The sequence below is a fragment of the Bacillus gaemokensis genome, from assembly GCF_001590835.1.
GTDB classification, from domain to species: Bacteria; Bacillota; Bacilli; order Bacillales; family Bacillaceae_G; genus Bacillus_A; species Bacillus_A gaemokensis.
The window spans coordinates 403699-519041 of record NZ_LTAQ01000012.1; the positions used below are offsets into that span (position 1 = coordinate 403699).

120 protein-coding genes, 6 pseudogenes, 1 riboswitch and 2 other annotated features (2 of these 129 only partly in view) are annotated in these 115343 nt (G+C 35.9%); of the genes and pseudogenes, 78 read left to right on the plus strand and 48 right to left on the minus strand.

Features of this window, described 5'->3' with window-relative positions; genetic code table 11:
* The 4 genes and pseudogenes from AZF08_RS13135 to AZF08_RS28665 all read left to right on the plus strand — a co-directional run.
* Window positions 1-4564 carry the 3' portion of a non-ribosomal peptide synthetase gene (locus tag AZF08_RS13135; protein ID WP_033673162.1) on the plus strand. The gene continues 3095 nt to the left of window position 1, outside the view, so only the last 4564 of its 7659 coding nucleotides appear in the window; the start codon falls outside the window, past its left edge; it ends in the stop codon at window positions 4562-4564.
* A 137-nt stretch (window positions 4565-4701) separates the two neighbouring features.
* Window positions 4702-12234 carry a non-ribosomal peptide synthetase gene (locus tag AZF08_RS13140; protein ID WP_033673161.1) on the plus strand — a complete coding sequence of 2511 codons (7533 nt, stop codon included), beginning with the start codon at window positions 4702-4704 and terminating at the stop codon, window positions 12232-12234.
* Window positions 12235-12398: 164 nt separating this feature from the next.
* On the plus strand, window positions 12399-13124 hold the full coding sequence (locus tag AZF08_RS13145) for a thioesterase II family protein (protein WP_033673160.1): 726 nt from the start codon (window positions 12399-12401) through the stop codon (window positions 13122-13124).
* 48 nt (window positions 13125-13172) lie between these two features.
* Window positions 13173-13319 (plus strand): annotated as a pseudogene (locus tag AZF08_RS28665) (aldo/keto reductase); the annotation flags it as partial.
* Between the two features lie 53 nt (window positions 13320-13372).
* Here AZF08_RS28665 and AZF08_RS13150 read toward each other — a convergent pair.
* A pseudogene (locus tag AZF08_RS13150) lies at window positions 13373-13876 on the minus strand (FtsX-like permease family protein); the annotation flags it as partial.
* A 267-nt stretch (window positions 13877-14143) separates the two neighbouring features.
* Between AZF08_RS13150 and AZF08_RS13155 the strand changes: the two are divergent.
* Window positions 14144-15055 carry a thioester domain-containing protein gene (locus AZF08_RS13155; RefSeq protein ID WP_033673158.1) on the plus strand — a complete coding sequence of 304 codons (912 nt, stop codon included), beginning with the start codon at window positions 14144-14146 and terminating at the stop codon, window positions 15053-15055.
* 25 nt (window positions 15056-15080) lie between these two features.
* Here the strand turns inward: AZF08_RS13155 and AZF08_RS13160 are convergent, their stop codons facing one another.
* Both AZF08_RS13160 and AZF08_RS13165 read right to left on the minus strand, forming a co-directional pair.
* Window positions 15081-15449 carry a YxeA family protein gene (locus tag AZF08_RS13160; protein WP_033673157.1) on the minus strand — a complete coding sequence of 123 codons (369 nt, stop codon included), beginning with the start codon at window positions 15447-15449 and terminating at the stop codon, window positions 15081-15083.
* 153 nt (window positions 15450-15602) lie between these two features.
* The gene (locus AZF08_RS13165) at window positions 15603-16241 is read right to left on the minus strand and encodes an NAD(P)-dependent oxidoreductase (RefSeq protein ID WP_033673156.1); all 639 of its coding nucleotides are present in this window, start codon (window positions 16239-16241) and stop codon (window positions 15603-15605) included.
* 318 nt (window positions 16242-16559) lie between these two features.
* Between AZF08_RS13165 and AZF08_RS13170 the strand changes: the two genes are divergently transcribed.
* From AZF08_RS13170 to AZF08_RS13180, 3 genes are all read left to right on the plus strand, one after another.
* Window positions 16560-17990, plus strand: coding sequence for an alanine/glycine:cation symporter family protein (locus tag AZF08_RS13170; RefSeq protein ID WP_033673155.1), 1431 nt, complete (start codon window positions 16560-16562; stop codon window positions 17988-17990).
* 407 nt (window positions 17991-18397) lie between these two features.
* Window positions 18398-19579 carry a NupC/NupG family nucleoside CNT transporter gene (locus tag AZF08_RS13175; RefSeq protein WP_033673154.1) on the plus strand — a complete coding sequence of 394 codons (1182 nt, stop codon included), beginning with the start codon at window positions 18398-18400 and terminating at the stop codon, window positions 19577-19579.
* 347 nt (window positions 19580-19926) lie between these two features.
* Window positions 19927-21108 carry a NupC/NupG family nucleoside CNT transporter gene (locus tag AZF08_RS13180; protein WP_033673153.1) on the plus strand — a complete coding sequence of 394 codons (1182 nt, stop codon included), beginning with the start codon at window positions 19927-19929 and terminating at the stop codon, window positions 21106-21108.
* 74 nt (window positions 21109-21182) lie between these two features.
* Here the strand turns inward: AZF08_RS13180 and AZF08_RS13185 are convergent, their stop codons facing one another.
* The 4 genes from AZF08_RS13185 to AZF08_RS13200 form a co-directional block, all read right to left on the minus strand.
* On the minus strand, window positions 21183-21527 hold the full coding sequence (locus AZF08_RS13185) for a DUF4064 domain-containing protein (protein WP_033673152.1): 345 nt from the start codon (window positions 21525-21527) through the stop codon (window positions 21183-21185).
* Window positions 21528-21642: 115 nt separating this feature from the next.
* On the minus strand, window positions 21643-22812 hold the full coding sequence (locus AZF08_RS13190) for a DUF418 domain-containing protein (protein ID WP_033673151.1): 1170 nt from the start codon (window positions 22810-22812) through the stop codon (window positions 21643-21645).
* 172 nt (window positions 22813-22984) lie between these two features.
* Window positions 22985-23491 (minus strand): ferritin, encoded by a 507-nt coding sequence (locus AZF08_RS13195; protein WP_033673150.1) that lies wholly within the window; start codon window positions 23489-23491, stop codon window positions 22985-22987.
* Window positions 23492-23546: 55 nt separating this feature from the next.
* Window positions 23547-23870 (minus strand): MazG nucleotide pyrophosphohydrolase domain-containing protein, encoded by a 324-nt coding sequence (locus AZF08_RS13200; RefSeq protein WP_033673149.1) that lies wholly within the window; start codon window positions 23868-23870, stop codon window positions 23547-23549.
* Between the two features lie 73 nt (window positions 23871-23943).
* Here AZF08_RS13200 and AZF08_RS13205 point away from each other — a divergent pair, with 73 nt between their 5' ends.
* A complete protein-coding gene (locus tag AZF08_RS13205; protein WP_033673148.1) occupies window positions 23944-24522 on the plus strand; it encodes an LOG family protein in 579 nt (192 codons plus the stop codon).
* Between the two features lie 108 nt (window positions 24523-24630).
* Here the strand turns inward: AZF08_RS13205 and AZF08_RS30760 are convergent, their stop codons facing one another.
* Both AZF08_RS30760 and AZF08_RS13215 read right to left on the minus strand, forming a co-directional pair.
* Window positions 24631-24828: a hypothetical protein gene (locus AZF08_RS30760; RefSeq protein WP_063177291.1), complete on the minus strand. Its 198-nt coding sequence runs from the start codon at window positions 24826-24828 to the stop codon at window positions 24631-24633.
* A gap of 201 nt (window positions 24829-25029) precedes the next feature.
* Window positions 25030-25467: a Dps family protein gene (locus tag AZF08_RS13215; protein ID WP_033673147.1), complete on the minus strand. Its 438-nt coding sequence runs from the start codon at window positions 25465-25467 to the stop codon at window positions 25030-25032.
* A gap of 212 nt (window positions 25468-25679) precedes the next feature.
* On the opposite strand from AZF08_RS13215, the gene AZF08_RS13220 reads away from it, so the two are divergent.
* From AZF08_RS13220 to AZF08_RS13230, 3 genes are all read left to right on the plus strand, one after another.
* Window positions 25680-26114: a DUF3920 family protein gene (locus tag AZF08_RS13220; RefSeq protein ID WP_033673146.1), complete on the plus strand. Its 435-nt coding sequence runs from the start codon at window positions 25680-25682 to the stop codon at window positions 26112-26114.
* 370 nt (window positions 26115-26484) lie between these two features.
* Window positions 26485-26895 carry a MarR family winged helix-turn-helix transcriptional regulator gene (locus AZF08_RS13225; protein ID WP_033673145.1) on the plus strand — a complete coding sequence of 137 codons (411 nt, stop codon included), beginning with the start codon at window positions 26485-26487 and terminating at the stop codon, window positions 26893-26895.
* Window positions 26896-26944: 49 nt separating this feature from the next.
* Complete coding sequence (locus tag AZF08_RS13230; protein WP_033673144.1) at window positions 26945-27643, plus strand: pirin family protein; 699 nt, start codon at window positions 26945-26947, stop codon at window positions 27641-27643.
* A 76-nt stretch (window positions 27644-27719) separates the two neighbouring features.
* Here the strand turns inward: AZF08_RS13230 and AZF08_RS13235 are convergent, their stop codons facing one another.
* The gene (locus AZF08_RS13235; protein WP_033673143.1) at window positions 27720-27989 is read right to left on the minus strand and encodes a hypothetical protein; all 270 of its coding nucleotides are present in this window, start codon (window positions 27987-27989) and stop codon (window positions 27720-27722) included.
* A 243-nt stretch (window positions 27990-28232) separates the two neighbouring features.
* Between AZF08_RS13235 and AZF08_RS13240 the strand changes: the two genes are divergently transcribed.
* Complete coding sequence (locus tag AZF08_RS13240) at window positions 28233-29882, plus strand: M4 family metallopeptidase (RefSeq protein WP_063177292.1); 1650 nt, start codon at window positions 28233-28235, stop codon at window positions 29880-29882.
* A 48-nt stretch (window positions 29883-29930) separates the two neighbouring features.
* On the opposite strand, the gene AZF08_RS13245 is transcribed toward AZF08_RS13240, so the two are convergent.
* Complete coding sequence (locus AZF08_RS13245) at window positions 29931-30245, minus strand: metal-sulfur cluster assembly factor (RefSeq protein ID WP_000076465.1); 315 nt, start codon at window positions 30243-30245, stop codon at window positions 29931-29933.
* Window positions 30246-30526: 281 nt separating this feature from the next.
* On the opposite strand from AZF08_RS13245, the pseudogene AZF08_RS13250 reads away from it, so the two are divergent.
* Window positions 30527-31386: pseudogene (locus tag AZF08_RS13250) on the plus strand (AraC family transcriptional regulator).
* Window positions 31387-31688: 302 nt separating this feature from the next.
* Here the strand turns inward: AZF08_RS13250 and AZF08_RS13255 are convergent.
* On the minus strand, window positions 31689-32483 hold the full coding sequence (locus AZF08_RS13255; RefSeq protein ID WP_033673142.1) for a class I SAM-dependent methyltransferase: 795 nt from the start codon (window positions 32481-32483) through the stop codon (window positions 31689-31691).
* Between the two features lie 116 nt (window positions 32484-32599).
* Window positions 32600-32872 (plus strand) — a binding site (T-box leader).
* A 52-nt stretch (window positions 32873-32924) separates the two neighbouring features.
* On the opposite strand from AZF08_RS13255, the gene metG reads away from it, so the two are divergent.
* A complete protein-coding gene (gene metG / locus AZF08_RS13260; protein ID WP_033673141.1) occupies window positions 32925-34559 on the plus strand; it encodes a methionine--tRNA ligase in 1635 nt (544 codons plus the stop codon).
* Between the two features lie 25 nt (window positions 34560-34584).
* On the opposite strand, the gene AZF08_RS13265 is transcribed toward metG, so the two are convergent.
* From AZF08_RS13265 to AZF08_RS13275, 3 genes are all read right to left on the minus strand, one after another.
* Entirely contained in the window at window positions 34585-35487 is a 903-nt protein-coding gene (locus AZF08_RS13265; protein WP_033673140.1) for an EamA family transporter, read from the minus strand.
* Window positions 35488-35716: 229 nt separating this feature from the next.
* Window positions 35717-36385, minus strand: a complete 669-nt coding sequence (locus AZF08_RS13270; RefSeq protein WP_033673139.1) for a response regulator transcription factor — start codon at window positions 36383-36385, stop codon at window positions 35717-35719.
* Window positions 36386-36789: 404 nt separating this feature from the next.
* On the minus strand, window positions 36790-37275 hold the full coding sequence (locus AZF08_RS13275) for a L,D-transpeptidase (RefSeq protein WP_033673137.1): 486 nt from the start codon (window positions 37273-37275) through the stop codon (window positions 36790-36792).
* Window positions 37276-37995: 720 nt separating this feature from the next.
* On the opposite strand from AZF08_RS13275, the gene AZF08_RS13280 reads away from it, so the two are divergent.
* A complete protein-coding gene (locus AZF08_RS13280) occupies window positions 37996-38610 on the plus strand; it encodes a DedA family protein (RefSeq protein ID WP_033673135.1) in 615 nt (204 codons plus the stop codon).
* 59 nt (window positions 38611-38669) lie between these two features.
* Here the strand turns inward: AZF08_RS13280 and AZF08_RS13285 are convergent, their stop codons facing one another.
* A complete protein-coding gene (locus AZF08_RS13285; protein ID WP_033673134.1) occupies window positions 38670-39434 on the minus strand; it encodes a cupredoxin domain-containing protein in 765 nt (254 codons plus the stop codon).
* 160 nt (window positions 39435-39594) lie between these two features.
* Between AZF08_RS13285 and AZF08_RS13290 the strand changes: the two genes are divergently transcribed.
* The 8 genes from AZF08_RS13290 (at window position 39595) to AZF08_RS13320 (ending at window position 45407) form a co-directional block, all read left to right on the plus strand.
* Window positions 39595-39816 carry a helix-turn-helix transcriptional regulator gene (locus AZF08_RS13290; RefSeq protein WP_033673133.1) on the plus strand — a complete coding sequence of 74 codons (222 nt, stop codon included), beginning with the start codon at window positions 39595-39597 and terminating at the stop codon, window positions 39814-39816.
* The gene (locus AZF08_RS13295) at window positions 39800-40513 is read left to right on the plus strand and encodes a DUF3169 family protein (RefSeq protein WP_033673131.1); all 714 of its coding nucleotides are present in this window, start codon (window positions 39800-39802) and stop codon (window positions 40511-40513) included. Before AZF08_RS13290 ends, AZF08_RS13295 begins: the two co-directional genes overlap by 17 nt.
* Before the next feature lie 157 nt (window positions 40514-40670).
* Window positions 40671-40799, plus strand: coding sequence for a DUF3985 family protein (locus AZF08_RS28185; protein ID WP_407639480.1), 129 nt, complete (start codon window positions 40671-40673; stop codon window positions 40797-40799).
* 154 nt (window positions 40800-40953) lie between these two features.
* On the plus strand, window positions 40954-41682 hold the full coding sequence (locus AZF08_RS13300) for an ABC transporter ATP-binding protein (protein WP_082245996.1): 729 nt from the start codon (window positions 40954-40956) through the stop codon (window positions 41680-41682).
* On the plus strand, window positions 41679-42497 hold the full coding sequence (locus tag AZF08_RS13305) for an ABC transporter permease subunit (protein WP_033673128.1): 819 nt from the start codon (window positions 41679-41681) through the stop codon (window positions 42495-42497). Before AZF08_RS13300 ends, AZF08_RS13305 begins: the two co-directional genes overlap by 4 nt.
* A 10-nt stretch (window positions 42498-42507) precedes the next feature.
* Window positions 42508-43278: an ABC transporter permease gene (locus AZF08_RS13310; protein WP_033673126.1), complete on the plus strand. Its 771-nt coding sequence runs from the start codon at window positions 42508-42510 to the stop codon at window positions 43276-43278.
* A gap of 12 nt (window positions 43279-43290) precedes the next feature.
* The gene (locus tag AZF08_RS13315) at window positions 43291-43980 is read left to right on the plus strand and encodes a response regulator transcription factor (RefSeq protein WP_033673124.1); all 690 of its coding nucleotides are present in this window, start codon (window positions 43291-43293) and stop codon (window positions 43978-43980) included.
* Complete coding sequence (locus AZF08_RS13320; RefSeq protein ID WP_235190021.1) at window positions 43962-45407, plus strand: sensor histidine kinase; 1446 nt, start codon at window positions 43962-43964, stop codon at window positions 45405-45407. Before AZF08_RS13315 ends, AZF08_RS13320 begins: the two co-directional genes overlap by 19 nt.
* 125 nt (window positions 45408-45532) lie before the next feature.
* Here AZF08_RS13320 and AZF08_RS13325 read toward each other — a convergent pair whose 3' ends face one another.
* Window positions 45533-45904: a DUF3938 domain-containing protein gene (locus tag AZF08_RS13325; protein WP_033673121.1), complete on the minus strand. Its 372-nt coding sequence runs from the start codon at window positions 45902-45904 to the stop codon at window positions 45533-45535.
* 384 nt (window positions 45905-46288) lie between these two features.
* Complete coding sequence (locus AZF08_RS13330) at window positions 46289-47182, minus strand: YitT family protein (protein ID WP_033673119.1); 894 nt, start codon at window positions 47180-47182, stop codon at window positions 46289-46291.
* A gap of 279 nt (window positions 47183-47461) precedes the next feature.
* Here AZF08_RS13330 and AZF08_RS13335 point away from each other — a divergent pair, with 279 nt between their 5' ends.
* From AZF08_RS13335 to AZF08_RS13345, 3 genes and pseudogenes are all read left to right on the plus strand, one after another.
* Window positions 47462-47746 carry a hypothetical protein gene (locus tag AZF08_RS13335; RefSeq protein ID WP_033673117.1) on the plus strand — a complete coding sequence of 95 codons (285 nt, stop codon included), beginning with the start codon at window positions 47462-47464 and terminating at the stop codon, window positions 47744-47746.
* A gap of 28 nt (window positions 47747-47774) precedes the next feature.
* Window positions 47775-48557: a membrane protein insertase YidC gene (locus AZF08_RS13340; RefSeq protein ID WP_033673115.1), complete on the plus strand. Its 783-nt coding sequence runs from the start codon at window positions 47775-47777 to the stop codon at window positions 48555-48557.
* A 159-nt stretch (window positions 48558-48716) separates the two neighbouring features.
* Window positions 48717-49373 (plus strand): annotated as a pseudogene (locus tag AZF08_RS13345) (hypothetical protein); the annotation flags it as partial.
* Window positions 49374-49623: 250 nt separating this feature from the next.
* Here the strand turns inward: AZF08_RS13345 and AZF08_RS13350 are convergent.
* Window positions 49624-49851 (minus strand): hypothetical protein, encoded by a 228-nt coding sequence (locus AZF08_RS13350; protein ID WP_033673111.1) that lies wholly within the window; start codon window positions 49849-49851, stop codon window positions 49624-49626.
* Between the two features lie 165 nt (window positions 49852-50016).
* Window positions 50017-50252: a binding site (T-box leader), on the plus strand.
* Window positions 50253-50317: 65 nt separating this feature from the next.
* Here AZF08_RS13350 and AZF08_RS13355 point away from each other — a divergent pair.
* From AZF08_RS13355 to AZF08_RS13375, 5 genes are all read left to right on the plus strand, one after another.
* Window positions 50318-51631 (plus strand): APC family permease, encoded by a 1314-nt coding sequence (locus AZF08_RS13355; protein ID WP_033673110.1) that lies wholly within the window; start codon window positions 50318-50320, stop codon window positions 51629-51631.
* A 335-nt stretch (window positions 51632-51966) separates the two neighbouring features.
* Window positions 51967-53139 (plus strand): MFS transporter, encoded by a 1173-nt coding sequence (locus tag AZF08_RS13360; RefSeq protein ID WP_033673572.1) that lies wholly within the window; start codon window positions 51967-51969, stop codon window positions 53137-53139.
* A 78-nt stretch (window positions 53140-53217) separates the two neighbouring features.
* Entirely contained in the window at window positions 53218-53388 is a 171-nt protein-coding gene (locus AZF08_RS30765) for a hypothetical protein (RefSeq protein ID WP_063177294.1), read from the plus strand.
* Window positions 53389-53703: 315 nt separating this feature from the next.
* The gene (locus tag AZF08_RS13370; protein ID WP_033673108.1) at window positions 53704-54258 is read left to right on the plus strand and encodes an excalibur calcium-binding domain-containing protein; all 555 of its coding nucleotides are present in this window, start codon (window positions 53704-53706) and stop codon (window positions 54256-54258) included.
* A gap of 56 nt (window positions 54259-54314) precedes the next feature.
* Window positions 54315-54950 carry a class D sortase gene (locus AZF08_RS13375; protein WP_033673106.1) on the plus strand — a complete coding sequence of 212 codons (636 nt, stop codon included), beginning with the start codon at window positions 54315-54317 and terminating at the stop codon, window positions 54948-54950.
* A 196-nt stretch (window positions 54951-55146) separates the two neighbouring features.
* On the opposite strand, the gene AZF08_RS13380 is transcribed toward AZF08_RS13375, so the two are convergent.
* Together AZF08_RS13380 and AZF08_RS13385 are read right to left on the minus strand one after the other, a co-directional pair.
* Window positions 55147-55476: a hypothetical protein gene (locus AZF08_RS13380; protein WP_033673104.1), complete on the minus strand. Its 330-nt coding sequence runs from the start codon at window positions 55474-55476 to the stop codon at window positions 55147-55149.
* 2 nt (window positions 55477-55478) lie between these two features.
* Complete coding sequence (locus tag AZF08_RS13385) at window positions 55479-56237, minus strand: TrmB family transcriptional regulator (RefSeq protein ID WP_033673102.1); 759 nt, start codon at window positions 56235-56237, stop codon at window positions 55479-55481.
* 266 nt (window positions 56238-56503) lie between these two features.
* On the opposite strand from AZF08_RS13385, the gene AZF08_RS13390 reads away from it, so the two are divergent.
* The 3 genes from AZF08_RS13390 to AZF08_RS13400 all read left to right on the plus strand — a co-directional run bounded on the left by AZF08_RS13390 (window position 56504) and on the right by AZF08_RS13400 (window position 58421).
* Complete coding sequence (locus AZF08_RS13390; RefSeq protein ID WP_001018864.1) at window positions 56504-56806, plus strand: MTH1187 family thiamine-binding protein; 303 nt, start codon at window positions 56504-56506, stop codon at window positions 56804-56806.
* 115 nt (window positions 56807-56921) lie between these two features.
* Window positions 56922-57167, plus strand: a complete 246-nt coding sequence (locus AZF08_RS13395; RefSeq protein WP_033673101.1) for a YusU family protein — start codon at window positions 56922-56924, stop codon at window positions 57165-57167.
* Window positions 57168-57503: 336 nt separating this feature from the next.
* Window positions 57504-58421: a proline dehydrogenase family protein gene (locus AZF08_RS13400; protein WP_033673099.1), complete on the plus strand. Its 918-nt coding sequence runs from the start codon at window positions 57504-57506 to the stop codon at window positions 58419-58421.
* Window positions 58422-58443: 22 nt separating this feature from the next.
* Here AZF08_RS13400 and AZF08_RS13405 read toward each other — a convergent pair whose 3' ends face one another.
* Together AZF08_RS13405 and AZF08_RS13410 are read right to left on the minus strand one after the other, a co-directional pair.
* Window positions 58444-59283, minus strand: a complete 840-nt coding sequence (locus tag AZF08_RS13405) for a D-alanyl-D-alanine carboxypeptidase family protein (protein WP_033673097.1) — start codon at window positions 59281-59283, stop codon at window positions 58444-58446.
* Between the two features lie 257 nt (window positions 59284-59540).
* On the minus strand, window positions 59541-59687 hold the full coding sequence (locus tag AZF08_RS13410; protein WP_063177295.1) for a YuzL family protein: 147 nt from the start codon (window positions 59685-59687) through the stop codon (window positions 59541-59543).
* A gap of 238 nt (window positions 59688-59925) precedes the next feature.
* Here AZF08_RS13410 and AZF08_RS13415 point away from each other — a divergent pair, with 238 nt between their 5' ends.
* The 9 genes and pseudogenes from AZF08_RS13415 (at window position 59926) to AZF08_RS13450 (ending at window position 69567) form a co-directional block, all read left to right on the plus strand.
* Entirely contained in the window at window positions 59926-62307 is a 2382-nt protein-coding gene (locus tag AZF08_RS13415; protein ID WP_033673094.1) for a 3-hydroxyacyl-CoA dehydrogenase/enoyl-CoA hydratase family protein, read from the plus strand.
* Between the two features lie 21 nt (window positions 62308-62328).
* Window positions 62329-63504: an acetyl-CoA C-acetyltransferase gene (locus AZF08_RS13420; protein WP_033673092.1), complete on the plus strand. Its 1176-nt coding sequence runs from the start codon at window positions 62329-62331 to the stop codon at window positions 63502-63504.
* Between the two features lie 346 nt (window positions 63505-63850).
* Window positions 63851-65635, plus strand: a complete 1785-nt coding sequence (locus AZF08_RS13425) for an acyl-CoA dehydrogenase family protein (protein WP_033673090.1) — start codon at window positions 63851-63853, stop codon at window positions 65633-65635.
* A gap of 79 nt (window positions 65636-65714) precedes the next feature.
* Window positions 65715-65855: pseudogene (locus tag AZF08_RS31260) on the plus strand (DUF2178 domain-containing protein); the annotation flags it as partial.
* A gap of 88 nt (window positions 65856-65943) precedes the next feature.
* Complete coding sequence (locus AZF08_RS13430; protein ID WP_033673088.1) at window positions 65944-66660, plus strand: MBL fold metallo-hydrolase; 717 nt, start codon at window positions 65944-65946, stop codon at window positions 66658-66660.
* Between the two features lie 214 nt (window positions 66661-66874).
* Window positions 66875-67060, plus strand: coding sequence for a hypothetical protein (locus AZF08_RS13435; protein ID WP_006096499.1), 186 nt, complete (start codon window positions 66875-66877; stop codon window positions 67058-67060).
* Between the two features lie 13 nt (window positions 67061-67073).
* Window positions 67074-67322, plus strand: a complete 249-nt coding sequence (locus AZF08_RS13440; protein WP_033673085.1) for a spore coat protein — start codon at window positions 67074-67076, stop codon at window positions 67320-67322.
* Between the two features lie 260 nt (window positions 67323-67582).
* Window positions 67583-68533, plus strand: coding sequence for an L-lactate dehydrogenase (locus AZF08_RS13445; RefSeq protein WP_033673083.1), 951 nt, complete (start codon window positions 67583-67585; stop codon window positions 68531-68533).
* 20 nt (window positions 68534-68553) lie between these two features.
* On the plus strand, window positions 68554-69567 hold the full coding sequence (locus AZF08_RS13450; protein ID WP_033673081.1) for a PTS transporter subunit IIC: 1014 nt from the start codon (window positions 68554-68556) through the stop codon (window positions 69565-69567).
* 78 nt (window positions 69568-69645) lie between these two features.
* Here AZF08_RS13450 and AZF08_RS13455 read toward each other — a convergent pair whose 3' ends face one another.
* Window positions 69646-70299 (minus strand): phosphatase PAP2 family protein, encoded by a 654-nt coding sequence (locus AZF08_RS13455; RefSeq protein WP_033673080.1) that lies wholly within the window; start codon window positions 70297-70299, stop codon window positions 69646-69648.
* 141 nt (window positions 70300-70440) lie between these two features.
* On the opposite strand from AZF08_RS13455, the gene AZF08_RS13460 reads away from it, so the two are divergent.
* The 15 genes from AZF08_RS13460 to sufB all read left to right on the plus strand — a co-directional run bounded on the left by AZF08_RS13460 (window position 70441) and on the right by sufB (window position 83136).
* The gene (locus AZF08_RS13460) at window positions 70441-70974 is read left to right on the plus strand and encodes a hypothetical protein (protein WP_033673079.1); all 534 of its coding nucleotides are present in this window, start codon (window positions 70441-70443) and stop codon (window positions 70972-70974) included.
* A gap of 322 nt (window positions 70975-71296) precedes the next feature.
* The gene (locus tag AZF08_RS13470) at window positions 71297-71662 is read left to right on the plus strand and encodes an arsenate reductase family protein (protein WP_033673571.1); all 366 of its coding nucleotides are present in this window, start codon (window positions 71297-71299) and stop codon (window positions 71660-71662) included.
* Window positions 71663-71703: 41 nt separating this feature from the next.
* Window positions 71704-72087 (plus strand): glycine cleavage system protein GcvH, encoded by a 384-nt coding sequence (gene gcvH, locus AZF08_RS13475; RefSeq protein WP_033673075.1) that lies wholly within the window; start codon window positions 71704-71706, stop codon window positions 72085-72087.
* 413 nt (window positions 72088-72500) lie between these two features.
* Window positions 72501-72845, plus strand: a complete 345-nt coding sequence (locus AZF08_RS13480) for a toprim domain-containing protein (RefSeq protein WP_033673073.1) — start codon at window positions 72501-72503, stop codon at window positions 72843-72845.
* A 3-nt stretch (window positions 72846-72848) separates the two neighbouring features.
* A complete protein-coding gene (locus AZF08_RS13485) occupies window positions 72849-73157 on the plus strand; it encodes a thioredoxin family protein (RefSeq protein ID WP_200875204.1) in 309 nt (102 codons plus the stop codon).
* A 150-nt stretch (window positions 73158-73307) separates the two neighbouring features.
* Window positions 73308-73652, plus strand: coding sequence for a hypothetical protein (locus tag AZF08_RS13490; RefSeq protein WP_033673570.1), 345 nt, complete (start codon window positions 73308-73310; stop codon window positions 73650-73652).
* Window positions 73653-73777: 125 nt separating this feature from the next.
* Window positions 73778-73887, plus strand: a riboswitch (SAM riboswitch).
* A gap of 348 nt (window positions 73888-74235) precedes the next feature.
* Window positions 74236-75261, plus strand: coding sequence for a methionine ABC transporter ATP-binding protein (locus AZF08_RS13495; protein ID WP_033673071.1), 1026 nt, complete (start codon window positions 74236-74238; stop codon window positions 75259-75261).
* Window positions 75254-75919 (plus strand): methionine ABC transporter permease, encoded by a 666-nt coding sequence (locus AZF08_RS13500; RefSeq protein ID WP_033673069.1) that lies wholly within the window; start codon window positions 75254-75256, stop codon window positions 75917-75919. Before AZF08_RS13495 ends, AZF08_RS13500 begins: the two co-directional genes overlap by 8 nt.
* Before the next feature lie 37 nt (window positions 75920-75956).
* The gene (gene metQ / locus AZF08_RS13505; protein ID WP_033673068.1) at window positions 75957-76772 is read left to right on the plus strand and encodes a methionine ABC transporter substrate-binding lipoprotein MetQ; all 816 of its coding nucleotides are present in this window, start codon (window positions 75957-75959) and stop codon (window positions 76770-76772) included.
* 141 nt (window positions 76773-76913) lie between these two features.
* Window positions 76914-77720 (plus strand): methionine ABC transporter substrate-binding lipoprotein MetQ, encoded by an 807-nt coding sequence (gene metQ, locus AZF08_RS13510; protein WP_033673067.1) that lies wholly within the window; start codon window positions 76914-76916, stop codon window positions 77718-77720.
* A gap of 235 nt (window positions 77721-77955) precedes the next feature.
* On the plus strand, window positions 77956-78741 hold the full coding sequence (gene sufC, locus AZF08_RS13515) for a Fe-S cluster assembly ATPase SufC (protein WP_033673066.1): 786 nt from the start codon (window positions 77956-77958) through the stop codon (window positions 78739-78741).
* Window positions 78742-78756: 15 nt separating this feature from the next.
* Window positions 78757-80049: a Fe-S cluster assembly protein SufD gene (gene sufD / locus AZF08_RS13520; protein WP_033673065.1), complete on the plus strand. Its 1293-nt coding sequence runs from the start codon at window positions 78757-78759 to the stop codon at window positions 80047-80049.
* Complete coding sequence (gene sufS / locus AZF08_RS13525) at window positions 80049-81269, plus strand: cysteine desulfurase SufS (RefSeq protein ID WP_033673064.1); 1221 nt, start codon at window positions 80049-80051, stop codon at window positions 81267-81269. The genes sufD and sufS overlap by 1 nt, the downstream gene beginning before the upstream one ends.
* A complete protein-coding gene (gene sufU, locus AZF08_RS13530) occupies window positions 81259-81690 on the plus strand; it encodes a Fe-S cluster assembly sulfur transfer protein SufU (RefSeq protein WP_033673063.1) in 432 nt (143 codons plus the stop codon). The genes sufS and sufU overlap by 11 nt, the downstream gene beginning before the upstream one ends.
* 48 nt (window positions 81691-81738) lie before the next feature.
* Window positions 81739-83136 (plus strand): Fe-S cluster assembly protein SufB, encoded by a 1398-nt coding sequence (gene sufB, locus AZF08_RS13535; RefSeq protein WP_033673061.1) that lies wholly within the window; start codon window positions 81739-81741, stop codon window positions 83134-83136.
* A gap of 266 nt (window positions 83137-83402) precedes the next feature.
* Here sufB and AZF08_RS13540 read toward each other — a convergent pair whose 3' ends face one another.
* From AZF08_RS13540 to AZF08_RS13550, 3 genes are read right to left on the minus strand one after another with little or no spacing between them, the layout of a single operon-like run.
* Window positions 83403-84008 carry an ABC-2 transporter permease gene (locus AZF08_RS13540; RefSeq protein ID WP_033673059.1) on the minus strand — a complete coding sequence of 202 codons (606 nt, stop codon included), beginning with the start codon at window positions 84006-84008 and terminating at the stop codon, window positions 83403-83405.
* Window positions 84001-84867 (minus strand): ABC transporter ATP-binding protein, encoded by an 867-nt coding sequence (locus AZF08_RS13545; RefSeq protein WP_033673056.1) that lies wholly within the window; start codon window positions 84865-84867, stop codon window positions 84001-84003. Before AZF08_RS13545 ends, AZF08_RS13540 begins: the two co-directional genes overlap by 8 nt.
* A gap of 5 nt (window positions 84868-84872) precedes the next feature.
* A complete protein-coding gene (locus AZF08_RS13550) occupies window positions 84873-85244 on the minus strand; it encodes a GntR family transcriptional regulator (RefSeq protein WP_033673054.1) in 372 nt (123 codons plus the stop codon).
* 512 nt (window positions 85245-85756) lie between these two features.
* On the opposite strand from AZF08_RS13550, the gene AZF08_RS30475 reads away from it, so the two are divergent.
* From AZF08_RS30475 to AZF08_RS13575, 5 genes are all read left to right on the plus strand, one after another.
* Window positions 85757-85987: a hypothetical protein gene (locus tag AZF08_RS30475; RefSeq protein WP_033673052.1), complete on the plus strand. Its 231-nt coding sequence runs from the start codon at window positions 85757-85759 to the stop codon at window positions 85985-85987.
* Between the two features lie 196 nt (window positions 85988-86183).
* Window positions 86184-87578, plus strand: a complete 1395-nt coding sequence (locus AZF08_RS13560; RefSeq protein ID WP_082245993.1) for a bifunctional metallophosphatase/5'-nucleotidase — start codon at window positions 86184-86186, stop codon at window positions 87576-87578.
* 67 nt (window positions 87579-87645) lie between these two features.
* Window positions 87646-87948, plus strand: coding sequence for a YunC family protein (locus AZF08_RS13565; protein WP_033673048.1), 303 nt, complete (start codon window positions 87646-87648; stop codon window positions 87946-87948).
* Between the two features lie 55 nt (window positions 87949-88003).
* Entirely contained in the window at window positions 88004-88741 is a 738-nt protein-coding gene (yunB, locus tag AZF08_RS13570; protein ID WP_033673046.1) for a sporulation protein YunB, read from the plus strand.
* A gap of 133 nt (window positions 88742-88874) precedes the next feature.
* Window positions 88875-89153 (plus strand): hypothetical protein, encoded by a 279-nt coding sequence (locus tag AZF08_RS13575; RefSeq protein WP_033673044.1) that lies wholly within the window; start codon window positions 88875-88877, stop codon window positions 89151-89153.
* Between the two features lie 27 nt (window positions 89154-89180).
* On the opposite strand, the gene AZF08_RS13580 is transcribed toward AZF08_RS13575, so the two are convergent.
* Window positions 89181-90170, minus strand: coding sequence for a M23 family metallopeptidase (locus tag AZF08_RS13580; RefSeq protein WP_033673042.1), 990 nt, complete (start codon window positions 90168-90170; stop codon window positions 89181-89183).
* 190 nt (window positions 90171-90360) lie between these two features.
* Between AZF08_RS13580 and lipA the strand changes: the two genes are divergently transcribed.
* The 3 genes from lipA (at window position 90361) to AZF08_RS13595 (ending at window position 92237) form a co-directional block, all read left to right on the plus strand.
* Window positions 90361-91257, plus strand: coding sequence for a lipoyl synthase (gene lipA, locus AZF08_RS13585; RefSeq protein WP_033673040.1), 897 nt, complete (start codon window positions 90361-90363; stop codon window positions 91255-91257).
* Between the two features lie 94 nt (window positions 91258-91351).
* Complete coding sequence (locus AZF08_RS13590) at window positions 91352-91906, plus strand: TetR/AcrR family transcriptional regulator (RefSeq protein WP_033673038.1); 555 nt, start codon at window positions 91352-91354, stop codon at window positions 91904-91906.
* 1 nt (window position 91907) lies between these two features.
* Window positions 91908-92237, plus strand: coding sequence for a DMT family transporter (locus tag AZF08_RS13595; RefSeq protein WP_033673036.1), 330 nt, complete (start codon window positions 91908-91910; stop codon window positions 92235-92237).
* Between the two features lie 16 nt (window positions 92238-92253).
* Here AZF08_RS13595 and AZF08_RS13600 read toward each other — a convergent pair whose 3' ends face one another.
* From AZF08_RS13600 to AZF08_RS13610, 4 genes are all read right to left on the minus strand, one after another.
* Window positions 92254-92730, minus strand: coding sequence for a YbaK/EbsC family protein (locus AZF08_RS13600; protein ID WP_033673035.1), 477 nt, complete (start codon window positions 92728-92730; stop codon window positions 92254-92256).
* Window positions 92715-92963: a YoaP domain-containing protein gene (locus AZF08_RS28680; protein ID WP_235190020.1), complete on the minus strand. Its 249-nt coding sequence runs from the start codon at window positions 92961-92963 to the stop codon at window positions 92715-92717. Before AZF08_RS28680 ends, AZF08_RS13600 begins: the two co-directional genes overlap by 16 nt.
* Complete coding sequence (locus tag AZF08_RS13605; RefSeq protein ID WP_033673569.1) at window positions 92921-93496, minus strand: histidine phosphatase family protein; 576 nt, start codon at window positions 93494-93496, stop codon at window positions 92921-92923. The genes AZF08_RS28680 and AZF08_RS13605 overlap by 43 nt, the downstream gene beginning before the upstream one ends.
* A 98-nt stretch (window positions 93497-93594) precedes the next feature.
* On the minus strand, window positions 93595-94365 hold the full coding sequence (locus tag AZF08_RS13610) for a YhfC family intramembrane metalloprotease (RefSeq protein WP_033673033.1): 771 nt from the start codon (window positions 94363-94365) through the stop codon (window positions 93595-93597).
* A 434-nt stretch (window positions 94366-94799) separates the two neighbouring features.
* Here AZF08_RS13610 and AZF08_RS13615 point away from each other — a divergent pair, with 434 nt between their 5' ends.
* Entirely contained in the window at window positions 94800-95534 is a 735-nt protein-coding gene (locus tag AZF08_RS13615; RefSeq protein WP_033673031.1) for a MerR family transcriptional regulator, read from the plus strand.
* A 37-nt stretch (window positions 95535-95571) separates the two neighbouring features.
* Here the strand turns inward: AZF08_RS13615 and AZF08_RS13620 are convergent, their stop codons facing one another.
* Window positions 95572-96150 carry a YhcN/YlaJ family sporulation lipoprotein gene (locus tag AZF08_RS13620; protein ID WP_033673029.1) on the minus strand — a complete coding sequence of 193 codons (579 nt, stop codon included), beginning with the start codon at window positions 96148-96150 and terminating at the stop codon, window positions 95572-95574.
* Window positions 96151-96265: 115 nt separating this feature from the next.
* On the opposite strand from AZF08_RS13620, the gene AZF08_RS13625 reads away from it, so the two are divergent.
* Window positions 96266-96577: a YutD family protein gene (locus tag AZF08_RS13625; RefSeq protein WP_407639479.1), complete on the plus strand. Its 312-nt coding sequence runs from the start codon at window positions 96266-96268 to the stop codon at window positions 96575-96577.
* A 40-nt stretch (window positions 96578-96617) separates the two neighbouring features.
* Here AZF08_RS13625 and AZF08_RS13630 read toward each other — a convergent pair.
* The 4 genes and pseudogenes from AZF08_RS13630 to glpX all read right to left on the minus strand — a co-directional run bounded on the left by AZF08_RS13630 (window position 96618) and on the right by glpX (window position 99268).
* Window positions 96618-97133 (minus strand): annotated as a pseudogene (locus AZF08_RS13630) (GNAT family N-acetyltransferase).
* Between the two features lie 11 nt (window positions 97134-97144).
* Window positions 97145-97645 carry a hypothetical protein gene (locus tag AZF08_RS13635; protein ID WP_033673024.1) on the minus strand — a complete coding sequence of 167 codons (501 nt, stop codon included), beginning with the start codon at window positions 97643-97645 and terminating at the stop codon, window positions 97145-97147.
* 368 nt (window positions 97646-98013) lie between these two features.
* On the minus strand, window positions 98014-98280 hold the full coding sequence (locus AZF08_RS13640) for a DUF3055 domain-containing protein (protein WP_000392617.1): 267 nt from the start codon (window positions 98278-98280) through the stop codon (window positions 98014-98016).
* A gap of 16 nt (window positions 98281-98296) precedes the next feature.
* Complete coding sequence (gene glpX / locus AZF08_RS13645) at window positions 98297-99268, minus strand: class II fructose-bisphosphatase (RefSeq protein WP_033673022.1); 972 nt, start codon at window positions 99266-99268, stop codon at window positions 98297-98299.
* A 147-nt stretch (window positions 99269-99415) separates the two neighbouring features.
* Between glpX and AZF08_RS13650 the strand changes: the two genes are divergently transcribed.
* From AZF08_RS13650 to AZF08_RS13660, 3 genes are all read left to right on the plus strand, one after another.
* Window positions 99416-99856 carry a DUF86 domain-containing protein gene (locus tag AZF08_RS13650; protein ID WP_033673020.1) on the plus strand — a complete coding sequence of 147 codons (441 nt, stop codon included), beginning with the start codon at window positions 99416-99418 and terminating at the stop codon, window positions 99854-99856.
* A gap of 78 nt (window positions 99857-99934) precedes the next feature.
* Window positions 99935-100567 (plus strand): helix-turn-helix transcriptional regulator, encoded by a 633-nt coding sequence (locus tag AZF08_RS13655; RefSeq protein ID WP_033673018.1) that lies wholly within the window; start codon window positions 99935-99937, stop codon window positions 100565-100567.
* A gap of 109 nt (window positions 100568-100676) precedes the next feature.
* Window positions 100677-101441, plus strand: a complete 765-nt coding sequence (locus AZF08_RS13660; protein ID WP_033673016.1) for a TIGR01457 family HAD-type hydrolase — start codon at window positions 100677-100679, stop codon at window positions 101439-101441.
* A gap of 77 nt (window positions 101442-101518) precedes the next feature.
* Here the strand turns inward: AZF08_RS13660 and AZF08_RS13665 are convergent, their stop codons facing one another.
* Together AZF08_RS13665 and AZF08_RS13670 are read right to left on the minus strand one after the other, a co-directional pair.
* On the minus strand, window positions 101519-101809 hold the full coding sequence (locus AZF08_RS13665) for a hypothetical protein (protein WP_033673014.1): 291 nt from the start codon (window positions 101807-101809) through the stop codon (window positions 101519-101521).
* 80 nt (window positions 101810-101889) lie between these two features.
* Window positions 101890-102111 carry a hypothetical protein gene (locus AZF08_RS13670; protein WP_033673012.1) on the minus strand — a complete coding sequence of 74 codons (222 nt, stop codon included), beginning with the start codon at window positions 102109-102111 and terminating at the stop codon, window positions 101890-101892.
* A gap of 382 nt (window positions 102112-102493) precedes the next feature.
* Between AZF08_RS13670 and AZF08_RS13675 the strand changes: the two genes are divergently transcribed.
* Both AZF08_RS13675 and AZF08_RS28690 read left to right on the plus strand, forming a co-directional pair.
* Complete coding sequence (locus AZF08_RS13675) at window positions 102494-102682, plus strand: hypothetical protein (protein WP_033673010.1); 189 nt, start codon at window positions 102494-102496, stop codon at window positions 102680-102682.
* Between the two features lie 125 nt (window positions 102683-102807).
* Window positions 102808-102903: a YjcZ family sporulation protein gene (locus AZF08_RS28690; protein ID WP_082245990.1), complete on the plus strand. Its 96-nt coding sequence runs from the start codon at window positions 102808-102810 to the stop codon at window positions 102901-102903.
* Window positions 102904-103276: 373 nt separating this feature from the next.
* On the opposite strand, the gene AZF08_RS13680 is transcribed toward AZF08_RS28690, so the two are convergent.
* The gene (locus tag AZF08_RS13680; RefSeq protein WP_033673008.1) at window positions 103277-103861 is read right to left on the minus strand and encodes an NAD(P)H-dependent oxidoreductase; all 585 of its coding nucleotides are present in this window, start codon (window positions 103859-103861) and stop codon (window positions 103277-103279) included.
* 227 nt (window positions 103862-104088) lie between these two features.
* Between AZF08_RS13680 and AZF08_RS13685 the strand changes: the two genes are divergently transcribed.
* The gene (locus AZF08_RS13685) at window positions 104089-104877 is read left to right on the plus strand and encodes an ABC transporter ATP-binding protein (protein WP_033673007.1); all 789 of its coding nucleotides are present in this window, start codon (window positions 104089-104091) and stop codon (window positions 104875-104877) included.
* The gene (locus tag AZF08_RS13690; protein WP_033673005.1) at window positions 104861-107437 is read left to right on the plus strand and encodes an FtsX-like permease family protein; all 2577 of its coding nucleotides are present in this window, start codon (window positions 104861-104863) and stop codon (window positions 107435-107437) included. Before AZF08_RS13685 ends, AZF08_RS13690 begins: the two co-directional genes overlap by 17 nt.
* On the opposite strand, the gene AZF08_RS13695 is transcribed toward AZF08_RS13690, so the two are convergent.
* From AZF08_RS13695 to AZF08_RS13720, 6 genes are read right to left on the minus strand one after another with little or no spacing between them, the layout of a single operon-like run.
* Window positions 107418-107651 carry an MBL fold metallo-hydrolase gene (locus tag AZF08_RS13695; RefSeq protein WP_033673003.1) on the minus strand — a complete coding sequence of 78 codons (234 nt, stop codon included), beginning with the start codon at window positions 107649-107651 and terminating at the stop codon, window positions 107418-107420. The genes AZF08_RS13690 and AZF08_RS13695 overlap by 20 nt on opposite strands.
* A 16-nt stretch (window positions 107652-107667) precedes the next feature.
* Complete coding sequence (locus tag AZF08_RS13700) at window positions 107668-108336, minus strand: vWA domain-containing protein (protein WP_033673001.1); 669 nt, start codon at window positions 108334-108336, stop codon at window positions 107668-107670.
* A gap of 59 nt (window positions 108337-108395) precedes the next feature.
* Window positions 108396-109211, minus strand: a complete 816-nt coding sequence (locus AZF08_RS13705) for an HAD family hydrolase (RefSeq protein WP_033673000.1) — start codon at window positions 109209-109211, stop codon at window positions 108396-108398.
* Complete coding sequence (locus tag AZF08_RS13710) at window positions 109208-110326, minus strand: cysteine protease StiP family protein (protein WP_033672998.1); 1119 nt, start codon at window positions 110324-110326, stop codon at window positions 109208-109210. Before AZF08_RS13710 ends, AZF08_RS13705 begins: the two co-directional genes overlap by 4 nt.
* A complete protein-coding gene (locus AZF08_RS13715) occupies window positions 110323-111705 on the minus strand; it encodes a phosphoribosyltransferase family protein (RefSeq protein WP_033672996.1) in 1383 nt (460 codons plus the stop codon). The genes AZF08_RS13710 and AZF08_RS13715 overlap by 4 nt, the downstream gene beginning before the upstream one ends.
* Complete coding sequence (locus AZF08_RS13720) at window positions 111638-112846, minus strand: HpcH/HpaI aldolase/citrate lyase family protein (RefSeq protein WP_033672994.1); 1209 nt, start codon at window positions 112844-112846, stop codon at window positions 111638-111640. The genes AZF08_RS13715 and AZF08_RS13720 overlap by 68 nt, the downstream gene beginning before the upstream one ends.
* Window positions 112847-113014: 168 nt before the next feature.
* On the opposite strand from AZF08_RS13720, the gene AZF08_RS13725 reads away from it, so the two are divergent.
* On the plus strand, window positions 113015-113500 hold the full coding sequence (locus tag AZF08_RS13725; protein ID WP_033672992.1) for a GNAT family N-acetyltransferase: 486 nt from the start codon (window positions 113015-113017) through the stop codon (window positions 113498-113500).
* A gap of 94 nt (window positions 113501-113594) precedes the next feature.
* Here AZF08_RS13725 and AZF08_RS13730 read toward each other — a convergent pair whose 3' ends face one another.
* On the minus strand, window positions 113595-113870 hold the full coding sequence (locus tag AZF08_RS13730; protein WP_033672990.1) for a stage V sporulation protein S: 276 nt from the start codon (window positions 113868-113870) through the stop codon (window positions 113595-113597).
* A 297-nt stretch (window positions 113871-114167) separates the two neighbouring features.
* Window positions 114168-114659 carry a phosphatidylglycerophosphatase A family protein gene (locus AZF08_RS13735; protein ID WP_033672988.1) on the minus strand — a complete coding sequence of 164 codons (492 nt, stop codon included), beginning with the start codon at window positions 114657-114659 and terminating at the stop codon, window positions 114168-114170.
* A gap of 120 nt (window positions 114660-114779) precedes the next feature.
* On the opposite strand from AZF08_RS13735, the gene yutH reads away from it, so the two are divergent.
* Window positions 114780-115343, plus strand: partial view of a spore coat putative kinase YutH gene (yutH, locus tag AZF08_RS13740; protein ID WP_033672987.1) — the 5' portion only. 438 nt of this gene lie beyond the right edge of the window; only the first 564 of its 1002 coding nucleotides appear in the window; the start codon lies at window positions 114780-114782; its stop codon lies beyond the right edge, outside the window.

Below are 115343 nucleotides of genomic sequence, written 5' to 3' on the forward strand. Positions count from 1 at the left end.
GGGAAATATAAGTAAAGCTGCGTTAATAGAGAATGTAGGAAAGAAAGAATATTATCCAGTTTCTAGTGCTGAAAAAAGAATATACTTGCTCGACCAGTATGAAAATGGAAAAGCATATAATTTAATTAAAGCTTTTAATATTTATGGGCAATTAGATGTTCTGAAGTTAAAGAAAAGTATACAAAAATTAATAGGTATCCATGAAAATCTAAAAGGAAGCTTTAAATTTATTGAAGAAAATTTAGTGAAAGTCCTCAATGAAGAAAATTTGGTAGAAGTAAAACATTATACGATGACAGAAAATGAGCTGTTTGAACAAAGCGAATTTTTAATAGAAGATTTCGATTTATCAACAGGTCCGTTAGTAAAACCAGTATTAATTGAAATGAAAGATACAGAGTATCAATACGTTCTCATTCTAAACTTCCATCATATCATCGTGGACGGAAGATCGTTAGAAACAATTACAAATGATTTGTTCAAGTTATATAACGATGAAGAAATAGAAGCGAGTAGAGTTAGATATGTTGATTATGCTAGTTGGGAAAATGAATGGAAAGAAACAAAAGAGGAAGAAGAAAGATTTTGGATTGAAAGTTTAAGGGATACACCTTCTAATATAGAATTAGCTACCGATTATAGACGGCCGGTAGTGAAAAAATTTACTGGGAATACTTTAGAGTTCAAAGTGGACGATGAAATATTTTCTAATTTAAAGGTAGTAGCGAAACAAGAAAAAGTTACCTTATATATGCTCCTAATAAGTGCCTATAATCTATTGTTATCGAAGTATACAGGAAAGGAAGACATTGTATTAGGAACTGTTGTAAATGGAAGAACATCCAAGGAGTTAGAAACTACCGTGGGTATGTTTGTAAATACATTAGCTCTTAGAAGTTTTCCAAAAAGAGATCTTACGTTTAAAGAATATATAGCTGCGTTCAAAAAGATTTGTATAGAAGCTTTTAATCATCAAGCATATCCTTTCGATGAACTTGTGGAAAAGTTACAACTAGATTCTAATCCGAGTAAAAACCCTCTTTTTGATTACTTGTTTATTTTACAAGAGGGAGAAAATGAAGTAATTAAAACGAATGGATTAAGGGTAGAAAATAGTACAAACAAATTCCTGCCGAATGTATCCAAATTTGATATAACGTTAGAAGCAATTCAAGAAGAAGTGGGGCTTGTGCTTCAAGTAAACTATGACACGTGCTTATTTAAAGAAGAAACAATTCAAAGCATAGTCAACAATTATATTCATATTCTTAAGCATGTGAATGCAGTGTTAGAACAGGAAATAAAACACATTGAAGTTGTAGAAGAAAAAGAGAAAAAAGATATTCTGTTTGGGTTTAACCAACTAGAGATAGATGATTTTGAAGAGGAACGTACAATCCAAAAATATATTGGTAGAAAATTGCATTCAGGAAATGATAAAAATGCTTTATATGTCAAAGGTGTAGCGTATACATTTGCAGAGCTTGATAAGAGATCAAATCAAGTAGCGCGATGCCTTAGAAAAAAAGGGATTAGATCAAATGATGTAGTGGCATTAGTTATGGAACGTAGTGTCGATGTTATAGTTGGAATATTAGGGATTTTGAAAGCGGGAGGGGCATATTTACCGATTGATGGAGAAACGCCTCGAGAAAGAATTGAATATATTCTAAAAGATAGTGAAACGGTTCTTGTTATGACACAAAAGAAATTCCAAGAAAAGTTTCAATACGACAGAGACATTGTTACATTGGATGAGATGTACATGGAAAGTCATGCAGATCTAGAAATAATGAGTGATTCAAATGATACTGCTTATGTCATATATACTTCGGGAACAACAGGGAAACCAAAAGGGGCAATGGTGAAAAATATTTCTTTACTAAATATTGTGAAGGATGCTGTTGAACAGGCTGAAGTGGATAAACAAACAGGTGCGTTATTATCAATGACATCTATTGCATTTGATATGTTTACTATTGAAGTATTCCTGGCTTTAGGATTAAATGAGGAATTTATTTTTACCGATGAGAGAGAAAGAATGGACAACGAAGTCATTACTCAGTTAATTAATGATAGAAATGTAAATACAATGTGGATGACCCCTTCACGAGTAACCACTTTCTTGCAGGGAGAAGAAAGTATTAGGATTTTGCAAAAATTAAAACGGATCTATTTGGCTGGAGAAGCGATTAAAGAAGGGGTTCTTAAAGATGTATTAGAGTTAACTGATGCAAGAATCTTCAATATATATGGGCCAACAGAAACAACGATTTATTGCACTAGTAAGGAGTTTCGTGAGGATGGTCCAGATTTAACAATAGGAAGACCAGTGAAAAATGTACAGATATATATATTGGATAAGAATTTAAATATTGTACCTATTGGTGTACCTGGTGAAATATGTATTGGTGGAATAGGAGTAAGTAAAGGGTACTTAAATAATAAAGATTTAACGAACGAGAAGTTTATAGAGAACCCATTTAAACCGGGTGAAAAAATGTATAAATCTGGTGATTTAGGTAGTTGGACTCTAGATGGTCAAATTAAATATTTAGGAAGAATTGACCAACAGGTGAAAATTCGAGGATATAGAATAGAGCTGGGAGAAATAGAGACAAACATTAGAGGGCTGAAAGATGTATCTGATTGTGCTGTTTTAGCCATTGAACGAGAAAATGGGAATACATTTTTATCAGCGTATATCGTAGGGGATGTTGATTCGAAAGATGTGCAGCGTGCATTAGAGAAAAATCTACCAGGGTATATGATTCCAGAGTATATAACGAAAATTGATAAAATGCCTATTACATTGAATGGGAAAATTGATAAGAAAAAATTAAAAGAAGTAAAAATCCAAGAAGATATAAAAGAATATAAGGAACCAATAAATGCAATCCAAGAAGAAATCCTGAAAATTTGGAAGAAAATATTGGGGGTAGAGGTAATAAGCATCGATGAGAGTTTCTTTAGTCTTGGTGGAGATTCAATTAAAGCAATTCAAATTGTTGGTCTTATGAGAAAAGCGGGCATGAATATTACCGTTAAAGATATTTTAAGTAGTGGGAATATTGAAGAACTATCTTTGAAAACGAGTTTGGATGAAAGAAAGAAAGAGCACATTGATTGCGGAAAAGTTGAAGGAGAAGTGCCGCTTGGAGCAATTCAAAAATTCTTCTTGGAAAATAATGAAGAGATCAATTCAAACTTTAATCAATCCTTGTTGCTTCATAGAGCAGGCGGATTGAAAGAGCAACTGGTGAAACAAGCTTTTAATCTTCTTGTACGCCAACATCCAACTTTGCGAATGCAATATGAAAAAGTTGAAGATATATATACTCAAACAATAAGACCTTTCGAAGAAGATATATTTTTAATGCAAACATATGATTATCATGAATTGGATGTTAAGCGTTATATAGAAGAAAAGGGCGAAGAAATTCAAAAATCTATTGATGTGGAAAATAATAAATTAGTCAATCTATCGTTATTTAAGGGACGAGCAGGGGACTTTCTCCTTATCGTTATTCACCATTTTATTGTAGATGGTGTTTCTTGGAGAATTATAGTAGAAGATTTTGAGAATATATATGAAAGCCTTGTTCAAGGAAAAGAAATAGAATTTGTTCCACAAACAACATCTATTCAGACATGGATGATGGAGCTCGAAAAATATGCTGATAGTAGAATGCTAGAAAAAGAAGTTGGATATTGGAGAGAAATTGAAAAAGAAGAATCTGTAATAAAATTCAAAGATCGCACGAATGTAAATAAGTGCATGAAAGAAATTGAAGAGGTTGAAAGAAAGTTAACGAAAGCTGAGACGAAAATTTTAATTAATGATGTAAATAAAACGTACAGCACTGAAATAAATGATGTCCTACTTACTGCATTAGCTCTCACTCTTACTAATGGAAAAGCTGAAGACAAAGTGCTTATTAACCTTGAAGGTCATGGAAGAGAAGAAGTAATTGAGAATTTAGATCTTACTAGAACGGTAGGGTGGTTTACAGCAATTTATCCAGTTCTTTTGGAAGTACAAAAGGATCGGAATTTAACATACAATATGAGGGCTATTAAGGAGCGTTTGCGAGGAATACCAAATAAAGGTGTTGGGTACGGAATCTTAAAATATATGACCTCACAGCAATTGAAAGATAGTTACGATTTGCAGTTTAATCAGCATCCTGAAATTAGTTTCAACTATTTAGGGGAAATTAAAAGTATGGATGGAGAACAATATCAAATTTTAAACTTCAAGCGTGGATCAGAAATTGCAGATGATGTAAACCTTAATATAGATATTGCTATTAATTCCGTCATTATAGAGGGAGAATTAAATATTAGTGTTGCGTATGATCGGATTGAATATAAAAAAGAAGATATGATTCGTTTTATTGAAAGATTTGTAGACTATCTAAGAGAAATTATGAAGGGATGCCAATCTCAAGAAGAGGTAGAGTTAACGCCAAGTGACTTTGGGATGGATCAGATGTCATTAGATAAATTCGATGAGATTATGGATTTTATTGATGATAATTTATCTCTAGCTGATAAAAAGTAAAAGAAGGGTACGATTGGGAATGTGTAATAGAGGTTTTTTGACATTCCCAATATGTTCTTTTCTAGTATTAGACAATAAGAATTTTTTCATTTGTTCAATCATTAGATTTTGTTTTTAATGAGAGAGGAGAAGTATTTATGTCCGCCAAAACAATGATAAAAGAGATGTATCAGACAACCGATATGCAAAAAGGAATGATTTTTCATTCCCTTATGAATGATAGTGGAGAATATTGTGTCTTGTTAGATATTCGTTTAAAGGGAAATTTGAATGTTGAAGTACTAGAGAAGAGTTTCAATATAATGATAGAAAATTACGATGTTTTTAGAACATTGTTTATATATAAGAAAACGGAAACACCCCTTCAAGTTGTATTGAAAGAAAGAAAAGGAACTATATATTTTGAAGATTTATCAGATCTTGAGGAATCTACCAAAAGTTTAAAAATGAAAACATATTGGGAAGGAAATAAAGGGTTTGATTTGCAAAAAGATTTATTAATGAAAATCGGTATTTTCAAATTAAGCGAAGATGAGTATTCTTTACAACTTTATTTTCATCATATTATTTTAGATGGCTGGTGTATGGGAATCTTTCTAGGGGAATTTTTTGACACATATACAAAATTGAAAAACGGAATAGCGATAAAACCCGTACCAAAATTCCAATATAAAACTTACATGTCGTGGTTGAAAGCACAAGATATGGATGAGGCAAAGAAATATTGGGAGGAATATATCGAAGATTATAATAATGTTTTGAATTTCCCTATGAAATATAATACTCAAAATTCGATGTATAAACAAAATGCAGCTTATGTCGAGATAAAGGGAGAAGCCTTTCAAAACCTAATTCATATAGCGCAGAATAATTATTTAACATTAAATACTGTTTTACAATCAGCTTGGGGAATCGTACTTCAAAAATACTTTAATATGAATGATGTTGTATTTGGAACGGTGACTTCTGGGCGAAATATTCCATTAGATGGAATTGAAAAGGCGCTAGGTTTATTCATTAATACACTTCCGACAAGAATAAAAACAGAGGAAGATGACACAATTCTATCTTTAATGAAAAAAGTTCAAGAACGCAGTAATGCAGGAAGAGATTATGAGTACTATTCATTAGTGGATATTCAAGAAAAAACAGCAGTTGGAAATGAATTAATTAATCATATTATGGCTTTTGAGAATTATCCTTTTGAACAAAAGAAAACGGATGAAGATAGTGATTTTGTGATTACTGGATTTCATGGGCAGGAGAAAACAAATTATCACTTGAATATAAAAGCAGTTATGCTAGAGGGAATGCTGCAAATAGAATTTCTTTATAATGAATTTGTTTTTGAAGAGAAAACAATTATGAGACTCAAAGGTTTTCTTGAAAAAATATTAAATGAGATAAGTAACGATTCCTCTAAAAAAATCAGAAAGATTGAAATGATAGAAAAAGAAGAAAAACAAAAAATATTAAATGAATTCAATTGTACGAATTCCGTTATTTTAGATAATGAAGATACTGTTCAAAAGTATGTTCAACGAACATTACAGATGGGTGGCAATAAAACGGCTATATATTGTAAAGATGCGGAGATTTCTTATGCAGAACTAGATGAAAAGACGACACAAATTGGAAGGGTTTTGAGAGATAAAGGAATTAAGAGAAATGATGTTGTTGGTATTGTAATGAATCGGGGAGTAGAAGTAGCTTTAGGTATATTAGGGGTATTGAAGGCGGGAGGAGCATATCTTCCAATTGATGCTACTTTGCCTAAAGATAGAATTAATTTTCTGTTAAAAGATAGCAAAGCTTCTATTGTATTAAGCCAAAAAAATATATTGAAGAATTTTGAATTTGATGGTGAAGTTTTAGCGTTAGACGTGCCAGAAACTTATAACCAAGCAAGCTTAGATCTGTTAGAGAATTTGAATGAGCCAGAGGATTCAGCATACGTCATTTATACCTCTGGAACAACTGGAACACCAAAGGGAGTTGTATTGAAAAATATAGCACTTGTGAATATTACGAAGGATTTAGTAACGAAAATGGACTTGAAAAAAGGTGGAGTGTTATCCACGGCTTCCATTTCATTCGATATGTTTTCTATGGAATTTTTTATGAGTCTTGGCTTATTGGGGGAATTTGTTATTGCGGATCATGAGGAACGAATGGATAACCTTCATTTGAGTAGGCTCATTGAGCAGCGTAATGTCAAAGTTATGTGGATGACTCCTTCTCGAGTAGCTACGTTTTTATATGACGAAAAAAATAGAAATACGCTAAACAAATTACAGAGAATTTGTTTAGGTGGTGAAGCTTTAAAGGAGAATGTTTTAGAGGAATTATGGGAGCAAACTGATGCTAAAATCTTTAACTTTTATGGACCTACAGAAATAACGGTCTATTGTACAGCTAAAGAAATGAAGCCAGGAGAAAAAGAGATTACAATTGGATCACCAATATCGAATAGTGAAATATATATTGTTGGGAATGATGGGAACTTATGTCCAATAGGTGTACCAGGTGAAATTTTAGTGGGCGGTATTGGATTGGCAAAAGAATATTTGAATCGGGAAGATCTTACACAAGAAAAATTTGTAGCTAATCCATATAAAAAAGGAGAAAAGGTCTATAAAACAGGAGATTTGGGATGCTGGACATCAGCAGGAGAAATTAAATATATTGGTAGAATTGATGAACAAATAAAAATTCGTGGGAATCGTGTTGAAATCGGGGAGATAGAAGAAAGTCTGAAAAAAATTGAAGGAATTCGGGATTGTGTCGTTTTAGTACTGGATAAGGATAATGGAGAAAAAGTGTTGTCCGCGTATATAGTTGGTGAGGAAGAAGATCAAGTTTTTATAAAAAATGAATTATCAAAAGAATTGCCAAGTTATATGATTCCTTCACATATAACAAATGTTGAAAGTATACCGATTACAGTGAACGGTAAGGTTGATAAAAAGGAGTTACAAAAAGTTAATATTGAAATGAGAAATCTAGAACACGAAGAACCGATTAATCAATTGCAAAAACAAATAAAAATGGTTTGGGAGAAGATTTTGGGGCAAGAGAGAATTGGAATTAACCAAAGCTTTTTTGATATCGGAGGAAGTTCTATTACAGCAATGAAGCTCTCTTCAAAATTAGGAGAGGTGTTTAAAAAAGAAGTTTCTGTTAAAGATATCTTTGTATATGAGACAATTGCCAAACAAGAAGAGTTTTTAGAAAAAATGGGTGAAAAGCGTAGAGAAAGAAAAATAAAGCCTATTGGAGAAAAAGCGTACTATAAGACTTCTTCAGCAGAAAAAAGAATGTATCTTCTACAACAATATGGAACAAATAACAAAGCATATAACACTATGGTAGCTTTTGATATTTATGGGAATTTGGATAGTGAAGAATTAGAATATAAGCTAAACCTTCTCATTGAAAGACATCAAAATTTGAAATCTCAATATGAGATTCAAAATGAAGAGTTAATGAAGTGTATCAATCAAAGTGTAAGAATAAAATTGAAAAAGTACGAGATGAATGAAGAAGAAATCTTAGATTACAAAGATAAAATTATCGAAGCTTTTGATTTAACAAATCCACCATTAATAAAGGCGGTATTGATAAAGGTTGAAAATGAAAAACATGTATTGGTACTTAATTTTCACCATATTGTAGTAGATGGACTATCGATGAAGATATTGGTAGATGATTTTCTAGCATTATATAAAGGAGATACATTGAATATTAATCCTTTACGGTATGTTGATTATGCTCATTGGGAACATGAGTGGAAACTGAGCTCTGAGAAAGAAAAGGAAGAAAAGTATTGGTTGAACATGTTAAATGATGAAGTGGAAAAATTACAAATTAGAACGGATTATGAGCGACCTCAAATCAAACAATTTAAAGGTAAGATGTTACAATTCCCGATCGAAACATCTACGGTTAATGATCTTAAAAAAATATGTAAACAAGAAAAAACTACAATGTATATGCTTATGCTTAGTATGTATAAATTATTGTTATCAAAATATAGTGGCAAGGAAGATGTTTTGATTGGCACAGTTGCTTCTGGTCGAAAGGCAGAAGAATTAGAAAATATAGTGGGGATGTTTGTAAATACATTACCTTTAAGAAGCAAAGTAAGTGGTGAGAAACAGTTCAAGGATTATTTACAAGAAATAAAGAAATTATGTGTAGAATCTTTTGTTCATCAAATGTATCCTTTTGATGAATTAATAAAAAAGTTAAATGTTGAAATAGATTCAAGTAGTAATCCACTTTTTGATTATTTATTTGTATATCAAAATAGTGAAAAATCTCTACTTAATGAGAAAATAAAAGATATTGAAATAAAGAGTAGTAATTTGAATTTAGTACCGGATATTTCTAAATTCGATATCAGTTTGGAAGTTTTTGAAGAAGAAAATGGAATGCAATGTTTTGTGAACTACGATGTTGATTTGTTTAAAGAGAGTACAATTAGAATGTTTATGAATCATTTTAATTACTTATTAAAAAGTATTGCTTTTAATATCAATAAAAAAATTAAAGATATTCAACTGGTAGATACAGAAGAGAAACGAAAATTATTGAGTCATATTAGTTCGGGTCGAGCGGAAAATGTAAAGGCAGAAGACGTATTACAAGAACGTATTAAACATTATGGAATAGCAAATTCGAAAGATAAAGCGCTCGTCTTTAAGGGGAAATCTATTAACTATGAACAATTGAATAAGAAGACAAATCAGCTCGCTCATCTTTTGAGAAAATCTGGAGTCGGAAGAAATAAAATTGTTGCGATTGTAATGGAACGGGGCTTAGAAGTCCCACTTGCTATGATAGGTGTATTAAAAGCAGGTGGTGCATATCTTCCGATCGACGTAGATTTACCTAGAGAAAGAATTGAATATATGCTGCGTGATAGTGGGGCGTGTGTCGTATTAACTCAGAGTCGAGTGAAAAATAATTTTCATTTTGCTGGAGAGGTATTGGAGTTAGATGGGGAAAGTGTATATGCAAAGGAAAGTGAAGAAGACGTTAGTTCTGTCAATGAAATAGAAGATTTAGCATACATCATTTATACATCAGGAACAACTGGAGAACCAAAAGGAGTTATGCTAACAAATAAATCTTTAACAAATTTATTAAAAGACTCGATTCAAAGGTTTCAATTTTCAACAGAAGAAGTAGGAATCGCCCTGTCTTCTATATCATTTGATATGTTTTCTTCAGAATTATTTATACTTTTATATAATAAAGGTACAGTAATTATTACTGATAATGAAGAAAGATTAGATGTTATAAACATTATTGAATTAATGAAGAGATATGCAGTTACGAGTATTTTAACCACTCCATCAAGAATCTCGACAGCGTTACATTTATTCCAAAACAGTGGTGTGCTGAAGAATATGAAGAGAATAATGTTTGGTGGAGAAAGCTTACCTTCTGATTTAGTTGAGAAACTACAACGCGATTACTCAATGTGTATTTTTAATCTGTATGGACCAAGTGAGGCCACAATGCATTGTACAAGTAAAAAGATTATTGATCGGGACAATATCACAATTGGTAGACCAATTAATAATACGGAAATATATATATTAAATCATGATTTGCAGCTTGTACCAGTAGGTGTGGTAGGGGAGATATGTATTGGTGGATTTGGGATAGCGCAAGGTTATTTGCAAAAAGAGGAACTTACAAATGAGAAATTTGTAGAAAATCCGTATGTGAATGGAGAAAAAATTTATAAGACTGGCGATGTTGGCTATTGGAATGAAAGCGGAGAGATTGTTTATCTTGGAAGAAATGATGAACAAATTAAAATCCGTGGATATAGAGTAGAGCCTGAGGAAATTCAGGAAAAGTTAAATAATATGCCAGAAGTAAAAGATTCGGTTGTATTAGCATGTAAGGAAGATAGTGGCGAAACATATCTTGTTGCGTATGTAGTAACGGATGTATCAAATATGAACAATATAAGGGGAGCATTGGAACATCTTGTACCAAATTATATGGTTCCTAAATATTTTACAAAGGTAGATAATATCCCTATTACAATAAACGGAAAGATTGATAAAAAGAAATTAGGAAGTTTAAAAGTTGAAAAATTAGAACGTAAGAATCTTAAACAACCTGAAAATTTGAGACAGCAAGTATTAGTTGATATCATAAAATCTGTTTTAACTGTAGATGAGATTAGTCTCGATGATCATTTTCTTTATATAGGAGGAGATTCCTTTAAAGCGATTGATATAATTGCGAAATTACGAAAAGAGGGTTTGACTGTAGGGGTAGGTAAGTTTTTGAGCAGCTCAACGATTGAAGAGATTAGTTTTGAATTGAAAGAAATGGAAGACGTTAATACAGAGGAAATAATAGCTGATACCAAATTAAGTCCGATGCATAAGAAGGTTATGGAGCATAATGATGAGAAGGCAATTAATAGCTTTACCCAAGCTATTCTCCTTGTTAATCATGATGGGTTTGTTGAAGATATTGTTCAGACAAACTTTGAAAATATTTTAAAACATCATGATATCTTAAGAGCAAATTATGTTAGAAAAGGTGAAATGACTCAAGTTATTAGAGGGATGAAAGAGCGAAATGATATTTATAAGCTTCATGTATATCAACTACATGAAGAAGAATTGGAAGAAAAGCAAATCGAGAAAATATATAGCGAGTTAAAAGCGGATATTGCAGTTGATAAACATTTAATAAAATTAGCAATCTTTAAAGGGGCTAAAAAGGATTATCTCTTATTTATCATACATCATTTCTTAATGGATACAGTTTCATGGATGATTATATTAGAGGACTTTATAGATGGATATAGCAAGCTGATAAATAATCAGGCTGCAGATTTAGGTCGAAAATCTTCTCCTTATTCAAAGTGGATTGAAGCAATTTATGAGTACGGAAATAGTCAAGAAATTTTAGGCTCATATCAGCATTGGGAGCAAATCGAAAAAGAATTTAAGGATGATGAAATTAGATTTAGGAATATGGGTAATATGAAGTTGCTGACGAGAGAATTTACAAAAGAAGAGACAATGGCTATCAAAAAAGTACAACAATTGTATTCAGTAAAGTTTGAAAATATATTACTTGCAGCATTTGGAACACGTTTAAAAGAGATCGAGGGGAAAGAAAGAATTCTTATTGAAAAGGAAAGTCATGGACGGAACCTGGATTTTGATGGAGTTAACTTATCGAATACCATAGGTTGGTTTACATCCCCTTATCCATTTGTAATAGATGTTTCGAATGAAGATATAGTAGAGAATATGAAAAGTGTTAATAAAGATTCTGAACAAGTTCCTAGATACGGAAGAGATTATTCTATACTGCGATATATAAGGGAAGCAAAGGATTATCAATTTAAATTGGAACCTAAGTATGTGTTTAATCATTTGGGAGAAGTGAAAAACAAGCTGTACGAAGATCATAAGTTGTCACTAGCAAATATAGAACTTGATAATAATCCAAGTGATAATTATAAAGTTAATTATTCTATCTATACGTTTTCACGTATTGATAACGATATGTTAAGAATTAATATTCAATATAATACTGCTGAGTATGACGATAGTGCAATGGAAGAATTTATTTCTAGTTATCAAGAGGGTATATTAAATATTACAAATGGATGTTTAGTGTAACTGAGATCAAAATGTGTTAGTTATGGGGCTCTAGGAATATAAAAACAAATGGATTTTGTTGTTTTTGAGAAATAAAAATAGATGAGCCCCATCTTTTTAAAAGGTACACTTGTACAAAAGAGGATGGGATGAATTAATAATTTAAACAGAGGAGATAGGTATATATGGGGAATTTTAATTTATTTTGCTTTCCGTTCGCGGGTGGTTCTTCAACATATTATTTAAAATGGGCAAATGATATTAATGATTCTATAGATTTGCATTTAATAGAATTAGCTGGAAGAGGGAGGAGGATTAATGAACCATTATATAATAATGTGAATGAAATAGTTGTTGATATATACGAACAAATTAATGAGGAGCTCTCAGAAAAACCATATGCTTTTTTTGGTCATAGTATGGGGAGCTTAATTGCGTACGAATTGACACGTTACATCCATCAAAAGCAGAATAGCCTTCCTACCCATGTGTTTTTTTCGGGAAGCAATCCACCTCATAAAAGATTAAAGAGCTTTGTTCATCAACTAACGGATGAAAAATTAAAACAAAAGATGATGTTGTTGGAGGGAACTCCTAAAGAAGTACTTGAATGTGAAGAATTAATGGAATTGATCTTGCCTATTTTTAAAGCCGATTTTAAGGTAACGGAAGAATATAGATGTGACTTACAGCGAGAGTATCTGAAATTATCTTGCCCTATAACAGTTTTAAATGGTACACAAGATGCGATGATAGATTTTCATGATATAGGAGAATGGAGCAAGTTCACAACAGAAGACTGTAATTTTCGACAGTTTGTCGGAGGGCACTTTTTTATCAATGAACACATGAGAGATGTTGTTGAAATTATTAATGCTACAATGGTAGAAAAACAAAAGCAGTTCATCTGAGTGTAAAGAGTTTGAAATTTATAGGGAAATAAGCAAAGGAAAGTTGGAGATATCCGAAAATCAACAAAAGAACACCGTCTTATTGCGAATTCGGATATCTCCAACTTTGAATTAACAAAAGAAGATATGGAGAAAATTGATGCATTAAACCAAAATCATCGTGTTGATCCAGATCCGGATAACTTTGATTTTTAATATGCAAGGAATAAAAAAGCGTATTTTGACGTCTTAGTCAAAATACGCTTTTTTCATTTACTTTGTAAAAGCTGTATTGGTTTAGCTGCTAATGATTGTTTGGCTGCTATCCATACAATGATTGCTGTTGTTATAACAGATAGAAGTATCCCTAAAACGGACCAAGTTATATCAATTTTCATCGGCATTTGGAATAAGAAACGTAAAGTAATACCTGAAAAGGCTAAGGCAATTCCAGCGCCAACTAATCCAGCTGCTAAGGAAATAATTGTGTTTTCTAATAAGATGGATTTCATCAAATTAGCCGAAGACATACCAACTGTTTTCATAATGGCGACATCCCGTGTTTGTTGAAGTAAGCGAATGACAACTTGATTTCCGATTGTAAGAACAGCTGTTAAAAAGGCGAATAACGCTACGATAGAAAAGAAAGCACTTTGCATTTGGATGATATACTGTAGACTATCGATTGCTGTAGCGGCAATCGAATAAGCCATTGCTGAACTAGGGAGTTTCTTGTTTAACTCTGTTAAAATAGTACTCGTTTGTTTTGGATCAATGAATACGTAATTCAGCTTGATTTTCCAGTTATTTGAATTTATATCCTCTACTAGAATAAATCACAATACGACTGTTTTACAAGTTTTGATCTGAATATTCTGTTACAAATGCAGAAGATAAGGTAATATATGGAAATTTAACAGGGATTTGATTTTAAAACATATATGTTGAGAAGAAGAATGTGGTTTTTAAATAGAGAGGATGCATAAAATAACTCCGAAATTAAATAATATACATAGCAAATTAAAAAAGGAGCTATAACCATGATACTAAAACTATCTTTTCGTAGGTTTTTGGCTGTAGTTAGTATTCTATTCTGGGTAGTGAGTATGGCATTCCCGCTTCAAAAAGCATCCGCAGAAGTCATGGATCATACAAAGTACCAAATGGATTGGAGCTATAGTAAATCCAAAAAGAAACCAATTCGAACAGAGCTTATTAAAACAGCAGATGGCAAAATTGCCTTTTGTTTGAATGTGGATTTGAAATCACCAAGCGGTCAAGATTTACCTGAAATAGGGAATGTGGATCTTGGTGTGTACCGTGTGTTATTAAATGGATATCCGCAGAAGAGTCCGCAAGAATTAGGTGTCTCTGATTGGAGAGATGCGCATTATGCGACGCAGCTCGCTGTATGGAATGCACTGAAGCAAGTGGATATTAATGATTTAGATTTTCGTAATAAAAACGTAGAAAAAGTAATGAGAGATATTGTAGCGAAAGCGAATAGTAGTGAAGAAGTGCAAGAAATTACGATGAGTGTGTCGCCTTTAGAAAAACAAGAAGCGATATTAAAAGATGAATTTTTTGAAACTGGTCTATATACAGTACAAACAAACGCGAAAAGTGGAACGTACCAAGTACAAGCGACTGGTGCACCGCAAGGCGTTAAGTTTGTGAATGAAAATGGCGAAGCAAAAACAGAGTTTAACGTAGGAGAAAAATTCCGTATTTTAGTGCCAAAACAGGCGCCATCTGGTGAGTTTAGCTTCAAGGTATCAGGAACTTTAACGAAATTAAAAGGTATTGCCCATAAGGGAACGCCGAAAATTCAAGACGCGGTAGTACTACTCGAGCGTAGTGAAGAAAAAACAAGTCCTGAGTTAATGGTAAGTTGGAAAAAGACTGAAGCTCCACAGAAACCGAATAAACCTTCTACACCATATAAAAGATAAAAAAGCACTGGCGTTGGCCAGTGCTTTATTTTAATCCTAATTTAGCTTTCGCAGCATCAGGAATTTCATTTGGTTGTACTTCCATCCAAGACTTTCCGTTTTGTCCTTTCGCTGTTACTTTCAAGTATGCTCCGTGGCGAAGTTTTTTTGTTACGTTAATTGTAATGTCTTGTTCTTTTCCGTTGCTGTCAAAGCTTTTGAAGTTGTATTCGTAACTTTCACTATCTTCGCGAATAGAGTCCTTTCCTAAATGTTTACCATCAGCTTTTACAACTGTGTAGTAATCGTCCATTTCTACTAATGGATTTAATCGATCGACCATTACGCCGCCTTTCATTAAGAATGCACCTATTCCTACTATAAGAAGTAAAGCTATAGCAATGAATTTTTTTATGTATAATTCCGCCTTTCATTATTAAACGTTCTATGTTTATTTAATAATAATTAGCGGAATGTCACTATCTAATTTTCTTACAGCACTCTTACATTTATGTAAACTTGGAATAAAGAATGGCGCCTCATTTTCATTAGAGGCGCCATTCTTTTATTACTCAGCTTCAGAAACAACTGTAAAGCGTTCGTTCGCATGTTTTGGATTTTCGATTTCATCAAGTGCCGCTACAGCAAAGTCTTCATAACTTACATAGCTATCGCCTTTTGCATTAACAAGAAGGTGATCTTTACCTGCTTTGTAAGAACCAGTACGTTTTCCTAATGCGAATAGAGCAGAGGGGCTAATGAACGTCCAAGTGATATCATTTGTTTGTTGTAAGATTTCTAGGTTTTTACCTTGGTTTTGAGCTGTTGCTAGGTATTCGTTTGGGAAACCTGGTGTATCGAATACGCGTGTTGTTTTTGCTTCGTCTACAAATAAGCTGCCAGCACCGCCAACAACAAGTAATTTCGTATTAGGTGCACCTTTCAATGCTTCAATTAATACGTTTCCGGCATCTACGTGAAGATGTTCTTGACCTGCAGGAGCACCGAATGCGTTCACGACTACATCAAATGCCTGAAGATCGTCAGCAGTAAGTGCGAATACATCTTTTTCTAAAACTGTTACATTATCTTCTGTAATTTTTGCAGCGTTTCTTACGATTGCAGTTACTTCGTGTCCGCGATCAAGTGCTTCTTTCAAAATGCGGCTTCCAGCTTTTCCGCTTGCTCCAATAATTCCGATTTTCATAATATATACCTCCAAAGGTTTAATAGAATACATGCTAAAAATATATGTGTAAAAATGAATCGATGTTGTTAAGCAGGTTTGTTTATCACCTGTTGTAACTAGTATAGTTACAGCTTTTGTTTTTGTCAATTGCTTTGTTTAGAAAAATAGTCCTATGTAGTATGCTCATTTTTTCGATAAAAAGTAGTTTATTTTAAGGTATAACACCACTATGTTACAAAATGTAACATGTGGAAGTTATATCCTTTCGAAAATTGTTGATTTTTGAGTATTTTTTGAATATAATTCATTTTATGAAGAGAAAAGGGAGGGGACAATATGGTTGATATCTTAGAAAAATTCGTTGGGGCGACGAATAATATTCTTTGGTCATATATTCTTATTGCAATGTTAATAGGCCTAGGGCTTTATTTTTCTTTTAAATTGAAATTCGTACAAATTACCCATCTAGGCGAAATGGTACGATTAATGAGTGATGGATTAACTGGAAAGACACGTAAAAAGGGCAGTGTATCTTCTTTCCAAGCTTTCTGTATGAGTTCAGCAGCCCGCATTGGGATTGGGAACTTAGCTGGTGTAGCGTTAGCGATTTCTATGGGAGGACCTGGCGCAGTATTTTGGATGTGGGTAATTGCAATTATCGGGGCATCTTCAAGCTTTGTAGAAAGTACACTTGCACAGATTTATAAAATAAAAGACGGCAGTGGATTCCGTGGTGGTCCTGCTTATTATATGGAAAAAGGTTTAAACAAACGTTGGATGGGAATTTGGTTTTCTATTCTGATTACAATTAGTTACGGTTTAATTTTCAACTCAGTACAGGCAAATACAGTTACGCTAGCATTTAAAAATGCATTCGGTTTAGAGCGTTATGTTGTAGGAATCGCATTAGCTGCATTAGTCGCGGTTATTATTTTTGGCGGTGTTAAAAGTATTGCACGTATGTCAGAGATGATCGTTCCACCGATGGCAATTCTTTATATAGCAGTAGCTGTTTTCGTTGTTATTAAAAACTTCTATTTACTACCAGATGTTTTTACGGAAATCTTTAAAGGTGCATTCGGTTTAGATTCAGCTGTAGGTGGCGGTATCGGAGCTGCGATGAAGTATGGTATTCAGCGTGGATTATTTGCGAACGAAGCAGGTATGGGTAGTGCGCCGAATGCGGCTGCGACAGCAGATGTAACGCATCCAGCGAAACAAGGGTTTATTCAAACAATTGGAGTTTTAGTAGATACATTTTTAGTATGTACATCAACGGCGTTTATCGTATTATGTTCTGGTGCATATAAGGCAACAAACTTAGAAGGAATTGAATTAACGCAAAGAGCATTAAGTTCGCAAATTGGCCCATGGGCAAGTAGCTTCTTAGCGATTATTATTTTCTTATTTGCGTTCAGTTCACTTCTAGGAAACTATTATTATGGTGAAACAAATATTGAATTCATTAAACAAAGTAAAACTTGGTTAATGATTTATCGTGTTGCGGTAGTTGGAATGGTGCTATTTGGTTCTGTTGCGACGCTTCAAGTTGTATGGAATATGGCAGATTTATTTATGGGTCTAATGGTAATCACAAACTTAATTGCGATTACACTTCTTGGCCGATTTGCATATGCTGCGTTGGCAGACTATGTAAAGCAAAAGAAACAAGGAAAAGATCCAGTCTTCCATGCAGATTCTATTCCAGGTTTAACAAATACAGAGTGCTGGGAAGATTCTAAGGTCGGAAAAGAAAAAGCTGTATAAGAAGGGAAGAGCATCAGAGAGAATCTGATGCTCTTTTTTGTCTATCAGTGCTACTCTTGAGGGAGTAGGTGGGCTCGTAGAAGCTGGAGTGGCGAGGGCTAATAATCAGTCAGGAATGAAGGGAACCGCCATTGATTAAAGTTTCGTTTTTTAGGAAAAGACGAACATTAATAGTTTTTTTGTGTTTATTGTAATTTTTTTTGAAAATATGAAGATGTGAGTTGGAATTTATGTTAGAATGTATAAGGTCTTTCCAGATAAGAGGTAAGACGGGTTTTAATTCATAGCATGTATATTTTTATGTGTTAGGTGAAAGTTCGGATTATTTCTTGTTTTGTATGGTCAGACGTTCAACGTTAAATAATGTTGTAGAGCGTTGAATAAGGTTTAAATGGAGGATTTTATATATGAAATTTGTTATGTTTCTTGTAGGATTACTCGTTGTATTTATACTCGGTTTTCTTATAAGTACGGATCGAAAGAAAATTAAGTATAAACCAATTGTGATTATGCTTGTTATTCAGCTGGCATTATCGTACTTCTTATTAAATACGCAGGTTGGTTATATTTTAGTAAAAGGAATTTCTGACGGATTTGGAGCACTTCTTGCATATGCGGAATCTGGAATCGTTTTCGTATTTGGTGGTCTTGTTAATAAAGGAGAGGTTTCATTCTTCTTAACAGCATTATTACCGATTGTGTTCTTTGCTGTGTTAATTGGAATTCTGCAACACTTTAAAATCTTACCGTTGTTCATTCGTTCTGTTGGCTTCTTACTAAGTAAAGTAAATGGTCTAGGAAAATTAGAATCATATAATGCAGTAGCAGCTGCAATTGTGGGACAAGCAGAAGTATTTATTACAGTAAAAGATCAATTAAGCAAAATCCCGAAACATCGTTTATATACACTTTGTGCATCTTCTATGTCGACAGTATCAATGTCGATTGTTGGATCGTATATGAAAATGATTGAGCCGAAATATGTTGTAACAGCACTTGTATTGAATTTATTTAGTGGCTTCATTATTATTCATATTATCAATCCATATGACGTTACGGAAGAAGAAGATACACTTCAATTAGAAAACAAACAAAAGCAATCGTTCTTCGAAATGCTTAGTGAATATATTATGCTTGGATTTACAATCGCAGTTACCGTAGCAGCAATGTTACTTGGTTTTGTAGCATTAATTACAGCAATTAATAGTTTGTTTGATACTGTTTTCGGTATTACATTCCAAGCTATATTAGGATATGTTTTCTCACCACTTGCCTTTGTAATGGGTATTCCGCAAGCCGAAATGGTAACGGCGGGACAAATTATGGCAACAAAATTAGTATCAAACGAATTTGTTGCGATGCTTGACCTTGCAAAAGTAGGGGGAGACTTATCAGCTCGTACAGTTGGTATTCTATCTGTATTCCTTGTATCCTTTGCGAACTTTTCATCTATTGGAATTATTGCAGGGGCAACGAAAGGGATTGATGAAAATCAATCAAACGTCGTGTCCTCATTTGGATTAAAGCTTGTATATGGTGCAACATTAGTAAGTATATTATCAGCGATTGTCGTTGGTGTAATGTTATAAAAAATGAAAAGCAATGAGCAAGCGCTCATTGCTTTTTTGTATTTCAGAATATAAATGATAGAGATGTTCATAAGGGAGAAATTAACATATGGTTTATTGAAAAAATTATGTTGCATTTCTGTTAGATAACGCTTACAATTTGGTTTGTGGTGGTATCAGTTTCATACTTTAAATCAAGTAGAGAAGAAGAGACTGCTAATTATAAATTGCAATTTATGTAAACGCTTACTGGTTTTAGGTTACAGTTGAAAGTAAATAGTATTTTAGGGGTTCTATTTTTTTAATATCGATGGTCAGACGTCATTCGTTGGACGACCAATAACTCATGGAAAGTGGAGGATTCACATATGAAACTAGTTATGTTTCTAGTCGGTTTACTTGTTGTATTTGTACTAGGTTTCCTTGTAAGTTCGGATCGTAAGAAAATTAAATACAAACCAATTGCAATTATGCTTGTTATTCAATTAGCATTGGCTTACTTCTTATTAAATACAAATATTGGATTTGCGTTAGTGAAAGGAATTTCAGATGGCTTTGGTGCCATTTTAAAATATGCGGAAGCAGGGGTTAATTTCGTATTTGGTGGTTTAGCAAACGATGGACAAGCACCGTTCTTCTTAACAGTATTACTACCAATTATTTTCTTAGCGGTATTAATTGGGATACTGCAACATATTAAAATTTTACCGATTATTATTCGTGCAGTCGGTTTCGTATTAAGTAAAGTGAATGGTCTAGGAAAACTAGAATCATATAATGCAGTAGCAGCAGCAATCGTTGGTCAAGGTGAAGTATTTATTACAGTAAAAGATCAATTAAGCAAATTACCAAGAAATCGTCTATATACACTTTGTGCATCTTCTATGTCAACGGTATCGATGTCAATTGTAGGCTCTTATATGAAAATGATTGACCCAAAATATGTAGTAACAGCACTTGTATTAAACTTATTCAGTGGGTTCATTATCGTTCATATTATCAATCCGTATGATATTAGTGAAGAAGAAGACATTTTAGAATTACAAGAAGATAAGAAGCAAACATTCTTCGAAATGTTGGGCGAGTATATTATGCTTGGATTCTCTATTGCAGTTACAGTAGCAGCGATGTTAATCGGATTCGTAGCATTAATTACAGCAATTAATGGTGTGTTTGATTCTATTTTCGGCATTACGTTCCAAAGTATTTTAGGATATGTGTTCTCGCCATTAGCATTTGTTATGGGTATTCCAACATCAGAGATGCTGGCAGCAGGACAAATTATGGCAACGAAATTAGTAACGAACGAATTTGTTGCGATGCTTGATTTAGGAAAAGTGGCAAGCGATCTATCAGATCGTACAGTAGGTATCTTATCGATTTTCCTTGTATCTTTTGCAAACTTCTCATCTATCGGGATTATCGCAGGTGCGACGAAGAGTATCGATGGAAAACAAGCAAATGTTGTATCATCTTTCGGATTAAAACTTGTATATGGTGCAACATTAGTAAGTATATTATCAGCGGTTATCGTTGGGGTTATGCTATAAAATAAGGAAAGCAATGAGCTTGTGCTCATTGCTTTTTTTACATTTTCAATTGATTGTTACTTTGATGCTATTTTTTATGCCGATACAGAAGCTTTATCCTTACGTAAAAGCCCCATTAAACCACCAATTAATAATAAAACACCTGGTAGGATATAAAAGGCAGAAATACAGATAAAACCACCAATTGCAGCTACTGTCATCATGGTACCGCCTACTTTAGCTTTACTTTTAACCATTACACAACCAACGATTCCTAAGATGGATAAAGCGACAGCTCCCCAGCCTGCACCGATTAGTTGGTCAGCTCCGTCTGCTTCAAAAGCAGATCCAAGACCGCCGAAAAATAGAACTAAAAACGCACATAAAATACCAAAAATACCACCAATAAGTCCTAGTACAAACTCAGTTGTTCGTTTCATTTATAAAAAAGCTCCTTTTATGTAAGATTTCCTTGTTCATCATAACAAATAAGATATGACAAATTTGTCGTATTATGTCGGTTAGAGAAATAAAAAAGAGAGTGAAATCACTCTCTTAGCTTACTTTCTTTAACTTCCGCTTAAAAGCAGGCCTTTTCAAATAAGTCCCAAGCCGCCATACATATTCAACAGGTCCCATGCAATATTTCTGCAACCAATAAGTACTAGCATATAATTGAACGCCGTAAATTCCAATCGTCAACACGATGCTAAAGAAGTAACCGATTTTTCCATATAACCCCAAACCATACGCGTAAAAAATTGTAGTAGCAATGATAGTCTGTGCTAAATAGTTACTAACCGACATTTTGCCCATATTAGCCATATGATCAAGTAAGCGTGACGCTTTTTTGTAATGGAATAAGAGAATAATTGAGCTACCGTAAAAAAGAGCCATGCCAAATGGTGAAACACTGTCTTTTAGCATAATGAGAATCGATTGCTGTGTTAATAATGCTAAGATTTTTACTGTAAAAGAAAAAATACCACTGGTGAGCCAAAGCTTTTTGAGGGAAGATACATGTTTATCTATTTCAAAAAGCCATCCTTTTTTCCCGACATACATTCCTAGTAAGAATAGCGGAGCCATTAGAATGATCATCAAAAAGGTCAGGAGGAATCCCCCAGAAAATCCAGTGATTCCAATATCTTCGAATGGATTTTCGTATAGGCGGAATTTTACATGATCTATATAACTCCCGGTTCCGTGGACTGTTTGTTCTTTTCCAATGTAAGAGGAAAAATCATCTACATTTGCATTGGACTCAAAAGGGTAAGAAATAAACATAGTAAATGCTAGTAAGATAAAGGCCCAAATAAGCAATGTTTTTGGTTTTCGATTGATAAACATCATTAAGAAAATCCCTACAGTTCCATATGCAAATAAAATGTCTCCACTCCAAATAAATATACCGTGAATATATCCAAGGATTAGTAAAATAATGATTCGTCGTATATAAACCGGAAAGAAACGTTTTTCTTTTGCAAGAATGCTCTTTTGCAGCAAAATAATACTAAGACCAAATAGAAAAGAGAATAGGGAAATGAAGTTGTGTGTACCAAAAAATTGAATAAACCAATTGGCTCCTTCATCAATCTTTCCGAACACATAGGTAGGTTGGTCACTGCTAAACATCCCAAATTGAATTAACGTCATATTAACGAGAAAAATGCCGAATAAAGCAAAGCCACGCACTGCGTCGATTGCCTCCACGCGTTGTTTCATAGTTTTTCTCCTCTTCTTTTTATTTTCCCTTGAAAATAATACCATTAATAATGGAAGTCCTATGCAGAATGAATGAAAATTTAAGGTGATTTTAATGAAACCTTAAGGTAAGAGGATATTTGGAAGAGAAAATAAAAATCACCTTAACAAATTTGTTAAGGTGATCAAGATATTACTCAGCAGGAGGAGTAAATGTACGTTTTTCTAATTCAGCATCTAACATAAATAGAGCGTTAGAATCACTTGTAATACGTTTTAGCTTTTGAATGATGCTATCGAAAGAAGCTTCTTCTTCGACTTGTTCATCAACGAACCATTTTAAGAAAGTGATTGTAGCATGTTCACGCTCGTCCCAAGCGATATCGGATAGGTTATAAATACGTTTTGTTACTTCACGCTCATGCTCAAGCGCGATTTCAAACGCACTTAAAACAGATTCGTATTCATTATTAGGATTTTCGAATCCAGTAATAATGGCACGCTCTCCGCGGTCGTTAATATAGTTGTAAAGCTTCATTGCGTGGAAACGCTCTTCTTCTGCTTGAACAAGGAAAAAGTTCGCAAATCCATCGTAGCTTTCTGATGTGCAGTAAGCAGCCATTGCCATATAAACATGGGCAGAGTAAAATTCAAAGTTCATTTGGTCATTAAGTGCATCGTGTAATTTAGTTGATAACATAAAAATCCTCCCTTATTTAATATCGAGAATATTATATCATTGCTGATAAATATTCTCATTTAGTTTCTTGAAAACGTTTAGAAAGTTTCTCTACATGTGCTTCCATAATATCTTGTAAGTCTAAATCGTATTTTTGCGAAAGAATAATCAAGTTTGCAAGTACATCCCCAAGCTCTTCTTTTAATTCCATTTTCAATTCTTCTGCTTGCTTTGCTTGTTCATCTGGTCGATCACGTCCAATTTCAATAGCGCGAACAACACGTGAAACCTCTCCGACTTCTTCAGTTAAGAAATTTAAGCGAATAAAAGAGTTATACTGTGACCAGCTTCGTTTTTCGTAAAATTCCTCAATCCATCTTTGAAATTCGGCAATATTCATTTCTTTCTCATCCCCTCAATATGTTGTACAATATTCATTGTATCATGACAATATATAGTTTTGGGGTGTGGGTATGAGAAAGATTTGTGTGTTTGCAGGTTCTAACTTAGGAGAGCGACCTGAATTTAAAGCAGAGGCAATTAAGCTTGGCGAAGTGCTTGTTCAAAATAATTGTGAACTAGTATACGGTGGTTCATGTGTTGGCCTTATGGGAGAAGTAGCCAACGAAGTGTTACGCTTAGGTGGACGGGTAACAGGTGTTATGCCACGTGGTTTATTCCGCGGAGAGATTGTTCATGAAGGGTTAACGGAATTGATTGAAGTAGAAACAATGCATGAGCGTAAAGCGAAAATGGGAGAACTTGCGGATGCCTTTATCGCATTGCCAGGCGGGTATGGAACATTTGAAGAGTTATTTGAAGTTGTATGTTGGTCACAAATTGGAATCCATGATAAACCGGTTGGATTATTAAATATTCAAGACTTTTATGGTCCAATCCTGCAAATGGTTGATCGCGCAGCAGAGGAAGGATTTATGAATCCATCAAATAAAGAGTTAATGGTTTCAGCAACTACTGCTGAGGAATTAATTCATAGTATGCAAAATTATAAACGACCTGTAATGGGAAATAAGTGGAAGCAGTTATCGTAATACAATGAGTAAGTAATTGAATGAAGAACGCATGTCATTTTGGTCTATGTGTTGTAAATTGTATCGCTTATGTAATCAGAAAGAAAAACTAAAAAAGAGGCATTTCCCTCATTTGGAAATGCCCTTATAGTTGTTATTCTTTACTCTCTGATATAAATACCAGCCACTCCAACCGCCAACGATTGCTATAATTATGAGGAAGGGATAGCTCCTTACATCTACATTTAAATCGAAAATATTGGCTATAACTAAGGAAATTCCAACCGTTAATGAAGCGAAAAATGCTCGAATCAAATAGTCTTTCAACTGAACCACTCCCGTCATTTGATGGTGATACTAGAATGCTCTATATACCTAAATGATGAATTTGGAAAAGTATTTTTTAGATGTAACTATTAGCCTATTATTTCCTATATTTTAACATAAAGTGTATTGGGATATATCAGTAAAACATAAAATCCCCCCAAGTGGATTGGGGGGATTTTAGTGAGCGAGCCGCTTGCGCTTTTAATTTAAGAACGCACGTAGCATCCAAGCGTGTTTTTCTAGTTCTGTGTAGATGCCAAGTAGTAGGTCAGAGGTCATTTCATCGTCAGCACCTTGCGCGATTTCCATACCTTTTTTCAGTTCAACTAGCATCATTTCATAGTCTTTCATGATTGCTTCTACCATCCCTTCTGCAGTCTCTCCGTAAGCCGCTTCTTGAATAGAAGATAATTCTAAGTACTCTTTCATTGTTGCTACTGGTTTACCACCAATTGCTAAAATACGTTCAGCGATTTCATCAATGTGTCCAGCTGCTTCTGTATAAAATTGTTCAAATTTCTCATGTAGTGTAAAGAATTGTGGTCCTTTTACATACCAATGGAAGTTGTGTAGTTTTGTAAATAATACGTTCCAGTCTGCTACCTGTTTGTTTAATACTTCAATTACTTGTGTGTTCATATGATCAATCTCCTTCTGAGTTATTATATTATATCAATTACTAATTTATAATTATTATAACTTAGTAATTGATATAGTTCAACCTTTTACAACCATTATTTTTGAACATTTTTTGAACTAGATGTAATGTTATATTGCAATATGTGTTTATCTTTTCCTATATTGTGGCATATATATAGGAAAAGGGGATATAGAAAGGGGAATGGAGGTTAATGGAACTCCAGTTTCAAAACGTATATCAACAAGCTGGGAATTGGTATGTACTGGACTCAGAGTTTCCTTGGGATATTGAGCGGGTAAAAGATGATGTGTTTTCACTTATTGAAAAACGTGAAATTCCAGTTATTTTTTGCGATACGTGTGATACGAATGATGTGCTTGTAAAACTAGGAGAAGAGGAAGAAGAGTTCCTCTTTCCTTTAAGCGGCTTTTATCATAAAGAAAAACAATTAATTTTTGTTTGTATGTGGGAACAGTACGAGCAAGTGCTCAAAACGTTACTACATGAGTTTCGTCATTCTATGCAACATGAGCAAAACATATTATATGTTGGTCAAGAGGTATATGAAGAGCGCTGGATTGAACAAGATGCTAAGGCGTTTGCTGAGTACAAAATGAATGAATATATAAGAAGGAACTTAAATTAAAGCATAGTAGTAGAAAATTAAGTAATTCAGTTATTGTGGAGAAAATCTTAATTAGATGACGCAATAACATTGGAATTTACAAGTAAAATCACAAAGTAAATAACACGTAAAAAAGCTCAGAGTTTTAACTCTAAGCTTTTTATAATGGTCTTATTTCATTATAGCCCCTTATTTTACAATAAAAAATCGAGCATAAAACCTTTGCACTTTCGTACTCAATTTACTGCGCTATTTCTATTGTTTCTCCACGTTATCCGAACTGCCTAGTAGAATGTCGCTATGATTTAATCTATAACTTACTAAAATAAAGTAATTGACAATTTTGAAGTTTAGTTCTAAACTAATGATATCAAACAAGCGAGGTGATGGAATGAAGGCAGAAGAAAGACTTGGATTGTTATTATGGTTCCGTTTATCACGCTTCTATAATAGGAGTATTCGTGAGACAAATCAGCATTTGAAAAAATGGGGAGTATCGGCTGCGCAGTTTGACGTCCTAGCCCAAATTGGAGGACAAGATCGACTAACACAACAAGAGCTTGGGCGGAAGCTATTTGTTACAAAAGGAAATATCACACAGCTTTTAAATAAGATGGAGCAGCTTGATTGGATTAAGCGAGAACAGGAAGGTACTACAAAATATCTTTCATTAACAGAAAAGGGAAGAGCTTTATATGAAGAAATGGTTCCACCGCAGGAAACGTTTCAAGCAGAACAGTTTGATAAACTAGATCGCAATGAACAGAAACAATTATTAGAATTACTTCGAAAGTTACAATAAAAAATTTTAAATAAATATCTCGAATTCGAGATAACATGAGGTGAAGGATATGTTTAAAAAAATTGATCATACAAATATGGGAAGAGCAAATCACGGTTGGTTAAATACACATTTTCACTTTTCATTCGCAGATTATTACAACCCGGAAAATATGCATTTTGGAAAACTTCGCGTAATTAATGATGATTTAGTAGCAGCACAAACAGGATTTGATATGCATCCGCACCGTGATATGGAGATTATCTCTTATGTTGTAGATGGGGAATTAACGCACCAAGATAGCATGGGGAACCGCGGTACCATTGAGCGTGGACATGTCCAATATATGAGTGCTGGTACAGGTGTATTTCATAGTGAACATAATTTAGGAAATGAAACATTGCGTTTATTACAAATTTGGATTTTACCAGATCGTACTGGTCACGTGCCAAATTACGGTGAGTTTAAGTTTGATTGGAGCGAGCGTGAAAATACATGGTTCCATATGGTATCTCCAGTTGATGGCGGCGCACCAATTGCAATTCATCAAGATGCAAATTTATATTCTTTATCATTAGAAGCTGGAAAAGAAATTAACTTCCCGGTTAGCGAAGATCGACAAGTTTATCTTGTGCAAATTGAAGGAAGCGGCATTGTAAATGGTGAACTACTAGTGATGCGCGATGCGGCAGAAGCAATTGAAGAAGATATTCGTATTCAAGCAAAAGAGCAATCACATTATTTAGCGATTGAAATGAAAAAACAATAAGGGACATCGTTTATATAAAAAGGTAGGGCGTCCAAAAAAGATGCCCTACCTTTTTTACATTGTAACTACCTTTTTCTTAGATTCTTGAAAGGAAACTCTGGAATAACTTTAATACAAGAATTAAAAAGAGATTTGCTAATGCGATACCTGCAAAGTAGATCATTAATACAAATTCATTTAATCCATTGGTAAATAAAAATTGAACATACAAAAGGGTTCCTATTGCTGCTGAAAAGATAGCAGGTAGAAAATGTAGGAGTGTTTTTTTCTGTGTGTTTTTTATAAGAAGAAAAGTTGCTAATAGTGTGATTGGAAAGAAGAAGTACATAATAATCTGCGGCAACATCGTGATCACCTCCTTTCAAATCGATACAGGGAGGCTATGTAAGTTCTTTTGTTCATTATAATTTAATAGTAGAAAAGAATTAATATTATACATATTAAACATAAATTTTAATAGGGTATTTTTTGATTTTTTGGATGTGATTGTAAGAAAACTGTTTCTCAATATTTTTTGGTAGGAGTTATGTTTCTTTGTCAGAAATGTATAAGAGTGTCAAAAAATTTTTGGGGAATGGGGAGTGTTAGATTGAAAAAGCAAGTCGTTTCATCAGCATTAGCTTTATCCGTTATTGTTGGAGGTTTTGGGGCATTTGGAGCAACAAAAACACAAGCGGCAGAGCAACAAATTCAGTATCACCAAGAATTTAAAACACCAGCTTACATAGGTGAGGAATGGAAAGCGCCGCAAGGATTAGATAAAAAAGAAACAGTCTTCCAATACTTGGAAAGTAAGAAGGAAATGTTTAAACTAGCAGGAAATATAGAAAAACATTTCAACATTGTAGGGGAAGAAAAGGATGCTGAATCGGGTACAACACATGTGAAGTTAGTTGAGAAACATAATAATGTTCCTGTGTATGGATCAGACCAAACGGTAGCACTTGATAAAGAAAATAATGTAAAAGCATTCTTCGGACAAGTTATCCCGAATTTAGAAGATAAAAACATTCCAGCTACAGCGAGCATTACTGATGAACAAGCGGTAAATGTTGCAAAAGCTGATATTGAGAAACAAATTGGAAAAGTAAATAAATATGATGGTGTGAAAAAAGAACTATATGTGTATGAAAAGGATGGAAAATACTATCTTGCATACCTTGTAAAAGCATCTATTTCAAAACCAGCGCCAGGATATTGGCATTACTTTGTTGATGCAACAAATGGAAATGTCATTGAGAAGTATAACGCTGTTGATCAAGTCACTGGATTTGGCTACGGTGTGTTAGGAAATAAAGCTTCATTTGAAATTGCTCAAGATGAGAAAACAGGAGCATTCAATTTATTTGACGGCAAACGTGGACAAGGCGTTCATACGTTTGATGCACAAAATATGGATGAGAACTGGTTTAATATCTTCTCACAATGGTTTGGATATACAGGTGAGGAAGTAGAAAGTAAATCGAAGTTCTTTGAAGATAAAGCAGCTGTTGACGCACATGTGAACGCAGCGAAAGTATATGACTATTATAAAAAGACATTTAACCGTAATTCTTTCGATGATAAAGGTGCGAAGTTAATTTCTTCTGTTCACGTAGGTGAAGGATGGAATAACGCAGCATGGAACGGTGTCCAAATGATGTATGGTGATGGAGATGGACAAACATTCATTCCATTATCTGCAGGCTTAGATGTTATTGGACATGAGTTAACACATGCTGTAACAGAGCATACAGCGAACCTTGTTTATAAAGATGAGCCAGGTGCATTAAATGAGTCATTATCAGATATTATGGGTATCATGGTTGAGAAGAAAAGCTGGCAGTTAGGTGCTGATATCTATACACCTGGTGTAGAAGGTGATGCACTGCGTTCTTTAAGTGATCCAGCATCGATTCCAAATCCATTAAAACCTGGTGAAGGTTACCCAGATCATTACAGCAAACGTTACACAGGTCCATATGATAATGGCGGTGTTCATATTAACAGTAGTATCAATAACAAAGCAGCATATTTAGTTTCTGAAGGTGGCACACATTACGGTGTGAAAGTAGCTGGCGTTGGCCGCGAAGCGACAGAAAAAATTTACTACCGTGCTCTTACAAAATATTTAACTGCAAACTCTGACTTTAAAATGATGCGCCAAGCTGCACTTCAATCTGCAACAGACTTATATGGTAAAAACTCTAAAGAAGTACAAGCTGTAACGAAAGCTTATGATGCAGTAGGCGTAAAATAAACATAAAAAAGACCTGACTTTAGTAATGTCAGGTCTTTTTTATGTTATTTAATCACGGATACCTAGAGCGATTTTTGCCATACGTGACATACGTTCTTTTGACCAAGGTGGATTCCAAACCACATTGACCTCTATTTCATTGACCTCTGGTACATTTGTGGATAATACTTTTTTGACATCCGATACGATTTGCCCCGCCATCGGACAACCGATAGAAGTCATTGTCATTGTAATAACAGCATTGTTATTTTCATCTGCTGTAACGTCATATACTAATCCAAGATTAATAATATCAACACCTAGTTCAGGATCGATAACGGCCTCTAAATTGGCATATAATTTCTCTTCAAATTCTTGTGACATGCACAACACTCCTAATATTAATGATATCGATTCTCATTATAAAGCAAATAAGATAAAGATGCAGTGAAATAGCTCAAATTACCTTTTTGGGAACTTCCTTATATTGATTATAAGTATGTAAGAAATTGAAAATGAATGAGACGATGCTAGCTTTTTTAGGTGGTATACTACGGAGCTTAATAGACTTATGCAAAGAATACCCCCTACATAATTGTGCACGAAATGTCGGATAGGTACATTTAAATCCTGCTATTCTATTACTAAAGAGGGAGGTCATATAAATGGATTTGCTTGAAAATATGAATGGAGCATTAAACTATATTGAAGAAAATCTTACTAATGATATTGATTTTAAAGAAGTAGCAAGGCTAGCTGTTTGCTCCGAATATCATTTTAAAAGGATGTTTTCTTTCCTTGCAGGTATTTCGTTATCGGAATACATCCGCCGCAGACGCCTTACTCTTGCAGCATTTGAGCTTAAAGATAGAAGCCTAAAGGTCATCGACGTTGCTATAAAATACGGATATAACTCACCGGATTCTTTTGCAAGGGCTTTTCAAAGTTTACATGGCATAACACCGTCAGCGGCCAGAAATAATGGACATTTACTAAAGGCTTATCCACGAATGACCTTTCAATTATCCATCAAAGGAGGAAATGAAATGAACTATCGAATAGAAGAAAAAGAGGCATTTCACATAGTGGGTATTAAGAAAAGAGTTCCTATAATTTTCCACGGGGTGAATCCAGAGATTGCATCTATGTGGAAGAGCTTAGATAGTGAAATGATAAATAAACTAAAGAAACTTTCTAATGTTAAGCCTTTGGGACTGCTTAGTGCATCCGCGAATTTTTCTGAGGGACGAATGGAAGAAACAGGGGAGCTTGATCATTATATAGGAGTGGCTACAAATAAGGGGTGTCCAGTTAATTTGATACAACTGGAAGTTCCCGCCTTAACATGGGCTATATTTGAAGCAGTTGGACCATTTCCAGATACCTTGCAAGCATCTATTCTGAATGGTTTCCCTCCTCAAATTATGAGCAAACAGAAGGGCCAGAAATCTTATGGAATGAGGGTAAAGATGTAACTTCACCAACTTTTAAAAGCGAAATATGGATACCAATTTTGAAAAGTTAATGAATTATTATGTGACTCACAACAAATCGAAATTATGATTGGGCATAAAAAAATATAAAATCCCTATTGTGTTTTTTTGAGGCATCATGTATACTTCTAATTAGTTGATAACGATTATCAATATCAACTGAACATTACTCTTCGTTATGTTGGTCATACCCCTTTTGACTGCGTAAGTCAGAGACAAAATGTTGAAATACCTTGTGTCCTATTCTACAGAATTATGGTAATCTCCAACCTCAACTTATATGCGTTAAGCATGCGAAAAAAGGATCCTATCCGTGAAGGGATCCTTTTTTGCATTATTTTGTAGCAATTAATGTGTAAAGCCCAGGGACCCTAGTTTCAATTCCTTCTGAAGCAGAAGAAGGAAAGACCCAACGCTGATGAGAACCACGCTCTTCAATAAGTTCTTTAATGTGTAAGTCCGCTTGAGCAATTGCTGTAATAATTTCTCCTAATGTCCAGCGGCGAATTTTTGTTTTGGGTAGTGTGTCTCGCTGCTTTTGATCAAGTAGACTGCTGTAAGCAACGTTATCTTCAATAATCCCTTCATAGAAATAATCCCCGTTTGCTTGAAACATTGGATGGTCTATCGCTAATAACTTTGTATAAAGAGGATGATAGTCTCGAAGTATAAAAGTACCATCTTCTTTTAGAAGCTGAGAAATCAATTTAAAAAGTGGCTTAAGATCTAAAAAGTAATGGAGTACGCCTAGTTCTAACAAAACAACATCAAATGTTTTGGATAACGATATTTCTAGTACATCTGAGACAATATATTCGATAGAGATTCCTGAAGCATCGGCTAACTCATTTGCGTATCTTGCATTGCTTTCTGAAATATCTACAACCGTTACATCCGCTCCTAACAATGCAAAAGCAACAGCTTTGTTTCCTTTTGAACCAAGTAAATTAATGATGCGTGTTTCTTTTATGTTTTTTATGTAAGGTAGGTAATGCGATACCTCATGAGCGGGATCTTGTATGAGTTTCTTTGCATATTCTTCTGGAGTACCGTGCCGATTGGTCCACGCTTCATAAGCAGCTGCGTTCCAGCCTTTTTTATTGATTGTACTTAATTGTTGTTGATTCAATGAGGTCACTCCTTTCTGTGAACGTGTATATATTCGAAAAAAATTGTTCATTTCCTGTTTTTTTGTATATAAAGTTTGATTTTTCTGTCATTTAGTCGTAAAATACGTGTTATATATGAAAAGCGTTGAAAAGGAAAAGTAGAATGAAACTATTCTTTCCAGAGAGCTTCGGGAGCTGAGAAGAAGCAAGAATATTCATTTGAACAATGGCCTTTGAGCTTCGTCCTGAACTTATCAGATGATAAAAGTAGGAGGCGACGAGAGTTGTTTCTCGTTATCACAATCACAGTATAAGAGCTTATTTGGCTCCGTACTTGGCGAGGTCAGTTGTGTGAATAACTGACGAAATAAGGTGGTACCGCGACTGTTTATACAGCCCCGCCCTTATCTTTTTTAGAAGATAGGGGTGGGGCTTTTTTATATGTAAAGGAGGAATAGAAGATGAGTGTTTTTATTGGTGGAGCATGGCCTTATGCGAATGGTTCTTTGCATCTTGGGCATGTTGCGGGTCTATTACCAGGAGATATTGTAGCACGTTATTACAGAGCAAAAGGTGAAAGGGTTCTTTACGTATCAGGAAGCGATTGTAACGGAACCCCAATTGCCATTCGAGCAAAACAAGAAGGGGTTACTGCGAAAGAAATTGCAGATCATTATCATGAAGAATTCCAGCGATGTTTTAAGGGTCTTGGCTTTATATATGATTGTTATACACGTACAGATACAGAGCATCATCATCAAACTGTACAAAAGATTTTCTTACGATTATTAGAAGAAGGCTTTATTTATAAAAAGACAGTTGAGCAAGCATACTGCGAAGCATGTGTACAATTTTTACCAGATCGCTACGTAGAAGGGCTTTGTCCACATTGTCATGAACCAGCCCGTGGTGATCAATGTGATGCGTGCTCCGCTATTTTAGATCCGCTCGATTTATTAGACAAGAAATGTAAGTTATGTGGAAATACACCGGCAGTTAAGGAAACAGAGCATTTTTATTTTGCGCTTCATAAATTTCAGGAGCAGATTAAGAGTGCTGTATTAGTTGCAAAACAACAAGAAACATGGCGTGATAATGCAATTCAACTAACGGAGCGGTACTTACAAGAAGGATTACAGGACCGAGCAGTATCCCGCGATTTACCGATTGGAGTACCAATTCCAGTTAAGGGATATGAGGATAAGAAAATTTATGTATGGATTGAAGCAGTTGCTGGTTATTATTCAGCGAGTAAACGATGGGCAGAAGAAACAGGCAACAATGATAGTGAGTTTTGGGATCGTAATGCAAAAACATACTATGTGCACGGTAAGGATAATATCCCGTTTCATTCTATTATTTGGCCAGCTGTACTACTTGGAATCGGAGAAAAGGCGATTCCTCGTCATATTGTTTCTAACGAGTATTTAACAGTTGAGAAACGAAAATTATCGACAAGTAAAAACTGGGCCGTATGGGTACCAGATATATTAGAGCGATATGATCCTGATTCGATTCGTTACTTCTTAACAGTCAATGCACCGGAAAATCGCGATACTGACTTTTCGTGGCGTGAATTTATTTATAGCCATAATAGCGAATTACTGGGAGCCTATGGGAATTTTGTAAACCGTACATTAAAGTTTATTGAGAAATATTATGATGGTGCTGTGCCGAAAGGAAATGTCAATATAGTGTTGAAGGAACGAATAGAGAAGCTATATAGCAGTGTGGGCAGTTCAATTGAGCAGGCACATTTTAAGGTAGCATTAGAAACCATCTTTGAAACAGTTCGCTTTGCAAATAAATATTTTGATGAGCAGGCGCCATGGAAGCAAAGGGAGGAAGATCCGGTGGCTTGCGAAGAGACAATATACCACTGCACCTATTTCATTATGAATTTTGCGCAGCTACTTGAGCCATTTTTACCGTTTTCTAGTGAGAGAGTACGGAACATACTGGCCCTTACGAATTTAGGCTGGGAGTGTCAAAATAAACTGCCGGAGCGAGTGAATGATGTGCAGCCATTGTTCGAAAGAGTTGATGTGAGTCAGATTGAAAAAGAAGTTGAAAGGCTATACGAGGCATTAAAGTAAAAAGAGCACATCATGTGCTCTTTTTTTAGGCGCTATGTTCTATTGTGCGCTTCTTTTCTTTTCGCGTAGTCAGGATTTGTGGTGTGAAGATGCCAAGTAATATACAAGCAATGCCAAGCCACTGCATAGGCGATACGACTTCATGAACAAGTGTAATGGAAGCGATGATTGCTGTTGGTAATTCAGCTGCACCCAAGATTGTTCCAAGTCCGATTCCTACCTTTGGAACACCGATGGAGAAGCAAATTACGGGTACAATTACACCGAAAAATCCAAGGAAGAAAGCATATTTCCATAATCCAGCCTGCAGGGCACCATCTGTTAAGAAGGCTGGCGGAAAGAATAAGCAAACGATAAGCGTAGCGCTTGTTGTCATAAGAAAGCTTTTTGTATAGGGTGGTACGTTTGTAGCGACGCGACCGCTTGCAAAGACATAAAAGGAAAAAGAGACAGCGGCTAGTAGGCCAAAGATAATACCTTTTGTAGAGAAGTTTTGTCCAAACCCTTCAAATACACCACCTGCAAATAATGTTCCGGCAAATAAAAGGAGAATTGAAATTATTTTTTCGCTGCTTGGAAATGTTTTATTCGCAACAGCTTCAATGACTACGCCAATCCATGTGAATTGGAAGAGTAAAACAACAGCGATCGATGCTGGTAATTCTTCTACAGAAATCGCATAGAAAATGCCGGTCATGCTCATTGTTGTTCCAACAGCTAATAATGAAAATACTTGTTTTTTTGATACTTTATGACGTGAGAAAAACAGAACGAGTAGCAAAAGCCCAACCCAGCCAAATACGTATTGTCCGCCTAATAGTTCATGGGCAGAAAATCCGTTCATAAAGCCGAGCTTAAAAATAGTAGAAAGTACGCCGTAACTACAAGCTCCAAATAAAACTAATAATGAAAACTTAAATTTCTCCATAAAAAATCCTCCTTTTGAAAATAAAAAACGCCCGCTGTCCAAATAGGGACAACGGGCGAACGAAACAGAGTGAAAACTCTACAAAATTCCGCCACTCACAAACGAGTGTGAGTTTGGGTATGCAATTATGGAAAGTATGGGTTCGATTCCTTATTTGTACATGCTTTTTATGAATAGAATAATATAAAAATAATATAAAAGCAGATTGAAAATAAAACATGAATCAGTATTAGGAATCTAATTTATAACCAATACCTTTTACTGTTTTAATATAAGGTATATTTAATTTCTTTCGCAAGTTTTTTATATGGGTATCGATGACTCTCACATCACCATAGTATTCATAACCCCAAACTTTATCTAGTAAATCACTTCTTGATAACACTTTTCCTTGGTTTTGCAAAAACATAGCAATAATTTCGAATTCTTTCGTCGTTAATTCAACCTTCTCACCATTTATATAAGCAGTGTAAGCTGGGAAATTTAGCATGAGTTCGTTGAACTGCAAGATCCCCATGTTTTTTTCAGTTTCAGATGGAAGACCTCTTCTTAAAATCGCCTCAATCCGTTTTATGAACACAGTATGGTGAAACGGCTTTGTTATATAATCATCTATCCCAAGTTCAAATGCTCTAATTTCATTTTCTTTATCATAGCATTCAGATAACATTATAATAGGAATATTAGATTGACCTCTTATAATTTGGCAAGTACTATAGCCATCTATGTCAGGTAATATGGCATTAAGTAGGATAAGGTCATAGGAGTTTTTTTGAAACTTAAGTATGCCTTCTGTTCCAGAACTTGCAATGTCAATTTTATAGTTATGTTCTATTAAAAACGCCTGAATTCGTTTTTGTGTTTCTAAATGTGCTTCAATTGCTAGTATGCGTTTCACATTATCACTTCCTAAAGTATACGTTTACAAATATAGATTCAACTTGAAATGCCAAAATGGTTTACGATTGAATGAGATAGATGAGTGAGAGCTGTTTTGTTTTAGTTGGAAATGAAAAACGATTGATGAATGTTTCATCTTGTATGTATACTGCTCTTTCTTATGGAAGGAGAGAATTATACGCCACGATATTAACAAAAATATATTTAAATGTTTATTTTTGTTAATATTTAAATTTTTTATTTCCTGTTACATTATATATGTAAGGTAAGTATTTGACTACTTAAAAAATAATAAAAAAGAAGCCAAGATATAATGGTCTTGGCCACCTTCCAAATATTCTCTTTTATGCCATATTACTCCCTGTGAAAATCCGATTCGTGAGGGCTCACTGGATTTATAAGCTATTTTGTTACGATAACAGTTGCTTGTTTTTCCATGCGATCAAATAGCCAATGAATGTCTTCATTATACATGCGAATACATCCGAGTGTTGTGTTTTTTCCAATCGCTTGGTTATTGTTTGTTCCATGAACTGCATAAGTTGTTCCCCAAGTTCCAGCCATATTTAAACCCATCCAACGATCACCAAGAGGATTACGTGGGTCACCGCCTTTAATCCGTTTTGTATAGTATGGACGGTTTTTAATTTTATTTACAATAACAAATGAACCAAGTGGTGTTGGTGTATGTGCTTTTCCTGTAGCAACAGAAAAGCTTCTAATGAAAGCATCGTTTTGGTAGAAGTCCATTTTATTTGTAGTTGTGTTAACAATTAATTTTTGCTGTGGTGCAGGAGTGGGAGCAGGTGCAGCGGCTTCTGTTTTTTCATATGGAAGTATCGTACATAAGCCTAGTATAAAAATAGTACATAATAATTTCTTCATCATTTTCTCCTAGTAATGGTTTGTTTTATTATCAGATATAGAATACGTAATATAAAAAAATAAAATAGTGCATATACGAATTGCATTTGAACATGATGTAATAATTTGCGAATATTTTCATTGCATGTTTCAAAAAGAATTAATACTTTTTGACTATGGTTCGTTTTTGGTAGGAACAACATTTTCGATAGGATAAGATACCATTCTATTACACTCCTTTTCTATAAATTTAATAAAAGTTGCTCATTTTCATTTTGAAATGAAACATGAATGTGGGTGCGGAATTTGTGACAATTCCTAACAAATTCCGCTATAATTTTACATCATTAATATGAAGTTAATATGAAGACAACGTGGGGTTAATGTGGTTTTTGGATATTTGGTCGGTTTAATGGGAGTTTATCTGTAAAAAAAGGAAATGGTGCCCGTTTTAGAGGGGAAAGAGGAAAGAAGTTCGGAAAATAATTCGTGCAAAAATGAACGGAAAACGTTATTTATATTGTATATAGGAAGAAAAAATGAGAAAATTTTAAGATATATAGTAGATATTAGAGGAATTTTAGGGAATTTGAGTAGAAATTGGGTGTTTTCGTATCTTTCTTACAAAAATGTAATCTAAATGTAAGCAATTGTGATAGTTATTTCGACATTTTTTTTATACAATAATAGTAACAGTTTGTACGTGATGAATGCTGTCTATAAAAGAGAGAAGGAGAGATCGACATGGAATGGATTCATGAATTATTTCAGCAATACGGGTATTATGTTGTACTTGTTGGATTGCTATTAGAATATATTGCACTCCCGTTTCCAGGAGAGCCAACGTTAGCGTATGCGGGATATTTAGCTCATACAGGAGAATTACAATTACCACTTCTAATTCTCTTATCATTTATTGGAACGAGCGTTGGAATGACAATTCAGTATTTTTTAGGTAATAAACTTGGGATGCCTTTTGTGCAGAAATATGGAAAGTATGTGTTTTTAACACAAAGAAAAATTGATTTAACGAGAATGTGGTTTGATAAATATGGCTACTTCCTAATTTTTATCGGTTTCTTTATTCCAGGTGTGCGTCACTTTACTGGATACTTTGCAGGGATTATTAATTTACCATTCCGCCGCTTTGCGATAACAATTTATTCTGGAGCTTTATTCTGGGTATCGTTCTTCCTAATCGGTGGCTATTGGTTAGGCGGAAACTTGCATGATATCTTTGGAATGCTGGGACAGCACATAGGAAAAATCATTTGTGGAGTAGTTGTTATTGTAGCAATTGTACTTAGTGTACGTTTCCGTAAACAGTTGAAACGTGTATTTGTACAAAACGCAAATTAATATGGAATCCATTCTATGTCGAAAACTGGAAAAGGCAGTGCTGATGAGCACTGCCTTTTTTATTGTATGTTCCAGTTTGCTTTTATTTCCCCTTTAAGATCGTCACCAGTAACTACAATATAATATGTTCCAGTTTGCGTTGCTGAAAGTTGATAAGTATCTTCACTTATTTCTGACATAGGTTCTACTTTGTTAAACTCACTAGACATGTGAAATCCATATCCGCCGGTTGTAGGAAAGTAGAGCGTGAATTTGAGTGTTTCCCCTTTTTTAACATGGATTGGAATTTTATGTTCACCATTAAAATATGAAAAAGTTACCTCAAATTCATTTTTTGTAGTGTGTTCAACCCATTGTTCTTTCTTTGTAAAGTCGGTTGAAGCAATTGTAATAAATAAAATTGGAATGAGAATAGGGATGCTATATCGAAACCATTGCGAGTTTTGGGCAATATAGGTGCAGAAGTAAAAGAAAACAGCGCAAATCGCTCCAATTGAACCTGTAATGAAAAAGAAGATACACGGTTCATCGCTGAACAATTGAACAGGAAGAAAAAATAGATAACCACAAATGATATACAGTAATACTTTTTTTGTAATGCTTGTTTGTATTAGAGAGAGTTTATCAATGATGAACGAGCACAAAATCGCATAGCAGAAGAGAACATAAAACCAAAGATTATATAGTAATCCAGATAAAAAATCTGAGATTTTATACAAATCAAACTTATCTTGTATAAAGAGAAATAGTACAAAAGAAAAAGAAATAAAGCAAGCTGCAGAAAGTTTAATGAGAAGATAAGAAAAAATTGATTTTTTATCCATATTTCACCTCTTATAGTAGTTATTTTAAATTATATAGAATTTCTTCATAAGAATGTATAATTAATTTTGACATATATTAATGTCAAAATGACAATAATAATTGACAATCAAGAGGATATTATTTACAATTTTAATTAAATAAACGAAAAAGAGGTCGATTATGAAGCTTCAAAATCGAGTGAGAGAATTTCGAGCAAAGCATCGAATGTCACAAGGAGATCTAGGGAAAGCGATCGATTCATCGAGGCAAACAATTAGCTTAATTGAGCGCGGGGATTATGCACCGTCGATTGTGCTGTCTCTGAAGATTGCCCATGTTTTTGAGGTGCCCGTGGAGGAGATATTTACTTTAGTAGAGGGGGAAGATGGAGATGAAGAGTAGAGTGAAGGGGAGAATGTTTTCTGTATTGAAGGTTCTAGTAGGAATGGTATGCGGCTTTTTTGTAGGCTACATATTAGCGGATATTTTTACACCAGGTGATAAAAAGTTACCTCCTTATATAGGGTTCGTTATGATGGCTCTGTTTGGGGGAGGGGTTATATACTACGTATGGAAACGTACAAGGGCGCTAGCTCAAATACGAGATGAAGAAGAAAGTATACAAGGGCGAAGATTGGGACTACGATTCATCTATTTTCGAGTAATTGAAATCGTTGTGATGTCCTGGTTTGTCTGTTCAGTCATTTCTTTTTATCGTGTGCATACAAATGGAATGGATGTATTATTTGGTGGTGTCAATGTAGCTCTAGCTACATTATGTTTAATTCTTATTACTTGGTTAGGATTGACCATGAAAAAACGATATAACACACTGTACCCTGAACAAAGTGTAACGTATTCACAGTCGATGGAGATGTGGGCCAAAAATGCAGATGAAGGGCAAAAACATATTGTACATGAAGCGGGATATAAAGCGTATCAATATACAAATATGACCCTTGCGTGTGCATGGTTCGCAGCGATTGCGTACACGCTCTTGGATGGTACAGATTTCTTTATAATTACTCTTATTTCGTTTGTCTGGATTTTACATATTGGAACATACATGTACGAAATGCATAAAAAAATGATCTACTAAAGTACAAGGAAAGAGGATATCTTACGCGAAGTGAGACATCCTCTTAGCATTTATGTAACCTTATTAGGTTACATAAATGCTAAGAGGAGAGTAGAATGAAAGGACTTCCTTAATGGGAAGAAGAGACGTTTTGTAGGCGTTACATATGGGTATTTTGATGCTTATTTTGCTACTCTTGCTTATTTATATGTTTTGTAAAGTGACATATGTAGCATTGAAGCTATTAGCGATTGTGTTGATTATTGTGTTTATTGTTCAATTTGGAGAAAAACTGCTTGGGTTATAGCTGTGGTTTCTAGACTCCGAGGCTATGGTGCTTGTCGCATTTTGTCGGACGGTCGATATATTGAAAAAAGAAGCTGTAAAAATGCAGCTTCTTTTTATTTGTTTATAAATTGTTTATTTTTACCTCCTATTCTAAAAGCAAGGAGGCGATGATGATGAAAAAAGCGGTGTTAGAAGTAAAAGATGTGACGAAAAAGGTGAAGGGGAGAAGCTTGTTAAACCATATGTCTTTTTCCGTTTATAAAAATGAAATTTGTGGTTTTGTTGGGCCGAATGGTTCTGGCAAAACGACATTGATACGAACAATTATGGGACTTATTAAACCGAATGAGGGAGAAATTTTAATTAACGGTGTCAGTGTACAAAAAAATCGTGAAGAGGCACTTCAGTATGTAGGCGCGATTGTAGAATCACCAATTTTCTTCCCTTATATGTCTGGACGAAAAAACTTACGAAATTTAGGTCGAATCACGATGAACTGCGGGAGAGAGAATTTAGAGAAGAAGGTTGAGCAAGTGTTAAAAATCGTTGGATTAGAAAATCGTGCTGATGATAAGGTGGGCACGTATTCATTAGGAATGAAGCAGCGGTTAGGGATTGCGCAGGCACTTATTGGAGATCCTGATTTTATTATTTTAGATGAGCCTTCCAACGGATTAGATCCAGTTGGGATTAAACAGCTTCGAAAAATTGTGCTCGATTTACAGCGGGAAAAAGGCATTACCTTTTTCATTTCAAGTCATTTAATCCGTGAGCTAGAGCTGATGTGTGATTCATGGGTGATGATTCGGGAAGGAGCACTCATTTGGCGAGGGACGACGGAAGAGCTAAAAGGAAATAACAAGGATCTAGAAGATATCTTTGTGGAGATGATGAGCTCATGAGGATGTTAGTGCGCTCTGAATGGGAGCGACTTTGGGCGAAGAAGGTGACGTGGCTTTGTTTTGCGATGATACCGGTGATGTTGCTTGGGGCAGCGAAGTATTTTTTGACACATAATCAAGAGGTAGCAAAGACCGCAGTGGATTATACGTATGCGAATTCTTTTCCTGTTTTAGCATTATCTGAAATGCTTATGAGCATATGTAATCTTATTTTACTTGTCTTGATTGTTCTTGTATTTGCTCAAGAATATCATAGTGGGCAAATACGTATGGTGTTACAACGTGTGTATACATATTCTCAGGTTCTTGTTGCAAAGACCATTACAATATTGTTGGTTATGTTGTTGTTTATAGGGGGCTATTTTATTTGTAGCTATCTCATTGGTTATATTTTCTTCGAACATGAATCGAATATTCGTTTATTTTATCATCAGGAAAAAATGGATGGGATAGGTGTGTTTTTCTATAGTATCTCGTATTACGGAATTGCCTATATCACTTTAATAGCTATGGCAAGTATATTAATTATGCTAGCTGTTATGAGTAAATCGGTAACGAGTGCAACACTTATGGGCATGGGATTTATTATATTTTCTGTCGGATATCCAGCTCTGGCTACAATTATAGGGAAATCATCTGTTTTTCTTTATATTAATTATTCCTCTTTAGTTAAATTACAGCATGAAGGAATTGCTATATCATTAGGCGGATATAGCTGGATGAGCTTTTGGGGATCCAGAATTTTATTTATGTATATTGTTCTTTGTAATGTTGTCACGCTTTATGGGATAGGAAAAAGAGATAATTTTGTGTGAGGTGTAAACGATGAGACAAATACTTGTAAGCGAATTTGAAAGAATGTTTGAACGAAAGAAAACAAAAGTGTTAATGATTATTTTTGGACTACTGCTCATTTTAAATAGTCTATGGGTTCATAAATTTGGAGCTGCTATTTATGATTCAAAAGGAACAGAAGCGATATTAAGTAATTTAAACTTTTCTGTAGCGGTTACAAGAGAATGGTATTTTCCTTTATTTTTATTGATTTTTCCAATCTTATTTATAGATAGTTTTAATAGCGAAATTTCTTCTGGTGCCTATCGTCTTATTATGATTCGCCCAGTGAGTAGATGGAAATTGTTATTTGTGAAATGGATCACCCAAGTAATGATGATCAGTTTATTTTTATTAGTAGCTTTTGTCATTAGTTATGGTTATGGGTCGTTTTTTGTAAAACATGCGGAACAAACAGTGTTTTTGAATAAGCAAGTTACCTATGGTGCAGGAGCTGCACTTTTATATACTGTGAAATATTATTTAATACTATGGTTTATTGCGAGTTCTTTATTAATGTTGACTAGTTTTGTAAGTTTATGGTTTCAAAATTCAGTCATAACTTATTTTGTGACAATTGGATTAATAGTAGCTGGTTTGTATGTGAATGAAGGATTTAGTTATTTTTTAATTGGAAGTGAATCCATTCTCAGAGTATTAAGTGAAGGGAAAACCACATTTTACCTGATAAATGGTACAATTTTAGGAGGATGTGCACTAGCAGCTATGTTTTATTGGCGCAACAAAGATGTATATAACTAAGGGGGAAATACCATGACGGACAAAATATTACTTGTAGATGATGAACCAGATATTATTACATTCATTGAGGATAGTCTTGTCATGGAGGGCTATGAAGTAAGAAGTGCGCTAAATGGAGAAGAAGCCTTAAAGCAGTTAGATAGCAGTATAGATTTAATTGTTTTAGATGTCATGCTTCCAGATATAAGTGGGTTTAAAGTATGTCAAAAGATTCGAGAGTCCCATACATGTCCCGTTTTATTTTTAAGTGCTGATAGCAGAGAGCAATCACGCATTGAAGGATTGATGATTGGCGGAGATGATTATATTAATAAGCCATTTAGTTTAAAGGAATTAAAAGCGCGAATCATTGCCAATTTACGCCGTGCTACAGATTTAAAGGAACCGTCTGAGAAGCATGTTCTTCGTTATGGAAACATTGTAATTGATTTGCAGAGTTATGAAGTGATATCGGGAAATCAAACGATTCATTTTACAAAGAAGGAATTTGAGGTTGTAAAGATGCTCGCACTTCATTCTGGGCAAGTATTAACGAAGGAACAGCTTTTTGAAAAAATATGGGGTTACGATAGTGAAAGTGATGTGTCTACTGTTGTCGAACATATGAAGAAGATACGAACGAAGCTCAGCATGTATGATCGGGAGCATACTTATATCCAGACAGTGTGGGGGATTGGGTATAAGTGGAGTGTACAGGCGTGATGGAGAGGTTGCGGATTAAACAACAGTTAATTGTTGGGTTCATTACTATAATAGTGGGGAGCATTCTTTTATCCATTGCAACGCTTGGAGCATTTGTATATTGGTGGCAAAAGAGTGGAGACCAATTAATGCAACCAGCTAATTACTATGAAAAAAAGATTCCAATGATTCAAGAGTATGCAACCAAAAAAGGAGAGCGGTTACTAGATAAAGAAGAGCAGAAAGACTTGGAGAAGTTAATTCCAAGAGAAGGGATTACATATCAAGTAATTGATTCAAAAGGAGAAAGGAAATATGGAACATATAAAAGACAGGTAATAAGTAAAAATAATCCACTACCTAAAAATCTAAATATGAGTTTACATGTAGAAGATATTGATAAAAATACAACTTATTATACGCCGCTTATGAGTGATGATGGAGAATTGAAAGGGGCATTGGGACTTAACTATACATTAAAGGTTTCTTATGCGAATCGTTGGATTGTTTTTATTATTGTATTTGTGATGGGATCTCCTTTTATATATGTTAGTTTGTTATCATATGTTGTTTCTCATCGGATTGGAAAAAGGCTATCTAGACCGATCAAAGAATTAGTAGATGCTTCAAAACGAATCAAAGCACGTGACTTAAATTTCCACATAGAATACAAAGGGAAAAACGAAATTGGAGAACTTGTTGCATCATTTGAAAACATGCGTGCAGCACTAGCTGATAGTTTATCCCGTCAGTGGGAGTTAGAGGAAGAGCGGAGAGAATATGTCAGAGCGATTTCCCACGATTTAAAAACACCACTAACAATTGTACAAGGGCATACAGAAGGACTGCAAAGTGGTTTATGGAAAAATGAAGAGTTGTTACAGCGCTATTTACAGACGATTGAACGGAATACAAATCGAATGGTAAAGCTTCTCGGGGAGTTTAATACGGTGAATGAATTAGAGAGTTTTTCGTTTCAATTGTTGTTAAGTGAAGTAAACATGGAGAGCTTTTTCCGTAAAAAGATAGAAGAATATGAGTGTGTTGCCAAGAAAAAAGAGATAGAATGGAACGTTATGTTTGAAAATGAGGATGATATAAAGACGCTCGTATTTGATCAAGAGAGAATGAGTCAAGTAATGGATAATATGGTGATGAATGGTGTGCGTTTTACGCCGGAGAAAGGCAGGATGTTGGTAAAGGTATGCATCCAGCATGATGAACTGCAGTTTCATGTGTATGATTCAGGTCCTGGTTTTCAATCTGGAGATGTGCAAAAAGTATTTCAGCGCTTTTATCAGGAAGATAAATCACGCTCAAGTAGTAAAGGACATTCTGGGCTTGGATTGTACATTGCAAAGACGATTGTAGGGAAGCATGGCGGGAATATATTTGCGGAAAATAGTTCAGTATGTGGCGGGGCGCATGTGTGGTTTCGAATTCCATAAGTTTAATGAGGTGTCACATTTTGTAGAAGCGTCGATATGTTGTGTCGAATCGCCGATATATGAGAAGAATCGGTCGATATAATGAAACAAAAGGCGAGAAGATTTGTCTTCTCGCCTCTTGTTTATTAAGAGTTACTCTCGATTCCTTCTGGGTCTTGTAATAGGTTGAATACATCAGCTAAGCAAAATGCGATGAACCAAGTCCAAAGACCGTAGAAGAAAGCTGAGCTTAATTGAAGTGGTAATGTATAGTTTGTCATGGAGTAGGAAATACATCCACCGACGATTCCGATCATTGTTAATAACATGGTTTTTTGCGCATTTTCTTCTGGATTAAAGAGGAAGAAAATGTATCCGCCTAATATTGAAGCGCTTACAACAGATTCGATTCCGTTAAAAATGATATGCTCTCCAAGTTGAATGTTTGTCCAGAAGCAAATGATGCCGCCGATAAGAGCGAATAGGACAGCTATCGTGTACCGTATATATTGATTCATATGTTCATCTCCTTATGTAATAAGATGATTTGGAAGTCAAAAAGGTAGGTATAGTAATAGAAGTTGATTTTAGTTGCACGTATCTTTTTTATAAAAAGATTAATGGAAGAATAACTTAGATGATCGGTAGCTTTGAAAAGTTATTTGTGTTATATGATAAAACAACTGAAAACAATTATGGTTATTACGTAAACTTGCTTTGAAATATACCCGACTTCTCGTTTCTTTTTGCTTATAAAAATAAGAGAAACTCCCAAGTCTATACATTCTTTTTTGTAAGTCTTATTGTATTATAACATATTTAGCACAATAATAATAGGAATTATCTGATTTTGTAATAAGTATAAAAATAAAACGCAAGGAATGCTAATTCCTTGCGTTTCCTTATATACGTTTGAAACGTCCAACGATTTCAACGGTTTCTGTAATATTCATAAAAGCATGATCATCAACTTGACGAATAATACGCTTCATTTCTCCTAGTTCGTAACGAGTTACGACTGTGTAAATCATTTTTTTCTTATGGTTGGTATAGCCGCCAACAGCGTCTACCATTGTTACACCACGTATGCCATTATTCAATAGGGCACTTTTAATTTCCTCGCCCTTTTCTGTGATTGTCATAATTGTTAACTTAATATGTTTTGTGTGAACAGCATCAATTACTTTGCTGACAACAAAACGGCTAATTAACGTATAGAGTGTAATATCCCATCCGAAAATAAAACCAGCAGCAACAAGCAAGATTAAGTTGAATCCGAAAATGATTGCACCAATCGAAATATCTCGGTATTTTGCTACAATTAGTCCAACAATATCAAATCCACCTGTTGAAGAGGCGAATCGGAATATAATCCCTGAGGCTGCACCACAGATAACGCCACCAAATACAGAAGAAAGCAAAATGTCCTCTGACACTTGATGTACGGGGATAATATTCATGGCTAATGATGATACGGCCACGAAATAAGCTGTTAAAAATGTTGTTTTCTTACCTAAATAAAAATGACTTAAAATAAGAAGCGGGATGTTTAGTAAAAAGATAAGTGCACCGATATTGTAGTGCATTACGTAACCAATAATCATCCCTACACCAGCAAATCCACCGCTAATCATATTATGCGGAATAAAAAACATATTCATTGAAATAGCATACAAAATGGAAGCTATAAAAATAACAATCAACTGTATCATAAATTCTAAATGAAATGTTCTAGCTGCTGGGAAGGATAAAAAGGCGGTATCGGGAACGTAATCGGCGTCTCCTAATTGACCCATAGTGTGTTTCATCTCCATATTCATTTTTGATTACAAGAAGAGAATAATGCTTTTTTCAAAAACTGGCAACCGTTTTAATATAAGACAAAAATTTTATAAATTTCTAACAAATTAAGCCTATTCATCTAAGTGATTGAATATACTGAAGAAAGCGAATACAATAGCGGATTTTGGATGAATCCTTAAAAAAATATGCAAAAGAAATTTTTAGGAAAGGAAGAAGGAAATAGAGATTGTTTGTGGAATATGCTACAATTGGCTTAGTAAGGATGTGAAGCGATGGAATTTTTATTGCAAGATGCAATTCTATATATATCTGTTGTAACGACAGCGCTTTGTTTATTAGAAGTCTTTTTTCTCACTAATGTTTCTCGTTTCGTACGTCAGCAAACATCAAGTGGTAGACAAAAAGCTTTTGCGATAGTTGATACATGTGAAGAGAGTCTCGGCAATATTTCGCTCTTTTCTATCTTCTATAAATATGGAATGATTCGGTCGGTTCGCAGACAAGAATCGAGCGGAGAAAGTGATGAGGTCGGTCCGTATAAACCAATGTTTCGCTAACTAATTACGAAACATTGGAGGAATGAACATGTTAAAATCATACCGAGCTGTGCTCGTTAGTTTATCATTATTACTTGTTTTTGTTTTATCTGGTTGTAGTAATGCCACCACAATTGATGCACATAGTACTGGGATTTGGGATCACTATTTCGTATATCCAATCTCGCTTATGCTACAATTTGTTGCTCATCATGTACCCGGTGGAAGCTTCGGGATTGCCATCATTATCATTACGCTTTTGGTTCGATCAGCGATGGTTCCATTAGCTGTCTCGCAATATCGCAGTCAAATGAAAATGAAGAAAATGCAGCCCGAATTGCAGAAGCTAAAGAAAAAGCACGGTGATGTGAGCAAAGATATAGAGAAACAAAAACAGTATCAAAAAGAAATGTCAGAACTAATGAAAACAGGCGGTTGGAATCCATTGGCGGGTTGCTTGCCACTTTTGATACAAATGCCGATTTTCTCAGCATTGTATTATGCAATTAGCCGAACTGAAGAGATTCGTACATCCTCATTTTTATGGGTGAACTTAGGACATGCAGATCCGTATCATATATTACCGATTCTTGCAGCACTGACAACATTTATTCAAATGAAGATTATGCAGTCAAATACATCGGCAGGAGAGCAAGTTCCAATGCTCAAAATGCAGCAGTTTATGATGCCGGCGATGATTTTATTTATGGGATTTGCGGCGCCATCAGGACTTGTGTTGTATTGGATTACAAGTAACATATTTACAATGTTGCAAATGATTGTGCTTAGAAAAGTGATGGAACGTGAACAAGGGCAATTACAAAATGCATAGAAAAAAGCCGCTCTATTTAGGAGCGGCTTTTATTGATTTGTTGAAGTTTGTCTAGCGGTTAAGGAAAAGTTAAGAAACCAACTTTACTATATGCATTGTATACGAAAGTGTACATGCTTTTGAAATCTATGTGATACAAAATGAAGGAGGAAGTTTTCTATGAACAAGAAAAAAACAGTTGGATATTTAGTAGCTGCCGGAGCTTTATCACTAGGAATCATAGGAGGAGTAGGTGTTCCTGCTTTCGCGGCAACGAACGATGCCAATTCTACATCAGTAACAGAACAAACGACAAAAGGAAATCAGAATCAAAAATTGGATGAAGCAACGAAACAAAAAGTACAAACGATTATGGAGAACGCCAAAAAGCAATTAGCCGAAATAGGTGTAAATCTTCCTGAAAAAGGGAAAAGAGGAGAGAGGTTTGCGAACCTTGATGACACGACAAAAGAAAAAGCAAAAGCGATCATGGAACAAAGAAAAGCAGGAACAATAACTCATGAACAAGCAAAAGARAAATTGTCAGAACTAGGTGTGAACCTTCCGGAAAAAGGGAAGCACGGGGAAATGTTTGCGAACCTCGATGATCAGGCAAAAGAAAAAGCAAAAGCGATYATGGAACAAAGAAAAGCAGGAACAATAACTCATGAACAAGCAAAAGAAAAATTRTCAGAACTAGGTGTGAATCTTCCTGAAAAAGAGAAACAAGAAGAAATGTTTGCAAACCTTGATGATGCGGCAAAGGAAAAAGCAAAAGCGATTATGGACAAAGTAAAATCACAATTAGATGAGCTAGGTGTTGATTTTCCAATTAAGGATCATAAATTTTTAATGAAGAAGGCGAGTAACTAATTGAAATATAGAAAGTGTAAAAACTGTTGATAGAAGTTTCTTTCGTATGGGCAACCGAAAGAAACGATATAAAGTTTGTTTAGGATAGATTTCTTCTTTGAAGAAGTTTTTCCTTTTTTATAATGTTACAAATGATTGTGCTAAAAAAAGTAATGGAACGCGAGGAAGGCCAATTATAAAATGCATAGAAGAAAGCCGCTCATTTGAGCGGCTTTTATTGATTTGCCGAAATTCTTTTTAGGGTTAATAATGATGTAAAAAAGATGTATGTAATTGCAAAGCCAATAAACACTTCGGTATATTGGAATTTTCCTAACACATAAAAGGATATGGCAGGCACAATAAAGACAACTAAAATGCTATAACCGGGATACTTATTTCGATACATGATGGCAAAGATAAAAGATAAGATCGTTGTTATAATACAAATTATTGGAATCATATCGATACCTCCTTTGTGTACAGTATACCATTTTAAGGGAATTCGAAAAATAGCAATGCTTCTGTTATAATATAAGAAGAAATATTTTTTATATGTTATATAAAAAAACATATTGTTTTTTTGTAAAAATTCAATATAATGAACAATAACTACAAAATTCGACATCAAGAAGTGATGATGAGGACACGATCAATTTTTTACGATTCTCAGAGAGGGAGGCCTTTGGCTGTGAGCTTCCTAATACGGAAAAATGGATTACCACCTCTGAACTGCAGCAGTGAACGAACAGCTAGTAATTGCTTGCCGGCAAAAACCGTTATCTAGACTTGAGAAATTGGTGAAGTGTGTAGCTTTACTAATGAAACAAGGGTGGAACCACGAATACAACACTCGTCCCTTTTTTAGGGAGGAGTGTTTTTTTATTTCAATTTTGCATCACACTAGAATTGGAAGGAGGATACGCAGCATGCATCATGATGAGAAAAACAAAATTGGTTTAACAGTAGCACTATCTATCGTTGTAGGAACTATTATTGGATCTGGTGTATTTATGAAACCAGGGAGCGTATTAGATTACTCAGGGAGTTCTAATATGGCAATTTTCGCTTGGGTAGTAGGTGGTCTGTTAACATTAGCTAGCGGATTAACTGTAGCTGAAATCGGAGCGCAAATACCGAAAAATGGTGGATTGTACACGTATTTAGAGGAGATTTACGGCAGTTTTTGGGGGTATTTATCCGGCTGGATGCAAACAATTGTATACGGCCCAGCTATTATTGGAACATTAGGTTTGTATTTTAGTTCTTTAATGATTAACTTCTTCTATTTAGATAAAGTATGGAACTTACCGATTGCAATTGGAACAGTTGTGTTCCTTGGTGTTGTAAATAGTATGGGAACGAAGTATGGCGGGATTGTCCAAACAGTTACGACAGTCGGAAAGATGGTTCCTATCGTATTAATTGTTGTTTTAGGCTTTTGGAAAGGGAATAGCGACATCTTTAATGTTGTTGTACCGATATCGGAAAATCAAAGCATTGGGATGGCGATTTTAGCAACATTATTTGCTTACGATGGCTGGATTTTACTTGCTTCTATCGGCGGTGAAATGAAGAATCCGACAAAGTTATTACCAAAGGCGATGACAGTAGGGATTTTGATTGTAACAGCTGCTTACGTATTAATTAACTTAGCGTTGCTGAATGTATTACCAGCTGCGAAGATCGTGGATCTTGGAGAAAACGCGACAGCAACAGCCGCAGGGATGTTACTTGGAGAATACGGCGGAAAAATCATTAGTATCGGTATTATTATTTCTATTTTCGGATGCTTAAACGGAAAGATTTTAACATTTCCACGTATTCCAATGTCAATGGCAGAAAGAGGACAACTTCCATTTTCTAAGTTTATTGCAAAGGCACATGAGAAGTTTAAAACACCTGCAAATGCGATTACTTTTGAAATCATACTAGGTATTATTTTAATGATTATTAGTGATCCAAATAAGCTTTCCGAGATTTCCGTATTTATTATTTATATTTTCTACGTGATGACATTTATCGGTGTCTTCATTTTAAGAAAACGTAATGAAGGAAAAGAGCGTGCGTATAGTGTACCGTTATTCCCGATTGTACCAATCGTAGCGATTTTAGGATCATTATTTGTAATTGGAAGTGCGATTATTAATGATCCACTAAGCTGTTTCTTATCAATTGGAATGGTATTTACAGGACTTCCGATTTACTGGTATTTAAATAGGAAAAAACAAACGCAGTCTTAAGAAATTGTATAAATACAAATTAAAAAAACGAAATAAACCTGATTTTTAGGTAGAAGAGAGCATCCACCCATACATAGAAGCGGTCAGGGCCTGTTTTAGCCTCATGCCAAGTGAAAACAAAAAGTGCAGGTCTCCTTTTGTTTTCAGAGCCGCGACTTATATGTCGGAAAATCAACAGGGATATATATATAAAGTAGGCGTATAATACGCCTGCTTTTTTTGTTTGTAAAAATTTCCTGATGTATACGGGAGAATTTATACTTGATTGCAGTTTGTCTTTTGGTTACTATAGTTGTAGTAACCAAAAGTGGACGAGAGAAAGTGTGGGGAAAAACGTGAATTTTCGTGTATATATTTTAGCGATTGCGGCATTCGTAGTCGGAACGGTTGAGTTAATTATTGGCGGGACGCTGGATTTAGTTGCAGACGATTTAGGTGTATCAATTAGTGCAGCGGGTCAACTTATTACAATATTCTCAGTTGTATTTGCTCTTTCAGGACCAGTTTTATTAGCAGTGACAGGGAAAATTGAACGTAAAACATTATATATCGGGGCATTATCTATTTTCTTAATTGGTAATATCATTTCAGCATTTAGTGTGAATTACGGAATGTTAATGTTCTCAAGGGTCATTTGTGCGGCGAGTGGATCGCTTATTATTGCATTATCTGTAACGTTAGCTTCTAGTGTTGTAGAACCGCATTTTCGTGCACGTGCTATCGGAATTATTTTCATGGGGATTAGTGGATCGCTTGTACTAGGTGTACCACTAGGCCTTGTACTTGGGAATGCATATGGATGGCGTGCACCGTTTATTTTAATTTCGGTATTAACGGTTGTCGCTATTGCTAGTATTTCATTATTTTTAACGAAAGTTCCACCAGTAGCTGTTTTGTCTATAAGAGAACAGATTGCTACATTGAAGGATAAAAAGATTGTTAGTGCTCAGCTAACATCATTCTTATTCTTAACAGGTCATTTGACGCTATATGCATATTTAACGCCGTTTTTAAAAGATGTGATGCATGTAGAAGCAAATTGGATTAGTATATTTTACTTTATTTTCGGTATTGCGGCGGTAATCGGAGGTGGCTTTGGTGGTTGGCTCGCAGATAAATGGGGATCAAAGAAGAGTATTATCTCTATTATTATCGTCTTTGCATGTGCCATCTTTATCTTACCGATGATGACATTTTCATTCCCACTATTCATTATTATGATGGGGATTTGGAGTATGTTAAGTTGGGCCATTTCACCGGCGCAGCAAAATTATTTAATTGAAATTGCACCAGAATCAGCTGGTATTCAGCAAGGTTTAAATAACTCTGCACTTCATTTAGGTATTGCACTTGGCTCAACTGTGGGCGGGGCTGTTATTGAAAAATCATCTGTAATCTATAATGCATGGGTAGGCGGCGGATTTATTATTTTAGCGCTGCTTTGTGCGATCTTCTCGATTACGAGAGGACAATCTACTCGCGTAACAGAAAAAGAATCTATCGTTTGATAGGTTCTTTTTTGTTACAATAAATTGAAGTGTTTACCAATTTATTGTAGGAGAGTACGGCGAGAGGAGTGACGTCAGATGGATTTCGAATCAACGGTTGGTTTCTTTTCGATGGTTTTGCCATTCTTTATAGTTCTTTTTGTATTAAGATGGATTCGTTTTCTATATCAAAATTCCGAGAAACAAGTGAAGCAAAATGAGCAAATCATTGAGCTATTAAATGAGATAAAACAGCAAAATGAAAAGTAGCAAATTTACTATGTTACTAGTCTCTACTATACTATATTTACAAATAACAATTATCCCCAAAAAACAATTACATAAAGTGAAACTAATAAAAATATAAAAAGAGAACGCACTCAAATATTTGAGTGCGTTCTCTTTTCTTCATAAATAATTAAAGTGAACTTACTGAAACCAATTCAAAAAAGATTTTTTTATAGAGTATAAACAAATAATCTACTCCGAATAATTAGATTATTTGTAAAAAAACATTGTATTTTGTAATATTTAACTGTAAAATATTTCAATGTAAATACATACCAAATGGAAAAGGGGAAAATTATGAAAAAATTATTGGTTTCAGTATCTGCGTTCGCACTTTTAGCTGTAGGTTATAGCTCATCTGCATATGCTGCTAAGAGTCCTAATGACACAAAAAACTGTGGAGATTTTAAAAGTCAAAAAGCAGCACAAGAATTTTGGAATCAAAATGGATATGGTGTTGGTAATGACCCACATCGTCTAGACAATGATAAAGATGGTATTCCTTGTGAAGATTATAAATACCCTGTAGATACAACTGCTACAACAGAGAAAAAAGAGGAATCTAAAAAAGAAGAATCCACTAAACAAGAATCTAAACAAGAGCCTGTTAAACAAGAAGTTAAAAAGGAATCTATTAAACAAGAAAACACACAAAAAACTACTAAGCAAGAACAAACAACTAAGAAAGAAACTAAAGAAAAACCTGCTGTAAAAACTACAAAAGAAACTAAAAAACAAGGTGAGAAATTACCAAATACAGCATCAAACGGTCTTACAATGATGCTAGCAAGTGCTGGTCTTGCACTTGTAGGTTCAGTGCTAATGTTCCGTCGTAAAAAAACAAATGCATAATATAATTCCTTAAAGCGGCAGGAGAAATCCTGTCGTTTTAACATGGGGTGAATAACATGAATAAAAAACAATGGTTTGGTTTATGTTTAGTCATTATAGGCTTAACTACTTGTTCTTATTATTTTATAGAGTGGTATACTGCAAAGAATTCTGCTCAATCTTTGACAAAGGAGGAAGTAAAACAGTATAAAGAAATTGAACACACACCTAATACAACTCAAACAATAGAACCCTCAGCACCTGAAACTCCAATTCTACAAGTTCCATCTTCACAAGTGCAGCATCAATTAGGAGAGAAAATAGCATATTTAATTATTCCTAAAATTGAACAAAAGTACTCTGTATACTGGGGGACTGATGACAAAGTATTGAAAAAGGGGGTTGGGATGTTTGTGAGTGAACTTACAACTACTCCTTCTGGAAATGGCCATACTGTTTTAAGCGGCCATAGAGATACTGTATTTACTGAACTTGGTGAATTACAAGAAAATGACACGGTAATTTTAAAATATGATAATAAAACTTATACATATCAAATTAATCGTCATTGGATTACTGATGCTGAAGATCGGACGGTAATTGTACAAAAAGATCAACCAATCTTAACACTAACAACATGTTATCCTTTTGACTATATTGGAGATGCGCCAGATAGATATATAATTGAGGCAAGCTTAATCTCCACTACTTAAAGCCAAAAAGGCCACTGGATATTTCAATAAAATGCTAAAGTAGTGTAAGTTGAAGGGGAACAGTTGTGAGGGTGCTTTTTATTTTTTATAACGAAAAGGGAGTGTTTACGAGCACTCCCTTAAAAGTATATTTTGATTTAAACAACTATGCAGTGAAATAGATTTCATGCTAGAAATAACTCTCCCGCCGAAAGATCTATTGTTCATGCACTGAAGCAAGGATGAAATCACTAATAGGCTTACAAATTCTTTGTTGAGACAGCTGTTGTAATAAATCATCTGTTGAAATCTTTCCCTGAAGATTTTCTTGTAATATTAAATTTAAATTATTGAATTGAAGATAGTCTATGTCTTCGCTTACTGGGAAATCTGTGAATTGATTTTTTAGCATTGTAAAGACATTGGATCTTTTTGATTTATCTACCCATAAAGTAGATAATCCAGGTATGAGGGTTAGAAGAAAATCAATTTCTCTATCTGTTAATCGTTTTTCTTCTAACCATTCGATTATAGTTAAATCCTTCATTTTTAATATCTCAACTTTATTAAAAGACTTCGAATTTCCTCATCTTTCATAAAGAGATCATGATGTTTTTCGGTAATTTTTGCGAGCGCAACATCATGGTAGAAGAACTCTGTAAAGAATTTTACGAATGGTTGAGACATTGTTTTCATTGCTTGCCACGATTCTTGTTCTACCCCAGCAAATAAAATTTCACGATCATCAACGATAAGTAGTAGGTAACGTTCTAATGCGTTAGGTTCCTCCGTTGGGATAAGAAAATGAACGTTTGTCAGTGCTGTTTCCACTTTACCAACTACAAGTGCCTCGATAGTAACGCCCTGTTTCGCCTTTTCTTCAAGTAAGGGAAGATACTCTAAAAAAGTATCATTCCAAGCAGAAATGCGGATAGATTGTTTCGCTTCTTCTACTAACTGCTTACTTTGAATTTGAATAGAAGATTGCATTTTTAAGCTCCAAACACGGTCATCTGTAAAAGATCGTTTTGAAATATTTGTTTGGAGTTCTTTAATATGAGATTGAAATTCTGTTGTTAATTTTTGAATAGCAAGGTCTAGTGGTAAAGCGGTATATAGCTTTTTCTTTTCTGAGACGGAATCCATGACCATTCCTTTATCAATGAGCCTTGCTAATACTTCATATATTTTGGCTTTTGGAACACCTGAATGTTTCACAATCGTTGTTGCATCTAATGGTTCATCGCTTGAGACTACAACTTCATACGCCTGGCTTTCATATTGTGAGAAACCGAATTTTTGTAACATAATGCCTCCCGAACAAGTTAGATTCTATCTTTAGCATAAAGAACTATTTGTAATTATACAAGTAGCGCCGTTGTGCTTATTCTATTTCGTTCTTTGTAGAAAGTAAATTCAGTGAAAGAGAGGAGGAAGAACTTACTATTGGTTAAAGTTTTAATTCATCACAAGGGTCAACTTTGAAAAAATAGGTGGGTTTGTTAGTATATCATTAGTAAATGCACCTCTATTTTTGTACAATAGTGAATGAATCTGGATTGGAGGAAACTATCATGGCAATTGTTGATGTATCGATTATTCCAGTTGGAACTGGTAATCCAAGCGTAAGTGAATATGTAGCAGAAGTACAAAAAGTGTTAGAGAAAAACGCTGATCGCGTGAAGTACCAATTAACACCGATGAATACAGTAATTGAGGGAGATCTTCCTGTATTACTTGAAGTGATTCAACAAATGCATGAAGTACCGTATACAAAAGGTGCGAAGCGTGTCGCAACGACAATCCGTATTGATGATCGTCGCGATAAAGAAAGCACAATGGAGAAAAAATTAAACTCTGTTCGTTCGAAATTATAAGGAGGAAGCAGCGATTTTCGCTGCTTTTTTTGTATGGATAAATTAGGCGAGACGACTTGATTCATGATACACTTTTTTATTATGAATGGTGAAGGTACGGGAAGGAGGAAAAGAGATGAGTGACAAGTTTAATGAGCAGTTTGATGGTTTACTTGAAAAGTATACGGAATTGTTGCTAGGGGAAAGCAATGAGGAGCGAAAAGAGCAGGTACAAAAGTGGGCGTTATATTCTTACATTGCGAAAACAATGCCAGCACTTGTGAAACATTGGAATGAAACGTATCCCGAGGGAAAAGAAGAGATTGTGAAATTGATTGCTGATATTAAAAGATTAAATGAAGAAAATCGTAATCATAAATAAGAAAAGGCCGTTCAGATGAACGGCTTTTTCTTATTTATGTGGATGACTGCGGGCATGTGATTAATATCTTTATATAATTTGAAGAGAAAGGTAAGAGGTGTGACGAGTATTGTCGAATTTTTATTTTAGGCTAGTTATTCACCTGTTTTTCTAGTTTCTTTTTAGATGTCGAAAAATTTTTATGAATATTTGAAAGCGATAAATCAAGATTTTGAACATTATTATAGTATTTTATAAATTATCTAAATAATTATTTGTATCAAATAATTTTAAACAGTGATATAATTTTGAAGAGGGGTAAAAAACAGACAAAGAACAGTCATAGGGGTGAATTACATGGAACAATTAATGCGCAATTCGTTTCTTTTTTTGTCAAAAAATAAAGCGCTAACAAAATTAGCTAAAAAATACGGTTTACGCTTTGGTGCCGGCCGCTTTGTCGCAGGGGAGACAATCGATTTAGCAGCAGCAGCTATTAAGCAATTAAACAAGCAAGGTCTTTGTGTGACAATCGATTATTTAGGTGAGTTCGTTGATAATGAAGCAGAAGCAAATGAAATGGCAAACCAATCGATTGAAGCAATTCGTGCAATCGGACGCGAAAACCTTGATTCACAGCTTTCTCTAAAAATGACTTCTATGGGGCTAGATATCTCAGATGATATCGTAATGAATAATATGCGTCGCATTTTAGAAGCTGCAAAAGAAAACGGTGTGTTTGTTACTATTGATATGGAAGACTATACACGATGTGGGAAAACAATTGAGATCTTTAAGCAATTAAAATCTGAATACGATAATATCGGTACTGTTATTCAAGCTTACCTATATCGTACAGAAAAAGACATCGAGGATTTAAATGCATATAGTCCTAATTTACGTCTTGTAAAAGGGGCTTATAAAGAACCAGAAGAAGTTGCGTTCCCAGACAAGAAAGATGTAGATGACAATTATAAAAAAATTATTAAAATGCACTTATTAAATGGAAATTATACTGCAATCGCTTCACATGATGAGGCTATTATTGAATATACGAAGAAACTTGCTGAGGAACATAATATTTCACGTGATCAATTTGAATTCCAAATGTTATATGGCATTCGTACAGAACGCCAACTTGAGCTTGTAAAAGAAGGATATAAAATGCGTGTTTATGTACCGTATGGAAATGACTGGTATGGCTATTTCATGCGCCGCCTAGCAGAACGTCCAGCAAACGTTGCGTTCGTTTTAAAAGGAATGGTAAAAAAATAACCAAGGAGGAAAAACTCCTTGGTTATTTTAATTGCTGAAATGCGTAATTAGCCATCTTTTTCGTATCAGGATATAGCTGAGTACGAGTAGAAGAAAGTACAACGTTAATAACACGCTTGCCGTTTTTCTCGTCAACTGTTACGACCGTATATTTTCCTAAAGCAGATAAACCGCTTTTACTTCCAATTGCATATGGATCATTATAAAGCTCTTCGCGACCATAGTTTGCAATTTTTTTTGTTCGCTCTGAAGTATGTAATGTTGTACGCGTTGTGTTCATATAATCTAGCACAATTGGATATTTTAATGCTTCTTTTGTAATAATCGCGATGTCGTAAGGGGAGGCCTTATTGCCAAGCGCATCAGCACCGCTCGCATTTTTAAAGGTTGCATGCTTTGTTCCAAGTTCTTTTGCCCTTGCATTCATCATTTTTACAAACTTCTCTTTCGATCCTGCGATATGTTCCGCAATCGACTCAGCAATCGGATCCGCACTAATGATTAGCATTAGCTTTAATGCCTCATCCCTTTTTAACTTTTCACCGGCGCGAAGTTTAATCTTTTTACTTTGACTCTCTGTTTTTACCGCATTTTCTGTAATCGTAATTTCTTCATCTTCTTTTATATTCTCTAGTAAGAGAAGCGTCGTTATCATTTTGGCTACACTTGCTGGATAAGAGCGTTCTTGTTCTCGTTTTCCATATAAAATTTCACCTGTGTTTGCATCAATTGTAATGCCGTATTGCCCTGTGATAGGAGGTTGATTCATTCTTACGTCTTTTTGCCTTTTTGCGTAGGAAAAGAAAATCATACTGGTAAACAGTGTGGCAATCATTACAATCATGATTATTGTTCGTTTCATCATCGTTCCCTCTTTTGTCTTTCCTTATGTACAAATAAATTGGGCAGAAAAGCGGCCCAATACTCATTATGCCACGTTCTCTGCCCAAAAATATAGCGGAAGTTCAAAAAGTCCGGTAAAGATGGCCGCCCGCTTTCTTCGTTACGTCGCCAGTCCGGTACTCATGTAGTTCCACCTACACTCCGTATCCTCCCGGCTTCCGCGCCTCGAACTGCTCGGCTCTCTTTATCTTCCTTTTTGAACAAACACATATAGCATTATTTTTCGCCTGTGTTGTGCTTTTTGTATTGTTGATTGTTACCTTGACGGCCCTTTTCAATACCGCGATCAACCGGACCTGCATTTCCTGTTACACTCGCTGCACTAACGCCTGCTTTTGATGGATCTTTCTTAAGTCTTCCCATATATATTCCTCCGTTTTCGTCATATTTTAAGAAGGGAAAAGTGTATTCTAACAAAGAAAATACACAATTATAGGGTGACCAAATAAAAGAAATATATTTATTTCAGAAAATTTTATCAATAAATATATTGCGAAAATTTAAACAGTGTCATATATTTATTAGTAGAGGCTCACTCATTGATTGCGACGTATGTCGAAAAATTGAATGAGCATTCATTCAAGAATAGGGGGAGAAATGGATGTTCCAAATTAAAAAGGCTGCTGTTCTCGGTTCTGGTGTAATGGGCTCAGGAATTGCTGCACATTTAGCTAATATTGGTATACCAACATTATTGCTTGATATTGTACCTGGGGCGCTTACAAAAGAAGAAGAAGCGAAGGGACTTACATTAGAACATAAAAGTGTGAGAAATCGTTTTAGTAATGGGGCATTGCAAAAATTAGTAAAGCAAAAGCCAGCTCCTCTTACGGTTAAAGGTAACCTGGCATTGATCGAGGCGGGTAATTTAGAGGATGATCTTGAGCGTCTTGCGGATGTAGATTGGATTATCGAAGTTGTTGTTGAAAACTTAGATGTTAAAAAGAAACTATTTGAAAAAGTAGATGCTGTTCGTAAAGCTGGCTCTATTGTGAGCTCAAATACATCAGGTATTTCCGTTGAGAAAATGGCAGAAGGGCGTTCAGATGACTTCAAAAAACATTTCTTAGGAACGCATTTCTTTAACCCACCACGATATTTAAAACTTCTAGAGATTATACCGACAAAAGAAACAGATCCACAAGTGTTAAACTTCATGAAATTATTTGGCGAAGATGTTCTTGGAAAAGGCGTTGTTGTCGCGAAAGATACACCAAACTTTATTGGAAACCGCATCGGTACGTATGGCTTACTTGTAACGTTACAAGAAATGATCAAGCGTGGTTATAGCGTTGGAGAAGTTGACTCTGTAACAGGTCCATTAATTGGTCGACCAAAGAGCGCAACGTTCCGCACATTAGATGTTGTTGGTTTAGACACATTCGTTCACGTTGCCAACAATGTATATGAAAATGTACAGGAAGAAGAACGCAACGTATTTAAAGTACCAGCTTTCATGCATGACATGCTGGATAAAAAATGGCTTGGAAGTAAAACAGGTCAAGGTTTCTTCTTAAAACAAGGAAAAGAAATTTTAGAGTTAAATCCTGAAACGATGGAATATGGGGCTCGTAAAAAATTAAGAGCTGCTTCCGTAGAGCTAAGTAAACAAGAAAAAGGATTAGCGAATAAATTGAAAGCGCTTGTATATGCGAAAGATCGTGCGGGAGAGTTATTATGGAACATTATCACGCCAACTCTTTTATACTCAGCGAAGCTTCATAAAGAAATCGCAGATGATATTGTTGCGATTGACCAAGCGATGAAGTGGGGATTTGGCTGGGAGCAAGGACCGTTTGAAATTTGGGATGCAATTGGCGTAGAAAAATCTGTTCAGAAGATGGAAGAGAACGGCCGAGTTGTTCCAGCGTGGGTAAAAGACATGTTAGAGAAAGGATTTAACTCTTTCTATAAACATGATAATGGTGAAAGCTATTACTATGATAACGGTGAATACAAACTTATCCGACGCAATAAAAAAGCAATTTCTTTGAAACAATTAAAAGAGAAAAATGGTGTGTTAAAGAAAAACAGTGGAGCGAGCTTAATTGACTTAGGTGATGGCATCCTTTGCTTAGAATTCCATTCGAAGAGCAATGCAATTGGTATGGATATTACACAAATGATTAATTACGCTGTTGATGAAGTAGAAAAAAATTATAAAGGTCTTGTTATCGGTAACCAATCGAAGAACTTCTGCGTAGGTGCAAACCTTGCGATGATCTTAATGGAAGCGCAAGATGATAACTACTTTGAAATTGAGTGGGTCGTGAAAAACTTCCAAGATGCAATGATGAAAATTAAGTACAGCTCTAAACCAGTTGTTGCAGCGCCATATGGTATGACGCTTGGCGGAGGTACAGAAGTTTGTTTACCAGCAGCTAGCATTCAAGCTTCTAGCGAAACGTATATGGGATTAGTAGAAGTAGGTGTTGGTTTAATCCCTGGCGGTGGTGGTAACAAAGAACTATATATTAAACATTTAAATAAAATGGCAAACGGTGTAGAGTTTGACCTACAAAAAGTTGCAAATAAAGTGTTCGAATCAGTTGCGATGGCGAAAGTATCTACATCAGCGCAAGAAGCTGTTTCTCGTAATTTCTTAGGCGATAAAGATGGTATTAGTGTGAATGGTGATCACTTACTATATGATGCGAAACAAAAAGCACTTGCTTTATATGAAGCTGGTTATAAAGCACCGATTCGTAAAAAGATACCGGTTGTTGGTGAAACAGGATATGCAACGCTTTTACTTGGAGCAGAAGCAATGCATCTATCAGGTTACATTTCCGAATACGACTTACACATTGCGAAAAAGCTCGCATATGTCATTGCCGGCGGAAAAGTACCATACGGAACAGAAGTTGATGAGCAGTATTTATTAGATGTGGAACGTGAAGCATTTATCAGTTTAGTAAGTGAGATGAAATCACAAGCAAGAATGCAGCACATGCTTGTAAAAGGAAAGCCATTACGTAACTAATAACGAGGGGAGATATCGTTCATGAGAGAAGCTGTCATTGTTGCGGGAGCAAGAACGCCAATTGGTAAGGCAAAGAGAGGTTCATTAAAAACAGTTCGTCCAGATGATTTAGGAGCATTAGTAGTAAAGGAAACATTGAAACGTGCGAATAACTATGAAGGGCCAATTGATGATTTAATTTTTGGCTGTGCGATGCCAGAAGCAGAACAAGGCTTAAATATGGCACGTAATATCGGCGGATTAGCGGGACTTTCTTATGATGTTCCAGCTATTACAATTAACCGTTACTGTTCTTCAGGGTTACAAAGTATCGCTTACGGTGCAGAACGCATTATGCTTGGTCATTCCGAAGCTGTATTATCTGGCGGAGCAGAATCGATGAGTTTAGTTCCAATGATGGGTCACGTCGTTCGTCCAAATAGCCGCCTTGTAGAAGGGGCTCCAGAATACTATATGGGTATGGGACATACAGCGGAGCAAGTTGCTGTGAAATATGGAATTTCTCGCGCAGAGCAAGATGCATTTGCGGTAAGAAGTCATCAGCGTGCAGCAAAGGCTTTGGCTGAAGGGAAATTTGCTGACGAAACAGTACCTGTTGATGTAACGCTTCGCACTGTTTCAGCGAATAATAAAATCCAAGAAGAAACAATTATCTTCGCGCAAGATGAAGGAGTAAGAGCGGACACAACATTAGACATCTTAGGGAAATTACGTCCAGCATTTAACGTTCGCGGTTCTGTAACTGCTGGTAACTCTTCACAAATGAGTGACGGGGCAGCATCTGTTCTTCTGATGGATCGTGAAAAAGCAGTGAGCGATGGCATGAAGCCACTTGCGAAATTCCGCTCGTTTGCAGTAGCTGGTGTACCACCAGAAGTAATGGGAATTGGGCCAATCGCAGCAATTCCAAAAGCATTAAAATTAGCAGGGTTAGAACTATCTGATATCGGCTTATTTGAGCTAAATGAAGCATTCGCATCTCAATCGATTCAAGTTATTCGTGAACTTGGCTTAGACGAAGAAAAAGTAAATGTAAACGGCGGTGCAATTGCACTTGGTCATCCGCTTGGCTGTACAGGAGCGAAACTAACATTATCTCTTATCCATGAAATGAAACGCCGCAATCAGCAATTCGGTATTGTAACAATGTGTATCGGCGGCGGTATGGGAGCTGCTGGGGTGTTTGAATTATTATAAAAAAGTGTAGGTGGCTCGTTTAGAATGCGAGGGGGATGGAGATTCAGACGAAGAGGCATTCTTTGCCTCATAGGAAGAAGTGAAGCCACCGAGTATTCTAGCCGCCGGAACTAGATGAGATAAAAAGTAGAAGCGGCTTGTCCAGAACAAGAGGACATTGGAGGCCCTGACGAAGAGGTGCTTTTTGCCTCACAGGAAGGGGTGAAATGGCCGATTGTTTTAGCCGCTGGAACTGGATTATATAAAGAAGAGTGGAAGCAACAAAAGGGTATAAAAAACAAAGGGAGAGCCAGCTTCCCTCATTATGAGAGAAATGGCTTATGAAAATATGAAGGAGGAAATTTTCATGGAAAAAACAGTAGGAAGCGCAGTAAAAGGTGGTAGCTTTTTAGTTGATGATATTACGATTGATCAAGTGTTTACGCCTGAGGATTTTTCATCAGAGCATAAAATGATTGCGAAAACGACAGAGGACTTCATCGTAAATGAAGTTTTGCCAGAACTTGAGTATTTAGAGCAACATGAGTTTGACCGCTCTGTTCGTCTATTAAAAGAAGCTGGAGAGCTTGGTTTATTAGGTGCTGACGTACCAGAAGAGTACGGCGGAATTGGGCTTGATAAAATTAGTTCAGCGTTAATCGCAGAGAAATTCTCTCGTGCTGGTGGCTTTGCAATTACACATGGTGCTCACGTTGGTATCGGATCATTACCAATCGTATTATTCGGTAACGAAGAGCAAAAGAAACAATATTTACCGTTATTGGCAACAGGTGAAAAATTAGCTGCATACGCATTAACTGAGCCAGGATCTGGATCTGATGCGTTAGGTGCAAGAACGACTGCTCGTTTAAATGCAGAAGGTACGCATTACGTATTAAACGGTGAAAAGCAATGGATTACAAACTCTGCTTTCGCTGATGTATTTATCGTATACGCAAAAGTAGATGGTGAACATTTCACAGCATTTATCGTAGAGAAAGAATATCCAGGCGTATCTACAAGCCCTGAAGAAAAGAAAATGGGTATTAAATGTTCTTCTACTCGTACATTAATTTTAGAAGATGCGTTAGTACCGAAAGAAAATGTACTTGGTGAAATTGGTAAAGGTCATGTCATTGCTTTCAACATTTTAAATATCGGCCGTTATAAATTAGGCGTTGGTACAGTTGGTTCTTCGAAACGTGCTTTAGAAATTTCAGCGGGGTATGCAAACCAGCGTCAACAGTTTAAACAACCGATTGCTCGCTTCCCATTAATTCAAGAAAAATTAGCGAATATGGCAGCGAAAATTTATGCAGCTGAAAGCTCTGTATACCGTACAGTAGGTTTATTTGAAAGCCATATGAGTACATTAACAGAAGAGCAAGTAAAAGACGGTAAAGCTGTAGCAGCTTCTATCGCTGAATATGCAATTGAGTGCTCATTAAATAAAGTATTTGGTTCTGAAGTATTAGACTATGTAGTAGATGAAGGTGTTCAAATTCATGGTGGCTACGGATTTATGGCAGAGTACGAGATTGAAAGAATGTACCGCGACTCTCGTATTAACCGTATTTTCGAAGGTACGAACGAAATTAACCGTTTAATCGTACCAGGAACGTTCTTACGTAAAGCGATGAAAGGTGAATTACCACTTCTTCAAAAAGCACAAAAATTACAAGAAGAGTTAATGATGATCATGCCAGAAGAAGTAGGCGACGAGCCATTAGCGCTTCAAAAACACTTAGTAAGTAATGCGAAGAAAATCGGCTTAATGGTAGCTGGATTAGCGGTTCAAAAATACGGTAAAGGTTTAGATAAAGAACAAGAAGTTCTTGTTAACATTGCGGATATCGTGAGTAACTTATACGCAATGGAATCAGCTGTTCTTCGTACAGAAAAAGCAATCAAAGTAACTGGTCTTGAAAAGAATAAACAAAAAGTATTATATACAGAAGTATTCTGCCAAGAAGCATTCAACCAAATCGAAGCAGATGCAAAAGAAACAATTATCGCAGTTGAAAATGGCGATATGCTACGCATGATGTTATCAGCTCTTCGTAAATTCACTCGTCACACGCCGCTTAATGTAATTCCGAAGAAGCGTGAAATTGCAGCGAAAATTTTAGAAGATGAGCGTTATACAGTTTAATAAATTAATAAAAAAACAGTAGTCACGTTTTCTGGCTACTGTTTTTTTATTAAAAATGGATGTTTGAAATAAATTACAATTTTTGTATTTAGTCATTTTTCCAATTGGAAACCTATATTCATTGACGAGTGAACAGTATAAATTAGCAAACGCGTTTTTATTGGCAGGGGTATTATGTTCCTACTCGTTATCGATTTTAGTTTTGAGAAAAAGATATTAGATGAGAAAGAGCTGTTTTACATATTCATTTGTAAACAGCTTTTTTTATTATGTTTCATTGGGACGATGAGAAGACAGGAGTGAGCGAGATGCGAATGGTACGTGAAAGCACAATTTATCAATTAGCGTTTTTTCCTAATCTATTTCCGATTAACTGCTATTTAGTTGAAGAAGAAAAAGGATTAACTTTAATTGATGCAGCTTTACCTTATAGCGCAAAGACTATTTTGAAATCGGCGCAAAAAATAGGAAAACCGATTACGAATATTGTCATAACACATGCACATGATGATCATGTTGGTGCACTTGATGCATTGAAGCGGATACTTCCTGATACTCCTGTCTATATTTCAAAAAGAGATGCCTGTTTACTTGAGGGAGACATGACATTGCAACAAGGAGAACCAAACGTACCGATAAAAGTTGGCGTATCTAAAAGAATACAGACGATACCAGATGTTCTTTTAGAGGAGGGGGATCGAGTTGGCTCTCTTCTAGCAATTGCGGCTCCAGGGCATACACCAGGTTCTTTGGCGTTTTTTGATACAAGAAATGATGCACTAATTGCTGGAGACGCATTTCAAACACGGGGAGGAGTTGCAGTTGCAGGACAGATTAAGTGGCTCTTTCCATTTCCTGTGTTTGGAACGTGGGATGCAGAAACCGCATTAAAGAGTGCTCAGAAACTTTTGCAATATAAGCCATCTTTATTGGCAACAGGGCATGGGAAGGTGATGGAGGATCCGACGTTATGTATGAAACGAGCGATTGAAGAAGCAGAGCGAAATTTAGCAAGAAAGGGGTAAAGAAATGATTTGTTTGTTATTGCTAGTATTCAATATATAACCCTCTTTTTAAATAAATTGAGGACATTTCAAAATAAACTATATAACTATATTTTAATGTGAAAATTAAAAGTAATAATATGCAACTTTGCGTACTGAGATTTTTTTTGTGCATACAATCCAAAAAGAAATAAATACTAAATGATGAATGAACAGAGAAAGGAAGGTTGTTATTATGCCGAATTTAACAGAGCTTGAGCTTGAAAATTTACGACATCTTATTGGGGGACATGCGACAGTTGCGAACAAATTAGACCAGTATGCGCAGCAGTGTACAGATCCTCAATTAAAACAAATGCTACAACAAGATGCACAAGCTGCAAGAAATACAAAACAACAATTAATGTCCTTTTTAGGCTAGGAGGGTATCGATTATGAATGAAAAAGATATGGTAAACGATTATTTGTCGGAATTAAATGCTAGTTTGACTAGTTATGCGAATTACATAGCAGAATCGAATAACGAACAGTTACATCAAACGCTGATTCACATTCGCAATCAAGATGAAACAAGACAACGTAATGTATATAAATATGCATTGCAAAAAGGGTATTATAAACCAGCGGCTCCTGCAAATCCAATGGTTGTTCAGCAAACGAAAAGCCAATTAAGTGCACAATAATCAATAAAAAACGGGTGAACGTCATGAGACGTTTCACTCGTTTTTTTTTATTTGTATATTTGTCAAGGCGAATATAGAAAATCATTTTTTGGATGTAACAAATATGACGAAACTTCAGTATGGCATTTCACAAAATGTACATAAACTTTGTTCAATGTTTCGCAAAGAATCCATGGTTTCTACAGTGAAAATCTCTATAATGAAAAGTGTAAAGAAGAAATAAAAAATCAAGATTACATGATCAATTAGGAGAGATTGTTATGAATAGAAACACAAGAAAAATCGCAATTATTGGTACTGGATTAGTTGGATCAAGCTGTGCGTATTCAATTGTGAATCAAGGCATCTGTGAAGAATTGGCATTAATTGATATAAATCATGAACGTGCAGTTGGCGAAGCGATGGACTTATCACACTGCATTAACTTTACTAATACAAGAACAAAAGTATATGCAGGTACTTATGAAGACTGCAAAGATATGGACATTGTGATTATTACAGCGGGTCCGGCTCCAAAGCCAGGACAAAGTCGTTTGGATACTTTAGGAGCAAGCGCAAAGATTATGGAAAGTGTTGTAGGAAGTGTAATGGAAAGCGGATTTGATGGTATATTCTTAATCGCATCGAACCCAGTTGATATTATTACATATCAAGTTTGGAAAGTATCTGGTTTGCCAAGAAATCGTGTGATTGGTACTGGAACATCATTAGATTCTTCCCGTTTAAGAACAATTTTATCTGAAATGTTAGAAGTTGATCCTCGAAGCATTCACGGTTACTCATTAGGTGAGCACGGTGATTCTCAAATGGTTGCTTGGTCCCATGTAACAGTTGGTGGAAAACCAATCTTACAAATTTTAGATGAGCAAAAAGAGCGTTTTGGTGAAATAGAGTTAGATGAAATTGTAGAAAAAACTGCAAAAGCTGGTTGGGAAATTTATAAACGTAAAGGAACTACTTATTACGGTATTGGGAACTCACTTGCTTATATTGCACGATCTATCTTTAATGATGATCATCGCGTGATTGCTGTTTCAGCCATTTTAGATGGTGAATATGGCGAATATGATATTTGTACAGGTGTACCAGGAATTATTACAAGAGATGGTGTAAAAGAAGTTGTTGAATTGAACTTATCAGAGGATGAAGAAAGCCGATTTGCAAAATCAAATGATATTTTACGTGACTACATGAAAACAATCGGTTACTAGAATAGGAGAAGGTGAAACAGATGAAGGAATATATTATGTCTCGTGTCTTTAAAGGTTCTGCCGGAATTGCACAAGGTATTTTCGTATCCCTTGGAATTGGTTTACTTATCGAAAATATAGGAAGAATTGTTGATATTCCGATGTTAATTACAATTGGGGTTGTGGCAAAATCAATGATGGCACCAGCAATTGGGGCAGGAATTGCCTTTATGCTTGGAGCAAACGGACTTGTCATTTTCTCAGCAATGGTTGCAGGGGCGATTGGAGCAGGGTCGATTTCGATTACTGAAGCTGGTTTAATTATCAAAACTGGTGAACCAATCGGTGCGTTATTAACAGCAACTTTAGCCGTTTATATTGGTAAACGATTAAGTGGAAAAACTGCTTTAGATATGATGCTCGTTCCCTTTGCCTCAATATTAGGTTCAGGTTTAGTCGGTATTTGGTTAGCTCAAAATATTAGTCCTGTCTTAAATACAGTTGGAGCATTTATTAAAGAGAGCTCAGCTGGCAGCCCATTTATTGCTTCTATCGTACTTGCGGTTGTTTGGGGACTATTACTTATTTCTCCAGCTTCATCAGCAGCTCTAGCAATTGCGCTTAGCCTAGACGGCGTCGCGGGAGGTGCCGCACTTGCAGGATGCGTTGCTCAATTTATCGGGTTCTCTGTTATCTCTGCGAAAGAAAACAACTTAGGTGGTATTTTAGCACAAGCACTTTGTACGCCAAAAGTACAGTTGCCGAACATTACTAAAAATCCAATGATTCTCGTCCCAACTGTCGTTGCCAGCGCTATTGTGGGACCTGTATCTGCACTGATTTTCCAATTGGAAGCCGGTAAAGAAATTGCAGGTCTTGGATTAAGTTCTCTTATTGCACCAATTAATTTAATTTCCAGCCAAGGATTCGGTGTTGTACCAGCAATGGTCATCACTTATATCGTAATCCCGGTAGCTGTTTCTTATATATTGTACATGATACTAAAAAAAGCAGGTCGCATTCATTCTGGCGACATGACTGTACCGCAATCTTAATCTTTAAACAGTGTATTGTATTGAAAATCTCCTTATATATAGATAAAAGCAGACTGAAGAAGCAACAGTCTGCTTTTTTTACATTTTGTATGTTTGTCTTGCTGGAATCATGGCAGTTTCTTTTCTGTTTACTAGTAATAATTGCACACCGAAGTAGAGTGTGCTCGCAACTGCCATACCTGAAACGGCATCTAAGAAAGCATGCTGCTTTGTAAATAGTGTCGATAAAATAATGAGTGTACCAAAGAAAGTAAGAATTAAATATTCCCATCTGTGCTGTTCTCTTCGCTTATAAGCAGCTAACATAATCACAAATGTAGTGAGAACGTGGATGCTAGGAAAACAGTTTACAGGTTGATCAATACTATAAATATAGCGAACTAAGTCAGAAAACACGTCTGTTCCTACGACTGTAGGACGTGGCACTGTTGTTTGCCAAAAATAGTAAATAGAAAAGCATGTAAGCTTTCCAAGGATAACACTGCTCAACGTGGCATAATATTGTTTTCGATCAGCGAAGCAGTAGTAAATGAGTGCACCGTATAAATATGGAAACCAAAGTAGATATGGAATAATAAATGCTTTTACAAATGGAATCCAATCATCAACCATGGTCGTAACATTTACAGCATGAACACCAGATTTATTAAGTACATCGTAAAGGGGACTTACGAGTACGAGTAGAAGTATATAACTTAAGGGAAGAAAAGATGAAAGTTTATATTTTTTCATAAGAATCTCCTAGGTTCCAGTAATGTAAGTAAATCCAATTGATTATAATATAGAAAATCAAAATGGGCTATCGATTTTACTTACTTTTTTCTGGATTCACCTTACATTTTTGTCACTTGACTTGGGATGGGGGGATGAGGGATGCAGCGTTCATTAAGTGTGTTGTTTCTTATATTGCTATGCTTACTAGGAGTTGGGTGTGCAAAAAATGAGAATGTACCACCTGTTTCAGAGTATAGCGGGAGGGCACTAACGATTGGCGTAGTCGGCGGGGCACCGAAGAATACGTTTAGAAATATAAAATTTGTGAAGGTAAAGTTAGACGAGATGCAAGAGAAATCGGAGAGAGTCGACGGATTTCTCGTTATGAAAGAACATTTTGAAGAGGCATCAAAAGAAAAATATGCAGATCTATTTTTAGGGATGAAAAAGCCAGTGTTTTTTATCGGTTTAAAGGATAGACCATATATAATTTTTACTAATAAAGATTTAGATTATAACAATGCACCAAGAAATGAAGCAATGATGTATACACAAGGTTTTGTAAATATGGGGAGTAGTGAAGGTCAGTTTTGGGGCACTGGTTTATACAATGATACGACTTCGGAGCAAAGTATTCATAATATGTATATATACGTGTTTCAAACGATTGCTGATTATTTGAGTAGACAATGAGAAGCTCCAGGTTAGGGGCTTCTTATTTTTTATTCAGGCTTTTCGTGCTAAATCTCATCTTGTTACTGAATCGTTCAGGTTAAATAAACGTTTGTTTAAGAGATATGTTCGGTGCAAAGTGTACAAATTGAATCAGGTGAGAAAAAATTTTATATATTTTTATGCTTCTTATCCGTCTGGAAATGGCGGAAAAATAAGAAAAATTTGCAGGATATAAGAAAGTTGTCACGAAATAAGTTAAAGTTCGGAGAAGAATCGTTTGAAATAATAAAACCTTTTCTATATGATAAAGGTAAAGGTTAGTAAAAAAGTAGGTGAATTTATGACAGTAACATTTTATTCATATCCAAAGTGTGGCACATGTCAAAAAGCAAAAAAATGGTTTGAGGCAAACGATGTAGCATATGAAATGATTCATATTGTTGAAAATCCACCGTCTAAAGAAGACTTACGTAATTTGCATACGAAAAGTGAATTACCATTAAAAAAATTCTTTAACACAAGTGGAATGCGTTACCGTGAACTTGGCTTAAAAGATAAGTTAAAGGATGCGAGCGAAGACGAAATGTTTGAGCTATTAGCATCTGATGGCATGTTGATTAAACGTCCAATCGTAACAGATGGAACGAATGTAACACTTGGTTTTAACGAAGAGCAATTTGAAAGTGTGTGGAAAAAGTACCAATAAGGTATTTTTACATAATTAATACATTCACTGGAGGTACAGTCATGAGCATTCCAAATCATTTACGTTACTCTGAAGAACACGAATGGGTAAAAACTGAAGGCAACCAAGTTGTTATCGGTATTACTCATTTCGCACAAAGTGAGTTAGGCGATATCGTATTCGTTGAACTTCCTGAAGTAGGTGCAACAATTGAAGCTGACGAGCCATTCGGAAGCGTAGAATCTGTTAAAACAGTTTCTGAATTATACGCACCTGTAAGTGGTAAAGTTGTAGCAGTAAACGAAGAATTAAGTGACCAACCAGAACTTGTTAACGATTCTCCATACGAAGGTGCATGGATGGTTAAAGTTGAACTTTCTGATGCAAGTGAAGTTGAAAAGTTATTATCTGCAGAAAAATACGCAGAAATGACAAACCAAGACTAATTTGAGTCGAAATAAAAAGGACAGCCTATGTGCTGTCCTTTTTATTTTGTACGAAGTGAGCAAGCCGCTTGCGCTTTTCTTGATCTAGCTCTAGCGGCAAGAACAGTCGGCCGTTTCACTCCTTCCTATGAGGCAAAGAGCGCCTCTACGTCAGGAGTTCCAACGTCCTCTTGTTCTGAACGAGCCGCTTGCGCTTTTCTTTGTCTAGCTCCGCCTCCTAGCCCCTCATGTCTAAGAACCTTCCGCAAAAGAAGACAAAAAGCGTCTTCTATGCGAAAGAACTTTAGCCACCGGGGCTAAACAGTCGGCTCCGCTTTTCTTTGCAAAAATAAACAGGAAACAACATGAAAAGAACGAATATACTATATACTAAGTTAAAGGTTGTACAGTATATGGTGATCGGGTGATGACATATGGTCTATGTAGAAAAAGTCATTATTGTCGAAGGTAAATCAGATAGAAGAAAGATTGAATCTATTATTCGAGAACCGGTGGAAATTGTTTGTACAAATGGTACAATTGGTTTGTCGAAAATGGATGAGCTCATTGATCAGTTTTTTGATAAAGAAGTATATGTGCTAGTAGATGCTGATGATGCAGGAGAAAAGTTAAGAAAGCAATTTCGTAAAGAGTTTCCGCAAGCCGAGCATATTTATATTGATCGTTCGTATCGTGAAGTGGCAACTGCTCCTTCTAATCATTTAGCGAATGTACTATGGGGAGCTGACATTGACGTTTATACAGAATATTTACGGTAAGGAATGATAGAAGTGATTGATTGGACAGGTGCTGAAGCTACATTTGCAATAGCAAATCAAGAAAAAACAGTGTTATATGTATATACACCAATGTGTGGAACATGCCAATTAGCAAAGAAGATGTTAACAGTTGTAGAAGTGGCTATATCAGATTTGGAAATTGGAATGTTAGATTTGAATTATGCTCCGCATTTGGCTCGTGAATATGAGGTGGAAAGTGTACCTTGCTTACTTGTATTTGAAAATGGGACACTTACAAAGAAAATATATGCATTTCATTCGGTTGAATATTTATATACAGAATTACAGTAGGCGGCAAAGTTTTTGCCGCCTCGACATATTTCTTGGGAAATATGTCGAGGGATAGAAGGGCTACGTTATTTGTCGAGAGAAAGTAACAGGATTGCTCTTTGGTAGAAGGGAATGGTATTAGTAGAAAGTGATATGAAGGATGTGACTGGAATGAGATTATATTCGTTGCTTCAATCATTTGTAACTTATGCTAATGGACAATATCATTTAGAGCCACTTCTAAGGCAAGGAGAAAAAATAATTAATATTCGTTTTGGAGATGAATGTTATTCACTTCAAATTTCAAGAGAGTATATACAACTTTTGAAGGATGCAAGAGGAACAGAACAAATCGTTTGCTTACTGGAAGAAGATTTAAGACGATTAGTGACTGGAAAAGTTCAGTTGCAAACACTAATCAATAGTGGAAGTGTTCATTATTCGGGAACATATCGCACAATGTTATTGTTGGAATCTGTATTTCATATATGTAAACCCATGCAAGTAGGTGCTTAATATTCTGAAGGTTCTTTTTTTACGAAAATTTCTGTTGACATAGTGAATGTATATTGATACAATTCAAGTCATAAAATATAGACAATTTCATAAATTTTAAATCAGACGAAAATTGAATCTGATTTCTCTTATCAAGAGAGGTGGAGGGACTGAGCCCTGTGAAACCCGGCAACCGTCAACTTTTATGTTGAAATGGTGCCAATTCCTGCAAAGCGAATGCTTTGAAAGATGAGAGAAAGGGATAATGTTGATATATGCATATAAACCTTTCTGCTCATTCTAAAAGCGGAAAGGTTTTTTGTTGTTTGAATGAGGAGGACATTCGGATGACGAAAGGAGCCATCAATAATTTAGCTCCAGCGGCTAGAATTTTGTATCCTGCATGAAAAGATAAAAAGAATGTGTAGGGGCAGAGCTAAGCAAGCCGCTTGCGCTTTTTAAGAAATCCAGCTTCAGCAGCTAGAATGTTCGGCGGCTTCGCTTCTTCCTACGAGGCAAAAATTGCCTCTATGTCAGAAGCTCCATCCTCCTCACATTCTGAACGAGCTACTTGCGCTTTTTAAATAAAAAGGGGTGATACACCATGATTTTATTAGAGAATGTAAAGAAAATATATAAGTCAAAAAGCGGTGATGTTACTGCTGTGGATGACGCCAATTTAAAAATAGATAAAGGCGAAATCTTTGGTGTGATTGGTTATAGCGGTGCTGGGAAGAGTTCTTTAATTAGATTGTTTAACCAATTAGAGAAACCTACTTCGGGCCAAATTACGATAGCGAATCGTGTTATTTCTGCGATTACAGGGAGTGAGCTTCGAAAGGCGAGGCAAGAAATCGGAATGATTTTTCAGCATTTCAACTTACTTTGGTCACGAACTGTACGTGAAAATATTGCTTTTCCGCTTGAAATTGCAGGAGTGGATAAAGCGCAGCGAAGAAAGCGTGTTGATGAGCTAATTCGTCTTGTTGGATTAGAAGGAAGAGAAGAGGCATACCCATCTCAATTAAGCGGTGGTCAAAAGCAGCGCGTGGGGATTGCAAGAGCGTTAGCAAACAATCCAAAAGTACTCTTATGTGATGAAGCAACATCAGCGCTTGATCCAGAAACGACAGATCAAATTTTAGATTTACTACTAGATATTAATAAACGTCTTGGCTTAACGATTGTATTGATCACGCATGAGATGCATGTCATTCAAAAAATCTGTAATCGTGTTGCGGTAATGGAAAAAGGAAAGATTGTAGAAAGCGGGCCTGTACTAGAGGTGTTCCGTAATCCTAAACAAGAGATTACAAAGCGATTTGTACAACAGATAACAGATTCTGAAGATACAAATGAAACAATTGAAAGCTTGTTAGAAAAATATCCAGATGGAAAAGTCATTCGTTTACAGTTTATTGGCGATTCAGTAGAGCGTCCTGTACTGCAACAATTAATGAGACGTGATGATATAGAGGTAAGTGTATTACAAGGGAATATTGCCCAAACAAACAATGGTTCTTATGGAAGTTTAGTTGTTCACTTAAATGGTGAGGAAGCAGCGATCCAGCAAGCGATAGTAGGAATCAATCAAGAGCAAGTAGAGCTGGAGGTGATTGCACATGGATAATTTATTATCTAATGTTGATTGGAATAAAATGCTAGAAGCAACAGGTGAGACATTATACATGACGGCAATTGCAGCACTTGCCACATTTGTTTTAGGTCTTATTTTAGGATTATTACTCTTTATGACATCAAAAGATAATTTATGGGAAAATAAAGCAGTGCACACTGTGATTGGAGCGTTCGTAAATATCTTCCGTTCCATTCCGTTTATCATTTTAATCATTTTATTAATTCCATTTACGAAGATTCTTCTTGGAACAATTCTTGGGGCAAGTGCAGCACTTCCAGCTTTGATTATTGGAGCAGCACCATTTTATGCAAGGATGGTTGAAATTGCTCTTCGTGAAATTGATAAAGGGGTTATTGAAGCTTCAAAAGCAATGGGAGCAAAAACGAGCACGATTATTTTGAAGGTATTGATTCCAGAATCATTGCCGGCACTTGTTTCAGGCATTACAGTAACGACAATTGCGCTTGTAGGTTATACAGCAATGGCAGGTGTTGTTGGTGCTGGAGGTCTTGGTACACTTGCTTATTTAGAAGGATTCCAGCGTGGAAATAACGATGTGACAATCGTTGCGACAATTTGTGTATTGTTAGTTGTTTTCTTAATTCAATGGCTTGGGGATATTGTTACAAATCGAATTGATAAACGGTAAAAATATATCTATATAAAAAGGGAAGGGTGTTTACAACATGAAAAAATTATTACTTGCAGCACTTATTACAACGTCAATTTTTGGTTTAGCTGCTTGTGGGGGAAAAAGCGACAAAGGTAACGATGAGCTTGTTGTCGGTGCTTCTAACGTGCCGCACGCTGTTATTTTAGAAAAGGCAAAGCCTTTACTTGAGAAAAAAGGTATAACACTAAAAGTTGAAAAGTTTCAGGATTACGTACTGCCAAATAAATCATTAGCGGATAAAGAGTTAGATGCGAACTACTTCCAGCACATTCCTTACTTAGAGAAAGAAATAAAAGATAAAAAATATGATTTTGAAGTAGCAGGGAAAATTCACTTAGAACCAATCGGTGTATATTCTCAAAAGTATAAGAATTTAAAAGACCTTCCAGATGGAGCGACAATCATCATGAGTAACTCTGTTGCGGATCATGGACGTGGTTTAGCAATCTTGCAAAAAGAAGGTATTTTAAAAATTAAATCTGGTGTGACACCTGTCAAAGCAACGACAAAAGATATTGCGGAAAATCCGAAAAACTTGAAGTTTAAAACGGATATTGAGCCTGGTTTATTACCACAAGTGTATAACAATAAAGAAGGCGATGCGGTATTAATTAACTCAAATTATGCAATTGATGCGAAATTAAACCCGGAGAAAGATGCAATTGCTATTGAAGGAAATGATTCTCCATATGCAAACGTTGTAGCAGTTCGTAAAGGCGATAAAGACAAGAAAGAAATTAAAGCACTTGTAGAAGTGTTGCATTCGAAAGAGATTGAAGACTTCATTAATAAAGAATATAAGGGAGCGATTGTTCCTGTTAAAGAATAATTGCTTAAATAAGGGCTGGTAAATGCCAGCTCTTATTTTTTACCTATTAAAATTTGTTAAAGGTCGTAATAAGTTGAATTGTGAACCCAAGACCTGTACATAACGAGAGTTCTGAAAATTAAGAAAAAGAGGTATCATCATATGAAGAAAATCATACTATCAATTTTTATAGCAATCTTTGTATTTGCATTAGCTGCTTGCGGCGGGAAAGATGAAAATACACTTGTTGTCGGTGCTTCGAATGTACCGCATGCTGTTATTTTAGAGAAAGCACAACCTATCTTAGAGAAAAAAGGTATAAAATTAAAAATTGAAACATTCCAAGATTATGTGTTACCAAATAAAGCATTAGCAGATAAAGACATTGATGCAAACTACTTTCAGCACATTCCATACTTAGACAAAGAGATTGAGGAAAAGGGATATAAAATTGTAAATGCAGGGAAAATCCATTTAGAGCCAATGGGAATCTATTCTAAGAAATATAAAAGCTTAAAAGACCTTCCAAATGACGGGACAGTTATTATGAGTAATAACGTGGCAGAACGTGGACGTATGCTAGCGTTATTACAAAAAGGTGGCGTCATTAAGCTTAAAGATGGTGTAGATATTGTGAAAGCGACAGTAAAAGATATTGTGGAGAATCCAAAGAACTTGAAGTTTAAAACAGATGTAGAGCCTGGACTCACGCCGAAGTTATATGAAAATAATGAAGGTGATGCGCTATTTATTAACTCAAACTATGCGATTGATGCGAAATTAAATCCTAAAAAGGATGCAATTGCAATTGAAGGGGCAGACTCTCCATATGCAAATATTATTGCCGTTCGTAAAGGTGATGAGAAGAAAAAAGAAATTAAGGAACTAGTAGAGGTATTACATTCAAAAGAAATTCAAGATTTTATTAATAAAGAGTATAAGGGGGCTGTGCTTCCGGTAAGTGAATAATAGCAGGAAAGGGCTGGTAAATTCCCAGCCCTTTTTCCTTTATATATAAGAAGAAAGGTGTATCGTAATAGGATGTGAGGGAAATACTTATATACATTTGTGAAAAAATTGTTACATTTTCTCAGCGTTTGCGATATCATTTTATTTGATATAAAATTAGAATGAGAATAAAATGAGAATGTGAATGTTTTAGGAATTTTTAAAATGTATATAGAGGATTAATGGAGGTATTGAGATGACTGGTTCTACATTAACGGTTAAAGACTTACATGTATCAATCGATGGTAAAGAAATCTTAAAAGGTGTAAACCTTGAAGTAAAAGGTGGAGAAATCCACGCAATTATGGGACCTAACGGAACAGGTAAATCAACTTTATCTTCTGCAATTATGGGTCACCCAAAATATGAAGTAACAGAAGGTAGCATCATCATCGACGGTGAAGATGTATTAGAGATGGAAGTAGATGAGCGCGCACAAGCGGGTCTATTCCTAGCAATGCAATATCCAAGTGAAATTAGCGGAGTAACAAACGCTGACTTCTTACGTTCTGCAATTAATGCACGTCGTGAAGAAGGCGATGAAATTTCTCTTATGAAATTTATCCGTACATTAGATAAAAACATGGAATTCCTAGAAATGGATCCAGAAATGGCACAACGTTACTTAAACGAAGGTTTCTCTGGCGGTGAGAAAAAACGTAACGAAATTCTTCAATTAATGATGATTGAGCCAAAAATTGCAATCTTAGATGAAATCGACTCTGGTCTTGATATCGATGCATTAAAAGTTGTATCTAAAGGTATTAACCAAATGCGCGGCGAAGAATTCGGTTGCTTAATGATTACGCATTACCAACGTTTATTAAACTACATCACTCCAGACTTCGTTCACGTTATGATGAACGGTCGCATTGTTAAATCTGGTGGCCCTGAGCTTGCACAACGTCTAGAAGCTGAAGGTTACGACTGGATTAAAAAAGAATTAGGTATTGAAGACGAAACAACAGAGCAAGAAGCGTAAGAGAGGAGCATAAACATGACAATCGGTACATTACCTTTCGATCAAGAAACAATCCGTCAGCGCGCAAGCGAAGTAAACGAAGCTGCTTGGTTGACTGAGTTCCGCTTACAAGCTCTTGCACAAGCAACTGAACTTCCAATGCCAAAGCCTGATAAAACGAAAATTGATAAATGGGACTTTGTTGGCAAAGGCCACACTGCTAAGCAAGAGCCTGTAAGTTCTTTAGAGGAACTTCCAGAAGCAGTGCAAAAGTTAATCGATACAAATAATAGCGTACTTGTAGGACGAAGTGGTACAACAGCATTCGTTTCTCTAGCAGACGAAGCAAAAGAGAAAGGCGTTATTTTCACAGATATCGTTACAGCTGCAACTGAGCATGCTGAACTTTTACAAAAGTATCTAATGAAAGATGGCGTGAAAGTAGATGAGCATCGCTTAACAGCACTTCATGCTGCACTAATCAACGGCGGTGCATTCGTATATGTTCCGAAAAACGTTGTTCTTGAAACACCACTTCAAGCTGTATTCTTAGTAGATGGCGAAGAAGCGAACGTATACAACCACGTACTATTTGTAGCTGATGCTAACAGTTCTGCAACATATGTAGAAAACTACGTAGCGAATGAAACTGTTACAGGTATTGCAAATATCGTGGCAGAAGTAATCGTAGAGCAAGGTGCACAAGTGAAATTTGGTGCGGTTGATCTATTAGCAAAAGATGTAACATCTTATGTGAACCGCCGCGGCGTTGTAGGCCGAGATGGACGTCTTGAGTGGGCGTTAGGTCTTATGAATGACGGAAATACAATTTCAGAGAACGTAACGAACTTAATGGGCGACGGATCATTTGCTGATACAAAAACAGTAACAATTGGCCGTGGTAACCAAACACAAAACTTTACAACAAAAGTTGTTCACTTCGGTAAAAGCTCTGAAGGCTTTATCTTAAAACACGGTGTACAAAAAGATAGCGCAACATCTATCTTTAACGGAATTGGTAAGATTGAACACGGTGCATCTAAATCAAATGCACAACAATCTTCTCGCGTTCTTATGTTAAATGAAAAAGCACGTGGTGATGCAAACCCAATTCTTTTAATTGACGAAGACGATGTAATGGCAGGGCACGCAGCTTCTGTAGGCCGCGTAGATCCACTGCAACTATACTACTTAATGAGCCGTGGTATTCCGAAGCAAGAAGCAGAACGTTTAGTCATCCATGGATTCTTAGCACCTGTAGTAAATGAGCTTCCAATTGAAGGAGTAAAAGCACAGCTTGTTGAGGTAATTGAAAGGAAAGTTCGCTAATGAATATTCATGAAATACGCAAACAGTTTCCAATTCTTGATCAAAAGGTGAACGGTAAACAACTTGTATATTTCGATAGTGCAGCAACTTCTCAAAAACCAATTCAAGTCATTGAAACGTTAGAACGTTACTATAAAGAATACAATTCTAACGTGCATCGTGGTGTTCATACGCTCGGTACGAAAGCTACCGATGCGTATGAAGGTGCACGCGAGAAAGTTCGCAAGTTTATCAATGCGAAATCAATGGAAGAAATTATTTTCACGCGCGGAACGACAACTGCATTAAATACAGTAGCAGCAAGCTATGGACGTGAAAATGTAAAAGAAGGCGATGAAATCGTCATCTCTTACATGGAGCACCATAGTAATATCATTCCGTGGCAACAAGTTGCAAAGGCAACAGGCGCAAATTTAAAATATCTTCCGCTTCAGCCAGACGGAACAATCTCATTAGAGGATGCTCGTCAAACAATTACACCGAATACAAAAATCGTTTCTATTATGTATGTGTCTAACGTACTTGGAACGATTAATCCTGTAAAAGAAATCGCAGAAATCGCTCATCAAAATGGTGCAATCATGGTCGTTGATGGTGCGCAAAGTACACCGCATATGAAAGTGGATGTACAAGATTTAAATTGTGATTTCTACGCATTATCCGCTCATAAAATGTGTGGACCTACAGGTATTGGCGTATTATATGGTAAGAAGGAATTGCTGAACAATATGGAGCCCATTGAATTTGGCGGTGAAATGATCGATTTCGTAGACTTACAAGAGTCTACATGGAAAGAGCTTCCGTGGAAGTTTGAAGCGGGTACACCGATTATCGGCAATGCAATCGGTCTTGGAGCGGCAATTGATTTCCTAGAAGAAATCGGTCTTGATAATATTGAAAAGCATGAACATGAATTAGCGCAGTATGCTTTAGAAAGACTATCAGAAGTAGATGGCGTTACAATTTATGGTCCAAAGCATCGCGCTGGTCTTGTTACATTTAATATTGATGAAGTACATCCGCATGATGTGGCAACTGTATTAGACGTAGAAGGAATTGCGGTTCGTGCCGGACATCACTGTGCACAACCATTAATGAAGTGGTTGAAAGCTTCTTCTACAGCACGTGCAAGCTTCTACTTATATAATACAACTGAAGAAATTGATACATTTGTTGAAGCGTTAATCAAAACGAAGGAGTATTTCACAAATGTCATTTAATAATTTAGATACGTTATATCGTCAAGTTATAATGGATCATTATAAAAATCCACGTAACAATGGCGTGTTAGAAGATAGTGTTACCGTTAACTTAAACAATCCAACTTGCGGCGATCGTATTCAACTTACGATGAAAGTAGAAGATGGTATTGTGCGAGAGGCGAAGTTCGAAGGAGAAGGGTGTTCCATCTCCATGTCTTCAGCTTCCATGATGACGCAAGCAGTAAAAGGAAAGAAAATTGAAGAAGCACTTCAGCTTTCTAAAATTTTCTCTGATATGATGCTAGGAAAAGAGTACGATGACAGCGTAGATTTAGGGGATATTGAAGCATTACAAGGCGTATGCAAGTTTCCAGCACGTATTAAATGTGCAACATTAGCTTGGAAAGCGTTAGAAAAAGGCTTAAACGAAGATAAGTAATGTTAAAGGTTCCTAAACACGAGGTTATCTAAGGAGGGACATACCAACATGGCGAAGAAACTGCCAGATATCGGCGATTATAAATATGGTTTCAAGGACAAAGACGTTTCGATTTTCCGTGCTGGACGCGGTTTAACAAAAGAAATCGTTGAAGAGATTTCACGTATGAAAGAAGAACCACAGTGGATGTTAGACTTCCGTTTAAAATCACTGGATAAGTTCTATGAAATGCCAATGCCACAATGGGGCGGCGACTTAAATGACTTAAATTTCGATGAAATTACGTACTACGTAAAACCATCTGAGAAATCTGAGAAGTCTTGGGATGAAGTACCTGATGAAATTAAAGCTACATTTGATAAATTAGGTATTCCAGAAGCTGAGCAAAAATATTTAGCTGGTGTATCTGCACAGTACGAATCTGAAGTTGTATACCACAACATGAAAGAAGACCTAGAAGCTCTAGGAATCGTCTTCAAAGATACAGATAGCGCATTAAAAGAGAACGAAGATATTTTCCGTGAGCATTTCGGAAAAGTAATTCCGCCAACAGACAACAAATTTTCTGCATTAAACTCTGCAGTTTGGTCTGGTGGATCATTCATCTACGTTCCAAAAGGTGTAAAAGTTGATACACCACTTCAAGCGTATTTCCGTATTAACTCTGAGAATATGGGACAATTCGAGCGTACGCTTATTATCGTAGACGAAGGCGCACACGTACACTACGTAGAAGGTTGTACAGCACCTGTTTACACAACAAACTCACTGCACAGTGCGGTAGTAGAAATCATCATTAAGAAAGATGCATATTGCCGTTACACAACAATCCAAAACTGGGCGAACAACGTATACAACCTAGTTACAAAACGTGCTGTTTGTGAAGAAAACGCAACGATGGAATGGATTGATGGTAACATCGGATCTAAATTAACGATGAAATACCCAGCAGTTATCTTAAAAGGCGAAGGCGCTCGTGGTTTAACATTATCTATCGCGATTGCTGGTAAAGGCCAACACCAAGATGCTGGTGCGAAAATGATTCACTTAGCACCAAACACATCTTCAACAATCGTTTCTAAATCGATTGCGAAACATGGTGGTAAAGTAACATACCGTGGTATCGTACACTTCGGACCAAAAGCGACAAACTCTCGCTCTAACATCGAATGTGACACGTTAATCATGGATAACCAATCTACATCTGATACAATTCCTTACAACGAGATCAAAAACGATCACGTTTCACTTGAGCACGAAGCGAAAGTATCAAAAGTATCAGAAGAACAATTATTCTACCTAATGAGCCGTGGTATTTCTGAGCAAGAAGCTACAGAAATGATCGTAATGGGCTTCATCGAGCCATTCACTCGCGAACTTCCAATGGAGTACGCAGTAGAAATGAACCGTCTAATCAAGTTTGAGATGGAAGGTTCTATTGGTTAAGTAGAAATGCGGAGCCGACTGTTCAGACCCGTTGGCTAAGGTTCTTTCGCACAGAAGATGCTTTTTATCTTCTGGTGCGGAAGGTTCTTAGACATGAGGGTCTAGGAGGCAGAGCTGGACAATAAGTAGAATTAAGGAAGCGCCCTGCTAAGCAGGGCGCTTTTTTATGTGGTGATTGGTTTTTCAGGGGCATACCTCACCGGATTTTGCACCTTTAAAAAGGGTAACATGTTCAATTTTTATTTTATAATACAGAAAATTTTGAATCAAAATGCTTTACGTTGATAAATGATTAATGATACTCCCCATGAAATGATATAAACACATACGATAATAATCATAGCTATGGCATACAAAGTAGGTATAGATAAGCTGAAAATAGCATCGGTAACTGTACTAAACTCTGTTGCAAGAAATTGTACAGCAGGTGGACCGAGATAAACTGAAGCTAAAAATGAAACGATGACAATGGACGACATATGCTTTTGCTTAAATTGATAAAATAGTGGAAATGTAACGGCTGCAAATAGCAAAAATAGTGCATTGCCCATTACAATATGCTCTACAGTAAATGACTTTTGGAAGATGATAAGCATGACACTTGTTACAGAAATTGCCAACAACATGTAAACAATTGCCCCAATATAGCGTGAAGCGACAATTTCCTTACGGGTATATGGTAAAGAATTTAATAAAATATTTGTTTCAGTTTTTTCGTCATAGGCATGCGTATTAAAAGGAATAAAAATACTTGTAATTGTAAAGACCAAAATAGGGTGCGTGTTCATCACAATAAAAAAGACGATACAGCCTAAATAAATGAGCAATTGTTTTTTTTGTAAAATTAAATCGCGTTTGATTAAATTAAGCATGATGCCCTACTCCTTTCGAGTAATACATGATGTCCTCTAATGAGGCGCGTTCAATCATAACTTCATTACCAAAAATTTGTTCAACTTCAGTTACATTATTCGTTAATGCCTCAAAGCCAGTCGGTGCACGATGAACATGCACAAAGGCTTTTTCTGTATCACGGTCTAATAAATCCGTACTCCCTTTTACTAAGGCATAGTTTTCCTCTACCTCATGAATTGAATGATTAAAGATTAATTTTCCCTTTTTTAAAAAGGCAATAAAATCAGCGATGCGATCTAAATCCGTCGTAATATGTGTAGAGAAGAAAATTGTGCGATTACCATCAAGCATTAATTCATGCAGTAAATCGAGTAACTCACGTCTAAATATTGGGTCTAAGCCCGCTGTTGGCTCATCCATAATAATCAACTCGGCATGATGTGATAACGCAAGCGCTAATGAAGCTTTCATCTGCATCCCTTTTGAAAAAGTTTTAATCGCTTTATTCATTGGCAATTCAAACTGTTCTATATAGCGCTTAAATATCGTTTCGTCCCAATTTTTATAAGCAGGCGCGACTATACGCTTAATATCCTTTAGATTTAAGCCTTCATAAAATACGTTACTATCAAAAACAAAACCGATGCGCTCTTTAATTTCTTTTTCGTGCGTTGCGTAGTCTAAGCCGAAAATTTTAACCTCGCCCGCATCTGGCTTTAATAAGTTCATCATCATTTTAATGGTTGTCGATTTACCGGCACCATTTGCGCCGATGAATCCTGTTACAAATCCTTTTTTGATTTGTAAATTTAATTGCTTTATCGAAAAACCTTGAAGTGTTTTACTAACATTGTGTAGCTCTACTATATTCTCCATACATCTTACTCCTCATATAAAATAGTTAATAATTCCCGCAGTTCCGTTAAGGGTAGCCCAATTTCCTTACTATTAGTAATGACAGACAATAATTGTTCTTCAATCACTTTTAATTTTTTCTCACGTACTACATCTAAATTTTGTTCAGCAACAAAAGAGCCCCGACCTACAATTGAATAAATAAATCCTGCTTTTTCTAACTCCTCATATGCGCGTTTTGTCGTAATAACACTAATTTGCAAATCTTTTGCGAGTTGGCGCATTGACGGGAGGGGCGATCCCTCTTTTAAATCACCAGTTAAAATTAGCGACTTTATTTGATTTTTAATTTGTTCGTAAATTGGCTCCTTAGAACTATTTGAAATAATTATTTGCATGCAAATCCCTCTTAGTCTCTATATTGTATATACACTATATGTACAATATACACATTTTGTATCAGAAATGCAATGATTTTTCAGAATTTTTTATAAAGAGTATTGATGTAAATGAATAGTAGGTTTAATCATGGGAGTGGGTATAGGGATGAAAGTGTTAATATGGGATAAATCCCCTCGAAAAGAACAAGAAGGATACATAGAATTTTTAATAGTAAATATAATCTTTTAAGGATGGTTTTAATATCGTCCATTACGGGTTATGCCTAATGCACTTGACTTTGTTTCCTTTCGTTTACCAAGTGGTTTTCTGGAACTGGATAATAAAAGAAATGCGAAAGCGCCCTGCTCAGCAGGGCGCTTTTTTATATTGTGAATAAATATATCGGCGATTTTCCTGATATATCGGCGGTTCGACACAACATATTGACCGTTCTACAATATACGATAAACGGAAAAGCTCTTACGGCACCTAAAATCCAAAAGCCCCAATAAGAAAAGGAATAAGTAAGATGAATATAACGGCGATGAGCGGAACGAAAATACCGACAAACTTCCATTTACTCGGTTCGTTTTTTATTATGGCGATCATGCTGAGTATGAGACCGAGGATGATGCAAGCGATGCTAGTAAAAAGGAAGATGCTATCTAAAGCGGTTGTAATGAAAAAGCTGGGTAGAAAGAAAATAAGTCCAGCTAATGTAATCGATAGAGAGAGTAAGCTATATTTGTTAGCCAAATAAATCACCTCCGTACATATATTTTAGTGTAAAAATTTTCTAATTGAAAGTTATCTTTTTGCTTTTTCTCTTAATGAGAGTACAATGTAAAATAGCAAGAAAAGGCGAAAAGTATTTACAGGATTATTGCATTCCTGTAGCGTAAAATGCAGTAAGGAACTGAGAGGAGGTTTTTTCTCTGAATATAAATAAAGAAGTAATTCTTCACCTTTATCATACAAACGATATACATAGCCATTTTGAAAATTGGCCACAGATTTCTCGGTTTGTACTAGAAGAGAAAAAGCGCCGGCAAGCAGCTGGAGAGGCTGTTTTTACACTAGATATTGGCGATCACGTAGATCGTTTTCATCGTATAACGGAAGCGACAAATGGACGGGGAAATACGAAGTTATTAAATGAAGCGTTATATGATTATGTAACGATCGGAAATAATGAAGGAATTACGTTAGCGAAAGAGCATCTAGACCACTTATATGATGAAGCGAAATTTGAAGTACTTGTAGCTAATTTATTTGAAACAAATGGAATGCGTCCGAAGTGGGCAGAAGCTTATACACTTCATACGACTGCAGACGGCATTACAATAGCCTTTATTGGTTTAACGGTGGCGTATCCTGAGTTTTATGAAATGTTAGATTGGCATATTGAAGATCCAATTGAGCATTTAGAATTGATTTTAGAAGAAGTAAAAGAGCAAGCAGATGTTACTGTCGTTCTTTCTCATCTTGGAAAGAATGCAGATGAATATATGGCAGAGCATTATGATATTGATGTGATTTTAGGAGCACATACGCATCATTTGTTTGAGCACGGTGTTCTTATGAATGGAACTCTTCTTTGTTGCGGAGAAAAGTGGGGGCACTACGTTGGTCATGTTCAGCTAACGGTAGATAGAGAGACAAAGAAAGTCGTGAAAAAAGACGGAAGAGCGATTGCTACAAAAAGTTTGAAAGTTTCTGGAGATGCATTACCGACGATTGAAGCGTTGCAAGAAGAAAGTAAGAAAATTATGGAAGAGCCAATTATTGATTTGAAGGAGCCATTGCCGATTGATTGGTTTCAGGAGACGACATTTTCCAGTATGTTAGCAAGTGCACTTAAAAGATGGTGCAATGCTGAAATTGGGATGGTTAATGCGGGTGTGCTGTTAGACGGATTGGAAGAAGGCATTGTCACACGCGGGGATATCCACAGGGTTTGTCCACATCCTATTAATCCATGTGCTCTGCAAATGAAGGGAAAAACATTACGAGAGGTTATTTTAAAAGCACGTCGTCCAAACATGGAACAACTTGAAGTAAAAGGACTCGGTTTTCGCGGGAAAGTGATGGGGAAAATGATCTATGCTGGTGTAGAAGTCATTCCAGATACGATTCCTGGAAATAAAATTTTACTTGAAGATGTGCTCATTAATGGGGAATCTTTAGAATTAGATCGTATATATACTGTCGGGACAATCGATATGTTTACATTCGGTTACTTATACCCAGAGCTATCCACACTTTCTGAAAAACAATATTATATGCCAGAATTATTGCGAGATGTTTTAATGGAGATGTTGATAACTTATACATCTTCAATCAAACTATAGGCTAGTTAACCTGTAACACTCATTTTTCTCTTGTCATAAAGATAAGAAAGAGAGGAGTGTAGGAACTATGGTTAATGTAGAGCCAATTTTTATTGATAATCATACGTTTATAGCTGTTAGCGTAAAGCTTCCGAAAACAAATTTGCTGGCTGTTATGAGCGATAAAGGATATATTATGTGCGGAGCGTTAGATGTCGATCTATTAAACGAGAAGTTAGGGGATCGAGGAATTATTGCCGGCCGCGCAGTTGGGGTAAGAACAATTGAGCAGCTGTTAGAAGCACCTCTTGAATCGGTTACTACTGGAGCGGAGGCTTTAGGCATTCCAGCAGGAACAATTGGAAAAGATGCGTTATTAAAAATGATATAAGTATATATCGTCCCTCTTTCTTGCATAGAAATGATATAAGAAGGAGGGTTTTGTTATGCGCACATTTCGCCCAAAAGCTTCGCGGTTTCGAAGGGGACCGCTTCCCTTTCGGCATGTACTACTTATTTCGTTTATCATTTTTTTGCTTATGACGTTGCAGGGATTATGGCTTGTGAATAAAAGTATTCAGCCCACATTAATAAAATATGGGGAAATGCAGACGAAGAAAATGGCAACAGTTGTAATGACAAAGGCGGTAAAGGACCGGATTAATGAAGGGTTCGATGTGGATTCATTGATGAAGGTGCAAAATGATAAGAACGGTAAAGTATCGACAATCGATTTAAATACAAAGCAAGTGAACGAGATTTTAACATCGACGACTGCATACATAGAGAAATATTTGCATCAAGTGGAGAAGGGAGATATGAAAGCGCTCGGTCTTCCGGAAGAAGGCGGAGTGTCGATGTCGGTTCCTCTTGGGCGTATAACGGATAATGCACTCCTTGGTAATTTAGGACCAGATATCCCAATTAACTTTACAACAATTGGTCATGTGGGTACAGATATTAAGCAAAACGTGAAACCACATGGGATTAACAATACAGCGATTGAGGTCATTATGGAAGTGGATGTAACACTGCAGATTATTATTCCATTTCGTACAAAAGAAGTTACAGTAAAACAACATATACCGATTGCGACGCGAATTGTGCAAGGTGAAGTGCCGGCGTATTATGGAAGCGGTGGTGTTGTTGTACCGGATAAAAAAGATAAAAAAGCAGATGATTAAATTGAAGTAAATGTCTGCTGTATTTCTACAATATACTTCGCTCCCCTTTTTACTACTAGATAAAAAATTATTCCTTTTATAACAAGGTAAATAATTCCTTTTTTCATAGTAGAATAAATGAAAGGGGGAGATAATGATTAGCGAATCAATAAGTAAGAAAATGAATATCATATCTATTTGTTTGAGTGTAGTTCAGGCTATATTATTTTTGGTTTTATCTTTTGTTGATTTAAATATTAAAGGGGCAGTATTTGAAATATTAGTAACTACGTATTTATTACCTGCATGTGCAATTTTGTTTGCGTTTTTAGGTATAAAACATGACTTAAGTAAATGGGCGTGGATGAGCATTGTAATGAGTTACGTATTTCAAATTATTTTAGGAATATTAATTATGTCTGGTGGAATATAGAAAATAACCGCAGCTGTTAAGCTGCGGTTATCTTTTTAAACTCGCACGTTCTTTCCGCTCCCACAAACGTAAATGGATATAAGGGTCAAATGCCCATTCTGTATAGCCGTTGTCTTTATACATTCCAAAGTGCAAGTGCGGAGGGAACTTCCCCGCTGTTCCAGGAGGACCGTAACCGGTGCTACCTACGAAGCCGATAGGAGTTCCAGGTTCTACAATTTGTCCAAGTTGTATATTTTTAGAAAAACCGCCTAAATGTGCATAATAATGATAGTTGTTATATAAATCACGAATTCCAATACGCCAGCCGCCAAGGCGATTCCAGCCTTTCGTTTCAATAATGCCATAGCAAGTTGATCTTACTGGTACGCCATAACCAGCAAAAATATCGGTGCCTTCATGGATGCGTCTTCCGCCAAAGCTTCGTCCAGCGCCAAAGGTACTGCGGTAGCTATGATCACTGTGGATAGGTAGAGGAAACGCATTCCCTTCTAAGTTGATACGACCGTAGTGTTGATACAAACGGGCGTATTCCATAATCAATTCTACTGTTTTTGCACGTTTATAGTATTCCCAGAGCATAATTTTAATCCGATCTTCTATAATCCCTTGTTTCTTTATGATAGTAGACATCGTGTATAAAATATCTCGATCGTTGTTTGAGTTTGCAAATCCGTCCTTATCACCATCTAAACCAATTCCTCCAAATAAAGAAATGGTGTGGGGCAATGTATCATTGTAAGTACCATTAGCTGGTCCAGCCCACATTTCTGGTTTAAAGTAAATGGATACGATAGCATCAGGTTTTTTGGGGATATCTCTTCTTACGCTTCGTATATTTCGTTCATACTGATCAATAGCAGCAAAATAATACCAAGGGATGCTAGAAGATTGCTCTGTTTCTTTATAAAGTGTCATGCGTTTTTCATATATGCTTTGCTGATCGACTTCACCATAAACAATCCCTTGCTGAAGGAGAAAGCAGATAGAAAGCAAAAGAGAAATTCTTCGAAGCATGAAAATGGACTCCTTTCACAACATCACTCTTTTTAGTGTGGGATATACGAGATATTTCATTATAGTAAATCATTGGTAAAATTTCTGGGAATCTTCATTTGAGCAAATCGCTTTCATACGTTAGAATAGATATGTTACATTGAAAGAAGCGAACACGGTAAACTATTTCATATTGTGCGGAGTTGATAACATGACAAAACAAACAGAATACAAGCGCAAGCCCGAATGGTTGAAAATTAAGTTAAATACAAATGAAAACTATACAGGCTTAAAGAAAATGATGCGTTCTAAGCAGCTTCATACCGTTTGTGAAGAGGCAAAATGTCCCAATATTCATGAATGCTGGGCTGTAAGAAAAACAGCAACATTCATGATCTTAGGTGCGGTTTGTACACGTGCTTGTCGTTTTTGTGCGGTTAAAACAGGCTTACCAACAGAGCTTGATTTACAAGAACCAGAACGCGTAGCAGATTCTGTTGTACAAATGGGCTTAAAACACGTTGTTATAACAGCGGTTGCACGTGATGATTTAAAAGATGGCGGAGCAGCTGTTTTTGCTGAAACAGTACGCGCTGTTCGTCGCAAAAATCCATTCACGTCCATTGAAGTTTTACCATCTGATATGGGTGGGGTAGAAGAGAACTTAAAAATGTTAATGGATGCAAAACCTGATATTTTAAACCATAACATTGAAACAGTAAGTCGATTATCTGACCGAGTTCGCGCTAGAGCAAAATACCCTCGTTCATTAGAATTTTTACGTCGTGCAAAAGAAATGCAACCTGATATTCCAACTAAATCTAGCATTATGGTGGGATTAGGTGAAACAAGAGAAGATTTAATTGAAGCAATGGACGACTTACGTGCGAACAATGTGGATATTTTAACGCTTGGGCAATACTTACAACCATCTAAAAAGCATTTACCAGTTATTAAATACTACACACCAGCTGAATTTGCAGAGCTTAAAGAAATTGCACTTAGCAAAGGATTTAGCCACTGTGAAGCTGGCCCACTTGTTCGTTCTTCTTACCATGCAGATGAGCAAGTACGTTCTGCAAAAGAAAAAACAGCAGCAGCGAAATAATAGTAAAAAATTCTTCTTAGTGTGAATACTAAGAAGGATTTTTTTACTTGAAAAACAAACCGTCCAGACGGTATAGTAAATGTGGGGTGAGGAAATGGGAAAAGATAAAGCGAAGCAAACGCGTAAGGCAATTTTACAAGCAGCATCTAGTCTTGTGTATAAAGAAGGTGTGAATAAACTAACGCTTGAAGCGGTAGCAAAGCGAGCGGGTGTTAGTAAAGGTGGTTTGTTGTACCATTTTTCGAATAAAGATATCCTTATTGCGGAATTAGTTAAATGTGCAAACGAAGAATATGTAAATGATATAAGAGAACTAGCAAATCAGGATATGAATCAAAGAGGAAAATGGACGCGAGCTGTCATTCAAGCTGCTACATCTGAGGAAGAATATAATCGAATAGAAAATTTTGGTTCTGGGTTGTTAGCTGCAATGGCCACCAATCCAGATTTATTAACAGAAATACAAAAGCAATATGTAAGTATTCAAAATGAAATTGAGCATGATGGATTGGATGCTGTAGAGGCGACGATTGCTCGTCTAGCGGTAGATGGGTTATATTACGCAGATATGTTTAGCGTAGCGCCTATTCGTGGTGAATTAAGAGAAAAAGTAGTAAACAGACTGATGAAAATGACAAAGGAGGAATAGTATGAAAGCCTTTCTCTTTTTAGCGATTGCAATTGTAAGTGAAGTGTTTGGGACATCTATGCTCAAGGTATCAAATGGTTTTACGAAAGTGTTACCGAGCATCGGGGTAGTTCTAGGTTTCGCCTCAGCATTTTTCTTCCTTTCTAAATCGTTACAGCAGATACAACTTAGCACAGCGTACGCGATTTGGTCAGGAGTAGGTACAGCTTTAACAGCATTAATTGGTGTACTTGTTTGGAAAGATGCTTTTACGTGGCAAACAGCTGTGGGATTAGTACTTATCATAGGCGGAGTAGCAGTACTAAATATGTCTGGATCGAGTGCTCATTAAAAAGAGGGCTGAATCATCAGCTCTCTTTCCTATATTCTAAAACCTTATTTTGACATGTGGATAAAATCTTTTTCAATTCTTCTGTGGATAATTCAATTGTAAATTCGGGAACACCAGGTGAAATTAAAATTTTGCCATAAGCATAGACAGAACTATCCACAATAATAGTTACATCCTGTGAATAGCCAAAAGGTGCGACGCATCCAGGAATACATCCTGTTTGTTCTCTTAGTTCATCAGGTGAACAAAGGGATAAACGCTGTCCGGTTATTTCTTTCATCTCGTTTCTATCAAGACGAGTTCCTTCTAGTGTAAAGAACACGTAATAAGATCCAGACTTTGATTTTAAAAATAAGCTTTTACTTGGCGCACCTTGCAAACCGAGGCGCTCACGAACGATTCGATCCGTTTCGTAATCGAGAACTGGTTCGTGTTCGAATTTTTCGTAGGAAGCATTCGTTTTATGTAATAAAGAGATTATTTCTTCGTACATATTTTGGTGATACCCCTTTCTATATGTGGTGCATTTTTGTCATCACTTTCTTTAAATTTTTTCGCGCTTAAAATTGTATATGTTAAAAATTCTCCGTTATGAAAAACTCTGTATGTCGTAAAGGCACAAAGAGCATATTGCGTATCTTCTCGCGATGTCAACTGAATGTATTTGATAGGGATGTTCCTGTTCAATATGATTTGGTGACATGATCTTGAGCAGCATTTTTCCACAATCTGTGGATTGTCGTTTGTTCATCAATTGTAATTTCATAGACGTCAGGATTGCTTAAGTTTTTCCATTCTTGAAAGCCAATCCGATCATCAAAGTACTTTAAAATAATCGCTAGTAAATTTCCATGTGTAACAAGTAATGTTACCTGATGTTCTTGTTGTAAAATATCTTGAATCAGCGACGTAGCACGGTTCATCGCTTGTTTTGTTGACTCTCCGCCTGAAAAGGCAATATCTATATTTGTAAAAGTATATTCTAGTTTGTGTAGCCAATCTTCCATTGGAACACTGCTTAATATGCGTTCCGTTAATCTTTCATCTTTTTTGATTGGTAATTTGGTTTGTAATGCAAATGGTTCAATGGATTGAATTGCTCGGGTAAAAGGGCTTGAGATAATAGACTGTATTTGCAGGTTATTATTTATGAGAAACTTAGCAAGATTGTTTGCTTGCTCTTTCCCTAGAGTCGTTAATTCTGCCTCTTGCTCTTGCCCGGTAGCTGAGCAGTGACGCACTAAAATAAGCTTTTTCAACATCCATCCCTCACTTTTTCAAGTTGACCATAACATACTTCGACAAAGAGAAAATAAAGTCCTTTATAAAAAAGCTAAGCCACGCGGGCTTAGCTTTTTTATGGCTCAATTGTCAGTTTTTCTTTCATTTTACGAATGAGAACAAAGGCGAAAATTGCAAACACAACTGTAATTCCTTCTGCGAAAAATATGTTGATAACTTGTTTTTGATAAAGACCCGCAAAGAAATCCACAAAGGTGTGGAAAAGTACAGCATACAAAACAAAAATATATTTCTTATGTTTTACGCCATATAATATAAGCATCGTAAAAGCAATTTGTAGGACAAGTGCCAGGATTCTTTCTATACTACCAAGTAAATATAGATAGGGTGGTGTGCTAATCAATAGATCTTGTACTTGGCTGAGCTGAGGAGTTTTTTCAATAAGTTTTGAAAAACTGCCATTATTAATTGAAAGCGCAAAGTAAAGAGTTTGAAGACTGGCTAGAGCTCCAATTGAAATAGATTCAATTCCTCCGTGTCCAATTCCGTATGCTAAACCATCTTTATATTCTTGGTATTTCTTAAGTAAATAGAAGAAGGCTATGAATCGTCCTGCTTCTTCAAAGATAGCAGCAGTAAGTCCACCGTAGATTGCATAAAGAAATGGATTTTTCAATAATTCGGATGTTGCCTGGTTTCCTAGCATAAATACGTGAAAAGGTGTTTCGAGAATTTGTGCAAATCCGATAAAGATAAGAACACCAACTCCAACTACTTTCCAGTTTATATGATATTTTTTTCGGAAATAAACAAGTACAATAATTGGAACAAGAACCGAGAGTACAAGCTGTGTAATCATACTAGCAATTACTGTATTTGAAACCATACTTTTCACCACTTTCTAATGTATGTACTTTGATATAAATCTAAATTTTACCCCTTCTTTTTAGGTGGAAGAGAGGATCCGACCATGTATAGAAGCGGTCAGTGCCTTTTTTCGTTCCATGCTATATAAGAACAAAAAGAGAAAATGAGTGGAAATCTGTTTTTGTTTTCATAGCCGGGAGAGAGCATACGGCCGGTCAGATCTTCTTTCTGCTCCATGCCAAGTGAAAACAGAGAGAAAAAACGAGTGTAAGTCATCTTTTTTCTTCATAGCCGCAACTTATACGCCAGCAAATCAAAATGGATTTATATATATTATACAGGGAATTAAGGAAATCGTTTATTTAAAAAAATATAGGTAATAAAAAAGAGTTTTTTCTATTGACTCTTACGTTGCGTGATACTTTATTGTATGTACTGAGGGAGGAGAAAGGCATGACAATGAGAGTAAAAGAAGTAGCAGATTTAGTTGGTATTAGTGTGCGCACACTGCATCATTATGATGAAATTGGGTTGTTAACCCCAGACGAGACGACGGAGTCGGGTTATCGTCTGTATTCCAATGAAAATCTGGAAACGCTGCAGCAAATTTTATTTTTTAAAGAGCTTGGCTTCCCTTTAAAGAAGATTAAAGAAATTATCATGAGTCCTTCATTTGACCGAGAAGAGGCGCTTACGTTACACCGGAAAATGCTGCTTGAGAAACGCGCTAGATTGGATAAGGTGATTGCGACGATTGATAAGACAATCAAGCATACAAAAGGAGAGATTGAAATGACGAATAAAGAGAAGTTTGAAGGATTTGATTTTAGTCATAACCCATATGAAGAGGAAACTCGCGCACGATGGGGAGATGAAGCTGTTAATACAGCAAATAAGGCGGCCGCTGGCATGTCTAAGGAGAAGCAAGAGGCATTTAATAGCATCTACCGAAATCTAGCTACGCTTCGACATCATGCGCCTGATTCTAAAGAAGCACAAGATGCTATTCAAGAATGGTACGATTACTTGCAAAACTTTGGTCAATATTCATTAGAGGCATTTAAAGGATTAGGCCAAATGTATGTGGATGATGAACGCTTTACAAAAAATATCGATCAATTTGGAGAAGGTTTAGCTAGATTTATGTGCGACGCAATGGCTATATATGCAGATAATCATAAAAAATAAAAGATGGAGGCTGTCCATAGTGGGCAGCTTCCATCTTTTATTTTTTTATCATGTCGTTTAGCGTATCATTTTGACTATTATTCAAATGTGGATCTTTGCTCATTTCACGTTTTAACATATCAATGCTTTGTGTATATTCTTTATTATTTAAAGTGCCAGATTGAAGACCTTGAATTTGTGAAATCAATTTTTGGTCTGTTGATACATATGCTTTATAATAACGAGGAACGATGGACAAAGCTGTTTTATATACTTGATCTGTTACAAGCTTAGGGTCATTGGTTTTTGCTCGATATACAACAAATACTTCGTCATCGGTCACAAGTGTAGCAGCATTTGTGACGTCAGGGAGTTTTACAGTCATACTTGTAATCATTTCAGCAACCTTTTCACGGTTAATCGCTCCTACTTGTTTGTTAGATACTTCATCTTTTTGCTTAGAAGAGTATCCGACTCTTGTAAGCCTTGTATTTGTATTTTCTGTGTGATACATGTCATTTTTATTGGAAACCAGAACACGGCTGCCTTCTTCACGTTCCATCTCAGCTTTATTTGCCGATTGACAGCCTGCCAATAAGGAAAGAGTGAGAAGAGAGAGTATGATTTGTTTTTTCATGATGGATCACCTCCTTCTTCATAGCATTTACTACTTTTCAATTTTTTGTATTTGAAATTGTTGGTTGTTGGGCTTTGTGATACGATAAAAAGAAGAATGCTTAGAGAGGAAGTTAATGATGGAGCAAAAGCAAGAGCAAGAAATTCATGCTACGGTGAGCATTAATAATGTGCAGTACGAAGTAATTAAAAACTATCGTGAAGCTTTTCGTGAAGAAGCATTTAAAGAGCGCTATGCAGAAATTTTAAATAAATATGATTATATCGTAGGTGACTGGGGATATGATCAGCTTAGATTGCGCGGCTTTTTTGATGATAGTAATCAACGTGCGACGTATGATACAAAAATTAGTACGTTATCGGAGTACTTATATGAGTATTGTAATTTTGGATGTGCACACTTTGTATTACGAAAAGTGAAGAAATAAAAAAGAATCCCTCTTACGTAGGTGTAAGAGGGATTCTTTTTTAGTCTAATATCTTTTCATAGCAGTTATACCAATTGTAAGGTTCAGGTTTGCTGGCGAAATAAACAGCACCTCGGCATATATAGTCGTTTTTCTCATATAGACCTAAGGAAATAGGATTACCTGTAAAGGCATCTAATCGTATTCCGGTATAGTTCTTTTACCTAGCTTCATTTTCCCAAAAGGATAATAAGGCTTTGCTATATCCTTTTCCTTGGGAGTTAGGATGGATGACAAAAGAGTGGACAATGAGAAAACGTCCTTCCGTTTTTGACCAGTCAATAAGCGTATACTCTGGGGACTGCCAATCGTTCAAAACGACGGCACCGATGATTAAATCATCTACACATAGACAATAGAGTTCGTTATTTTCTAAGTGATAAGAAATTGTTTCACGCGTCGGATAAGAGTCATCCCATTGGTAAATGTGCTTCTGTAATAGGTCTTCTTTACACTGCCCGTACATAACATCTAAATGATCTAATAGGTCAAGCGTACCTTGTATTATTTTTAGCATATGTGTCTCCTTTACAAGCAAATTGAAATAGAATCCCCTTCAGAAAGTGTTGTATTTGGTTTCATCTGTTGTCCATTCAACTGAATGTGTCCGTTTTTTATTCTTTCTACAATTGTGGTGCGGCTCCAATCTGAAATATATGTTGATAGCGCTTTGTCAAAGCGGTGGGAACCACAGACTGTTTCTAATACAATCGTTATCTCTGTAGTACCATTTTCTTTATATTGCATAATTGAAATAGTAGTTGTTGTTTCATTTTGTTCTTTCTGAAACACATCAAGCGTTTCTACATGATCAGAAAACGACTTGTAAATTCGAAGCTTTTTGTTCCACGTATGACCTTTAGGACACTTATAAATGGCAAATCGGTAAATGTTTTTTCCGTTTGCGTTATGTCTGCGAATATTTGTATCGGCAAAAAGGGTGATATGCCCACAATTTTTACAATGTTTCTCAATTGTTGTTTCAAATTCATTTTTATATAAATTCCAAGAAAGTTGTACTTTCTGCATTTTCCTTCACCTCGTTTGATGGTAAAGGAACGTAATACAGCTATTTGGACGTCTTGTAGTATGAATGAGAAGGAAATCGACAAAAATAAAAAGAGGTTCCCTAATAGGACCTCCGTAAAACATCATACTACAGATGTGCTACGTTCCTTTGTAATGGGAATGGGCAGACTACTCCCTTGAAAAAGCACATTGCTTTTTTGAGAATAATGCTATCCAGTTGCTGATCCATTACAAAGTAAATGTTGGCATACGTAGTAGACGTCCTTTCTTTCCAAATAGATTTTCTTTTTAGTATAACACAAAAGATTGAAAATTCAAAACTTAATATGTAAAAAAAAACCAGCTAAAATGATAGCTGGTGCATAAATTTATATAAGTTCAAATAAAAATGAGCGTAGTTCTTCTGCAATTTCTTCAGACATAGAAAATGCATGCTCTAAGTAGCCGGGTTCGTTTAAGTCGTCAGTGCCGATGATTGCAAATTTATTGCGCTGCATATCAAGGACAATGGTTTTACCATAATGACGATCGGAATATAAAAGCGCTAAATCGTGGCGCTCATTTTCTCCCATAAAGCTAACGAAACGCGTTTTTGTATCGACTGTATCGTCGTACAGAAAGAAACGTTCTTCCATACACATGGCTCCTTTTTTAAATATCTAAGTTTAAATGAGGCTTATGATCTAAATGGTGATGCGTTTTAATAAAGCGTACCGTTCTTGTTTTGTAGCGCATAACGATAGAATACGTTTCTGCTAAATCTCCGCCTAGGAATTTAACACCATCTAATAGCTCACCAGCAGATACACCTGTTGCTGAGAAGATTGCATCATCGCCAGATACTAAGTCATCTAACATAAGAAGTTGACGAGGATCTTCTAATCCCATTTTGCGACAACGTGCTTCTTCTTCTTCGTTCATTGGAACTAAGCGTGCTTGCATTTCGCCTTCAAGACATTTTAGTGCTGCTGCAGAAATAACGCCTTCTGGAGCGCCACCAACACCAACGAATAAATCGATGCCTGTTCCTGGAAGAGCTGTTGCGATTGACGCACCAACATCGCCATCACCGAATAGTTTTACACGTGCACCTTTTGCACGTACACGGTCGATAATATCTTGATGACGTTCACGTTCTTGGACGATAACCGTTAGGTCACGAATTTTTTTATTGTTTGCTTCTGCTACAATTTCAATTGTTTTTTCAATTGGATCATCTAAGCTAATTTTACCAGCTGCTTTTGGACCAACCGCGATTTTTTCCATGTACATATCCGGAGCATGAAGAAGGTTTCCTTTATCTGCGATTGCGATAACTGCCATTGCATTTGCAAGACCTTTGGCAACAATGTTTGTACCTTCTAATGGATCAACGGCGATATCAACGTCTGGACCATTACCTGTTCCTAGTTTTTCACCAATATACAACATTGGCGCTTCATCAAGTTCTCCTTCACCAATTACAACAGTACCGGCCATGTTTACTGAATCAAACATATCACGCATAGCTGTAGTTGCTGCATCATCTGCTTCGTTTTTCTTTCCGCGGCCCATCCACTGTGCGGATGCTAAGGCTGCTGCTTCTGTTACACGGACAATTTCTAATGCGAGTTCACGTTCCAAGGTGACATTCCTCCAATTTCAAAAATCATACAAATATAACTATAACAAATAACGAGGAAAAGGTGAATTCGAAAAATTGTCGATTTTTTCAGAAGAAACGGTTACAATGAAAATGTAAATGCTTTTATTTCCAGGTAGGTGACATTCATGTACTTTGTAGACAGAAGAAAAATAGAACAAATGTTAACATGTTTAGAACAAGCAGTAGATACATTTCAAGAGAAGCAGCAATATGAAACTCCTTTTGAATATTACGCATTAGAGCGTATGTCGCATCTCATCATCGATTGCATATTAGATGTTGGAAATGCAATGATTGATGGATTTATTATGCGTGATCCGGGAAGTTATGAAGATATTATCGATATTTTAATGGATGAAAAAGTCATAAGTGAGGAAGAAGGAAAAGGGATAAAAGAAGTGATTCTCCTTCGAAAAATGCTTATGCAAGATTATATTAGAATGAATCATGAAGAATTATATAAAACGATTCAAAAACAAATCGCTGTGGTACAGAAATACCCTGCGAACATTCGCCGTTACTTAGAAAAGGAATTAGGACCTGTATCTGCATTTGTAGCAGAATAAGTGTATGGACAAGATCCCCATTAACCTTTTTGGGGATCTTTTTTGTCTATAGGGCGGCTAAAGGGAGAAGGATGAGAAATGGGGGAAGCACGTACAACAAAGGAAGAAATTGTACAGCTTTTAAAAATAAATGGAGAACAAACAGTTGGCACGCTAGCTGAATCTCTAGAGATTACAGAAATGGCAGTACGAAGGCATTTAAGTAAGCTTGAGAAAGAGCAAGTGATTCAATCGAAAATGGTGCGTCAACATGTCGGACGCCCAACATATGTATACGCTTTAAGCCAAAAAGGGGAAGATTCATTTCCGAAAGACTATAAGCAGTTTGCATTAGGTTTACTAGAGGATTTAGAGGGAATTGGTGATGAGACGCTTGTAAATGCAGTCTTAGAAGCAAGGACGAAGCGAATGGAGGAGCAATTACAAAAACGAATAAGTCGCCAAGAAAATGTATTGCATAAACTTAGGGAAGTTGCTGCTATGCAAGAGAAGAATGGATATATGGTTCAAGTGAAGCAAGAGGGAGACGGCTCGTACGTATTACAAAAACAAAATTGTCCTTTAAAGGCTGTTGCTGAAAAATATCCACAGCTTTGTTTGGATGAAGAAAATATGTATAAGCGGTTATTTTCGGATGGAAATGTGAAGGTGTTGTCAAATATGTGCAATGGTGATTGTCATTGTTCGTATCATATAAAAGAGAAAAAATGAACGTTATGGGGCGCTTTGAGACGAAGCGTTTTTTTCTTTGGCAAAAACGGTTAATATAAGAAGGGTATTGTAGGTGGGGAACTCTAGGATAAAAGGAGAGACATTATAGATGTATAAAGGCTATTTAATCGACTTAGACGGTACAATGTACCGCGGCGAAGAACAAATTGAAGAAGCGAGCGACTTTGTAAAGGCATTAGAGGAACGTGGTATTCCATATTTATTTGTAACAAATAACTCAACGCGTAAGCCAGAACAAGTGGCAGAAAAACTTGTTCGTTTCGATATTCCTGCTAAGCCAGAGCAAGTATTTACAACGAGTATGGCAACAGCGAACTTTATTTATGAGCGTAAGCAAGATGCGACTGTATATATAATTGGTGAAGAAGGATTGCATGACGCACTTGTGGAAAAAGGCTTTGAACTTGTAGATGAAAACCCTGATTTCGTTGTTGTTGGATTAGATCGCGACATTACATATGAAAAGCTGGCAAAAGCATGTCTGGCAGTACGTAACGGTGCGACATTCATTTCTACAAATGGGGATATTGCGATTCCAACTGAGCGCGGCTTACTACCTGGAAACGGTTCATTAACATCTGTTGTTGCAGTATCCACAGGTGTGGATCCAATTTTCATCGGTAAACCAGAATCCATTATTATGGAACAAGCATTGAAGGTACTTGGTATGGCGAAAGAAGAAGCATTAATGGTTGGGGATAACTATGATACTGACATTTTAGCGGGGATAAATGCTGGTATGCATACGCTTCTTGTCCACACTGGAGTCACAACTGTGGAGAAGTTAACAGAGTATGATGTGCAGCCAACAGGGGTTGTGCATAACTTGACGGAGTGGATTGAGAAGATGTAAAGATAAACAGGCAATCGTTTCGATTGCCTGTTTTTTTGGCTGAATAACAACATGAAATATCTCCTGTATCCACAATTTCAACGATAAGATTTCACTCTTGTAACCATTCCAAATCCATTGTTATTTACAGTAGGGTCATTTTGGGAGACAAAATTGTTTAATTTCTCTAACGCAAGAACCAATTCACCATTTGTTTCCTCGAAATACTGTGTGAAAAGAGATTCTAAATTACTCTTTATATGTTTATCTAGTTTGTCGCTTGATAGGCTAATAAATGTTAAATGATCTGTCTCGTTCTGAGGTGCAATACATATAGGCGGCTGATTGTTATTTTGTATGATATAAGCAACGGTGTTATTATAATCCACACCTCCTACAATAAATTGGATTATATTTTCTTCCTGACTATAGTGTAATAATTTTTTCTCGATTTCATAAGCTAATTCTTTTAAATTGTAAGGCTTTCTTGTATATCGTTTCTTTGTATATCGATATTTTTACATACTTCATATGGTCCTAAAAATGCAATAAATTGGTTAGTTGAAATTTGTTCGAAGTGTTTATAATCTGATTTTATTTCTACAAGACTACCATTTTCCTCTTTAGTAATCATACCATCAGTGTGTATAATCATATTTTCTGCATCTGCTACAACACAAACAAAACCCATAATTGTACTCTCCTTATAATTGTATTGATTATTTTTTTGTAAATGTAAAGATGAAAGTTTAATCTGCTCTACATACAGCTTAAACTTTCATGTTACTTGAAGGTCAATAGTGATTTTTCCTATAGATATAGTGGAAAATATCTATACTAAACATTAATAATATTCTGTTCAAATATTCTCAATTTACTGTTTTTTGTTTAGGTGTTAATCTATGAGTGTAGTAAAAATTTGTCAGAACCAGGTCCCCAAGTCACGGTTTTGAATGAGTCATCTCAATACGCGAGAACAAAAAAGTGCTCAATTAGAGCACTTTTTTGTTCTCATACATATAAAGTTTCACTTTATATGAAGCCACATAACATGATATAGAGGGGGACTTCAAATGATCACTTATGCGAAAGTAATAAGATGGAGAAAACATGAAGATACAATCATTCTTGAGTGTGTATCAGATGGAAAGCAATTTGAAATACCAACTTATAAAAGTCGTATATATAATGCTCACCTTCTAAATGGAGAAGTATATATAAGGTTAGATTCAAACGGAAATATAATTGGTATAGATGTATGATAATAAAGTTAATAAATTACAGAAAGGGACCTGCTCATTCAGCGTCAATCAGCATAAAGTAATGTAGATCCGTTCAAACATCCACACCCCACTGTTTTGACCCCCTAATAAAAGAAGGAGTTCATATGGGGTATGAAGCTGGCTGTGGTGGCTTCGGTGGCGGATTCACTTTACTAATCGTGATGTTCATCCTATTAATCATCATTGGGTGGAGCTGTTAGGGCGGCGGGTTCGGTTACTAAAAAGGCACTCATCCCGAGTGTCTTTTTTATTTTTATAGATGAATATTAGACAATATGGAGGAGAGACAATGGATCAGGCAATCGCATTCAGTTTTGGGATATCCATAGTAATTATTCTGTTGGTCTTGTTCGTACTATCTATAAGTGGATGTTAAAAAGACACCCTTTCGAGTGCCTTCTTTGACTTGAAAACCACATATGTATTAGGACTCCCATCCTATCGTTATTTTATCATATGTGGCCATATTTGATATTGAGAAAGTTATTATAGGAGCTACATGTTTGTTCTCTACATGTTTGTTCTTATAGTCTTCCTATGGAACAGCGATGTATCTACTTGATCATATTGGTGTTAGCTTAATAAGCGATTTACGACTTCTTTTACTTCTTCAAGATATTGTTTTCTCATCTCGTTATCCACAGAAGGAACACTTGTATAGAATGTATGCTCTAACGTTTCAATTCCTGTAAATTCAAAAATACCAGCATCAGTTGTTTTCTTCATTGCATCAAACATACCGCTTGCTGTATAAGCTTCTTTTGTATTCCCCATTGTGGATAATAACAATCCTTTTTTACTACTTAATAATTTTTCAATTCCATTTTCTCTATAAGCATACGCAAAGCCATGGCTAAATACACGATCAACATATCCTTTTAAGATTGCAGGAAGACCTGCCCACCAAACTGGATAAATAAATGTGATGTTATCAGCCCAAGTGATATGTTCTTGTTCTTCTTTAATGTCATCGGGCGTATTGCCTTGAGAAAATGAAACGAAATCAGAAGCTCCTAATACGGGATTAAAATTTAACTCATATAAATCGCGAACGCGTACGTCATGACCTTTGTCTTCTAATTCGCTTTTTACAGTTTCTAAAATTGCATGGTTAAAACTTTGTGGATTTGGATGTGCATAAACGATTAAATGTTTCATCTTTGTTCCTCCTATTTGTGGATATGTTGATAGTATGTACCGATGTAAAAATAAAGTTCGTGTAACTATTATGGTTACTGTTGTGTTTGCAGTCAAATAATTTACCTTTTTTAATTGGAAGAATAATAAAAAAATAGTATATATTACATGGAAATACAAAATAGTAGGGATTTCGAGTTTCAAATAGAATATATAGATGGATAAATAGAAAAAGAAGGGAATATGAGATGAATATTATTGAAATTAAGGGGTTAGAAAAATCGTTTGATCTTGGCGATAGTAAAACAAAGATATTAAAGGGGATTCATCTTCAAATTCAAAAAGGTGATTTCGTTTGTATTATGGGAGCGAGTGGATCGGGGAAAACCACTCTTTTACAGTTGCTTGGAGGATTAGATATTCCAACAGCGGGAAGCATTCGAGTAGATGATGCAGAAATCTCATCATTAAAAGAAAAAGAACTCGCGTTGTTTCGGAGGCATAAAATCGGTTTTATTTTTCAACAGTTTAATTTAATACCAGTATTTAATGCGGAAGAAAATGTGGGACTACCGTTACTGTTAGATAATGTCCCGCGGAAGAAGGCGACAATAGTGGCAAAGCGTTTACTAGAGCTCGTTGGCTTAAAAGGGAAAGAAAAGCATTTACCATCGCAACTATCAGGAGGTCAGCAACAAAGGGTTGCAATTGCGAGAGCTTTTGCGAATGAACCAGCTATTATATTAGCAGATGAACCGACAGGGGCATTGGACTCTGAAAATAGCAAAAATATTATTGCAGCTCTCCGGAATGCTTGTGATGAATTAGGACAAACAGCTGTCGTTGTAACGCATGACCCGTTTGTAGCAGCTCATGCGGATAAAGTTATTTTCCTACTAGATGGTGAAGTAATTCATGAACATGCTGAAAATAAAGGCTGGAAATTTCGACATATTCCGCAGCAAGTTACCCAAATTCAAGAGATTATGAATAGGCACTTTAAGGTAGGTGATAAGAGCGATGTCTTGGATAATTAAATATGCGGCCAAGTCTATTAGACAGAATTGGCTAAGAAACATGTTAATCGCTCTTGGGGCTGCACTAGGTGTTATGTTAGCGACGATGCTTCTACTTGGGAACCAATCTGTAGAACAAAGCGTTAAAGAGCAAGTTGTAAGTCGTTACGGGGATTATAATTTGCAATTTGGTTACATCAAAAATGATATGTACTTACATAATGAGCAATTAAAAGAACTAGATGGTCTTGAATATGCCGAGAAAATATCAAAAGTACTTATCCCTTATCCGTTACCAAATCATAAAGAACTTTCTGGCAAACCATCGTATTGGGGAGTTGAACGAGATTCTCCCGATATGCATTCTTATAAAGTTGCAGCAGGACGATATCCGAAAGAAGGAGCAGAAGTAGCACTTACGAAGGGGTATGCGGATCGAGAAAATATGAAAGTAGGAGACACGATTCATCTTCCTTTCCCTCCGTATGGTGAAAAAGCTGTTAAAGTCGTAGGGATTTTAAAGCCACCAGCGATGGCTGCGATGGGACACAGTGCATATTTCCCTATTAATTGGATGCAAAAAGAATTAAGCCTACAAGATCAATTTAACCTTGTTCAAGTGAAAACATCCGATGCGAATATGAAGAGAATGATCGCTAGTGATGCCAATAAGAAACTTGAAAATATAAAAATAGATCAGCGTACATATGTAGATAGAGCATTTGAAAGATTAAATGTGATGAAGCCATTGATCTTTAGTTTAGGCGGAATTGCTCTATTTGTCGTGGCGCTTCTGATTATGGGGAGCTTCTTCTTATCGGTAAGAAGTCGTTTTAAACAATGGGCTTTATTACGTGCGCTTGGTAGTAATCCAAACCAAGTGATTCTCGTTGTTTTATTAGAGGCATTATGTATTGGAACAATTGGTTCATTCGTAGGAGTTGTTCTTGGCGCCAGCACACATAGACTTGCAGCTTCCTTTATTAACAAGTGGGTGAATGTAGAAAGCACAGGACAAGAATCGTTTTCTATTTCAAGTGAGATTTTACTGATTACGTTTTTATTAGGGATTATCATGTCTGTAATAGGCGCGATTATACCAGCATTTATGGTAAGAAGAATACCTCCTGTTGAAGCCTTACGACCTGGACTTCCGAGCAATCAAAAGAAAGAACGGAAATGGAGTATCTTCAGTCTTATTGTTTTAGTAATGGGGATCATAATTGGTTTAAGCGGAGCAGCTGCAGAGAAGTATATCGGCTTTAATCCAAGTGCGATTGGCGCCATTTTGTTTGCAATTGGTCTGTTGTTTACAATTCCATTATGTATTCGTATTATTACGCCAGTTATCGCTAAACCATTCCAAATGATATTTCGCATTGAGACAACGATTAGTGGCCGAAATGTTATTCGTTATCGTAAAAAGGCGGCTGTGTCAGTTGCAATTTTGGCATTTGGATTTATGTTGTCACTAGTTGGGACGATGTATGTAAATGCGATGTATGAAGGGATGAGACAAGGTTTACAAAGGAATTTACCAGCAGATTTAGTTATTCGTGTCCCAATGGAAGCACAAGGAATTGAAAGTTTACCATTTAATTGGTTAGAAAAAGTGCAAAAAGTTGAGGGAGTAAAAGAAATTGTCGGAGCAGCCCCTGATTTCACATCTAAACTCGTAAATTATGACTTTAAAAAGGCAAATCAAGAATGGTACGAGTTTATGAGGAAAAATAAGTATGGTTATGAAACGATGGGTGTTGTAGGTACTGATATTACTGCTTTTCATGAAGTGACAAAAATGAAAGTCGTTTCTGGACAAAATTTGAGCACTCCATTAAAAGATGGAGAAGGAGTGATTACAAAAGATACGGCAAAAAATTTAGGGATTAAGCTGCATGATGTAATTGAAGTGCAAGGGAAGGAAAAAGAAAAACAAACGATTAAAGTTGTTTCTATTATCGAGAAAAACTTGAGAATGCAGGGTACTTCTTACGTCTTTGTAAATGAACAATGGGCGCGAAATATGTTTCATGTAAAAGGATATGAATCGATTCAAATTATGACGGACTCTAAGGTACCTTTTGAAACAATTAAGAAGAAAGTAACACAGATAACAAATGGTAAAGAAAATGTAGAGGTTATCAATAGTACTGATTTGTTAAAAGAGCAAGAGCAGTTACTAACCCAAATGGTTATGTTAATTCGGTTATTGGTGGTCATTATCTTCGTTATTTCAGGTATAGGGTTAATGAATGCGATTGTTGCAAGTTTACATGAAAGACGCGCTGAAATTAGTATGATTCGTGCAGTCGGAGCTATTCCTAAGCAAATGCGAAGAATTGTGTGGTTAGAAGGTACATTACTCGGTGCAATAGCTGGGTGTATAGGAATTGGAGGCGGTGTAATTTTCAGTTATATCGTTTTATCAAGTTTAGAATTAACCGTTATTACAATTCCTTATAATCAAGTTCTATTACTAGCAGTAGCAAGTGTTATACTCGGAACAAGTGCAGCAATAATTGCTTCATTCCAGTTAAGGAAATTTAAACTAAGTGATACGCTCAAGGAATTATCAGCGTAAGAAAGACCGCAATCATTGCGGTCTTTTTATTGAGGAACATAAAGTGTCCGTGCGTTAGTAAAATTAAAGAGAAATCTGTTGGTGAGATATTTCGTTCTTTAAGTGCTCGTAAAATACGATTCTCGTTTTCAGTTCTTCCAGTATCGACAATGATGGTTTTATCACCACGAATTAGAAAGATATTAGAAAAGCCTAAGGATAGTTGTTCAATCAAAATAACACCTTCTATATTAGAATAAAATTCGTTTCTTCTTCGCCTCTTTTATCCACAATGGAAATTCATTTAATAAATTGTCATACAACGCTTCATCTGTTGTTTTTTCGATATCTCGAATGTAGAAAAAGTTAGCATTATCGATGAAACGTCCATCCATTTCATCAAGTTTTCTTAGCACATCAAATTTGCCATTGCCAATTCCGACGAACTGCCAAAAGATTGGCTGGTTAGAAGACGTTACAACTGGTTTTTGAATTCCTTTTTTACAGCCTCCATCATTAATGAAAATGACAAAAGCAGGTTCTTCACTTTTCTCCTCAATTGTATATTTTCTAATGATATCTTCCATGACTTGTGGTTCTTCATTTCGCCCAAACTTATGAATAGAAGGGTTGTTTAAAATATGTTTATCTACATAACTAACAAAATCTTTCTCAGTAACAGCTGGTAATCGAGAAAATTCATTATCATACACCCAAATATCTAGTGCGCCGTCATCATCAAATTGACTTGCAACGGCAAGAACGCGTTCAACTACTTCTTGTACAGTACCATTTTTGTATAATGTTCTCATGGAACCAGAAATGTCTAATACGAGTGCCACTTTTGCGACGACTCCTGTTAATTTCTTTTTCTCTAATACAACGCGCACCGCTTCTTTTCTTAATGTAATTGTAGTCAATATAATCGCTCCTTTTTTTATTATGTAACAAGGATGCCGATTCTTGAAGTATGTATAAATTAGGCAGTAGGAAGAGAACTATGGATCATTTGAAGAGTCTTACTCACGATTTCCTCCGCTGCATATATACCAATTTCAGTTGTTTTTGTAATGTGAGGTAATAAACTCCTTTGCTTTGTTTCGAGTTCACCATGAAGAGGCGCAAATGCATGATTTGCTCCTTCTAGCATGCATAGATCAAGCAAAGAGTCTCCAGCTGTAATGACGGTGCTTGCCTGGAGTTTTTCTTTTATGTATTGAACAGCATCCCATTTGTTTACTGGTTTTGGCACGAAATATAATTTTCTACCCTGTAGAGAGTGATCCCATCCTTGTTCGTCTAGCCAATCGGTAAACTCTTTTAACTCGTCATATGGAATGTTTTCACGTCTGATGATGCAATAGTGAAATAGGTGATCCGCTGTTTTTTGTGAAATGACCCAGTCCCCATGGGCAATTCGTTGAAACTCCGTTAGTACAGCTTCTTTTTCTAAGCATTCTGCAGAAAGCTTCTTTTGGATGCTTTTTTTCCAAACGACATCTTGTTTACCGTTATGAAGAATATTGCCACCGTTGCTTGTGATCGCATATTCCGGAATGACTTCAGTTTGAAATAGTGTAATGCGCTGAAACTGCTCTATTGTTCTTGTTGTCACAGGAACGAATTGAACCTGTAATTGTAGCTGTTGTAATAATGAAATAGCCTTATGTGTCATAAAAGAGATTTCTTTGCCATCCAATGTCTCGATGAGCTGAATATCTTCATCTTCTATAATGGTGCGAAATGATTTACGAGAATAAATGAGTGTTTGATCAAGGTCACTAGCAAAAATCATGAATGTTTCCTCCCGATAGGCATGATGAGCCCGCAGCACGAGTACGTCATATCTTTATAGATTTCTACGGGCACATTTTTTTCTTCTGCAAGAAGTAGGACGTGCTGTAAGTCCGGATTGTTTTTATCCCGAATTAAGATTTTCCAAGATACTCGTCTGAGTAAAACACGCGTTGTTTCCCCAACTCCGGGTTTAATTAAGTTTATATCCTCAATTTCAAAGTGCTTTTGAATCGAGGTGATATCTTGCAATCCTTGCCAAGATGGTTCTGTATATGTCGAGATAATGTGCTCTAGTTGTTTTATTACATCGGGGCCAATGGTAGGAAACAATGCTGTGACTTCGTCGATGAAGAAGTTAGATAGGTCTTCTTTTTCTAGCTCTTTATAATATTTAACGCCGTGAAAATCATGTGGGCCAATGTATGTGTCATTTAAAATAGTACGACTAATCAATCCAGAAACGGTCGCGTTTAAACAAGCGCTTGGAATGAGAAAGTCCTCACGCGTTCCATAAATTGAAGTGCAGTAACCAGGATCAGCAAGTACAGCCATGCAGTCTGAAATGTATTCGTGGTTTTTTTCATTAAATGTACGAACGGCTTGACGCAGTTCTTTTTTGATCGCACCTTTTCCAGTCCAACCATCGATGAACTGAATGGTCTGATCTGGATGCTGCTCTAAAATGTATTGAAGCGCATTCTCATCGATTCCGCGCCCTCGAATAATAGAAATGCAATAATGTGGTAAATTAAGTTTATATTGATAACGAATGTACCGTTTTATTAAAATGCCAATTGGTGTGCCCGCTCTTGCTAGTGAGACAAGGACAAGATTTTTTCCTTTCGTCTTTATTATTTGCTCAGCTACTACCCCAGCAGCAATTGCCAGTTTCCGTTTGTATCGCTCTAGTGAAGTAAGGAATAAATCCATGTAGGACTTCGATGGCTTATATTCAATTGGAAGCATTTCAGAGTAATGTGTGCCTGATTGAATGGCTTGTTCTCTTTCTTCTGTTGAACGTTCTTCTATAACATCACTAATATTTTTTAATAGAAAAATAACATCATTGGCAGCATAACTACCAATGCGCTGTAATGTTTTTGTCTCTGTCATATTTCTTCACCTTCGCTTTCTACTAAGCTCTTAAATGAAATGATATGAATGAGCGGAATTACAGTTTGCAATTGCGTTAAAAGGGGACGCAAGGTTTCTTCTTGCCAATCACGCTCGATAAAAAGAAAGACTTCATCATAGTCGTTAGACTCGATGTTATAAAAATAATTTGTAATGCCATCGTCTTCCGGGCTTTCATAAGAAAAACGATTGTGAATGGCGTATTGTATATCTTCGCTGTCGGGGTGAATCGGACTGCGTGTAGTCGATTGATATGAAATGTTTGTCCCCATTTCAGCAGCAATTCGCATAGGAAGATACATAAACTCGCCAGTTCCTAGGCATAGCGTCTTTTTGCCTTTTCTTTTTTTCTTTAACTCACTGCCAATCTTTCTAGCAAAAGAGTGGATATGCTTCTGTTCATCAGCTGAAATACCGAAGCGACCTGTATAGTTTATGTAGCTGACATTATGTTCTATAGATGTATACGGTGAAGCAGGACATGAAATCATATGTTTTTGTATCCTTGATTCTATTGATTTATAAGGAGTTGCATCATGTGAAAAGGAAGTAGCGATCGGACTCCCGATTACTTTAATTGAACCGCTTAATAGAGAAATAACATGAATCGTGATACCAAGCTCTTTTTCTAAATCGGTAAATTGTTTTCGGTGTTCATCAGAACGCCAATCGAGTAAAGAAGCGATGGTGTACTCTTTTCTAGGGAATTTCTCCTGGATGGACCTGATAATATTAAGTGCCGTTTTTCCTGTTGTCATTTCATCATCGACAAGAACGATTTGATGCTCGTTTTGAAAATAACTTTTATCCACATAGCAACGATGTGAAGTTGCATGCGAATGCTCTTCTTCAAATGTAATGATCGGTTCTATTTCGGATACCGTTTCCCTTGTTGTATGCACATATTTCGCATATTTAAAGCATTGAAACATAGCGTGACCTAATGCGGTAGCTGTTTCAGCAAACCCGATAAATAGAATTTCTTTTTCTAAAGGGAATTGATACTGCAAAATTGCTTCTAGTTCATAATCGACACGACTTTTAGAAGAAAGTAAATCGAGAATTTCTTTTTGAAACGGATGTTTTGATTTATGCAGTACCTTGATATACCTTGCTGCAAGAGCACACCCGCCAGCTAAAGAGACAGCTGGTGGGGTAGGAAGGTGTTTTCCTAAAATGGTGCTCACAAATAAGAAACCACGTTTCTTATTGATTCTTGCTGCCATTTGAAAGAGCTGATCTGGTGATAATGAATATGGATTATGAAGTATGTCTAGGTGAACTGTAATTTTATTTAAAATGTGGTACGTGCTGCTTTGATTGTTCAGTAAGGAGATCGATGAAAGTTTGTTGTTCATGTAGCACCCCGTAAATATTAGATTTTAGTAATGTTTTTCGCGCCCAATTATAATGGGGCTTCACTTCATTCATTTTGTTAGAGAAGCTACTTTTCATAACGCCGTTATACGTATGAGCATTTTCAAAAATAGCTTTTGCATCTAAATAATCCTCTAGCGTTACAACATGCATAGCTTGTACGAGTTTAATGTGGGAAGGGTGGATGACTGTTTTGCCAATTAACCCGTTTGCTTGATCAAGTAATACCTCATGAATCAACCCATCTTCATAACGTTGAAGCATTTCCTCTCGCATTGTGAGTCCAGCGTTGCCGAATGATTCACGAAATGGTGTTTGCCGGAGCTGTGGTTTTAATACGCGTTGTTGATTACCGAAGTACTCCCATACAGGTCCAGAGATAATATATTCATCTTTGGATCTAGAAAAAATATTGATAATATCAGAAATGCAATCGCGAATGACAGAAATATCATAGATGGTCGTATCTTTGTTGCGACGAATACTGAATATGCCTGAAAAATCGGTAGCACCAATGCGAACATTTAAAATGGAATCGCGGTAAGAATCTAGTATCGCTTTAATTGCTAATAACGCTTCAATGCGTGTTTCTTTATACATAATTTCAGGAGATTCTAAAATAGGCATCCCATAAAGTGAAAGGGAGTATTTTTCGTTTATATTTCTTAGTGTATGAATATAAGGCAGTCCGTTAGCTGGTGTGAACTTTGGAAGGACAAAACCACTTATACAGTGAACCGCATTTCCTAGTTCAAGAATGAGTGAACGCATTTGCTTTGGCTCACGAATTCGAATAAAGAGTAGTGGTATGTCTGATTTGTGAAGCTTGTTTGCATCAATCATATGCGCAAGTAGTTGCATTTGGATGACAACATTTTTCTCGGCAAAATTCACATCTCCATCACTAATGGAGTCCTCTAAACAAAGTACAATTGATGTTGCACCTTTATGCTTTTGGGTAGCAATGTCGTCTGCAATGGTTTCTTTTGTTCCAGGTGTATATAGAGTAGCACCTAATGCGTAAGCTAATTGATTTTTTGACATGTCTTTTGAAAATTCAATTGGTTCCTGATAGAAAAGTGTTTGTTTTGCTTCAAGGGATAAATAGGAAAAATGCTTCAAGTTGTCACCACCTTATTTATAATGGTTAATTCAATCGTAACATGATAAGAAAAATTTTCCATGTGTAATTTTGAAAAATTACAAAATTTTCAAAGAAAAAGATGGATTGTAGGATACATGTAGAATTTTGTTAGTGGATTGTTTGAAGAAATGAAAGGAAGAAGAAAAATGAATATACACAAACTAACAGAAACAGAAGCAAAAGAAATCAATACATGGAAGTATGAGGAACCTTATTCGTTATACAGTTTTTCAGGAAGTGAAGAAACAATAGAGGAATTGTTAGATGGTACATATTATGGATGTTGTAATGTGCATGGAGAACTAATTGGTTACTTCTGTTTTGGGAGAAACGCACAAGTTCCAGGAGGAAGGAATGCGAAGGTATACATAGGAGAAGATACTGTGGATATTGGACTTGGAATGAAACCGGAACTCACAGGGAAAGGGATGGGGAGTTCTTTCTTGAAAGCTGGAATGGACGTGGCGAAAGAAAAATTTCAACCACAGAAGATTCGTTTAAGTGTGGCAAGTTTTAATACACGTGCAATTACGTTATATGAACAATTAGGATTTATAGCAGAAACAACTTTTGATAATAGAGGAAGAGAGTTTATTTTAATGAAATATTCTTGTAGAGAAAGGAAAAACTGAAGGATGGATACAAAAAGAAAAAGACTGATTTTTATCAGTCTTTTCATATCTTATCGTGTGCGGATGTTTGTGAATCATTCTTAAATGGATCTTTTTACGATCTGATTTTTCTAGGACCGACAATTAATTTGATTGCTGTACTTTTCTCATTATTGATTGAGATGTCTGTAAAAGCTGGGATGAGAACGAGGTCAATACCGCTAGGAGCTACGAATCCTCTTGCAATGGCAATCGCTTTAACCGCTTGGTTTAAAGCGCCGGCTCCAATTACTTGGATTTCTGTATTACCTTTTTCTCTTAATACGCCGGCAATTGCACCAGCAACTGAATTGGGATTTGATTTTGATGATACTTTTAATATATTATCCATATACATTGCTCCCCCTGTTATTTAATGGTCTCTTTTGGCTAATAAAAGGAATGTAATTAACATATCTTTAACTAATATTCAGATCCCAATCAAACAGAACCATTAAACGTATTCATTCGCTACTTTTTAGGTTATTCCTGTTTGGTAGTGTAAATAAAAAAATGATTGGTGTATGAAGCAATCTTAAAAAGACAGCAAAACATAACGGACCATGATTTTTTTACATGGTCCGTTATGTTTTCTATAATAGTTTCAACTGGAAGTAGTACATAAAATTATGCTGAATATTGTTTTACCTTATTCAGCGTGGTCCGCCCGATGTGCCAAACGACTAGAAGCGGCGGCAGCAATTGCTCCTACGATATCATCAAGGAATGTATGAACCTTTCCGGATGATTTATCGTTTAAGTGTTCTAAAATACCTGGTTTTAATTTATCGATATAGCCAAAGTTTGTGAAACCGATAGAACCGTACACGTTTACGATGGAAAGGGCAATGACTTCATCAACGCCATATAGGCCTTCATCACGTTTAACAATATCTTGTAACGGTGCACTTAACATTCCTTTTTCGGCAAGGACATCTAATTCAATCCCTGTAATTAATGCGTTTTGTACTTCACGTTTTGATAGTACACGTTCTACATTATAACGGCATTCTGCCATCTCTAAATTTGGATGATATTTCTTTTGGAGGAAATGAACAAGTTCAGAAATATCATCGATTGTTACACCACGCTCTTGTAGTAGTTGTAATGCTCTTTCTTGTAGTTGATTTGATTCTTTCATGTTTATCACCTTTTTTTCTTTTTAGTATTTGTATACGTTTCTTTGCTTTATCATGTGCATAGGAATGAAAGGCGAGCACAAGCTCATATATATAAAGAAAAACCATAGGTGGCGACTGTGATGATTCAGCATATTTATGAGCATTATCAAATGCATGTCAAAGAATTAATCCCCCTTGGCCCCTATAAAAGCTTTTGGATTCGCAATAAAATTTATGTACTGCTTCCGATTGGATCAATGGAAGAAGAGACACTTGTTGAAATGAAAAAATTAAGCGATTATATGAACCAGCAAGGGGATATTACTGTTGCGACTTTCGTTCCGACGGTGCACGGTTACTATGTAAGTGAGATAGAAGAAAAAAATTACTGCTTATTAAAAGGTATGCGCATGTTAGAAAGGCATGCTACTTCGTTAGGAAGCGAACTTTCTTTGTTCCATAAACGAGGCGCCTTTTTTCCAGAAGAAATAGAGCAATTAAGTCGCATCGGTGAATGGAAGGCGTTGTGGGAAAAAAGATTAGACCAGTTAGAGAAATTTTGGCAATCACAAATTTCTAATCATCCATCAGATGTATTTGATCAATTATTTATTGAATCATTCCCTTATTATTTAGGGGTTGCTGAAAATGCGATTCAATATGTCGTTGATACAGAAATAGATGATACTCCTCAGCTTGCTGAT

Excerpts from the sequence above, each read along its gene's own strand:
- AZF08_RS13165 (WP_033673156.1), bottom strand. The coding sequence starts at position 16,241 with ATGAAAATCGGAATTATTGGAGCAAGCGGAAAAGCTGGAAGCCGCATT.
- AZF08_RS13140 (WP_033673161.1), top strand. The coding sequence starts at position 4,702 with ATGTCCGCCAAAACAATGATAAAAGAGATGTATCAGACAACCGATATG.
- AZF08_RS13300 (WP_082245996.1), top strand. The coding sequence starts at position 40,954 with ATGAAAAAAGCGGTGTTAGAAGTAAAAGATGTGACGAAAAAGGTGAAG.
- AZF08_RS13420 (WP_033673092.1), top strand. The coding sequence starts at position 62,329 with ATGAGAGAAGCTGTCATTGTTGCGGGAGCAAGAACGCCAATTGGTAAG.
- AZF08_RS13590 (WP_033673038.1), top strand. The coding sequence starts at position 91,352 with ATGGGAAAAGATAAAGCGAAGCAAACGCGTAAGGCAATTTTACAAGCA.
- AZF08_RS28185 (WP_407639480.1), top strand. The coding sequence starts at position 40,671 with ATGCTTATTTTGCTACTCTTGCTTATTTATATGTTTTGTAAAGTGACA.
- AZF08_RS13310 (WP_033673126.1), top strand. The coding sequence starts at position 42,508 with ATGAGACAAATACTTGTAAGCGAATTTGAAAGAATGTTTGAACGAAAG.
- AZF08_RS13275 (WP_033673137.1), bottom strand. The coding sequence starts at position 37,275 with ATGATGAAGAAATTATTATGTACTATTTTTATACTAGGCTTATGTACG.
- AZF08_RS13580 (WP_033673042.1), bottom strand. The coding sequence starts at position 90,170 with ATGCTTCGAAGAATTTCTCTTTTGCTTTCTATCTGCTTTCTCCTTCAG.
- AZF08_RS13655 (WP_033673018.1), top strand. The coding sequence starts at position 99,935 with ATGGGGGAAGCACGTACAACAAAGGAAGAAATTGTACAGCTTTTAAAA.
- sufC (WP_033673066.1), top strand. The coding sequence starts at position 77,956 with ATGACTGGTTCTACATTAACGGTTAAAGACTTACATGTATCAATCGAT.
- AZF08_RS13220 (WP_033673146.1), top strand. The coding sequence starts at position 25,680 with ATGGAACTCCAGTTTCAAAACGTATATCAACAAGCTGGGAATTGGTAT.
- AZF08_RS13385 (WP_033673102.1), bottom strand. The coding sequence starts at position 56,237 with ATGTTACAAAAATTCGGTTTCTCACAATATGAAAGCCAGGCGTATGAA.
- AZF08_RS13395 (WP_033673101.1), top strand. The coding sequence starts at position 56,922 with ATGAGTGACAAGTTTAATGAGCAGTTTGATGGTTTACTTGAAAAGTAT.
- AZF08_RS13380 (WP_033673104.1), bottom strand. The coding sequence starts at position 55,476 with ATGAAGGATTTAACTATAATCGAATGGTTAGAAGAAAAACGATTAACA.
- AZF08_RS13600 (WP_033673035.1), bottom strand. The coding sequence starts at position 92,730 with ATGTACGAAGAAATAATCTCTTTATTACATAAAACGAATGCTTCCTAC.
- AZF08_RS13340 (WP_033673115.1), top strand. The coding sequence starts at position 47,775 with ATGTTAAAATCATACCGAGCTGTGCTCGTTAGTTTATCATTATTACTT.
- sufS (WP_033673064.1), top strand. The coding sequence starts at position 80,049 with ATGAATATTCATGAAATACGCAAACAGTTTCCAATTCTTGATCAAAAG.
- AZF08_RS13460 (WP_033673079.1), top strand. The coding sequence starts at position 70,441 with ATGCAGCGTTCATTAAGTGTGTTGTTTCTTATATTGCTATGCTTACTA.
- AZF08_RS13370 (WP_033673108.1), top strand. The coding sequence starts at position 53,704 with ATGAAAAAATTATTGGTTTCAGTATCTGCGTTCGCACTTTTAGCTGTA.
- AZF08_RS13180 (WP_033673153.1), top strand. The coding sequence starts at position 19,927 with ATGAAACTAGTTATGTTTCTAGTCGGTTTACTTGTTGTATTTGTACTA.
- AZF08_RS13440 (WP_033673085.1), top strand. The coding sequence starts at position 67,074 with ATGAATGAAAAAGATATGGTAAACGATTATTTGTCGGAATTAAATGCT.
- AZF08_RS13425 (WP_033673090.1), top strand. The coding sequence starts at position 63,851 with ATGGAAAAAACAGTAGGAAGCGCAGTAAAAGGTGGTAGCTTTTTAGTT.
- sufB (WP_033673061.1), top strand. The coding sequence starts at position 81,739 with ATGGCGAAGAAACTGCCAGATATCGGCGATTATAAATATGGTTTCAAG.
- AZF08_RS13715 (WP_033672996.1), bottom strand. The coding sequence starts at position 111,705 with ATGAACAACAAACTTTCATCGATCTCCTTACTGAACAATCAAAGCAGC.
- AZF08_RS13375 (WP_033673106.1), top strand. The coding sequence starts at position 54,315 with ATGAATAAAAAACAATGGTTTGGTTTATGTTTAGTCATTATAGGCTTA.
- AZF08_RS13390 (WP_001018864.1), top strand. The coding sequence starts at position 56,504 with ATGGCAATTGTTGATGTATCGATTATTCCAGTTGGAACTGGTAATCCA.
- AZF08_RS30765 (WP_063177294.1), top strand. The coding sequence starts at position 53,218 with ATGGATTTCGAATCAACGGTTGGTTTCTTTTCGATGGTTTTGCCATTC.
- AZF08_RS13480 (WP_033673073.1), top strand. The coding sequence starts at position 72,501 with ATGGTCTATGTAGAAAAAGTCATTATTGTCGAAGGTAAATCAGATAGA.
- AZF08_RS13235 (WP_033673143.1), bottom strand. The coding sequence starts at position 27,989 with ATGTTGCCGCAGATTATTATGTACTTCTTCTTTCCAATCACACTATTA.
- AZF08_RS13265 (WP_033673140.1), bottom strand. The coding sequence starts at position 35,487 with ATGGAGAAATTTAAGTTTTCATTATTAGTTTTATTTGGAGCTTGTAGT.
- AZF08_RS13435 (WP_006096499.1), top strand. The coding sequence starts at position 66,875 with ATGCCGAATTTAACAGAGCTTGAGCTTGAAAATTTACGACATCTTATT.
- AZF08_RS13245 (WP_000076465.1), bottom strand. The coding sequence starts at position 30,245 with ATGTCACAAGAATTTGAAGAGAAATTATATGCCAATTTAGAGGCCGTT.
- AZF08_RS13330 (WP_033673119.1), bottom strand. The coding sequence starts at position 47,182 with ATGGGTCAATTAGGAGACGCCGATTACGTTCCCGATACCGCCTTTTTA.
- AZF08_RS13335 (WP_033673117.1), top strand. The coding sequence starts at position 47,462 with ATGGAATTTTTATTGCAAGATGCAATTCTATATATATCTGTTGTAACG.
- AZF08_RS13500 (WP_033673069.1), top strand. The coding sequence starts at position 75,254 with ATGGATAATTTATTATCTAATGTTGATTGGAATAAAATGCTAGAAGCA.
- AZF08_RS13230 (WP_033673144.1), top strand. The coding sequence starts at position 26,945 with ATGTTTAAAAAAATTGATCATACAAATATGGGAAGAGCAAATCACGGT.
- sufD (WP_033673065.1), top strand. The coding sequence starts at position 78,757 with ATGACAATCGGTACATTACCTTTCGATCAAGAAACAATCCGTCAGCGC.
- metQ (WP_033673067.1), top strand. The coding sequence starts at position 76,914 with ATGAAGAAAATCATACTATCAATTTTTATAGCAATCTTTGTATTTGCA.
- AZF08_RS13200 (WP_033673149.1), bottom strand. The coding sequence starts at position 23,870 with ATGAATATTGCCGAATTTCAAAGATGGATTGAGGAATTTTACGAAAAA.
- AZF08_RS13565 (WP_033673048.1), top strand. The coding sequence starts at position 87,646 with ATGGTTAATGTAGAGCCAATTTTTATTGATAATCATACGTTTATAGCT.
- metG (WP_033673141.1), top strand. The coding sequence starts at position 32,925 with ATGAGTGTTTTTATTGGTGGAGCATGGCCTTATGCGAATGGTTCTTTG.
- sufU (WP_033673063.1), top strand. The coding sequence starts at position 81,259 with ATGTCATTTAATAATTTAGATACGTTATATCGTCAAGTTATAATGGAT.
- AZF08_RS13710 (WP_033672998.1), bottom strand. The coding sequence starts at position 110,326 with ATGACAGAGACAAAAACATTACAGCGCATTGGTAGTTATGCTGCCAAT.
- AZF08_RS13315 (WP_033673124.1), top strand. The coding sequence starts at position 43,291 with ATGACGGACAAAATATTACTTGTAGATGATGAACCAGATATTATTACA.
- AZF08_RS28690 (WP_082245990.1), top strand. The coding sequence starts at position 102,808 with ATGGGGTATGAAGCTGGCTGTGGTGGCTTCGGTGGCGGATTCACTTTA.
- AZF08_RS13660 (WP_033673016.1), top strand. The coding sequence starts at position 100,677 with ATGTATAAAGGCTATTTAATCGACTTAGACGGTACAATGTACCGCGGC.
- AZF08_RS13635 (WP_033673024.1), bottom strand. The coding sequence starts at position 97,645 with ATGCAGAAAGTACAACTTTCTTGGAATTTATATAAAAATGAATTTGAA.
- AZF08_RS13155 (WP_033673158.1), top strand. The coding sequence starts at position 14,144 with ATGATACTAAAACTATCTTTTCGTAGGTTTTTGGCTGTAGTTAGTATT.
- AZF08_RS13625 (WP_407639479.1), top strand. The coding sequence starts at position 96,266 with ATGATGGAGCAAAAGCAAGAGCAAGAAATTCATGCTACGGTGAGCATT.
- AZF08_RS13295 (WP_033673131.1), top strand. The coding sequence starts at position 39,800 with ATGGAGATGAAGAGTAGAGTGAAGGGGAGAATGTTTTCTGTATTGAAG.
- AZF08_RS13650 (WP_033673020.1), top strand. The coding sequence starts at position 99,416 with ATGTACTTTGTAGACAGAAGAAAAATAGAACAAATGTTAACATGTTTA.
- AZF08_RS13680 (WP_033673008.1), bottom strand. The coding sequence starts at position 103,861 with ATGAAACATTTAATCGTTTATGCACATCCAAATCCACAAAGTTTTAAC.
- AZF08_RS13725 (WP_033672992.1), top strand. The coding sequence starts at position 113,015 with ATGAATATACACAAACTAACAGAAACAGAAGCAAAAGAAATCAATACA.
- AZF08_RS13450 (WP_033673081.1), top strand. The coding sequence starts at position 68,554 with ATGAAGGAATATATTATGTCTCGTGTCTTTAAAGGTTCTGCCGGAATT.
- AZF08_RS30475 (WP_033673052.1), top strand. The coding sequence starts at position 85,757 with ATGAATATAACGGCGATGAGCGGAACGAAAATACCGACAAACTTCCAT.
- AZF08_RS13455 (WP_033673080.1), bottom strand. The coding sequence starts at position 70,299 with ATGAAAAAATATAAACTTTCATCTTTTCTTCCCTTAAGTTATATACTT.
- AZF08_RS13485 (WP_200875204.1), top strand. The coding sequence starts at position 72,849 with ATGATAGAAGTGATTGATTGGACAGGTGCTGAAGCTACATTTGCAATA.
- AZF08_RS13205 (WP_033673148.1), top strand. The coding sequence starts at position 23,944 with ATGAGAAAGATTTGTGTGTTTGCAGGTTCTAACTTAGGAGAGCGACCT.
- AZF08_RS13190 (WP_033673151.1), bottom strand. The coding sequence starts at position 22,812 with ATGAAACAACGCGTGGAGGCAATCGACGCAGTGCGTGGCTTTGCTTTA.
- AZF08_RS13445 (WP_033673083.1), top strand. The coding sequence starts at position 67,583 with ATGAATAGAAACACAAGAAAAATCGCAATTATTGGTACTGGATTAGTT.
- gcvH (WP_033673075.1), top strand. The coding sequence starts at position 71,704 with ATGAGCATTCCAAATCATTTACGTTACTCTGAAGAACACGAATGGGTA.
- AZF08_RS13640 (WP_000392617.1), bottom strand. The coding sequence starts at position 98,280 with ATGGAAGAACGTTTCTTTCTGTACGACGATACAGTCGATACAAAAACG.
- AZF08_RS13610 (WP_033673033.1), bottom strand. The coding sequence starts at position 94,365 with ATGGTTTCAAATACAGTAATTGCTAGTATGATTACACAGCTTGTACTC.
- AZF08_RS13545 (WP_033673056.1), bottom strand. The coding sequence starts at position 84,867 with ATGGAGAATATAGTAGAGCTACACAATGTTAGTAAAACACTTCAAGGT.
- AZF08_RS13400 (WP_033673099.1), top strand. The coding sequence starts at position 57,504 with ATGGAACAATTAATGCGCAATTCGTTTCTTTTTTTGTCAAAAAATAAA.
- AZF08_RS13170 (WP_033673155.1), top strand. The coding sequence starts at position 16,560 with ATGGTTGATATCTTAGAAAAATTCGTTGGGGCGACGAATAATATTCTT.
- AZF08_RS13305 (WP_033673128.1), top strand. The coding sequence starts at position 41,679 with ATGAGGATGTTAGTGCGCTCTGAATGGGAGCGACTTTGGGCGAAGAAG.
- AZF08_RS13145 (WP_033673160.1), top strand. The coding sequence starts at position 12,399 with ATGGGGAATTTTAATTTATTTTGCTTTCCGTTCGCGGGTGGTTCTTCA.
- AZF08_RS13705 (WP_033673000.1), bottom strand. The coding sequence starts at position 109,211 with ATGATTTTTGCTAGTGACCTTGATCAAACACTCATTTATTCTCGTAAA.
- AZF08_RS13550 (WP_033673054.1), bottom strand. The coding sequence starts at position 85,244 with ATGCAAATAATTATTTCAAATAGTTCTAAGGAGCCAATTTACGAACAA.
- AZF08_RS13690 (WP_033673005.1), top strand. The coding sequence starts at position 104,861 with ATGTCTTGGATAATTAAATATGCGGCCAAGTCTATTAGACAGAATTGG.
- AZF08_RS13595 (WP_033673036.1), top strand. The coding sequence starts at position 91,908 with ATGAAAGCCTTTCTCTTTTTAGCGATTGCAATTGTAAGTGAAGTGTTT.
- AZF08_RS13280 (WP_033673135.1), top strand. The coding sequence starts at position 37,996 with ATGGAATGGATTCATGAATTATTTCAGCAATACGGGTATTATGTTGTA.
- AZF08_RS13215 (WP_033673147.1), bottom strand. The coding sequence starts at position 25,467 with ATGAACACACAAGTAATTGAAGTATTAAACAAACAGGTAGCAGACTGG.
- AZF08_RS13540 (WP_033673059.1), bottom strand. The coding sequence starts at position 84,008 with ATGCTTAATTTAATCAAACGCGATTTAATTTTACAAAAAAAACAATTG.
- AZF08_RS13615 (WP_033673031.1), top strand. The coding sequence starts at position 94,800 with ATGACAATGAGAGTAAAAGAAGTAGCAGATTTAGTTGGTATTAGTGTG.
- metQ (WP_033673068.1), top strand. The coding sequence starts at position 75,957 with ATGAAAAAATTATTACTTGCAGCACTTATTACAACGTCAATTTTTGGT.
- AZF08_RS13175 (WP_033673154.1), top strand. The coding sequence starts at position 18,398 with ATGAAATTTGTTATGTTTCTTGTAGGATTACTCGTTGTATTTATACTC.
- AZF08_RS13675 (WP_033673010.1), top strand. The coding sequence starts at position 102,494 with ATGATCACTTATGCGAAAGTAATAAGATGGAGAAAACATGAAGATACA.
- AZF08_RS13495 (WP_033673071.1), top strand. The coding sequence starts at position 74,236 with ATGATTTTATTAGAGAATGTAAAGAAAATATATAAGTCAAAAAGCGGT.
- AZF08_RS13670 (WP_033673012.1), bottom strand. The coding sequence starts at position 102,111 with ATGGGTTTTGTTTGTGTTGTAGCAGATGCAGAAAATATGATTATACAC.
- lipA (WP_033673040.1), top strand. The coding sequence starts at position 90,361 with ATGACAAAACAAACAGAATACAAGCGCAAGCCCGAATGGTTGAAAATT.
- AZF08_RS13730 (WP_033672990.1), bottom strand. The coding sequence starts at position 113,870 with ATGGATAATATATTAAAAGTATCATCAAAATCAAATCCCAATTCAGTT.
- AZF08_RS13490 (WP_033673570.1), top strand. The coding sequence starts at position 73,308 with ATGAGATTATATTCGTTGCTTCAATCATTTGTAACTTATGCTAATGGA.
- AZF08_RS13415 (WP_033673094.1), top strand. The coding sequence starts at position 59,926 with ATGTTCCAAATTAAAAAGGCTGCTGTTCTCGGTTCTGGTGTAATGGGC.
- AZF08_RS13430 (WP_033673088.1), top strand. The coding sequence starts at position 65,944 with ATGCGAATGGTACGTGAAAGCACAATTTATCAATTAGCGTTTTTTCCT.
- AZF08_RS13325 (WP_033673121.1), bottom strand. The coding sequence starts at position 45,904 with ATGAATCAATATATACGGTACACGATAGCTGTCCTATTCGCTCTTATC.
- yunB (WP_033673046.1), top strand. The coding sequence starts at position 88,004 with ATGCGCACATTTCGCCCAAAAGCTTCGCGGTTTCGAAGGGGACCGCTT.
- AZF08_RS13575 (WP_033673044.1), top strand. The coding sequence starts at position 88,875 with ATGATTAGCGAATCAATAAGTAAGAAAATGAATATCATATCTATTTGT.
- AZF08_RS13405 (WP_033673097.1), bottom strand. The coding sequence starts at position 59,283 with ATGAAACGAACAATAATCATGATTGTAATGATTGCCACACTGTTTACC.
- AZF08_RS13185 (WP_033673152.1), bottom strand. The coding sequence starts at position 21,527 with ATGAAACGAACAACTGAGTTTGTACTAGGACTTATTGGTGGTATTTTT.
- AZF08_RS13355 (WP_033673110.1), top strand. The coding sequence starts at position 50,318 with ATGCATCATGATGAGAAAAACAAAATTGGTTTAACAGTAGCACTATCT.
- AZF08_RS13285 (WP_033673134.1), bottom strand. The coding sequence starts at position 39,434 with ATGGATAAAAAATCAATTTTTTCTTATCTTCTCATTAAACTTTCTGCA.
- AZF08_RS13290 (WP_033673133.1), top strand. The coding sequence starts at position 39,595 with ATGAAGCTTCAAAATCGAGTGAGAGAATTTCGAGCAAAGCATCGAATG.
- AZF08_RS13350 (WP_033673111.1), bottom strand. The coding sequence starts at position 49,851 with ATGATTCCAATAATTTGTATTATAACAACGATCTTATCTTTTATCTTT.
- AZF08_RS13225 (WP_033673145.1), top strand. The coding sequence starts at position 26,485 with ATGAAGGCAGAAGAAAGACTTGGATTGTTATTATGGTTCCGTTTATCA.
- AZF08_RS13410 (WP_063177295.1), bottom strand. The coding sequence starts at position 59,687 with ATGGGAAGACTTAAGAAAGATCCATCAAAAGCAGGCGTTAGTGCAGCG.
- AZF08_RS13685 (WP_033673007.1), top strand. The coding sequence starts at position 104,089 with ATGAATATTATTGAAATTAAGGGGTTAGAAAAATCGTTTGATCTTGGC.
- AZF08_RS13735 (WP_033672988.1), bottom strand. The coding sequence starts at position 114,659 with ATGAAAGAATCAAATCAACTACAAGAAAGAGCATTACAACTACTACAA.
- AZF08_RS13620 (WP_033673029.1), bottom strand. The coding sequence starts at position 96,150 with ATGAAAAAACAAATCATACTCTCTCTTCTCACTCTTTCCTTATTGGCA.
- AZF08_RS13195 (WP_033673150.1), bottom strand. The coding sequence starts at position 23,491 with ATGTTATCAACTAAATTACACGATGCACTTAATGACCAAATGAACTTT.
- AZF08_RS13470 (WP_033673571.1), top strand. The coding sequence starts at position 71,297 with ATGACAGTAACATTTTATTCATATCCAAAGTGTGGCACATGTCAAAAA.